Genomic DNA, 114,587 nt, shown 5'->3' with positions numbered 1-114,587 from the left:
CAATGGCGCCTTGGGTGCGGTGTGGAATGAGAATGGTCCGGGCACCAAAACCCGCGATATTGTTGCCTCTTTTGCGGCACTGCATGAGCCATCGGGCGTGTCCTTCGCTGTTGCCGGCGGCGACCGGGACACCGGTGGCGTTTATGCCTTCGCCAAGCTGGGCTACACCGCGAATTTCCTGTCCGTCGGGGCGACCTCCTTTGCCATCGATTACTATGACGGCTCGGATATGGTCACCAGCGGCGATAGTGCTGAATCCTGGGGCGTCGCGGCGGTTCAGAATTTCGACAATCTGAACCTTGAGACTTATGTCGCCTACCGCGACTACTCCTACTCAGATACCAGCGCGACCAGCTATCAGGACTCCTCGTCCATTATGGCAGGGGCCCGCTGGAAGTTCTGATCCAATCAGCCGGGGCAGGGCGGTTGTGGCGGGGCTGTCGCATCGGCCTGCCCTTAGACTGATTGCCCTCCACCGGGCTACACACACTCAAAACACGCCCCCTTTGGGCGTGTTTTTCTTTTGAAGGGCCAAAAAACGCCGCATCCGCCCCGGTCGGGGCCGCTCTTGAGGCAATCCCTCTTGCGCCGCCGCTCATGTGCAAATAGAAGGCCACAAATTGTCTGGGGGAGCGCCTGCGCGCGCGCCCCGAATCTCTATGGGGAATATGATGCAGGTCACCGAGACGCTGAACGAAGGTCTGAAACGCGGTTACGCGATCACCGTCACCGCCGCCGAGCTGGACGCTAAGGTCAATGAGAAACTGGTCGAGGCACAGCCCGAAGTCGAGATGAAAGGCTTCCGCAAGGGCAAGGTTCCCATGGCGCTGCTGAAGAAGCAGTTCGGCCAGCGTCTGATCGGCGAAGCCATGCAGGAAACCATCGACAGTGCGATGAACAAGCACTTCGAGGAAAGCGGTGACCGTCCGGCCATGCAGCCCGACGTGAAAATGACCAATGAAGACTGGAAAGAGGGCGACGACGTCAACGTCGAGATGTCCTATGAAGCACTGCCCGAGATCCCCGAAGTTGATCTCTCCGGTGTTGAGCTGGAAAAGCTGGTCGTGAAAGCAGACGACGCAGCCGTCGAAGAAGCGCTGGCCAACCTCGCAGAAACCGCGCAGGATTTCGAAGCCCGCGAAGACGGTGCCGCGGCAGAAGATGGCGATCAGGTTGTCATCGATTTCGTTGGTAAGGTTGACGGCGAAGCCTTTGATGGCGGCGCAGGCGACGACTACCCGCTGACACTTGGCTCCAACTCCTTCATCCCCGGTTTCGAAGAGCAGCTGGTCGGCACCAAAGCGGGCGAAGAAAAAGACGTCACCGTCACCTTCCCCGAAGAATACCAGGCCGAGCATCTGGCCGGCAAAGAAGCTGTGTTCTCCTGCACCGTGAAAGAGGTGAAAGCCCCCAAAGCGGCAGAGATCAATGACGAGCTGGCACAGAAATTCGGCGCCGAAGACCTCGCTGGCCTGAAAGCTCAGATCTCCGAGCGTCTGGAAGCAGAATACGCCGGCGCGGCCCGTGCCGTAATGAAGCGCGGCCTGCTGGACAAGCTGGATGATCTGGTCTCCTTCGACCTGCCGCCCTCGCTGGTCGAAGCAGAAGCCAAACAAATCGCGCACCAGCTGTGGCACGAGGAAAACCCTGAAGTTCAGGGCCACGACCACGACGAGATCGAAGCCACTGACGAGCACAACAAGCTGGCCGAACGCCGCGTGCGTCTGGGCCTCCTGCTGGCAGAACTGGGCCAGAAAGCCGAAGTCGAAGTGACCGACGCAGAAATGACCCAAGCGATCATGCAGCAGGCACGCCAGTACCCCGGTCAGGAACGTCAGTTCTTTGAGTTCATCCAGCAGAACGCTCAGATGCAGCAGCAGCTGCGCGCGCCGATCTTTGAAGACAAAGTGATCGACCACATCGCCGAACAAGCGAAAGTGGAAGAGAAAAAGGTCTCCAAAGATGATCTGCAGGCCGCCGTTGAGGCCCTGGAAGACGAGTAATCAGACCTCGGGCCTGCGCCTTCGCGCGGGCTCTTGCTTCTGACTATGGAGCAGGCCGCCCCCCGGGGGTGGCCTTTTTCTTTTCCGGATCAGAAATGGGACAACCCGGACCGCTGAGGGCGCCCCGTCACAAGCAAAAAACCGCCCCTGGGTTTATCCAGGGGCGGCGCGGAATGACGTGAGAGTGGGTTCTCCACCCGTCGTCGGAAATGAGTGTCAGAACAAAAAGTTATCGGAGTTTGACAACTCCGCCACCGAAACATTCTCCACCGTTACAACCACGTTGTCGAAGGCGATCACAACGTGATTGCCTTTCGCGGTGAAATCGACCTGATTGAGGGTCTCAGCCCCGCTGAGGATATCGATCTTGTCGGTTCCGATCTCAAAGTCTCGGATCCGCGCGCGCCCGTGATTGCTGCCAAAGGCGAATGTATCGGCGCCATTGCCGCCGATCAGCAGGTCATTGCCCTGCTGTCCGAACAGCTTGTCATTGCCGTTGCCGCCAACCAGCGTGTCATTGCCCGCACCACCACGGATCGTATCAGCCCCATGGGATCCATTCAGCTTGTCGTCACCGTTCTGGCCAATCAGCCGATCGCGTCCGCCGCCGCCGCGCAGGTCGTCATCGCCGGCACGTCCGGCAAGCCGGTCATTGCCACCTCGGCCGGAAATAAGATCATCCGCTCCCGTTCCGTCAAGCACATCGCGACTCACAGTTCCCAGCAGGGTTTCACCCACTTCAGGCTCGCCCATATCCAGCGGCGCGTTGCCGCCTGCCTTGCGATCCTGCCAGAAAGCGATCAGCGCCTCGGCGGTGGGGCTGTCATAGCCGCCGAAATCCCTAACGTATTTCAGAATCGAGGTGCCGTATTCATCCGTCGACGCGGTATCGCTCAGCAGCAGCGTCGCCACCCCGGAAGCACCGCGCAGATGTGCGGCGGCCATCAACCCGGTCAGGGACAGGGTAACCTCAACCATGGCGCCATTCACATCGCGGTAGGAGACAGTTTCACCTATGTAATCGGCGAGACTGCGCCCCTGCTGGCCGAGATAGTAGCTGAGCATCTCGAAATTATAGCCAAAGGCCTCATTGATGGCTGTGTCCTGCGCGGCGTGAGTCTTGAAATCATCCAGGCTGTTGACGCCATTCTTACCGGTCCAGGTGCCGTCCCAGCGGTTGATGCTATCACCGCCCAGGTAGTAAAAATCATCCCGGTAATAGCCGAGGTCAATCAGCAGCGCCTCGCCGAACTGATAGCCGACAAAGCCCAGCGAGTTTGTCGAGTGATAGGCCATATCGCGCCACTGGGTCGCGTTCAGCTGGCCCCAGCTGCTCAGGCCCTGATAAAAACTGCCAACCGGCGCACCAGCCCATTGTGTCAGCTGTGCATCGCTGATCTGCCCGGCATCGTAGCGGTCCCGGTCCCAGCCGGATTCAAACGCCAGAAGCGCATTGCGAAAGTCGTTGAAACTGCCGTTTGGCATCGTCACTGCTCCTCTTGCATATCAACCGTCTTGACGCGGACTGCTGGTGTTCAGCGTTGTCCGACACATGGCATGTCGGAAAACTCTGTCGCAAGAAGGGGGCAGAAATTTGGCAAACAAATGCCTAAAAAAGAGTAAGGAGAGCGTAATTTTGCTCGAAATTTGTAAAAATTAACCTTTAGGGCGCGCCGCAACAAATAGTGTGCAAGCGGGGCGTGTGCGCCTAGATCTGCCGCCCGGCGACGTGTCACCGGGCGGCATGGATCGGTATATTTCACTCAAAACGGAAACAGTTTGTTCACAGTGAAATCCTGTAGCGTGCAAAGCCATCCGGGCCTTCACCTGCAGGTTCAATCGCAATGCTCTCGACGCTGTCGACATAAGTCGCCGCCTTTGGGCCGGTGTCAAACAGCACGGAGGTCTGCCCAAGCGGGGCGAACCGCCAGTTGGCATCCGCCCGCGGGCTGATGGTGCCCTTCTCAACGATATAGCGCACGATCACATCGCGGTTGGTGTCTGGCCCCTCAAAGACAACCGTATCACCCATCGCGCCGGGGAAGGCGCCACCGCCGCCTGCGCGGTAATTGTTGGTGGCGATAATGAACTCCTGCGCGGGGTCGATCGGCGCGCCGTTGAACTCAAGATTGACGATGCGATTGGCGTCAGGGTTTTCCAACGCGCCCTTGGGGCCGAACTTCGAAGGCTGCGACAGGTCGATCTGATAGGTCACCCCGTCGATCACGTCAAAGTTGTAGCTGGGGAAGGCCGGGTTGAGCAGCACCTGATCCGCCTCGCCGGGGGTGATCTGGTTGAACATGCCGGCAGAGCGTTCCAGCCAGTCCTTGACCTGCGCGCCGGTCACCCGCACCGCACGGGCGGTATTGGGGTAGAGGTAGAGGTCGGCGACATTCTTGATCGCCACATCGCCCTTAGGCACGTCGGTGTAATACTCAGCACCCCCGCGACCGCCGGCCTTGAACGGGGCCGCTGCAGAGAGGATCGGCAGCCCTTCATGTTCGGTGCCTTTCAGCATCTGTTCAATGTACCAGGTCTGGGCAATCGACACGATCTGCACCGAGGGATCATCCGCGACCAGCGCAAAATAGCTGTGCAACGGCGCGTCGGTCTTGCCCACGGCGCGGCGCACATATTGCAGCGTCTCATCATGCTCTTTCTGTGCTGCCGCCAGCACTGCCGGTGCGCTGTCGACCAGGGCAGTGATCGAGCGGTCCTCTTCGCGCCGAGAAATGGGCCGCGCTTCTGACGCATGGCCGACGACGCGCCAGCCAGCACCATCGCGCTCCAGCATCAGATCAATCAGACCCATATGGCTGCCCCAGAACCCGCCCATGGTGGCAGGGGTGCCGTGGATGGTGCCCTTGTCGACATCGACCCCGGCAAAATCCGCATAGGTGGAGGAGGGGAAGACCAGATGCGAATGGCCGGTCATGATCGCATCAATGCCCTCAACCGCCGCCAGCGGGACCGAGGCATTCTCCATCCCATCAGCTTCCTGCGCGCTGCCAATGCCGGAATGAGAGAGCGCGATAATGATATCGGCCCCTTTTTCCTTCATCTCCGGCACATAGGCGCGGGCGGTTTCCAGAATATCGCGCGCCTGAACGTTGCCCTCCAGATGGCGGCGGTCCCAGTTCATCACCTGCGGCGGGACAAATCCAATGAGGCCGATCTTGATCGCATGTGTATTGCCTGCGCCATCGGTCAGCTCGCGCTCCATAATGACATAAGGCGGCAGCAGGGTTGTGTCGTCTCGCGGCCCGGCGCCGGTGGATTTGGCGACATTGGCACAGACCACCGGGAAATCGGCCCCGGCGAGGGATTTCATCAGGAAGTCCAGCCCGTAGTTGAATTCATGGTTGCCCAGTGTCGAGGCATCAAAGCCCACCGCATTCATCGCCTGAATGACCGGATGGGTGTCGCCCTCCTTCATGCCCCGCTCATAGGCGATATAGTCGCCCATCGGATTGCCCTGCAGGAAATCGCCATTGTCCAGAAGCAGTGAATTGGTCGCCTCAGCGCGGATATCGCCGATCAGCGAGGCGGTGCGGGCCAGACCCACCGTGTCACGCGGCTTGTCGGCGTAGTAATCATAGGGAAACACATGCACATGCAGGTCGGTGGTTTCCATCAGGCGCAAATGCACCTGGTTGGAGGCCGCCTGAACAGAAAACGGATGCAGCGCAATCAGACCAGCGCTGCCAGCCAGAAAGGACCGGCGATCAAGTTGGATAGGCATTTTTCGCTCCCACGTCTTTTTATAATAGACATCCATGCTAGCAGAAAAATGCCCGCCGTCATGTGACAGTTTTGCGCTAACAGGTTCGGCGGCAGTCAGTCGCGCAAATCCTGAGAAACTATTTTTTTCAGATGCTTAAGTGCGGATCCTCAAGGGCGCAGCCCGGTTTCACGCAACATGCCCCGGCGTTTGGCGGCGTAATAGTAGCCGCGTGAATAGTGCTTCACCGCCTGATCATAGCTGCCATCAGACAGAAGCCAGGCCCCGCGCAGATATTTGACCGCGTATTTCAGATTGGTGTCAGCATCCAGAAGATCCTTTGGTCTGCCCCGAAATCCCATGGACCGCGCGGTGGCGGGCAGGATCTGCAACAGTCCGTAATAAGGCCGGTTGATGGCCCAGGGGCGATGCGTGCTCTCGCGGATCGCTAGCCGGTGTACCAGGGGGCGCGGCACCTCGTAATGGTCGGCCCAGAAATTGATCTTACGGCGCAGCTCCGGTGTTTCATTGGGATAAAGCGGCGGCTCCGCCGCGCGTTCCGTTGCGGCGGGGGCATCTCCGCAGGCAGCAAGGGCCAGCGGGCTGAGAAGGAAGGCCAGAGCCGTTCTGCGATCAATCATGGAAACTGCCTGTTAGATCCCCGGTCTGGCCGGGTCGGCGGCAGGTTAGGCGGGGGAGGGGATTTGGGCAAACAGCAGATGTTGGCATCGGCGGATATCCCCCCAGTTATTGACAGGGGCCAGGCGGCATCGCGCCGCGAGCACTGCTGGCTAAAATTTTAGCCGCTATTCAATTGTGCCGGGCTGCCGGACGCCGCAGGATTTCGACGCGCATGAACCGGGCATCGCCCCGTCCCAACACGGCTCCCGTGCCTGCGGCCCGCTTGGGATGCACATGCAAAGGGGCCGCGAGGGGGAGCCTTCGCGGCTCCGCCAGAGCACTCAGGGCTGAATGATCCTATGTGGATTGTGCCGGGTCAGCTCTGCCGTGACCAGTTCCGGCGGCACCAGATTGCTGATGGCTTCGCCCTTGTGGCGCGGGTTCTCAAAGCTAAAGCCCCGCAGCAGCCGCAACAGCAGACGGCGGCGCAATGCGGTTTCTTCCCGGATCAGTTCCTCTTCCATGGTCACCCCCAGATGACTGCATATCGTCGAACACAGATGCGCGGGCACAAGCCCACGGCGGGGTCCAAGACTGGTCGAAACCAGCGAAGATGAGGTTACCAACGCAGCGCTTTATGCGGTGAGTTTGAGGCGATTTTGATCTGTCTGCAGATCGCAGCATCTGAATGGGCACATGAAAAAGGCCGCCCCGGATGGAGCGGCCTTTCTCAATGTCGGATAGATCCAAGGCCGATTAGGCGTTGGTCTCGTCGTCGCTTGCAGCCGGGGCTGCATCGTCGTCGTCGTCCGAAGCGGCAGAGCCGATATCGTCGAACAGCTCGGAGATTTCGAATTCAGCAGCGGCTTCTTCTTCAGCGGCCAGCTCTTGAATCGATTTGCCCGAGGCCTGCAGCTCAGCTTCTTCAGCAGAGCGTGCAACGTTCAGTTTGATCTGAACTTCGACTTCAGGGTGCAGCTTCACAGCAACGCTGTGCAGGCCCAGATCCTTGATCGGCGAAAGCAGAGCGATCTGCTTCTTGTCGACCGAGAACCCTTCTTCGGTGGCTGCGTCTGCGGCGTCACGGGGGGTGACGGAACCGTAGAGCGCGCCCGCGTCAGAAGCGGAGCGAATCACGATGAACTGCTGACCGTCCAGCTTTTCTGCCAGAGCTTCCGCTTCTTTCTTGGTTTCCAGGTTGCGCGCTTCCAGCTGCGCTTTCTGGTCCTCAAAACGAGCGATGTTGTTCTGCGACGCGGTCAGCGCCTTGCCTTGCGGCAGCAGGAAGTTGCGTGCGTAGCCGGGCTTAACGTCCACGACTTCGCCCATTTGGCCCAGTTTGGCCACACGTTCCAGAAGGATAACTTGCATGTGCTTATCTCCTTACTTCACGGCGTAGGGCAGCAGGGCGAGGAAGCGGGCGCGCTTGATAGCACGGGCCAGTTCACGCTGCTTCTTTGCCGAAACAGCGGTGATGCGCGACGGCACGATCTTACCACGTTCGGAAATATAGCGCTGCAGAAGACGGGTGTCTTTGTAGTCGATTTTCGGCGCATTGTCGCCCGAGAACGGGCATACTTTACGACGACGGAAAAACGGTTTGGCTGCCATGGTTTAGCGTCCTTTTCTCAAGCGTTGATCAGCGGCGCTCACGACGCGAGTCGCGCTCATCGCGCTTCTGCATCTGAACCGAGGGGCCGTCTTCATGTGCGTCAACCTTGATGGTCAGAACGCGCATAACGTCATCATGCAGGCGCATCAGACGCTCCATTTCCTGGATCGCCGCTGCGGATGCATCGGTCTTCAGGAAGGAGTAGTGGCCCTTACGATTTTTGTTGATCTTGTAGGCCATCGTCTTGACGCCCCAGTACTCGCTGTCGACCAGGCTACCGCCGTTGTCGGACAGAACAGCACCGAAATGTTCGATGAGGCCTTCAGCTTGCGAGTTGGACAGGTCCTGACGCGCAATCATGACATGCTCGTAGAGTGGCATGTGAACTCCAGTTTGTGTCTAGGCGCATTTCATAGACGGGGCGGTTGATCCTTCCGCTGCCCTGTCACGAGAGTCTGCGCGGATCGAAAATGTCGCGGAAGGAAGCCCCCATATACAGGTTGCCGCCAAAAGGGCAAGCGCCGTTTCCCGGCAGCCCCTGGCTGTGCGGATTTTCGGGGTCAATCACGGGGTGATGGACCGGTTCAGCGGATGTGAACCAAATTTTAGCAAAATCATGCAAGGCTGAAGATGGCCAGAAGTTTTGAATGGATCCAGAGCAGCGACCACGGTTGCCGTTTCCATGAGCCCCGCCTGAGCCAGCCCACGTGACCGGGGCAGCCAGGAAGCCAGGACAGGCAGGACAGGCAGGGCAGACAGGCCTAGAACCAACCTCCGGGGCAACGCATGGGCGCGACCCGCATTTACCGCATCTCCGCCCCATTTCAGCCTCAATGCTGGCGTCAATCTTGGTTAACAAAACGTTAACCGGCCAGCCAGACCCAGACCAAAGGCGCAGAAAGCGCCAGAGAAAAGGCAGGACAGACCGACCGCGTTAAGAGTGTGAAGGGACCAGAGATGAGCATCATCGAACCATCCGATATCGGGTTTCAGCCTGCGCATCAGGCTCGATTTGGTCACGCCATGCAGGGCGCCTCAACTCAATCCTACGTCAGGCAATCTCGCGCCGCGCGCCGATTGGCGGATCTGGCTCGCGCCACACCTTTGAACCTGCAGGTGCAGGCCAATTGGCCGGTCCGCTCCATTTTGCTGCGTATTCTTGGCGGGGGGATGGTGCTTGGTTCGACAGGTCTGTGGCTGCTGCCCGACGCCGGGATCGACCCGCAGATGTCGCTGATCCGGATCGGCATTTCCATCGCCTTCCTCTTTGTCGGACTGATCCTGCTGACCACGCATCACCCCGACAGCCAGCCGGAAGCGTGTTTTGACCCGGTCCGGCGCGAGCTGCGGATCCTGCGCGAATCCCGCAGTGGTGCCCCCCGCGTTGTCCTGCGCCGCAGCTACGCCAGCCTTGGCGGTGTGCGCCTTTCGGCCAATGCCATTTCGGTGGTCGACAGCGACGGGTCCGTGCTGATGGAGCTGCCGATTGACAGCACCGACACCCGTTTGCGGCTGCGCGATCAGCTAAATGGCGCCTTGCCCATTCTCAGCTGACGGCCGCTGCAGAACCGGCCCGACAGGCGGTGCCCCCGCCGATCTGCTCCGATCAACTCCCGGTCCAATCCCGGCCGCAATCCATCACAACTGCGCGAGAACCTGCCGCTCTGCACAGATGCAGCTTTGGTTGTTCATCTGAACACAGATAGTGTTGGGTTTTGCGGGCTTCCCTTTCGGGCGAGAAAATCCTCAACTGGGAAGCGATGTTACACGGTCCAATGGAGCCAAGATCATGAAAACCACTCTTCTCGCTGCCGCCCTGATGGGCGCTGCCGCCACCACCGCTTTTGCCGCACCCGAAGCCTATAATCTGGATGCGAGCCACAGCCAGGTGGTGTTCAGCTACAACCACCTTGGGTTCTCGACGACCTATGGTATGTTCTCCGGGTTCGAGGGTGAGATTGCCTTTGATCAGGAAAACCCCGAAGCCTCCAGCGTCTCGGTCTCGATGCCCGCACAGTCGATGCTGACCGGCTGGGAAGGACGGTTTGATCACTTCATGTCGAAGGATTTCTTTGGCGCGGACGACAAGGAGATGATCACCTTCACCTCCACCGACATCAAGGTGACCGGCGAGAATACCGCTGAAATCACCGGCGATCTGACCCTGAATGGCGTCACCAAATCCGTGGTGCTGGATGCCAAGCTGAACCAGGTTGGTGATCACCCGATGGCGGGCAAGCCCTGGGCCGGTTTTGACGCCACCACCACGCTGCTGCGCTCCGACTACGAGCTGGGCAAATTCACCCCCTTCATCAGTGATGAGGTCGATGTGAAGATCTCGGTTGAGGCGATGAAGGCCGAATAAGCCGGATGCCCGACGGCGGGACGACAAGACCCGCCGTCCAATGACTTGAAACCGCTGCCCCGACGGGGTGGCGGTTTTCTGTCGTTAGAGCATGATGGTCCGCTGTGAGCCCACAGCCGCCGTTGCTGCCTCGCTAGGATGCCGCAGGTGCAGGAGGCCGCTTGCAGCCCTAAAGCAGTCAAGTCCAGTTACTTGACGAGACAAAGAGGGCTGACAAAGAATCTCCCGAACTGAGGGGAACGCTCAACTTGGACCTTTACATTCTTACAGCCCCAGAGCGTTGAATGAAACCTTACCAGCTCTCACATAAGTTGCTAGCAAGGTGAAATGAACCAGAATCTGTATCTGCCGCGCACGCTTACAAGTGAAGAAAATACATACAGTGAAGCTGCACTAGTAACTGCCGTACGCTACGTCGTCATCTTAGCCGAACCCGGTGGTGGAAAAACTGAACTCATGGCTAGCCTGGCCCAGCAGCTAGGCACCAGTCCGATTACTGCAAGCAAATTTAGGCACTTAGGGGCGAAGGCGAAAACCGAACTACCTCTGGTCATCGATGCTTACGACGAGTTGGCGAAACTGAAGGACGCTGGGCTCCATAACCTTCTTAGACAGGCCGAAGCAGCCAACCCAACCCACTTTTTTTTGGCCAGTAGGTCCAGTGAATGGGACTATGCTGACACACGCACGTTCGAAGACTTTCTTGGCTCTCCTCCACTGATAGTAAGGTTGGTCGAATTCGACGAGGCGGAGCAGAAAGAAATTTTCGATCACCATGTACCTGGAGAGAATTTCGAAGCGTTCCGGACAGAAGTTGCACGATTTGAATTGGAAATGCTTCTCCCGAACCCAGAATTTCTAAAACTTTTCGCTGACGCCTACATAGAGAGTGACCGGCACTTTCTCGACAAACGGTCCATCTTCGCGCAAGCAATCGAGCGGTTGGCAAGAGAAGCAAATCCAGAGATAAAACCTATACGTTCAGCGCTCTCAATCAATCAAAAGGTAGATCTAGCGTCCGACGTTTTTGCCAAGTTGTTAATGTCCGGGGCAGAAGGTGTCAGCACCAGTGAAACTGCTGAGGACGCCGTGCACCCTTTGCTAGCATCAATTGTTGGCGACAAGACGTGCGTCACCGACATCCTGGCAACCCGGATGTTCAAGCCGGGGGCTAGTGAAGATCAGCATCGCCCTGTTCACAAAATCGTCGCTGAATTTTGTGCAGCGGGCTACCTTAACAAGCGGATCTTAGATCCGGTGGACTCGCTAACGCTGTCTAAGTGTTTACCGCTAATAGCGCCGAACTCCACTGTACGCGATGAACTCCGGGGAATGCTTGGCTGGATGGCGTCCCTCGGAACCAAAGAAGTTCAAGAAGCTGCTATTGAACTCGATCCCTATGCTGTACTTGCGAATGGCGATCCTTCCCAGCTTGATCCGTCCTCTAAGCGCCTGTTGCTGCTGCAGTTGAAGAATGCCGAAGCCAAGGACCCATACTTCCGACGAGGAGACTTTTGGCGTAGATACAGCGTAGCGGGATTCTTCACTCAAGAAGTGGTGGAAGAAATTAAGCCCCTCCTGGCACATAGTGCAAAGGGCCATTTGCGCAGTCTCATCTTGGAGCTATTGGCGGAATCACCTGCTGTCGAGAAGTTATTTAAAGAACTGAGCCATATCGCCCTATCTCCAAACGAATCCGAGAGCACACGTTTATTGGCGGTTAAATGTTTGCTCAGTACGGAAAAGTACGACTATCGAGCAGGTTTGGCCGTTCTCCTTTTCGAAGCCAGCCAAACCTCTCTCAATGTCGCAATTGAAATCATAAATAGGATTGGGCCGGAGACGTTTGATAGTTGTTATCTTGCAGGCTTCTTCCGGATCTGCGCCAACATCTATCCTCCCCGTGCGAAGCGCTTTGAGCGCGTATACATGAGACATGGCTTCGTCAAGCGGTTCATTGCTAGACTTGAATTAGCGAATATCGAGTATCTGTTGGACGAGCTGACTAGTGATTTGGCCTGCAAGTGCGGTCAAGAACACTACAATTGTGATTGCAGAAACGGTGTGAGCAAGATTGTCGGTTCATTGATGGACCGGTATTTCGAAACAGCTTCGCCGCCTTACGACCCGGCGCGGGTGTGGCAATGGGTTAGAAATTTGAACTTCCACCAAGTCAGGAGGGCAGAGTACAGCAAAGCGGTCCAAGTACTTCAGGAAGACGATAACTTGCGCCAAGGTATCTTCGCCCATGTGCTAGGGCCGCTCACTGACCTAGATCGAATTATCGAGGTCAAGGTCCGCACACTGTTTGGCGAGGGCGCTCATGCTGGGCTAGTTTTCAAACCGTGTGACCACAGGTTTGTAGTCGATCTTGCCTTTGAGACTGATAACTCGAACTTGTGGGTGAGTTTTCTGGCAAGGCATCAATATACTCATAAAAATACGGGACGAGGTCCAGACAGTTTGAGGAGGCACATGCGTCTCCAAGCCAAGGAGAAGCCTGCCTTAATGCGGGAGTGGGCTCAATCAAACCGAGCTATCGCGCAAATTCACCGCGAAGACACCAGCCGAAACATGAAGTTTCGCCGCAGAATGAAGCGCCACAGCAGGCAGCAAGAGTGTATTCATGTAGAGAACATAAAATTTGTTCAGAAAAACCGTGAACTTGTAGAAAGTGGGCGTCATTGGTTTTGTTTGAAGCGCTTCGCGAGACTTGTGCTCGAAAAGCCGGAAGAAATCGAAAACGAATTTGGTGATGAGAAGCTTGTCCGAACTGCCTTAAGCAACTGCCTAGATTTTATAGATGAGTTTGTTCCTGAACTTCAAAAACTCGCTGAACTGCGTTGTGCTTCAAGGGGCCTGCATTCTCTAACTATCCTCTACGCGGCGTGCTTGGAGCTCATGCGCATCAAAGGAAACCTAGAGGGCATCGAACCTCGCCTATTAAAGGCACTGCGAACAACACTAGATAGTAGCTGGCGTGCGGTATCCTGTGAAGAGCGTGACGCACTGAAAGTTGAAGTCGACCGCCTGATTTTTTCAACATCTTTGAGCGTTGAAAAATACCTCCGCGCATATGTTGAGCCTCAACTCGCGCAGTTTGGATGTCAGAGCCCTGAAGTTTGGTTGCTACGAGATGCTCAAGTTTTTCGCGAACTTAGTGCTAAGCTATCGATTGAATGGCTTAGGCGCTTCCGAGGGTTGGAACTTGATGTACTTGGCACTCTTTTTGATATTACTGCCCAGTTTGGCGCGCGCGAAAACTTGGAAGAGATCATTGTGGAACGATGCGCTGAGTTTGATTTTTTTTGGCCCGAACCGACAGGGAATGAGGTTATTGAGAGAAAGAGGTTATTTTGGCAAACTCGTGCTGTTTGTTTTCTGGACGAAACCTCAGAACATACTTGGCGTTGGTTCAAATCTGACCCAGATACCATTTTCTTGTTTTATGAGCGATATGGACAGATTAACCGCAGTCAGCACTCCTTGTGGCCGAACCTTACCTCAAAGACAACAGAGAAGATCCTTGATACCTTCATCGGTCAATGGGCTAAAGTTAATCTTCCGAGCAGCCATGGATCGATTAGTTCTAAAGAAGAGAACGCGTATCGCTTTTTAACCGAAGTGGTTTGGTCAATTGCCTCGGATGACCCCGATAACGCCATTGATGTATTGGATAGAATTCTAGAGGATCCTCGGTTTTCCGACCTGCGCGCAGATTTGAGAAATATTCATGCCAACCAGATGAGAATAAGAGCACTTCGAAATTTCGAACCGCCATCACCAAGTGAAATTGTCGACTGCTTGGATCATGACAGCGTTGTGACAGTTGAAGGCTTGCGTGCACTTATCGTCCAAGAACTAGAATTATATCAAAAAGCTGTTGATGGTAGTGAGTATAACCCAGCAGTAGTGTTCTATAACAAAACAAGAAAGAAAGATAATAAATCAGGGAAATACACGACGGTGCTCAAAAGAAAAAATGAGAATGAATGTACTGAAAGAATCGCTGAGCGTCTGAGCCTTCGTCTTCAACCACTAGGCATCTCGATAACACCAGAGCACCAACTCAAAGCCTTGAAGCGCAGTGACTTCACCGCAGCAAAGATGATTGGTGGGACGCGTCGATTGCTTGTCACGGAAGTCAAAGGACAGTGGCACGACGAGCTTTACACTGCAGCCGCTGAACAACTTCACAAACGCTATTCAATCCACCATGATGCAGAGCATCAGGGCGTTTTTCTCGTTATTTGGTTCGGGCCAGATCATAAGGTCGCAGGCCTAAAGAACATCAAGATCACAAGTGCTAAAGAACTCAAGAAAAGTATTGAGGGCAAGATGCCGGCTGAGTTAGCGGCATTTGTAGATGTGTTCGTCCTTGATGTTTCAGGAGTTTAGATAGTACGGAAAACGAACGCTTGCATTTACGGAATGAGACGCAGCACTCTAAATGCTTTCCGGATGGCAGCTTTAGGTCGTTCGTGCCACATTTTCAGATGTCGCTAATGCGCAAAGCGGACGCAACGGGTTGTCTAGGCTGCATGTGCGGCGAACGACTGCAAGGTCCGCATAGCTGACCGTGACGCTGTGTGGATCCCTCATCCATCAGCAGTGTGCCTGCTACAGCCCCCCCCTCAGGGCGCGCGGCTGGCGGTCAGGTCGACGGCAATGGTCACCGCATAGGCCAGCGAGCCTTCGTCCTGAACGCCGCGCCCGATGTTGAAATCCAGCCGGTTCACCTCGGCGCTTCCGGACATCACCGCGGTGTCACCGTTCAGATCCAGGGTGAAGGGCAGGCGCAGCGGCACCTCCTGGTCGCGGATGCGCAGGGTGCCGTCAGCGACATAGCCCTCCGCCAGCTTCTCGATCTCGGCGCGGAACTCGGCGGTGGGATAGCTGGCACTGTCGAAGTAGTCCGGACCCATCGCCTGATCGGTAACCGATCCCAGCATCAGCGAGGGGATTGCAACGGAGACGGTGACCGTGCCCGCAGGGCCGGGCGCATCTGGCTCCTCAAACGCGATGCTCGCCTGCCATTGGTCGAACTGGCCGCGCACCTCGCTGCCCATCTGCACGATAGCGATGGAGAGGGTGCCGTCCTCAACCACCCAGCCGCCAGCGGGCAGCGCCTCAGCGGCGGCGGCATCTGTGATTTGGGCATCGCCGGTATCATGGCTCTGCACCGTGGCCGTGTCTGCGGGCCCGTAGCTGTCCTGCGCATAAAGTCCGAAGGCACCGCCGCCCGCCAGCACCAGCACCCAGACCAACAGCGCCATCAAAAACGGCAGGGCACCATGGGGCGTCTCGGTCTTGACGGTGACCTTAGGCGCGCGTCCCGGCAGCATCCGGCGCAGGGTGGCGTCACGGTCGATCACCTCATGCTTCAGCGCACCGGCAACATGCAGCCCCAGCGCCACCGCAAGGGTCCAGACAAACAGCCAATGCAGCCCACCAAACACCGCAGCCACCGCCTCCGATTTCGGCACAAACGGCAGGCTCTGGCCAAAGGGCCACCAGATCGGCGCAAAACCGGTGGTCGCCGCATGGTGGATCCAGCCCGTCAGCGGCGCGGCGACCAGCGCACCGTAAAGCAGCCAATGCACCACCTCCGCCAGGACCGTCTCCGCCCGTCGTTCGGGGTGGAGTGCCACCGGCTTGGGCTGGCTCAACGCCCAGAGAATGCGCAAAAGCGCCGTCAGAAACAGCGCCAGCCCCAGTGTTTTATGCAGCGAAAACAGCAGCGCGGCGCGGGTTAGCGTGGCCTGTGATCCGTCGAAATCGGCGCTCTGGATGTGATGCGCCAGATCATTGGCGAAATATCCCAGCGGAAACACCGCCAGCATCAACAGGGCGGTCAGCCAGTGGAACCCCTTGGCAACGCTGCCATAGTGAAGGGCGGTGTTGTGGCGGGCGACGGGAGAGCTGGCAGGGGAGGACACGTCAGGGAAAACCTTCTCATCGGGAGTGACAGGGGTACCCTATCCCCTCCGCTGTCTGAGACAACACGCATCTCTGTCACCTGATGCACAGGCTTGGTGCATCCGCGCAAGGCTGTGCTTGTACGCAGCGTCACCTGCGTCTAAACCCGGTGCAACGCAGATGTGCAGAGAAGATGAGGTCTCAGATGACAATTGCATTCGTGTTTCCAGGGCAGGGCGCGCAGACCATCGGGATGGGCAAGGCGCTGGCCGAGGCCTATCCGGCAGCCAAAGCGGTCTTTGACGAGGTGGATGCCGCATTGGGAGAGGCGCTGAGCCAACTGATCTGGGAGGGGGACATCGAAACCCTGACCCTCACGCAGAACGCCCAGCCCGCGCTGATGGCCACCTCGCTTGCTGCCATGCGCGCGCTGGAGGCTGAGGGTGTCAGCATCGACAAGGCCGCCTTTGTTGCCGGTCACAGTCTTGGCGAATATTCCGCATTGGCCGCCGCTGGCGCAATATCGGTGGCCGATACGGCGCGGCTCCTGCGCACCCGTGGCCAGGCCATGCAAAGCGCGGTGCCAGTGGGTGAGGGCGCAATGGCCGCCATCCTGGGGCTGGACTTTGAGGCTGTGCGTGCCGTCGCCGAGGAGGCTGCACAGGGCGAGGTTTGCCAGGCCGCCAATGACAATGACCCGACCCAGGTGGTGGTCTCCGGCGCCAAGGCTGCCGTGGAACGCGCCGCTGAGATAGCCAAGGAAAAAGGCGCCAAACGGGCGGTGATGCTGCCGGTCTCGGCACCGTTTCATTGCGCGCTGATGCAGCCTGCCGCCGATGTGATGGCCGAGGCGCTGACGGATGTGGCCATCAAATCCCCCGCCGTGCCGCTGATCGCCAATGTGCGTGCCGATGCGGTGAGCGACCCCGATGAGATCCGCAAACTGCTGGTCGAACAGGTCACCGGGTCGGTGCGCTGGCGCGAAAGCGTGCAGACCATGGCGGCCAAAGGGGTGACCGAATTCTGGGAAATCGGCGCAGGCAAGGCGCTCTCCGGCATGATCCGCAAGATTGACCGCAGCCTGACCAGCCGCCAGGTCGGCACCGCTGAGGATGTGGCCGCCATCACTGCGGGCTGAACGCGGAATTTCATTAAAATTCCGGCTCGTTTTCTTCCAAGGAAAACGGCGGACCGCGGGCCGGGGATGCGACAAAGGAAACCATATGTTTGATCTGACTGGCAAATCTGCCCTCATCACCGGCGCGTCCGGCGGCATCGGTGGTGATATCGCCCGCGCGCTGCATGCCGCTGGCGCCACGGTTGGCCTCTCTGGCACCCGCGAAGCCCCCTTGCAGGAGCTGGCTGCCGAACTGGGGGAGCGCGCCCATGTGCTGCCCTGCAACCTCTCCGATGCGGAGGCGGTTGAGGCACTGCCGAAACAGGCCATCGCGGCGATGGGGGCGGTTGATATTCTGGTCAACAACGCCGGCATCACCCGCGACAACCTCTTCATGCGGATGAAGGATGAGGAGTGGCAGAGCGTGCTTGAGGTGAACCTCACCTCCACCATGCGCCTGTGTCGCGGCGTGCTGCGTGGCATGATGAAGGCACGCTGGGGCCGGATCATCAACATCTCCTCCATCGTAGGGGCCACCGGCAATCCAGGTCAGGGCAACTACGCTGCCGCGAAGGCCGGCATGGTTGGCATGTCGAAATCGCTGGCCTATGAGGTCGCCAACCGCGGCATCACCGTGAATGCGGTGGCTCCCGGCTTTATCGCGACCGCCATGACCGACAAGCTGAACGACGCCCAGAAAGACGCGATCCTGACCCAGATCCCCAGCGGACGCATGGGCAACCCTGAGGAAATCGCCTCAGCCGTGCTCTATCTGGCCAGCGCTGAGGCTGGCTATGTCACCGGCACCACGCTGCATGTGAACGGCGGTATGGCGATGCTCTGATCCGGGGCTGACCGCTCTCGGCTGAGGCACCAGAGGCTCGCGTTACTGGCTGGCTCACTGGCTGAGACACCGGCTCTATCGTTGGCACTATCACTGGCCCCGTCTCCGGTTCCTCCGGCGGCGGGGTTTTGCCATTTCGGATCCCCGGCACACAGAGGGTCACAGGCCGAGTGGGTGCCTAGAAGGGGAAGCGGGGCCTGGTCTACATCTCTGGGGAACCGCGGGAGATTTCCGGTCGATTTGGGACGCATGGGCCTTTGAGTGGCGCGACGCCAAAGGTGATACTCTGGTATTTATTGACGCGCAGCATGCTCAAGTGAATTGGAAAACAATAAGAAAATCATGCTGCTGGTTTGTGGGTTGTGAAAAATATCGCAGACAAGTCTTGCATGTGTCGCCACCTGTGGCCAAATGCTCACCCTGTTGCCTGAGCCTCAGGTGACAGGCTCCGGGTTGGCGGTCGCAGTGATGCTGCGAAACCGTTTGCCTCTGCGTCGGTCTGTGTTATAGGCGGCGCATATTCGCCTTCTGCGGGTCCATGCCGGACCGGCAGGGGCACGTTCCGCTATGCGGGACACGATCGCCCGCATCGGGCACAACCACGCCGCCCCGAGCGGGCAAGGGCAGAACCGGGCGAAGGCCTGAAAAGATGAGGAATTGACATGAGCGACGTCGCAGACCGCGTAAAAAAGATCGTTGTGGAACACCTGGGTGTTGAAGAAGACAAAGTGACCGAGAACGCGTCGTTCATCGATGATCTGGGCGCAGACAGCCTGGACACCGTTGAGCTGGTCATGGCCTTCGAAGAAGAGTTCGGCATCGAGATCCCCGATGACGCAGCCGAGACTATCCAGACTTTTGGCGATGCGGTGAAGTTCATCAGCGAAGCTTCCTGATCCCACCCAATCGGTGACGATCACAGACGGCGCTTTCCGGGCAGGAAGGCGCCGTTTTGCGTTTGTGGCCGTTTCCGACCCATGCGAGGTCGGGTTTTCTCCTTAGGGGTGATCAATCTCCGTGCTAGCCTTGGCGAAACTGCCGACGACAGGAGGGCAAAGCGATGATGATCTACCCCACGATGGAGCTGAAGGACGGGCGCTGCGTGACGCTGGACAAGGGGCGGCTTGATACCGCCATGATCTGGCATGTGGACCCGGTGGCCACCGCTAGCAGTTTTGCTGCAGATGGCGCTGAATGGATGCATCTGACGGATTTTGATGCCATTGAAGGCGACAACCGCAATGCCGAGCTGGTGGAGGAAATCATCCGCACAGCGGGCATTCCCGTGCAGCTGGGCGGAGGCATGCGCAGCCGCGAACATGTTGAACATTGGATCGACAAGGGTGCAGGCCGCGTTGTGGTGGGCACCCTCGCGGCGCAGGATCCCGAGATGGTGCGCATGTTGACCCGCCTCTATCCCGATCAGATCGTGCTGGCGGTGGATGTCTGGGAAGGTCAGGTGATGACCGATGGCTGGCGTCAGGCCGGGTCGTTCACGCCCGAAGCCTTTATCGAAGCCTTTGCCGATTGTCCCTTTGCGGGGATCATCATCACCGACATCGAAAGCGATATGAGCGATGTTGAGGCGCAGCTGGGGTTGATCGCCGGGCTGGCCGAGAAGGCTCGCACGCCGGTGATTGCCAGCGGCGTGGTGCGCACGGCGGATGATGTGGCGCGGTTGAAATATATCGGCTCGGTTTCCGGGGCGCTGGTCGGGCGGGCGCTGTTTCGCAAGACCCTGACCCTTGCCGAAGCACTTGAGGCCGGAACCCCTAACCGTGAACCGGTGGCAGAGTTTCGCTGATTGGCAAGCTCAGAGCCGTTGAAACAGATGGGCGCCGCGTGGGGGACCGCGCGGCGTCTTCCTTATGCCGTCGCACTCATCGTCCGGGCTTCGGACTACAGGCTGACGGGCGACAAGGGGCGCGACGGTGATCAGGTCGTCAGCCCTTACAACAGATCATAAGGATCATAAGCCGGAGACCGCGTTGGTTGGCTCCAGATCCGGCGCCGCCGCACCGCGGGTGAAACCTTGCTTTGCAGCCAGAGGTGCACGCCGAAAACCGGCGAGTTTCTTGACCACCTCGCGGGGCAGCAGTTCCTTGAACTGAATGCCAAAATAGTTTGTATTGCACCATTGAACCCTGCCGGTCAGCGAAACCTGCGGCGCGTCGTCAGGTAAGGTCAATGAAATCATGTCCCCGACAGCGCAGATGACATCAGATTTGATCTTGGCCCCTTCCTGGCTGATATCCAGAAGCGTGGCATCTGAGGCCGCGCCGCCGCACAGCAGATTGCAATCCAGATTGCAGGTGTAGCGCTTGCGTCTGCGCCGCAACACCGTCATGCGCCTCTCAAAAAGGATAAAGCATAAAGCCCCAATAGCCACCAACCCCAGCGAGCCCACAGCGGCAGTCGTGCTGGAAATGTGTCTGAACGCAGCCTGAGATCCCCGCTCCCTGTTTGTGCCGTCCTTTTTATGAGCCCTGTAACAGGGCATCCGGGCAAGATCGCGACGGAAGGCGTCCAAAGTCTCACGGGCAAACATTTTGACCGAAGTCCGCTCCGCGGTCCACCGGTCCTTAATCGCCAGAATGCGCAACAGACCCCTCTGCTGGGCGATCAGGTTGTCGGTCGCCCTGAGCAGCTCACGCAGGTTTTCACGTTGCATACCGCGGTGCAGCTTGGTCTTTGAGATATTGGCAAGAAGCCGTTCCATTTCCAGCATCGCACGCGGATTGCGGCCTGTGCGCAGATATTCCAGCACTTCCTCACTGGCGAGTGTCAGGGTCATCAACTTGTTAAACACCCTGCATTCCCGCGCTGCCAGTGGTTCGGCACCAAGGAAGGAACAGGCAACAATCACAAGCGCGCACAGGCTCACCTTCCACATGCGCGAAGGGCGGCGGTGTGCCGAACGCCGATCCCTTCGTACATCTGGATCCGACGGCGCGGGGCGTCCCAATACCATTCGTAAGTTTACCATTTACGCCTTGCCCCAGAGCCGTAGATTCAGACTTTGCGCCCTATCAGGTGGGCGCCGCATGTTGTTTCGCGGGTGCTGCCGATCCGGAATTCTCCGGGGAAACGCGCCGAGATACACTTTAGGGGTATCTATGTGAAGTTAATTGCACTCTAAGGGTGTCATTAAAATATCGTAAAACCGCCCGACTGTTCCGGCTCTTGCACCTTTGCGCCAATCCAAGCTATTTGGTGACAAATTGCCGAGGCAAAGGAGGGCAAGAAATGCGTCGAGTAGTAGTTACCGGACTGGGCCTGGTCACACCGCTGGCCAGCGGCGTCGAAGAAAGCTGGTCACGGTTGCTGGACGGGCAGTCCGGCGCGGGTCCGATCACGCATTTTGATGCGGTCGAAAGCGGTGTCGCCACCACATACGCCTGCGAAGTGCCGCGCGGCGATGGCTCCGAGGGCAGCTTCAACCCCGATGACTGGGTGGTGAAGAAAGACCAGAAGAAGATTGACGACTTCATCCTCTACGGTATTGCCGCCGCGGATATGGCCGTGCGCGATGCAGGCTGGACGCCTGAGGATGAGGCAAGCCGACTGCGCACCGGTGTGATGATCGGCTCCGGCATCGGGGGGCTCAGCTCGATCGCGGACACCGCCGTGATGATCAAGGAGAAAGGCCCCCGCCGGGTCTCGCCCTTCTTTATTCCTGGCGCGCTGATCAACCTGATTTCCGGTCAGGTCTCCATCCGCTTTGGCTTCAAGGGGCCGAACCACTCCGTTGTGACCGCCTGTTCGACGGGTGCCCATGCCATTGGCGACGCGGCCCGTCTGATCAAATCCGGCGATGCTGATGTGATGATTGCAGGCGGCGCCGAGGCGGCGATCTGTGAGATTGGCATTGCGGGTTTCAATGCCTGTAAGGCGCTGTCGACCAAACGCGCTGATGATCCCAAAGCGGCCTCGCGCCCCTATGACGCCGACCGCGATGGCTTTGTTATGGGCGAGGGTGCGGGCATCGTTGTGCTGGAAGACTACGAGCACGCCAAGGCCCGTGGTGCGAAAATCTACGCCGAGGTGCTGGGCTACGGTCTCTCCGGCGATGCCTACCACATCACCGCACCGTCTGAAGACGGCGAAGGCGGCGAACGCTCCATGCGCGCGGCGCTGGCCAATGCCGGGCTTGAGCCGAAGGACATCGACTATATCAACGCTCATGGCACCTCCACGATGGCCGACACCATCGAACTGGGCGCGGTTGAGCGGATGATGGGCGATGCTGCAGGCAAGGTCACCATGTCTTCCACCAAATCTGCCACCGGCCACCTGTTGGGCGCGGCTGGCGCGATTGAGGCGATCTTCTCCATTCTGGCGATCCGGGATCAGGTGGCGCCGCCCACCATCAACCTGGACAATCCCGCAGTGGAAACCGCCGTTGACCTGGCCCCCAATGCCAAGCGTGAGCGCGAGATCAACGTGGCGCTGTCCAATTCCTTTGGCTTTGGCGGCACCAATGCGTCGGTCCTGTTCGGAAAGCCTGAGTGATGTGGCGCAGCCTCGCCTCTAATATGCTGACGATCCTGGTGGTGATGCTGTTCCTTCTGGGCGGTGTCATCCTCTGGGGCCAGTCGCAATATACCTCGGAAGGTCCGCTGGAGAGCGCAATTTGTCTACGGGTGCCGTCTGGCTCCAACATGTCGCGGGTCAGCCGTGATCTGGAAACCCAGGGTGCCATCAATTCTGGCCCGCTGTTTCGGGTTGGGGTGCGCTACGCTGAGAAAACCGGTGAGCTGAAGGCCGGCAGCTATCTGGTGCCAGCCGGCGCCTCGATGGAGGCCATCGTGGACCAGATCACCCGTGGCGGCGCCAGCAGCTGCGGCACGGAGATCGTCTATCGCGTCGGCGTAACCCGCGTGCTGGCCGAAGTGCGCGAATTGGACCCGGCCACCAACCGCTTCGTTGAGCGCGCGGAATTTGTGCCCGGCGTCGATGAGGTGCCTGCCGTCTACGACGAGAAGAAAGCCGACGCCGACACCCGCTACCGCATTGCGCTGGCGGAAGGGGTCACCAGCTGGCAGGTGGTGGAATCGCTGAAGGCGATGGATATCCTCGAAGGTGAGCCAGGCGACCGCCCTGCGGAGGGGATGCTGGCCCCGGACAGCTATGAGGTCTCCCCCGGTGACAACCGTGCTGAGATCCTGGCCGAGATGCAGGAACGTCAGGTGTTGCGCATCAATGCCGCCTGGGAGAGCCGCTCAGACCGTGCTGCGGTCACCAGCCCGGAGGAAATGCTGATCCTCGCCTCAATCATCGAGAAGGAAACCGGCGTCGCCGAAGAACGCCGTCAGGTGGCCTCGGTCTTCACCAACCGTCTCAATCGCGGCATGCGGCTGCAGACGGACCCGACGGTGATCTATGGCGTGACCAAGGGTGAGGGCGTTCTGGGCCGTGGACTGCGCCAGAGCGAGCTGCGCCGCGCCACCCCCTGGAACACCTATGTGATCGAAGGGCTGCCGCCGACCCCCATCGCCAATCCCGGCATGGCCAGCCTTGAGGCTGCGGTAAATCCCGATGAGGGGGATTACCTGTTCTTCGTCGCAGATGGCACCGGCGGTCACGCCTTTGCCGTCACGCTGGAAGAGCACAACCGCAATGTTGCCAAATGGCGCGAGATCGAAGCCGAACGCAACAGCAACTGATCGCAACAACAGCATAAACCAAATCTGGAAAGGGACGCTTTTGGCGTCCCTTTTTTTCGTGCGCGCACCCGTTAACTCCATCGTAGGAAATTCGGGTATTTCCTTAATAAATTCGGCAGTTTGCGACCGATACTTCAGGTGGTGATTTTTTAACTTCTGCGCTGCTTTATGCCATGCTCTCAGGGTAGCTGGAAAACTGACTGATCTGCCATGCAGGGGCCTCTACTGGGCCTGCGCAGCTGGTTGGATCCGTGGTTTTGCGGATGGAGGTCCCATCACTATGAGGCCCCAACCATGAGCAGTTACACACCGGAAAATCGGCTGGCAAAAACCGCCGATCTTCTATTCTCACTCCACAGCTCCATCGAACGGCTCCGGCAGGAGGCAGAGCAGATGCTCGAACGTCTTGCCTGCGATGCAGAGGAGGGCAGCAGCACCCCGCGCATCGCCAAATTGGAAAGCCTGATCCGCGACAGCCAAAAAGTGGAGAAAACCCTTGTCGAACAAAGTGAACAGCATCAGGCCGCAGCCGGTCTCGACACCAAGGCCGCGCGCAGTGAAATCGAAAACCGGCTGGCTCGCTTGCGCGCCAGCCTCGACGCAGACGATGTTTCTGGACCGGCTCAGCGATCATGACCTCTGTGCGATGCCCTATCTGTTTGATCTCTGGGCGCTGCCACATCAGCTGCCACCGGCGGGCGACTGGCGCAGCTGGGTCATCCTTGGCGGGCGCGGCGCTGGCAAAACCCGGGCCGGTGCCGAATGGGTGCGTACGCTGGCCGAAGGGGCAACACCCCTGTCCGCTGGTCGCGCCCGCCGCATCGCGCTCCTTGGGGAGACCTATGATCAGGTGCGCGATGTCATGGTACAGGGCGACAGCGGCCTCCTTGCCTGCACGCCCCCCGATCGGCGCCCGACGTGGAAAGCCACCGAACGACGGCTGATCTGGCCCAACGGGGCTACGGCACAGGCGTTTTCTGCCCATGACCCCGAGGCGCTGCGCGGCCCGCAGTTCGATGCCGCCTGGGCGGATGAGCTGGCCAAGTGGAAACGCGGGCAGGACAGCTGGGACATGTTGCAATTTGCCTTGCGCCTTGGCACCGATCCGCGCGTCTGCGTCACCACAACGCCGCGCTATGTGGGCGTGCTGCGTGATCTCCTGGCCAGCCCGTCCACGGTGCAGACCCATGCCGCAACGGAGGCCAACCGCGCCAATCTCGCCGCCTCCTTTCTGGCAGAGGTGCGCAATCGCTACGCCGGGTCCCGCCTTGGTCGGCAGGAGCTGGATGGCATCCTGTTGCAGGATGTCGAGGGCGCGCTTTGGTCCAATGCGGGGCTGGTTGCCGCGCAGATCGCAAAGGCCCCGTCACTGGACCGGGTGGTGGTGGCGGTGGACCCGGCGGTGAGCGCGGGCAAACACTCCGACGCCTGTGGCATCATGGTGGTGGGCGCAACCCTGCAGGGCCCGCCACAGGACTGGTGCGCCTATGTGCTGGCTGATTGCACGGTGCAGGGCGTCGGCCCGCTCACTTGGGCGCAGGCTGCCATTGATGCCCGCGACCGCTACGGCGCCGACCGGGTGGTGGCGGAGGTCAATCAGGGCGGCGCGCTGGTCGAAAGCCTGCTGCGCCAGATCGACCCGCTGGTGCCCTTCACCGCGCTGCACGCCAGCCGGGGCAAGGGCGCGCGGGCGGAACCGGTCGCGGCACTTTATGAACAGGGGCGGGTGCGTCATGTGCCGGGCTTGGGCGCGCTGGAGGATCAGCTCTGCCAGATGACCCCGCGCGGCTATCTGGGGCAGGGCTCTCCCGACCGGCTGGATGCGCTTGTCTGGGCGGTGCAGGAGCTGATTCTGACCCCGGCCAACCGCCACCGAATGCCCCGCGCCCGCATGCTGTGAGCTGACCATACCTCGGCCGACACCCCCAGAAACGCCCGCAGTGATGCGGGCGTTTTTCGTTTCATTGCAAGCGTTTGATTCGGGTGTTGCGCGCCCTGCGCGCGCCTCGCTCAAATCTTATTCAATTCCAGCCGTCATAAAGGATCACAGCAAACAGGGGCCAGGATTTTCCCCGTCCCGCAAGTTCAATCAAAGGAGTGGCCCATGGTCTTTGACCTCCTGCGGCGCAAGCAACAGCCCGTCGAAACCAAGACAAGCGCCGCCGCCCGTGTGGTGGCCTGGCATGGCAGCAACAGTGGCACAGGCTGGAGCCCGCGCGACAGCAGCTCACTGACCCGCAGCGGCTTTGCCGGCAATCCCGTGGGCTACCGCGCGGTCAAGATGATCATTGAGGCCGCCGCCACGCTGCCGCTGGTGTTGCAGGATGGCACACAGCGCTACGACAGCCACCCGCTGCTGGCGCTGCTGACCCGGCCCAATGCCGCCCAGGGCCGGGCCGAGCTGCTGGAAGCGCTGTTTGGTCATCTCCTGCTCTCCGGCAACGCTTATATCGAGGCGGTCTGCGACCCGGATGCGGGCGCCGCGCTACCGGTTGAATTGCACGTGCTGCGCCCTGACCGGATGACTGTGGTGCCCGGCAGCGATGGCTGGCCTGTGGCCTATGATTACAGCGTGTCGGGGCGCAAACATCGTTTTGATGTGACCCTGGCCTGCGCGCCGATCTGCCATCTGCGCAGTTTCCATCCGCAGGATGACCACTACGGGTTGTCCCCGATGCAGGCCGCGGCCATGGCGGTGGATGTTCACACCTCCGCTTCGCGCTGGTCGAAGGCGCTCTTGGACAATGCGGCCCGCCCCTCGGGCGCGCTGGTATGGACCGGCAGCGACGGTCAGGGGCTGATGGCGGAGGATCAGTTTCGCCGCCTAAGTGACGAAATCGAAATGAATTTTCAGGGCGCACGCAACGCCGGTCGTCCGATGGTGCTGGAAGGCGGGCTGGATTGGAAACCGATGGGCTTCTCGCCGTCGGATATGGAATTTCACCAGACCAAGGACGCCGCCGCCCGCGAAATTGCGCTTGCACTTGGGGTGCCACCAATGTTGCTGGGACTGCCTGGCGATGCCACCTACGCCAATTACCAAGAGGCCAATCGCGCCTTCTATCGTCTCACCGTCCTGCCGCTTGTGACCCGCGTGACGGCAAGCCTGTCGGACTGGCTGTCGCGCTATCAAGGCACTGCGGTCACCCTGAAGCCCGACCTTGATCAGGTGTCTGCATTGGCCTCCGAACGCGAGGCGCAGTGGCGCCGTGTGGCCAGCGCCGATTTCCTGACCGTGGCAGAGAAACGCCGCCTCCTGGGCCTGCCGCCACAAGAGGAAGGGGACCGCGATGACTGAGATCCCGATCCCGCCGTTTGAATGCTCTCCGGGGCTGCGGCTCTCCGCCCATGAACGCATCGCTGAGATTCAACAAGAGGCGATGAACCGTCGGCTCGACCGGCTGGAGATGATGATGGAACGGATGGAAAAACGGCTCTGGCTCACTGTCTACGGTGTTGCTGCGGTCATTCTAGCACAGGCGTTCCAGTCCTTTTTGGTGGTTCAATAATGTATATGAATTCAATGAGATATAAGGGGAAGATGATGCGACATGATGAGCATCTGGAACATAAATTCGCGCGCTTCGGCGAGGATCTGACCATCGGGGATGAGGCCGACGACATGGTCGTGATCAGCGGCTACGCCAGCCTGTTCGGCTGCGTCGATGGCGGCGGTGATTTGGTGCAACCCGGCGCCTATCAGGCATCACTCGACCGTCTCTCCAAGACCGGGATTGCGGTGAAAATGCTCTGGCAGCACGACCCCGCGCAGCCGATCGGCGTCTGGGACGCGGTCCGCGAGGATGCCCGTGGCCTATATGTCAAAGGCCGTATCCTGACCCGCACCCAGAAGGGGGCGGAGGCGGCAGCTCTGATTGGTGCCGGCGCCCTGGATGGCCTCTCCATCGGCTATCGCACCCGCCGCGCCACCGCGCGCCAAGGCGGCGGTCGCTGCCTGGCGGAACTCGACCTCTGGGAGGTGTCGCTGGTGACCTTCCCGATGCTGCCCACCGCCCGCGTAACCGCCACCGCACAGCCCGTGACAGCCGCCAAATCGACATCGGCCGAGCCGGATCTGAGCGATCCCGGCGAGACACCGCAGATCTGGCGCGAGGTGATCGAGATGCTGCGCAGCGGCGCCAGTCTCGCGCCCCTCGGCTGAGCACAGCGCCGTTTCCCGTCTTCTCCAACCGACCCAAAGGACAGACAGATGAGCCACACCCAAACCCACAACGACCCAATGGCCCACCCCGATGCGGCCCCGCAGGAGGTCAAACAGGCCGTCGCCGACTTCGTGCATAATTTCAATGGCTTCAAAGACGACATTACCCTGAAACTGAAACAGACAGAAGAGCGTATGACCATGCTGGATCGCAAATCTCACTTTGCCAATCGCCCCCCGCTTGCCGCCGCTGATGTGGGCGCGGCCCCCCATCAAAAGGCGCTGGATGCCTATCTTCGCTCCGGCGATGACGCCGCCCTGCGCGGTCTTGATCTGGATGCCAAGGCGATGAACACCACCGTCAATGGCGATGGCGGCTACCTGGTCGACCCGCAGACCGCCGAAAGCGTGAAATCGGTGCTCTCCAGCACTGCCTCCCTCCGCGCAGTGGCGTCGGTGGTGACGGTGGAGGCCACCTCTTATGATGTGCTTATTGACCATGGCGATGTGGGACATGGGTGGGCCAATGAGACCGGCACTGTGACCGAAACATCCACCCCGGTGATCGATCGGATCACCATCCCGCTGCATGAACTCAGCGCGCTGCCCAAGGCTTCGCAGCGGCTGCTGGATGACAGTGCCTTTGACATTGAGGGCTGGCTGGCAGGGCGCATCGCGGATAAATTCTCCCGTGCAGAGGCCGCCGCCTTCATCATGGGGGACGGCAATGACAAGCCGACCGGCATCCTCTACCACCCGGTGGTGGCCAATGACAGCTGGAGCTGGGGCAACCTTGGCTATGTGACCACCGGTGTTGAGGGCGATATCGGCGATGGCGATGCGATCATCGATCTGGTCTATGCGCTTGGCGCGCAGTATCGCGCCAACGCCAGCTTCCTGATGAATTCCAAAACCGCAGGCCTGCTGCGCAAACTGAAGGACGCCGATGGCCGCTTCCTGTGGTCCGATGGTCTGGCGGCAGCGGAACCGGCGCGGCTGATGGGCTATCCCGTTGTCATCGCTGAGGATATGCCCGACGCCGATGTGAACGGCTATGCCGTGGCCTTTGGTGATTTTGTGGCCGGCTACACCATCGCCGAACGCCCGGACCTTCGGGTGCTACGCGATCCCTTCAGCGCCAAACCGCATGTGCTGTTCTATGCCACCAAACGTGTGGGCGGCGATGTCAGCGATTTTGCTGCCATCAAACTGCTGAAATTCGGTCTGAGCTGACGCTTGGACCGATGGCGGGACCGGTTCTCCGATTCCGCCTGCGGATGCGCGCCCCGGCCACTGTCGTCCAGCTGCTCCCCTTCCGTCCCACGGCAGCAGCCCGGCGCGCATCCGTACCCCGATCCGGCTCGCCAGACGCAGACCGACCCGAGCAGCCCCTGAAAGAACAGCCGTTGGAGTGAAATGATGATGTTGAGTGAAGTGACACCGGTGCCAGAGGCAGCCCTGCCGCAAGAGGCGTTCAAGGCGCATCTGCGTCTGGGCACCGGATTTGATGAAGCGGGTTTGCAAGAGGCCGTTTTGATCAGCTTCCTGCGGGCGGCCATCGCTGCGATTGAGGCGCGCACCGGTAAGGTTTTGCTGGCGCGGGATTTTCAGCTGACGTTTTCGACCTGGCGCGACCCACAGATGCAGGCCCTGCCGCTGGCACCGGTGCAGATGATTCAATCGGTCACGCTGGTGGATGGGGCGGGCAGTGAACAGCTGCTGGCGCCTGAGCGCTACCGGCTGGAACCCGACAGCCAGCAGCCTCGGCTGCGACCTGTAGGGGGAACATTGCCGGTGATTGCCAGCGGCGGCGCAGTGCGGATGGCGATCCGCGCAGGCATGGCCAACAGCTGGGCGGCGCTGCCCGGTGATCTGGCGCAGGCGGTGTTGATGCTGGCGGCGCATTACTATGAGTTTCGCGATGATACGCGGTTGCAGGGCGGTTGCATGCCTTTTGGGGTGACCAGCCTGATCGAACGCTACCGCGCGCTACGTGTGAGCCTGGGGGTGGGGGCCGCTGGGGACCGTGGCTTTGGCCGTAATCTCGGACCGGGGGCGGACGCATGAGCCGCCGCACCACCGCGCGCCGCGCATCCGCCGCCACACCACGTCTCAACCGCTGCCTGGCGCTGGAAGATCCGCGCCGCACCTCGGATGGCGCTGGAGGGTTTCTTGAGGCATGGCAATTGCTTGGCCACCATTGGTGCGAGATGCGCGCGCTCACCGGGCGCAGCACCGACCAATCCGGCACCAGCCTGTCGCTGCAACGCTATCGCATCACCTTGCGTGCCCATCCGCCCGGCAGCCCGGCACGCCCCCGACCAGATCAGCGGCTGCGCGATGGCGCCCGGATTTTCCGCATTGATGCGGTGGCCGAAGGCGATCCCGATGGCCGCTTCCTGACCTGTTTTGCGACCGAGGAGACAAGCGCATGACTTATGCTCTGGCCCTGCCGTTGCAGGAGGCGCTGTTTCAGCATCTGAGCACCGACCCCAATCTGACCTCAGCGCTGAATTGCGCGATTTATGACGCACTGCCTGCGGGCACGTTGCCGCAGACCTATGTGACCCTCGGCCCGGAGGAGGCGCGCGACCGCTCTGATCGCAGCGGTGCCGGCGCCCATCACCGGGTGGAGATCACCGTGCATACCGACACTGCCGGCTTTGCCGGGGCCAAGGCGATTGCCGCCCAGATTTGCGACAGCCTGATGGCAGTTGCGCCGGTGCTGGCCCTGTCTCGGGGGCGGCTGGTGGGGCTGTGGTTTGAGCGCGCAAATGCCAGCCGCAACACCTCCGGTGGCCGTCTGATCCGACTGCGCTTTGCCGCGCGGCTGGAGGATACCTGACCGCTCAAAACGACGACAATATAAATAAATCAGATAATTGCGCAGTACAGCTGATGTTATTTTGCGCCGTGCTGCCCGTCTTTTTTACCACAGGAGATCACCACGATGAGTGTCCAAAACGGCAAGGATCTATTGGTCAAGGTCGATATGACCGGCGACGGTCAGTTCGAAACCATCGCGGGGCTGCGCGCCACGCGTATCAGCTTCAACGCTGAAAGCGTCGATGTCACCAGTCTGGAAAGCCAGGGCGGCTGGCGCGAGCTGTTGTCCGGCGCCGGGGTGCGTTCGGCGAATATCTCCGGCTCTGGCATTTTTCGCGACGCTGGAACGGATGAGCGAGCGCGGCAGCTTTTCTTTGACGGGCTGACTCCGGCGTTTCAGGTGATTATCCCGGATTTCGGCATTGTCGAAGGCGCGTTTCAGGTGACCGCCTTGGAATATGCTGGCAGCCACAATGGCGAGGCAACGTATGAGCTGTCGCTGGCCAGCGCCGGGGCGCTGGTCTTCACGGCCATTTAAGGGAGGCGGTGCGGATGGATCCCCATGTGCAAACCGGCTCTGGTGCCAATCCCCACACAGGCGAGGTGGCGCTGGGGATCAACGGCCAGATGCTGCCGCTGAAACTGACCCTTGGCGCACTTGCCGCTTTGGAGTGTGAGTTGCGGACGGGGTCGCTGATTGACCTCGTGACCCGGTTTGAGGGCGGCGGCTTCTCCGCGGCCGATGTGCTGGCGCTGCTGGCGGCAGGGTTGCGTGGCGGCGGTCACGCCCTCAGCGCTGCCGAGCTGGCCGCTGCCGATATTGACGGCGGCCCGATGCAGGCGGCGCGGGTCGCAGCACAGCTCCTGGCGCGCAGTTTTGCGCTGCCGGGAGAGGTGGGCACACAGGTGCCCGGACAGGTGCCGGGATTGGTGACCCCATGACGCCCCAGCAGCGCGCCACAGATGGACAAGGCACCGGGCTTGATTGGCCGGCGCTGATCCGGGCGGGGCTGGTTGGGCTGCGCCTCACGCCGGATCAGTTCTGGCGCCTCACCCCGGCAGAGCTGCGGTTGATGCTGGGACAGGACACGGGCGCGGTGCCACTGGGCCGGGCAGGTCTGGATCAACTGATGCAGGCCTTTCCCGACCCCGCAGCGCCGACACCCAAAGAAACAGGAGCAGTAAGCGATGACTGACACAGGACTGAATGCGCTGGACCAGCAGAGCGAGGCGCTGAGCGACAGCCTCGGCGATGCGGCAGGTATGGCGGCCACGTTCGACGCCGAGCTGCGCCGGGTGCGCGCCGCCTTCGCCGCCACCGGCAAGGATGCTGAAACACTGGAACGGGGCATGTCCAAGGGGCTGCGCCGGGCCTTTGACGGTGTTGTCTTTGACGGCATGAAACTCTCCGATGCGCTGGATACCATGGCGCAGTCGATGATCCAGACCACCTATTCGGCGGCCATCAAACCCGTGACCAGCCATGTGGGCGGGTTGCTGTCGGAGGGGGTGGGCAAGCTGATGAGCGGCATCCTCCCTTTTGCCGATGGGGCGGCGTTTTCGCAGGGCCGGGTGATGCCCTTTGCCAAAGGCGGTGTTGTGACCGGGCCAGTGAGTTTTCCGATGCGCGGCGCAACCGGCCTGATGGGAGAAGCCGGCCCGGAGGCGATCCTGCCGCTGACACGCGGTGCTGATGGGGCGCTGGGGGTGCGCAGCCAGGGCGGCGGGGGCCCCTCGGTGGTGATGAATATCCAGACCCCCGATGTGCAGGGGTTTCAACGCAGCCAAGGCCAGATTGCGGCCCAGCTGAGCCGCGCCCTGACGCGTGGCAACCGCAACCGCTGAGCCGGAGGACAGCAGATGAATTTTCACGAGGTCAGATTTCCCGCATCGCTCAGCTTTGGCTCCATTGGCGGGCCGGAGCGGCGCACCGATGTGGTGACGCTCGCCAATGGGCATGAGGAGCGCAACACCCCCTGGGCTCATTCGCGCCGCCGCTATGACGCGGGGCTGGGTCTTCGGGGGCTGGAGGATATCGAGGCGCTGATCGCCTTTTTCGAGGCGCGGCAGGGCCAGATGTATGGCTTCCGCTGGAAGGATTGGTCCGATTTCAAATCCGCCCGTGCCACGCAGGAGGTGGCCTTTGACGATCAGGTGATTGGCATGGGCGATGGGGAACAGCGGGTGTTTCAGCTGACCAAGACCTATCGCTCCGGCAGCTATGCCTATCAGCGCCCGATTGCGAAACCGGTGGTGGGCAGCGTGCGCATCGGGATTGAGCAAGACGCCTTGCAGGAGACGGTGGATTACACGCTCAACAGCACCCTTGGCACCATCACGCTGGCACATCCACCGGAGGCCGGTCTGGCAGTAAAGGCAGGGTTTGAATTTGATGTGCCGGTGCGCTTTGACACCGACCGCATTCAGACCAGCGTGGCGTCTTTTCAGGCGGGCGACGTGCCCAATGTGCCAGTGGTGGAGGTGCGGGTCTGATGGCGGGGGTGAGCGAGGCGTTTCAAACTCATGTAGCAGGCGGTCTGACCACATTGTGTCGCTGTTGGCTGGTCACCCGCAGCGATGGCGCCCGGTTCGGCTTTACTGACCATGACCGCGATCTGCGGTTCGAGAGTGCCGCCGAGGGAGAGGCCGGTCTGCTGTTTCGCGCAGGCACTGGCCTGACCGCGCGCAGCCTGCAACAGGCCACCGGGCTGGCGGTGGACAATACCGAGGCGCTTGGCGCGCTGAGCGATGCCGCCATCCGCGAAGAAGAGATTGAGGCCGGGCGGTTTGATGGTGCTGAGGTGCGCTGCTGGCTGGTCAACTGGGCTGATGTGTCGGTCCGCTGGTTGCAGTTTCGCGGCAGTTTCGGCCAGATCCGCCGCGCTGGCGGCGCCTTTGAGGCGGAGCTGCGCGGCCTCACCGAGGCGCTCAACCAGCCGATGGGGCGGATCTATCAGAAACCTTGCACGGCGGTGCTGGGTGATCGGGCCTGTCGCTTTGACATGACCACGCCGGGTTACACGCTGGAGCTGGCCGCCGAAGAGATCCGCGAGGGGCAGTATTTCAGCTTTGCCGCGTTGCCGGGGTTTGAGCCGAACTGGTTCACGTCTGGCCGCCTCACGGTGATGAGTGGGGCCGCCAAGGGGCTGTGGGGCTGGATCAAACAGGACCGCCAGCAGACCGGGCGGCTGGGACAGGACGCAAACGCGCCGGATCCAAGTGTTGAACACCGCCAGCTGACCCTGTGGGAGCCGTTGCGCGCGACGGTTCAGCCCGGCGATCTGCTGCATCTGGCCGCGGGTTGTGACAAGCGGCTGAAGACCTGCCGGTTGAAGTTCAACAATGGCGTCAACTTTCAGGGTTTCCCTGATATTCCCGGCGAAGACTGGGTGATGAGCGTGCCGCGCCAGAGCGGCACCAACACCGGCGGCAGCCGCAGATGAGTGGCGCGAGAGGAATATCGCGCGCCAGGCTTGTTACCGCGGCGCGGGGATGGCTTGGCACGCCCTATGTGCATCAGGCAGCCACGCGCGGTGCCGGTTGTGATTGCCTTGGCCTGATCCGGGGGCTCTGGCGCGAGGTCTACGGCCAGGAGCCGGAGGCGGTGCCCGGCTACACGATGGACTGGTCCGAACCGCAGGGCGAGGAGGCGCTGTGGCAGGCCGCGCTGCGCCATCTCACGCCCAGACCCCTTACCGAGGCGCGCGCTGGCGATGTGATCCTGTTCCGGATGCGGCGCGGCGCGGTGGCCAAACACATTGCGCTGCAAACTGAAACCGGCGCCATGCCGCGATTTATCCATGCCTATAGCGGCCACGGGGTGGTTGAAAACACCCTGAGCCACCCGTGGCACCGGCGGATCGTGGCGCGGTTTTCCTTTCCTGATGTTGATGCTGATGAGGTGACGTGATGGCGACCATTCTTCTTTCTGCGGCGGGGGCGGCACTTGGCGGCTCGGTTGGGGGGGCTGTGGCGGGCCTGTCGTCAGTTGCGATTGGCCGCGCGCTTGGCGCCACGGTTGGACGCGCGATTGACAGCCGCCTGCTGGGTGCGGGCAGTGAGCCGGTGGAGACCGGCCGGGTGGAACGTTTTCGCCTGACCCATGCCAGTGACGGCCAGCCGATTGCGCAGGTTTATGGCCGGATGCGGGTGGGCGGACAGGTGATCTGGGCGTCAGAGTTCCGCGAAACCTCCAACACCAGTGGCGGCGGCGGCAAGGGCGGCGGTGCGCGCCAGCCCAAGGTGACCCGCTACAGCTATGATGTCTCGCTGGCGGTGGCGGTCTGCGCCGGGGAGGTGGCCTCCATCGGGCGGGTCTGGGCCGATGGGGAGGAGGTGGCGCCCAAGGATCTCAATATGACCTTCTATCGCGGCACCATGGACCAGCTGCCCGACCCGGTGATGGAGGCGGTGGAGGGCGCAGGCGCGGTGCCCGCCTATCGTGGCACCGCCTATGTGGTGATGGAAGGTCTCGCGCTGGAACGCTTTGGCAACCGGGTGCCGCAATTCTCGTTCGAGGTGCTGCGGGCGGAGCAACCCAGCTCAAACAGCTATGATCTGGATCTGCCGCAGCTCGTTCAGGGCGTGGCGCTGATGCCGGGAACTGGGGAGTATGCGCTGGCCACGACGCCGGTGCATTATGATCATGGGCCGGGACAGGCAAAACCGGCCAATTCGCACAGCCCCTCGGGGGAGACGGATCTGGTGACCTCGCTCACCACATTGGGAGAGGAGCTGCCCGCCTGCGGCGCGGCCTCGCTGATTGTGTCGTGGTTCGGCGATGATCTGCGCTGCGGGGACTGTACCATCAAACCGAAGGTGGAGCGTCAGCATATCGAGGGGGCGAATATGCCCTGGTCCGTCGCGGGTCTGACCCGCACGGAGGCAGAGCTGATCGCGCGGCAGGAGGACCGGCCGATCTATGGCGGCACCCCGACCGACGCCTCGGTGATTGAGGCCATTCTCGCACTGCAGGAACAGGGCAAGCGGGTGATGTTCTACCCGTTTATTCTGATGGATCAGATGGCGGGCAATGATCTGCCCGATCCCTGGAGCGGCGAAGTAGGGCAAGCGCATCTGCCGTGGCGCGGGCGGATCACCCTGTCGCGGGCACCGGGACAGCCGGGCAGCCCGGATGGGACCTCGACTGCGCGGGCTGAGGTGCAGCAGTTCTTTGGCACTGTGACGGCGGCGGATTTCACCGTGGCGGACGGTGCTGTCAGCTACAGTGGCCCGGCAGAGGACTGGGGGCTGCGGCGGTTTATCCTGCATAATGCCGCGCTTTGTGCGGCGGCGGGCGGGGTTGAGGCGTTTTGCATCAGCTCTGAGATGCGCGGGCTGACCCAGATCCGCGATGAGGCGGGCTTTCCCGCTGTGGCAGAACTGCGGGCGTTGACGCAGGAGGTGCGCCAGATCCTTGGGCCGGACACCAAGATCGGCTATGCCGCCGACTGGTCGGAATACTGGGGCTACCAGAGCCCGGAGGGGGACCGCTATTTCCACCTTGATCCGTTGTGGGCAGATGAGGAGATCGACTTCATCGGCATCGACAACTACATGCCGCTGTCCGACTGGCGCGAGGGGGAGGACCATCTGGACGCCAAGGCAGGCACGCCCAATATCTATGACCTCAGCTATCTGCGCGCCAATATCGAGGGCGGTGAGGGCTATGACTGGTATTACCACTCGCCCGAGGCGGAGGCCGCCCAGATCCGCACCCCAATCACCGATGGGGCTTATGAGGAGCCGTGGATCTGGCGCTACAAGGATCTGCGCAGCTGGTGGTCGAAGCCGCATCATGACCGGATCAACGGCGAACGGGCCGCGCTGCCCACCGCATGGGAGCCTGAGAGCAAGCCGATCTGGTTCACTGAACTGGGCTGTGCGGCCATCGACAAGGGGACCAATCAGCCCAACAAGTTTCTGGATCCCAAAAGCTCGGAATCAAAACTGCCGAAATTCTCCGACGGGCAGCGTGATGACATGATGCAGCTGGCCTATCTGCGTGCCCTTCTGGGCTATTGGGGGGAGGCGGGGAATAACCCGGTCTCAGAGGTCTATGGCGGGCCGATGCTGGATATGTCCAACGCCTATGTCTGGGCCTGGGATGCGCGCCCCTTTCCGACCTTTCCCAATGCGGTGGAGGTCTGGAGCGACGGTGAGAACTACCTGCGGGGCCATTGGCTGAACGGACGGGTGGGGCAACGCACGCTGGCCTCGGTGCTGGAGGAGATCTGTACCGCCTCTGGGGTTGCGGCGATTGATGTGAGCGACCTGCCCGCACTGGTGCGGGGCTATGCGATCAGCGACGTCGGGGAGGCCCGCGCCGCCCTGCAGCCGTTGCTGCTGCGCCACGGGGTGGATGCGATAGAACGCGACGGGGTGCTGCGCTTCCGCCTGCGCAACGGGCGGCAGGATGCCACGCTGGATCTGGCGCAACTGGTTGACGGGCAGGAGTTGGACGGGGTCATCGAACAGACCCGCGCACCAGAGGCAGAGCTGGCTGGCCGTATGCGCCTGCGCTTTGTCGAATGGGGCGGGCGCCATGATCTGCGCGGCGAGGAGGCGATCCTGCCCGATGAGGCCACCCATGCGGTCAGTGACAATGAGTTGCCGATGGCACTGACCCGCGCCGAAGGGCGTCAGGTGGTGGACCGCTGGCTGAGCGAGGCGCGCATGGCCCGCGATACCCTGCGGCTGGAACTGCCACCCTCCGCCATGGCGCTGGGCGCGGGGGATGTGATCCGCCTGCCGCTTGCGGGGGCGGTGGCCAAACCGGGTTCCGACAGCGGCGCGCAGGCGCGTTACCGTATTGACCGGGTCGAACAGGGCGCGGCGCAGCTGATCGAGGCGGTGCGGATCGAGCCGGAGAATTACCACCCCGCGCCGGTGCCGGAGGAATTGCCCGGTGTCACCGCCTTTGCAGCGCCAGTGCCGGTGCTGCCGCTGTTCATGGATCTGCCGCTGATCCGCGGCGATGAGGTGCCCCATGCGCCGCATCTGGCGGTCACGGCGGATCCCTGGCCGGGGAGTGTTGCCCTATATGGCGCACAGAGCGATGCGGATTACCTGCTGGAGGAGGTATTGGCTGCGGCCTCTACCATTGCCATCACCGATACGGCGCTGCCTGCGGGCGCGCTGGGCCGTTGGGAACGGGGAGCAGATCTGGAGGTCGATATGATCTCCGGCCAGTTCCAGAGCCGCGACCCATTGGCGGTGCTGAATGGCGCCAATCTGGTGGCGATCGGTGATGGCACCCCCGGCAATTGGGAGCTGATGCAATTTGCCAAGGCTGAGCTGATTGCGCCGGGGCGCTACCTGCTGCGTGACCGGCTGCGCGGTCAGCAGGGCAGCGATGCGCGGATGCCGGTGCAATGGCCCAAAGGGTCCTATGTGGTGGCGCTGGATGGCACACCACAGCAGATTGCGCTGGCCGCCAACCAACGGGGGTTGAACCGCCATTACCGCATTGGCACCGCCCGGCGGCCCTATGATGACCCGAGTTATCTGCATCTGGAGGCGGCTTTTGCAGGGGAAGGGCTGCGTCCCTATGCGCCGGTGCATCTGCGCCAGCAAGGCGCGCTGGGTTCTGGTGCGGTCGGGTTGAACTGGATCCGCCGCAGCCGCATCGACGGTGATCGCTGGGATCTGGCGGAGATCCCCTTGGGCGAGGATCTGGAGCGTTACCGCCTGCGGGTGATGCGCGGCAGTGAGGTGCTGCGCGAGGAGCTGCTGGACAGTCCGGCCTGGAGCTATCCGCCAGCGGCGCAGATGGCGGATGCCGTTTCACCCGGCGACCGGGTGGAGGTGGCGCAGATCTCGGCCCGGTATGGCGCCGGGGCGGTATCTGCCCTGCGGCTGGTCTGAGGAGGGACGGCAATGCGGCGGCCCATCCTGCCCGGCGACATCACCAGCACCGCCCGCGCCCTGCTGGCGGTTGCCCCGGCGCAGCGGCGCGCGCTGTGCGAGCGGATCTTTGCCGGGGCCGGGCATGCGCTGCGCCATACGCGCCGCACCCGGCGGCTCTGCCCGGATTGGGGCGATGGCTCCCTTAGCGCGGCGGCGCGGAAATTCACTCTGGCGGATGAGCCGTTTTATGACGCGGCCCCCTATCTGGCCTGCACGCGGCTGGTGCTGGCCCGGCTGGCGCGGCATCTGCGCGACCCTGCGGCGGCGGAGGATCACGGAGCTCACTCTTGAGAATGGCGGCGGATCTTTGGTCGATCCGGTGCGGCTGTCGCCGCCGTTTTGAGGCGCGCTGTGTCGTGTCTCCCTCCGGGTGATCACAGATCCGCACAGCCGCTGTGCGTGCGCTGCTGCGCGTCGTAATTCGACTCTGGGCGCAATAAAAACAAGGGGCTGGAAGGGCCTATAGATCTGGCGGAGCGGAATGATCAGCAGATCCGATGGCTCTCATCACGGATTTGCGGTTGGCCTTTCTGCGGATAAATCGCTACTCTGAGGGGCAGCACAGGAGGCAGAGCCATGCTTGAGACGCGCCACGCCGTCAGTTCCGTTGATCCGGTCTGGGATCAGATCACCACCGAGGCGCAGGACGCCGTGAGCCGCCAGCCGCTGATGGGCGGGCTGATTCACGCCTGCATCCTGCATCACACCTCGCTTGAAAAGGCGCTGTCCTATCGCATCGCGGCCAAGCTTTGCTCCAATGAGATGTCGATGGTGATCCTGCGCGAGATTGTCGACAAGGCCTATGGCGAAAACCCCGATCTGATCGCCGCTGGGCGCGCCGATCTGATGGCGGTCTATGAACGTGATCCCGCCTGCCACCGGCTGTTGCAGCCGATCCTCTACTTCAAGGGCTATCAGGCGGTGCAGTGTTACCGTGTGGCCAATTGGCTGTGGCAGCAGGGTGACTATGACCTGTCCTATTTCTTCCAGATGCGGATCTCCGAGATCTTTGGCGTCGATATTCACCCGGCGGCGCGGATTGGCCGGGGCATCATGATCGACCACGCCCATTCCATCGTCATTGGCGAAACCGCTGTGGTGGGCGACAATGTGTCGATGCTGCATTCGGTGACCCTGGGTGGCACCGGCAAGGAAGAGGAAGACCGCCATCCCAAGATTGGCAATGGCGTGCTGATTGGGGCTGGCGCCAAAGTGCTCGGCAATATCAAGGTCGGCCATTGCTCGCGCATCGCCGCAGGCTCCGTGGTGCTGCAGGAGGTGCCGCCGTGCAAGACCGTGGCAGGTGTGCCGGCCAAGATTGTCGGCGAGGCAGGCTGTGATCAGCCTTCGGTCAGCATGAATCAGGTGCTGGCGGGCGGCAAGCCGCAGTAAGGCGGCGCTGCGGGGGACCATCGCGGGTGTTGCGAGTGCCGCCACGGGTGTGCCTGTGAGTATTTTTGGAAAGATGACGATGAAGAGGGGCGGCGTTGGCTGGCCCCTTTTTTCGTGGGGTAGGGGAGCTGCGGTTTAGGCCATGAACATTATGTCGCCTCAGGGTAGTATGCAATATATACACGTCCTGAGTGTATTGATATCCATAGCGATATGTTGAACGAACCCGAATTGCCAAAGCGCCGGTACGACGGCAAGATCGCGGATCCTGAGCGGTGGTTCGCCTTCACCCCGCGTGCGGGCGATATTGTCGTGTCGACGCCGCCAAAGTCAGGCACGACCTGGACGCAGGCCATTCTGGCCTTGTTGATCTCCGGCGACCCGGAGGTGGATGCCGCGATCTCGCGCAAGGCACCGTGGATTGATGTCACCTCGCCTGAGCAGGATGGAATTATCGCTGATCTGAACGCGCAAACCGGGCGGCGGCAGGTCAAAACCCATACCCCGCTAGATGGGATCCCGTTTTGGCCGGACCTGCGCTATATTACGGTCTTCAGGCATCCTATTGATGCGCATTTTTCCTTTCGCCGCCATGTCGAGAACATGACCGAGGAGGTGCTTCAGGAGGTCTTCCCAAGCGACATTCAGGCGGGGTTTCATCTGTTTTTGGAGGGAGATCATCGCGATGGAGCCAGCCTGATATCCATTGTCGATCACTACCGCAGCGTGTTGGCATTGGGAAATCGGGACAATGTGCTCTGCCTGCACTACGCCGATATGACCCGTGATCTGACGTCAGCCGTCGCCCGGATTGCAGATCATATTGGCCTGTCTTACCCGGCTGTAGTGATGGACACACTGGTGGAAGCGGCGCGATTTTCCACTATGAAGCGCAACGCAGAGAGATTTGCCGTCTTGGCGCGGCAAGGGTTCTGGCGGAACGATGCTGATTTCTTTGATAGTGCGACATCGCGGAAATGGGTGGGTCGGCTTTCGGAGGCCGATCTTGCAGCCTATGAGGCGCGTATGGCGGAGCTGCTCAGCCCTGAAGAACGGCACTGGTTAGAATATGGCGGTGCCGGGTTGGTGAGGTCTGGTTAGGGTCAACTCTCGGTCAGAAAGAGTGGGATGCTGGCGCGGCCAGCCGCAGTAGGCGCCGCCGCACTGCGGGGCGGCCGTAGGGGCGCTGCGGGTGCCGCCAGGGTTGCGTGTGTGAGTATTTCTGGAATGGGGACACGGGAGCAGGGCGGCGTTGGCTGGCCGCTTCTGGGCTGAGGTGGGGGACCTGTACGGCCTCCCTTGCAAGGGTCACAGAGTTTCCAGAGCGAGCAGAGCGCTCTCTGGACGAAAGTCATTAATCTTTGGTCAGGCAGGCCTCCTCCGACTGGCCTGACTTTGCCCTGCGCAGCGAATGATTGCCGTTCCCACTGGATTGCTGCCCAATTGCGGACGCTCAATCCCGCCCAATCCGGTGACATTGGAGAGTTGAGAGATTTGCGCGATCATGAAACCTGCCGGGGAACGTGACACGGCAGTTGGTCATTCCGGCGACTTGATCCTTGCGGCAAGGGTGTCCCGCGTGTGTCCAGAGAGTTTGCACTGACCGGGGCGCATTCTTTTGCACTGGATCATGGTCACGACTTCCTTACCTCCTTTCGGAACGCGCCGGGACTATGGCCGGAAGTTGCTTCGAATGCGCGGCTAAAGGCACTCCGGCTGGAGAACCCAACAGTTTCAGCCACCCGTTTAATGGGCAGATTGGTGTTGCGCAGCAAATCGCCTGCTTTGCGCACCCGCAGACTGCGCAGCAGCTCCATCGGCCCTGCGCCATAGGCTACGGCAAATCGTTTGGCAAACGCTGCCCTGCTCATGCCTGCAATGTCAGCGAGTGTCTCCACAGAATACGGTTTACCAGGGTTTTCCAACATCGCGTTCAACGCTTGCCAAAGCATCGGGTCGCGCAATGCAGCCATCCAGCTCAAGGGTCCATCCTGTTCGGAAATTTTCTTGCGCATCATGACGATCAGCGCCTGCATCAACAGCACCCGGATTAGGGCGCGGCTCCCCACACTTGGCTCGCAAACCTCATACATCATCGTGTCAACCAATGTCATGAGGTCGCTGCCGGGTTCGGCGCGGGTTTTCAACGGTTCGCGGATCAGATTGACCACATCCGTGGCCCCCATCAGTCCGATGTTGACGTGCGCGCAAAGTGCGATCAGGCGGCTGGTGCTGCCCACACTTTCATCAGGGGCAGATTTGAGAACCTGAGCCAGGTTCAGCGCTGCAGGTTTGCACGACGGCCCGGGCACGATCGTTGTGCCATCATTCGACACTTCGTGGCTATTCAGCGAAGGGATCAAGACCAAACTGCCTTTGGATAATCTTATCGGCGCCTGCCCCCGCATCGTGATTTGGCCCTGACCGAAAAGAATATAATGCAGGGTTACTGCGGCATCCGGTTTGAGGGCGACGTGGCAGGTGCCATGGATCTCACAGACCGCGAATGGTTCCGTTTGGATATCGAGTTGATCGAAAATGTGGTCATAGCTCATCTCGCGAGTCTGGTCGTAATCCTCATTGGCGTCACGTAATTTCTCGTAATCGGTCTAAATCAAGACGGAAAGGCACGCCGACTGTCGCATCAAAGGCCTCTCGACACACCCAAAGAAGGAACGACCTTATGTGCAATTGCGATGATCACGATCATGGTGGCAAGAAATTGTCACGTCGCGCGGCATTGACCACCGGGCTGGCCGGGACTGCAGCGGTTGCTGCCACTGCGCTGTCCGGGACCGCTCACGCGCAAGAAACCGCCAACCCTTATGCCGAACCGGCTGAGCCTGCACTGCCGCCCTCTGATATGAAGCTCGACCTAAGCCGCGCAGCCCTCGTGGTAACCGACCCGCAGAATGATTTTCTGAGCCCCGATGGCGTAACCTGGGGCGTGATTGGTGCGTCCGTTACCGAACTCAACACAGTGGAAAACATTGAAACCCTGTTCCGCACAGCCAAAGAGCATGACATCACGACCGCCGTATCGCCGCATTATTACTTTCCAACTGACCATGGTTGGAAGTTCGAGGGTGCGCTGGAAAAGTTGATGCACAAGATCGGCATGTTTGACCGCAAAGGTCCCTTAAATGTGGAAGGGTTCGAAGGCTCTGGCGCGGACTGGCTTGAGCGGTACAAACCCTATATCAACGACGGCAAGACCATCGTGACCTCGCCCCATAAGATGTACGGCAACGACACCAACGACCTTACGTTGCAACTGCGTAAGCAGGGCGTGGATCAAGTCATCCTGGCAGGTATGTCAGCCAACCTGTGCACGGAATCACATATGCGCGAGTTGATCGAAAACGGTTTCGAAGTCGCCGTTGTCCGGGATGCCACTGCAGCTGCGCAGTTGCCAGAAGGTGATGGATACCTCGCCGCCCTTATTAATTTCCGCTACATCGCCAACGCTGTCTGGAGCACAGAAGAAGCTGTGGCGCAGATCAACGCGGCCGCGTCCTAAATCAGCTTTTCGAAGGGCGCTTGCCCTAGGACAGAATTGTGACGTGCCCGCCACCGACTACGCCTGTGGCGGGCACGATTACTGCCCTGTCCGAGCAACCAACGAGAAAACAAATATTAACGGGTGATTGCAAACCTAGGTAGGGAGGACACGTAACGGGTGCTCCTCAACAAGTCTTTCGCCTTGATGTGCAGTTCCAATGACGTCATTGGCATGTGGAAAGGCGAGGTCTCTCCAGCTTACACGCGATATTTAAGGCCCAGCATCAAATGCAAAGCGAGTTTATGGTTGCACTCGCAGAGCTGCTACGCCTGTTGGGTGTGGATCCACCGAGATCCTTGGATGAGCGACATGGTTTGTCCAATATGTCCCACCTTAAACTGCCAAACGTCAGGTGAAACGCTCGCGAACCATTGCTCCGCGATTTTTGAACTTCAGCGATGCCCTACCCAATGCAATTCAGGATCCAACCGATGTCCGGAACGGCGGTATAGTCGGGGTTTCGACCACCATTCTCGATTGGAGCGAATACGAGCGTGGATTGATGTCAACCGCTTCAAATATGATGGTAGGAGTGTATTTGAGACGCATTCCCTCTGATGGCATTAGAATGAGCACCAGATGGAGCACTACTCGAGCGGCGTGAGCGCCAACATTGGTGCAGCCGCAGCGAAAGTCCACATTGTCCGCTGAGCCGTCGCTAGATGTTGTTTGACAGCCGCCACCGCGGCGTAGGGCCGTTTGTGGCGGGCTAATCGCAGTGAGGCAGCCCGTTTTGGGCCGTCGAATGACTGAGGTTGTGACGGGCGCTCTCGTCCCGGAGCTGGCTCCGGTCAACATCCACCATCCAGCGTCACGCGCTACGTCGTCTTGCCCAAAACAGAGCCTTTGAACAAAACACTCAGTCCACTAAAAAAGGACCGGAGTGCTGCCCCGGTCCCTTCCTTTTTCTCGTCCGTTGAGGTGCGGTGGGTCAGGCCAGCATCATCATCGGGTTTTCCAGGTTGTCCTTGATCGCGTTCAAGAGTTCCGCGCCAAGGGCGCCGTCGATGACGCGGTGGTCGACGGACATGGTCACCGACATCACGGTGGCCACAGCCAACTCGCCGTCGGCACCCACAACCGGCTTTTTGACCCCGGCGCCCACGGCAAGGATGCCTGCGTGCGGTGGGTTCACGATGGCGTCGAAATTGTCGATACCGAACATGCCGAGGTTGGAGATCGCGAAGGAGCCGCCCTGATATTCATGCGGCGCGAGCTTGCGGTCGCGGGCGCGTTTGGCGAGGTCTTTCATCTCGGTCGAGAGGGTTGAGAGCGATTTGGTGTCGCTGTCCTGCAGAACCGGGGTGAACAAGCCGCCCTCGATCGCGACGGCAACGGCCACATCGGAGGATTGCATCTTCAGCACGCGGTCCCCGGCCCAGACAGCATTGGCGTCCGGCACGGCCTGAAGCGCCAGGGCGCAGGCCTTGATGATGAAATCGTTGACCGAGAGTTTGACGCCGCGGGCTTCCAGCTGCTTGTTCAGCTCACCGCGGAATTTCAGCAGCGCATCCAGCTGGATGTCGCGGCGCAGGTAGAAATGCGGCACGGTCTGCTTGGCCTCTGTGAGGCGGGCGGCGATGGTTTTGCGCATGCCGTCGAGTTTGACCTCCTCATAGGTGCGGCCTTCGTACATGCGGGCGACCTGATCGGCGGAGGGGCCTGTGGGGGCTGCGGCGGTGGCGGCCGGGGCGCTGGCGCTCTCGGCCTTGGCTTGCGGTGCTGGGGCCTCTGCAGCCTGGGGTTTGGCGTTCTCGACGTCGGCCTTCACGATGCGGCCACGGGGGCCGGAGCCTGTGAGGGCTGCGAGGTCCAGACCCTTGTCCGCCGCGATGCGGCGGGCCAGAGGTGATGCAAAGATGCGGTTGCCATCGGCGCCCTGCGGGGCTGCGGGCGCGGGTGTTGCGGCTGCGGCCTCTGCCGGGGCCGATGCGGGAGCAGCTTCCTCGGACGCGGCGGGTGTCGGCGCCTCGTCTGCTGCGGCAGCGGGGGCATCCGGTGTGGCGCCGATATCATCGGCGCTTTCGCCATCTTCCAGCAGCACGGCGATGGGGCTGTTGACCTTCACGCCCTCAGAGCCCTCGGGGATCAGGATCTTGCCAATGGTGCCTTCGTCGACGGCCTCAAACTCCATCGTCGCCTTGTCGGTTTCGATTTCCGCCAGCAGGTCGCCGGAGGCGACAGTGTCGCCTTCCTTCACGAGCCATTTGGCAAGCGTGCCTTCCTCCATGGTGGGAGAGAGGGCGGGCATCAGGATTTCGGTGGGCATCGCTGTCTCTCCTTAACGGTAGGTCACTTGTTTCACCGCTTCGATCACCTCTTCGGTGGTGACCAGCGCGTGTTTTTCGAGGTTGGCGGCATAGGGCATGGGCACGTCCTTGCCGGTGCAGGTGATGACGGGGGCATCAAGGTAGTCGAACGCCTCCTGCATCACCACGGAGGAGATGTAGGAGCCGACGGACCCCTGCGGCCAGCCTTCCTCAACAGTGACCAGACGGTTGGTCTTCATCACCGATTTGATGATGGAGCCAGTGTCCATCGGACGCAGGGTGCGCAGGTCGATGACCTCGGCGGAGATGCCATCCTCGGCCAGTTTTTCCGCTGCTTCCAGTGCATAGGTCATGCCGATGCCGAAGGAGACGATGGTGACATCCTCGCCCTTGCGCCAGATCCGGGCCTTGCCAAAGGGCACGGTGTAGTCATCCAGCTTCGGCACATCGAAGGATTTGCCGTAGAGGATCTCATTCTCGAGGAAGATCACCGGGTTGTTGTCGCGGATGGCGGTTTTCATCAGACCTTTGGCGTCGGAGGCGGAGTAGGGCATCGCCACCTTCAGGCCGGGGATCTGCATGTACCAGGCGGCGTAGTCCTGAGAGTGCTGGGCGCCAACGCGGGCGGCAGCACCATTGGGGCCACGGAACACCATGGGCGCGCCCATCTGGCCGCCGGACATATACAGCGTCTTGGCGGCGGAGTTGATGATGTGGTCAATCGCCTGCATGGCGAAGTTGAAGGTCATGAACTCAACAATGGGTCTCAACCCGCCAAAGGCCGCACCAGTGGCGATCCCGGCAAAACCATGTTCGGTGATCGGGGTGTCGATCACGCGCTTGGCGCCGAACTCATCCAAGAGGCCCTGGGAGATCTTATAGGCGCCCTGATATTCGGCGACTTCCTCGCCCATCAGGAAGACATCATCGTCGCGGCGCATCTCTTCCGCCATGGCGTCGCGCAGCGCTTCGCGCACGGTGGTCTGTACCACCTCGGTGCCCTCTGGCCAGTCGGGGGTGTCATCCACCTCCGGTGCGGCGGGGGCTGCGGCAGCAGCCGCGGTGGTTGCGGGCGCCGCAGGTGCCTCTGCCGCCGGGGCTTCGTTTGTGGACGGTTCGGATGCTGCGGGGGCGGCATCGGGGTCGTAGCTTTCGCCATCCTCCAGCAGCACCGCGATGGGGCTGTTGACCTTCACGTTCTCGGTGCCCTCGGCGATCAGGATCTTGCCGACGGTACCTTCGTCCACCGCCTCGAATTCCATCGTCGCCTTGTCGGTTTCGATTTCGGCCAGGATATCGCCGGAATTTACGGTATCGCCCTCTTTGACCAGCCATTTGGCCAGGGTGCCTTCCTCCATGGTCGGCGACAGGGCGGGCATCAGGATTTCAGTTGCCATATCGTGTTACGTCCCCTCAGGCGGTTTCTTGCGGCAGCTCGTCCGCATAAATATCGGTCCAGAGTTCTTCGAGCGCCGGTTCCGGGCTCTCCTTGGAGAAATCTGCGGATTTGTTGACGATGTCCTTGATCTCTTTGTCGATCGCCTTCAGGTCATCTTCGGTCGCGTGTTTGCCGGTGAGCAGCATATCGCGGACCTGTTCGATGGGATCACGTTCCTCGCGCATTTTCTGCACCTCTTCGCGGGTGCGGTATTTGGCGGGGTCGGACATGGAGTGACCACGGTAGCGGTAGGTCTTGACCTCAAGGATATAGGGGCCTTTGCCCGCGCGGCAGTGGGCAACGGCGCGTTCGCCGGCCTCTTTCACCGCCAGCACATCCATGCCGTCCACTTCCTCGCCCTTGATGCCGTAGGCTTCGCCGCGTTTCCACAGGGCGGGGGATTTGGTCGACCGCTGCACCGAGGTGCCCATGGCGTATTGGTTGTTCTCAATCACGAAAACCACCGGCAGATCCCAGAGCTGGGCCATGTTATAGGTCTCGTAGACCTGACCCTGGTTGGCCGCGCCATCGCCAAAATAGGCGAAGGTCACGCGGTCGTTGCCCTTGTATTTGTCGGAGAAGGCAAGGCCTGCGCCCAGCGGCACCTGCGCGCCGACGATGCCGTGGCCGCCGTAGAAATGCTTCTCCTTGGAGAACATATGCATCGAGCCGCCCTTACCTTTGGAATAGCCGCCTTCGCGACCGGTAAGTTCCGCCATCACGCCGTTGGGATCCATGCCGCAGGCCAACATATGTCCGTGGTCGCGATAGGAGGTGACGCGTTTGTCGCCGTCCTCTGCAGCGGCCTCAAGGCCGACAACAACCGCTTCCTGACCGATATAGAGGTGGCAGAAGCCGCCAATCAGACCCATGCCATAGAGCTGGCCGGCCTTTTCCTCGAATCGCCGGATCAGCAGCATCTCGCGGTAGTATTCGAGCAGCTCATCAGCAGAAACGTTTGGTTTCTTGACACTTTTTCTCGCAGCCATGGTGGCGGGCTCCCCCTTAAGGCTAGATAGTTTAATGCTAAACTAGTTCATAATGGATTTTGTCACGTCATGCGAGTGTTATTATGACGTGCCGTCACCAAGGGGTAAAGGCGATGGCGGATAGAGGTGGTGACGGTGGGTGAGATGGTGAGGGAATTGGCGGATTTATGAGGGGATTGCGCTGGGGGTGCTGTGGAGCTCGCCGGGCAGGGGCTGCGGTGCCTCATCACGGTAAAACGCCCGCAAGCGGGGGCTGCGGGCGGTGGCATATATTTGGTTGTTGTCAACTGAACGTGTGGCTTAGCGGATGACAATCTCATCGGCGCGCAGCAGGCCGAGGACCGAGCGGGCCTGCTCATCCAGAAGATCCAGATCGAGGTAGTTGTCCGACAGCCGGTGGGTGAGATTTTCCATCTGCGCGGTTTCGCGTTTCAGCTGGTCGAGATCCTGACGCAGCGCTTCGGCCTCGGCCTGGATCTCGACCCGCCTGAACAACCCGAAGTCCCCCTGCACAGCGGCAAAGGTGAAATACGCGCTGAGCGCGAATGCAATCGTGGAGAAAACGAATGCGCCCAGAGAGGGCCGGTTGCTTCGGGTCACGGTGGATAGCCTGTATGATCTGCTGCTCAAGTCTTGCGCCGGTTTTCCCAGCGTCTGCAACAATACTGCCACAGGCAACATGGTTTGTGAAAGATGAAAATTGTTAATTTTGAACATTTTCCGATGGAAAATACATCTTGCGCCAGCTGTGGACGGCAGAAGGTTAACGGATGGTTAACGTGATCGGCGGATCGGCAATATCTTAACGGTTTGGAAATATTTCTCAGGAGAGGTGCGGGGACCCGGCGTGGAACCGGGATCCCCTATATGTTGTCAGATCAGCCTTCGAGGGCAGCGACACCGGGCAGGGTCTTGCCCTCCATCCATTCCAGAAAGGCCCCGCCTGCGGTGGAGATATAGGTGAAATCAGCCGCGGCCCCGGCCTGATTGAGGGCGGCCACGGTGTCACCACCGCCTGCCACGCTGACCAGCGCGCCGGATTTGGTGAGGCTGGCGGCCTGTTGTGCAGCGGCATTGGTGGCCGCGTCAAAGGGCGCGATCTCAAAGGCGCCCATCGGGCCGTTCCAGATCAGCGTTTTGGAGGCTGAAAGCGTATCCGCGACGGCGGTGACGGTCTGCGGACCTGCATCCAGGATCATCGCATCGGCGGGGCAGGCGTCCGCAGCGACGGTTTCATTCTCGGCGCCTGCCTTGAATTCGCGTGCGACCACAACATCGACCGGCAGGAGGATCTTGCAGCCCTTGGCTTCGGCCTTGCTCAGGATCTCGCGGGCGGTGTCGGCCATCTCGTGTTCGCAGAGGGATTTGCCCACGTCGATGCCCTGTGCCGCGAGGAAGGTATTGGCCATGCCGCCGCCGATCACCAGATTGTCGACCTTGCCGACCAGATTGCCCAGAAGTTCCAGCTTGGTCGAGACCTTGGCACCGCCGACAACGGCTGTTACCGGGCGCTGGGGTTGGCCAAGCGCGGCTTCCAGCGCGGTCAATTCGGCCTGCATCAGACGGCCGGCACAGGCAGGCAGCAGACGGGCCAGCGCCTCGGTCGAGGCATGGGCGCGGTGGGCGGCGGAAAACGCATCGTTGCAGTAGATGTCGCCCAGCTTCGCCATCTCTGCCGCCAGATCGGCGTCGTTCTTTTCCTCGCCCGCGTGAAAACGGGTGTTTTCCAGCAACAAGACGCCACCAGCAGGCAGGCCCGCAACCGCGGCCTCGGCCGCTGGGCCGCGGCAATCCGCGACAAAGGTCACCGGCGCGTCAAAGGCGGCCTCAAGTGCTGGCACCAGCGGGCGCAATGACATCTCTGCGACCACCTTGCCCTTGGGGCGGCCAAAATGGGCCAGCAGAATTGGCGTGCCACCGGCGGCGAGGATATCCTTGATCGTGGGGGCGACGCGCTGAATGCGGGTGTCATCGGTGACGCGGCCATCCTCAACCGGGACGTTGATATCGACGCGCACCAGAACGCGTTTGCCTGCCAGGTCCATCGTGTCGAGTGCGGTCCAACCCATGGTCATATCCTTCTTTGGTCTTGGTTTGAGGCGTCGGCTGCGGAAACTGCGCCGCAGGCGGTGTTGGCGCGATGTTTCGGGGCTTTTTGCCGCCCAGTCAATGCTCCGTGACCAAAGCTCCCTTGGCAATTGCGGGCGTGGGCCTTAACTATCGGGCAAATGCAAAGAACAGGAGGGCCACATGGCCGAGATCAAAGACCCCGAAAACACCATCATCATGGAGCTGAAAGACGGCAAGGTGGTGATCGAGCTGCTGCCCGACGTGGCCCCTCAGCACAGCGCGCGCATGAAAGAGCTGGCCCGTAGCGGTGAGTATGACAATGTGGCGTTTCACCGGGTGATCGACGGCTTCATGGCGCAGACCGGCGACGTGCAGCACGGTGACATGGAAGATGGGTTCAACCTGCGCATGGCGGGCACCGGTGGCTCTGATCTGCCGAATGTTCCGGCGGAATTCTCCAAGCTGCCGCATGATCGTGGCACGCTGGGCGCGGCGCGGTCGGCCAACCCGGATTCGGCCAACTCGCAGTTCTTCATCAACTTCAAGGACAACCATTTCCTGAACGGTCAGTACACCGTTTATGGCCGTGTGATTGAGGGCATGGAGCATGTCGACGCGATCACCCGTGGCGAGCCGCCTGCGAACCCCGACCGCATGGTCAGCGTCAAGGTGGCGGCAGATGTATAAGCTGGCAGCCGTCTTTGCGCTGATGGCGGGTCCGGCACTGGCCAGCGGTCTGGAGATCGCGGTTGAGGGCGAGGGCGCCAATGGCACCATCCAGATCGACCTGTTTGAGGACGTGGCGCCGAAACATGTTGAGCAGATCACCGCGCTGGCGGCAGAGGGCAAATATGATGGCGTGGTGTTTCACCGCGTGATCGAAGGCTTCATGGCGCAGACCGGTGATGTGGAATTTGGCAAGCTGGGTGGCGATATGCGCCGCGCAGGCATGGGCGGTTCCGAGCGGTCGGACCTGCCGGCTGAATTCTCGGACCTGGAGTTTGATCGTGGTGTGGTCGGCATGGCCCGCTCACAGGATCCCGACAGCGCCAATTCGCAGTTCTTCATCATGTTTGCACCGGGGCATTTCCTCAATGGTCAGTACACCGTCGTGGGCAAGGTGACCGAAGGCATGGATGTGGTTGACGCGATCAAGCGCGGCAGCAGCAGTCAGAACGGCGCCGTTGTGGGCCAGCCTGATGTGATGAAAACGGTCTCTGTAACCGAGTGAGCCTTGGCTCGCGCGGGTCTCCTGATCCGCCTATGAGAGCCTGAACGGCCCGTGCCTTGACTGGTGCGGGCCGTTTGCTGTTTGCCGCCTGTCACGGGGTTGTGCGGTGCATGTGAGGCGGATTTGCGGCAGGCTGTGCCCCTGATTTGGGCCGGGGACCCCATGGGAGACCTCTTGGGGACACAGGGAGGAGGCCTGCGGTGTCACAGATGACTGCAACACATACATTCTTCTTGCAAAACAAAGCGGTGGCGGGGCTGTCGCTGCTGTTGATGCTATCCTGGTTGGCGGTGGCCCGTGCGGATCCGGCCATCTGGGCGCGGGAATGGCCGGTCACGGATTTCACGCGCAGCAGCGTGGCGGACTGGGCTGAGATCAAATCAGGTGGTCCGCCGAAAGATGGCATTCCGGCCCTCAGTGATCCCGCGTTTCACCCTGCAGCGCAGGCCAAGGGACTGAGCCGCGCTGAACCGGTGGTGGTGCTGGATCTGCCGGGGCAGGCGGCGCGCGCCTATCCGCTGCGCTATCTGATCTGGCATGAAATCGTCAATGACCGGGTGGGCGGTACCCCGGTTGCGGTGACCTATTGCCCCTTGTGCAATTCCGCCATGAGCTTTGACCGGCGGGTGGCGGGGCGCAGCCTGAGCTTTGGCGTCACCGGCAAGCTGCGGCAGTCCGATATGGTGATGTATGACCGCGAGACGGAAAGCTGGTGGCAGCAGGCCACGGGCACCGGCATTGTGGGCGAGATGAACGGGCGGGCGCTGCGGCAGCTGCCGAGTTGGCTGGACAGTTGGCAGGGGTTTCGCGCGGCCTATCCAGAGGGGCTGGTGATGGCGGAGCCGCGCCACAATCGCAGCTACGGCCGCAATCCCTATCAGGGCTATGACCGGTCAAACTGGCCGTTTCTTTATGATGGCACGCCGCCACCCCATGGCATCGCGCCGCTGGCGCGTGTGGTGCGGGTGGGGGATCGGGCCTGGCCCCTGGCGCGATTGGCCAAGGTTGGCGAGATCCGCGAGGCGGGTGTAACCCTCAGCTGGCGGTCGGGGCAGGCCTCGGCGCTGGATGCGGGGCATGTCGGCAAGGGGCGCGACGTCGGCTCGGTCCGGGTGCGGGGGCGTGACGGCGCAGATCTGCCCCATGATGTGATGTTTGCCTTTGCCTATCACGCCTTCTGGCCGAAGGGACGCTGGATGCTGGAGTGAGGCGCAGCGCGGCGCTGCGGGTGGACATAAAAAAGGGCGCACCGGCAAAGGCGCGCCCAAGGCCATATTCTGAGAGCGGTAACTGATCAGAACAGGAAATTATCGGTGTCCATCAACTGGTCGACGGTCACGTTTTCAACCACGATCGAGACATTGGCGAAGGTCACGCGCACATCCTCGCCCTGCTGTGAAAACCCCAGCTGGTCGATCCGATTGGCGCCTCGGGTGATTTCGATCACATCTTCGCCGATACGGAAATCGGTGATGGTGTCGCGGCCAGAGCCCCGGGCAAAGACAAAGCTGTCGCCGCCGCTGCCGCCGGTCAGGCGGTCGTGGCCGGACTGACCGCTCAGCCGGTCGGCGCCATCGCTGCCAAACAGAATGTCGTGGCCTCGCCCGCCAAGCAGCAGATCGTCGCCGGCATCGCCGCGCATCACGTCATGGCCTGCGCCGCCGCTCAGCCGGTCGTTGTCGGCGCCGCCGGTCAGCGTATCATTGGCGCGGCCACCAGCCAGCGTATCGCGCCCGTCATCGCCGCTGATCAAATCGCGCCCACGCCCCCCGTTGAGGCTGTCGTCGCCTGCGCCGCCGTGCAGCGTATCGGCGCCGCTGCCGGCCTTCAGCGTGTCATCGCCGGCGTTGCCGTCGAGGCTATCGTGGCCGCTGCCGCCGATCAACAGGTCATCGGCATTGTCAGCCGGGCCCACGTCATTGTCGCCGCGCAGCGTGTCATTGCCCGCGCCGCCGATCAGCGTGTCATTGCCGAGGCTGCCGCGCAGATTGTCATCACCCGCCTTGCCGGAGAGGTGATCATCACCAAGCCCGCCATCCAGGAAATCGTCGTTTTTTCCCCCGGATAGGCTGTCTTCCCCGGCGCCACCCAGCAGAAAGTCCTTGCCCGCACCGCCGGTGATCGTGTCATCGCCGCTCCGGCCATGGATCATGTCTGAAACGCTGGCGTCATCGGCATTGGTGCTGAGGAGAGCCTCATCCGCGCTGCCGCCTTCCTGAATATGCAGGGTCTGATTGGCGAGCCGCACCGTTTCCACGTCAAAGAGCATGTCACGCCCCCGGGTGGTGGTCAGCAGCGCCCCGGCGCTGTCGCCAAAGGTGAAACTGTAAGTTTGAACACCGTCGCCTAGGATCAGCTCATCCTGACCGGCGCCGCCAAAGATGGTGTCATCCCCGCTACCGGCGCGGATGGTGTCATTGCCGGTAAACCCGTTGATCCGTTCGCCGCCGCTCCAGGCCGAGGTGATGATGTCATCCCCGGAGAGCGCCACCGCCAGCAGTGCGTAGAGATCCCCATCAGCAATCATCTGCGAGGGCAGGGTGAATCCACTTACCGACATGATCAGCGACTGGTCATAAAACAGGCCGAAGCCGTTGAGCGGGCTATCGGGGCTCAGATTGCCGCTTTCATCAAAGCTGAAGCTGCCCTGAAACACCATGACAAAGGCACCATATTGCACCGCGATCTGGGTGTCCGTGGCGCTGAGAACCGCGACCTTGGTAAAATCGAAGTCACTGAAATCAAACGGCGGCGCCACATTTGACGCAGCCGTGACGAGAAGTTCTGCCATGGTCTGACCTACTGCTTGAATGCCTGACGCATCTTTTCGATGCTTTTGCGATCAGCCTAGGTGGGGGGCTTTGGTCTGGGAAGGTTGTTGTTAATGAAATGTTAACCTTTATGAATCCTGTTGCGCAAATTCTTCACTCCTCAGATCTGCGGCTTTGCTGCCGCCGGGATGAAAAAGGCGCATCCCATTTTGAGATACGCCTGTGATTTCGGATGACCAGGGGCCATCAGGTCATAAGAGGCTCAGAACAGGAAGTTGTCCGCATCCTCAATCTGCGCCAGCGTGCTGTTCTCCACCATGATGGTGACATCGGCAAACGTGATCTGAACAGTGGTGCCTTGGCTCGCGAAGCTCAGATCCTCCATCCCGTCAGCGCCGCGACCGATCTGGATCCGATCCTCGCCAACGGTGAAATCGGTGATGATGTCGGTGCCATAACCGCGATGGAAGACAAATGTGTCGGCATGGGCGCCACCCGCCAGAGTGTCGTTGCCCTCCTGACCGAAGAGACGGTCCTGACCACCATCGCCATAGATGCGGTCGTTGCCACGGCCACCCAAGAGCTGATCCCAGCCGGAGTTGCCGCGTAGAACATCGTGACCATCCTGACCGCGCAAAGTGTCGTGACCACCGCCGCCAATCAGTTTGTCACCGTGGGAGCCGCCACTGATGGCATCATTGCCGAGATCGCCGGCCAACCAGTCTCGTCCGGAACCGCCGACAAGGATATCGCGTCCGTCGCCGCCTTTTAATGTGTCGTGGCCCTCGCCGCCCATCAGGTGATCGTCGCCCTCTTCGCCCAGCAGCATATCACGCCCTGAGAGTCCGGCCAAAGTGTCGGCGCCAAGGCCACCCAGCATGATGTCGCTGGGAAGGGTGCTGTCGCGATCACCGCTCATTGAGGTGCTGTTGCTGGTGTCCACGCTCAGGGAAAAACTACGGTTGCTGAACTGCAGCTGTTCGATCGACAGCAGAGTATCTCTCCCGTCGGCTGAGTCGATCCACACACCGCCGTAGACCGAGGAGATGTCCGCCCGACCATAAGTGTCGTGAATGATCAGCCTGTCGGTGCCGTACCCCCCGTGGACGTAGTCGTCGCCGATACCTAGGCTGATGACGTCATCACCGCCATAGGCCAACCAACGATTTCCCTCAACCATATTGGAGGTGATTGTGTCGTCACCTGTGAGAATCGCCGCTTCAAGCGCGGCGCCGCTGCTGGCACTGAAGCGATAGAAGTTCATGGAAAACTCACTGATCGCATAGACCGGTGTACCACCGGAGTTCACCGCCATCGACTCAATCGTCCAAAAATAGGGGGATGCAGCTGAAAAATCCCCAGTCAGTGTGATGCTGGTGCCAGTCGGGCTGGTAAAGAACAGTTGATTGATTGACCGGCTGTTCAGGCTGGCGTCGTCAAAGCCTAGGTCGCTGAGGTTATTCAGCGACAGCGTGCCGGTCGGGTCATTCACGGTGAAAATAGCCATTGTCTAAAACCTATGCCCTGATTGTGGAGGCGGCAGGCATAATGCCTGTAAATTTAGCTACCCCCTACATTCAGCAACTTATAGGTGCAAGGCCCAGTATTTCAGGTTGCTCGTTCCCTGCACGCGACGCTGCGTTCACTTGGCCTGTGTGACTTGGTGGTGTGAATGGATCTGGATACCCATTGCAGCACACAAAAAACGCCGCAGGGTGTGACCTGCGGCGTTTGTCTATTACCGAGTGCCGAAATAGGCAGGCTTGGGATCAGCTGTCGGATTTATGTGCCGCGGTGGCTGCGGAGACGGCGGCTGAGGGGGCCGGTGCCGGGGCTGCGGCGCGGGGCGCTGCGGCTTTGCCGGGGTTCAGCGGGTCATCCTGCCGCTGAACGGAGCCTTCGAAATGGGCGCCGCTCTCAATCGCGATGGTCTTGTGGATGATGTCGCCTTCGACGCGGGCGGTGGAGGTCAGACGCACCTTGAGGCCACGCACACGGCCGACGATGCGACCGTTGATGACCACGTCATCGGCGGTCACTTCGCCTTTGATGGTGGCGCTCTCACCGATGGTCAGCAGATGGGCGCGGATGTCGCCTTCGACGGTGCCCTCGACCTGGATGTCGCCGGTGGTCTTGAGGTTGCCGGTGATGTGCAGATCCGAGCTGAGCACGGATGCCGGCGGCTTTGCCTTGGGGGCGGTTGCCTTGAAATCGCTGGCGGGCGGAACCGGAGCGGAGGACGGCGCAGGTGCCGCAGGGGTTGCTTCGGCCGCTTTCTGGCCGGGCTCGTTGATTTTGCTCTTAGAAAACATTTCTCGCAGCCTTGATATAGATCATCGGGTTTACGGGGTTGCCATTGACCCGAACCTCATAGTGGAGGTGGGTCCCGGTGGACCGTCCGGTGTTACCCATATCAGCAATGTGATCCCCGCGCGAGACCCTTTGACCGACCTTCACGCGGAGTTTCGAGTTATGGGCATATTTCGTCTCAATGCCAAAGGCATGTTGAATTGTCACAAGTTTTCCGTAGCCCGATTGCCAGCCCGCGTGGGTCACAACCCCATCAGCGGTGGCGAAGATATCGGTGCCGGTGCGACCGGCGAAATCGGAGCCTTTGTGCAGGCGGCGACCACCGGTCTTGGGGTCGCGGCGATAGCCGAAGCCGGAGCTGCGGCGCACCAAATTCATGTTTACCGGCGAGGCAAAGGGCGCTTTCTGTGCGGCCAGCCGATAGAGGTTCAGCTTGTTCATCTGGCGCAGCAGATCATTGGCGCGTAGTTCCTCGCGGGTGGGTTCCTCACCGCGCGTGGACAGGGCTAAAGGGCTAAGCGGACCGCCCTGACCGCTGTAGCCGCGCCGCACCTGTTCCAGAATACGGTCGGTGGGCATGCCTGCACTGCGGAACATCTTGTCCAGCGGCGCGACGGAGACTTCCATCGCCTCTTCCAGCTGACGGAAAATCTGGTCGTTGCGTTCATCCAGCAGGCGCAGTTCCAGTTCCAGCGCGTCGCGCTGTTCCAGCGCGGATTGGGCGTTGGCCTCAATCCGGTCGCGCTGTGCCGCGGTTTCGGCCAGCGCGTCGGCCATGAATTCCATCTGAACCGGCGCGCTGACGGCCATCATCTGGGCCGGGCTGTCAGCGGCAGTTTCCTGCTTCAGCGCCGCCAGCGCGTCGCGTGCGGTTTCGCGGTCTTTCATGGTCTGGCGCAGCGTGGTCTGAATCACCTCGATACCGGTTTCCAGCTCGCGACGGCGGGTTTCAGAGGCCAACAACTCCGATTGCATGGAGGAAATCTGCGTCAGAGCAGCGTTGAACCGTTCCTGAGCGGCCAGCGCCTCGGCGGCGCGGTCGTCGCGTTCGCTTGACAGCGCGTTGAGCCGGGCGCGGTAGGTCATCTGATCGCGTTTGGCCTGCTCGCGGAAATTGCCGGAGCCGATGCTGTCCATCAGAACGATGGCGGTGGCGACAATGGACCAGGCCACCAAGAGGGCCATGCCCGCAAAGGCGATGAGCTGGGTTTCGGAGCGGAGTCGTATAAAACGTGTGTCAGAGTCGGACTTGAGGAACACCCGCCGTTCCGGAAAACGACGTTCGAGAAATGCGTGAATTTTGATTGCCAGACGTGTCCGCACGCTTTGGTCCTTGTCCTGCCCCAGTTGTGGCGCTGCAGTCCCCGGCGCTCCTCCTGCCGGTTCCATATGGCCAGATCCGGTCCCATCGGAGCTGCCCTGTCGCAGTGCCAGGCCGCGTTCGCGCGCCATGGCGAAAGGGAATAGCCAGCCGGATCAGTTTGGGCAAGCCTGTTGACCCAGTGTTCGGCGGGTCCGCGCGGAAACGGCGCGGCAGCTGTGTGGATCGGCCGGGGAATGAGCGAAAAGCCGCCGATATCGGGTGGGTTTGGCCAGATCACGGTGGCGCAGGCGGGGTGTCGGCGGAGGTTAAACAAAACGGCCCGCCCATGATAGGCAGGCCGATTTTATCTGTGACGGGCAAAGGTTTCGCGGCATTTTCGGGGCCTAATTGCGGCCCGCCGGGTTAACGCAAGGCCGGGGGTTTGACCGGGATCTCATCCGCCAGCGGCCAGTAGAAATCCGGTGGGATGCCAGCCTCGGCGCGTTTTTCCTCGTTGAAGGGCGGTTTCAGATGGCCGTGGAAATACCGGCCCACGAGGTCATGAAACACCTCCTTCGGGTCCAGATTGTCGCGTCCACAGAGGAAATGAAACCATTTTGAGCCATAGGCCACATGGCTGACTTCCTCGGCGTAGATCACCTCCAGCGCATCAACCGCCTGGGTGAGCTTTGCCTTGCGAAAAATCTCAATCATGCCGGGGGTGACGTCCAGACCGCGCGCCTCAAGCACCATGGGTACGACAGCGAGGCGGCCCATCAGATCCTCTGCGGTGTCCTCAGCGGCGCGCCACATGCCGGCATGGGCGGGCAGTTCACCATAATGGCTGCCCAATGCCTCAAGACAGTCGCACATCAGGTTGAAATGTTTGGATTCTTCATCCGCCGCTTTGACCCAGTCATCAAAGAAACCCAGCGGCATTGGCACATGGGAGAACCGCGCGATAATATCCCAATGCAGATCAACCGCGTTCAATTCGATATGGGCGACGGCATGCAGCAGCGCCTTGCGCCCGGCTTCGGATCCCGGGCGGCGGCGGGGGACATCGCGCGGGTTCAGCAGTTCAGGTCTGTCGGGACGCGCGGGGTGCAGCGGCGGGCTGGCGGTTCCGACCTCGATCTTTGCCGCATCACCTGCGCGATAGGCAAACCAGTGCGCGGCATGGCGGCGCGACAGGGCGGTTTTCTCGCGCCCATCGGCGGTGGTCAGTACCTCCTGCGCCATTTGCGCAAGGCTGAGCGGGCTGTCAGGGCTGTCTGGGTGGGTCTGTACTGCTTTGCTCGTCATCGGTGCGGATCCGTTTTGGCGGTGGGCTGTTAAGTGGGGCAATTGCTGGCCAGTCCCTGCCACCCGGCGCGCTGCGCTGCAAGCGGATAGGCAGCCCTACGTCCGGTCTACGGGGATATGCAGGGCTGCCGGGATGGGTGATCAGAGCGCCTTGGCGGCCTCCAGTACCTCGGCGACATGGCCGTCGACCTTCACCTTGCGCCAGATCTGGGCGATCTTGCCCTCGCCGTCGATGAGAAAGGTCGAGCGTTCGATCCCCCAGTGTTTCTTGCCGTACATGTTCTTTTCTTTCCAGACGCCATAATCCTCGCAGGTGGTGCCATCGGCATCGGAGAGTAGCGGCGTGGTCAGGCTGTGTTTGGCGACAAATTTGTCGTGTTTGGCAACCGGATCCTTCGAGATCCCATAGACCACCGCCCCGGCATCGGCAAAGGCCTGCAGATGCTCGGAAAATCCGATGGATTCCTTGGTGCAGCCCGGCGTATCATCGCGGGGGTAAAAGAACAGCACGACGGCCTTGCCGCGCAGCTCCTCCAACGTCACGGTGCCACCGCCATCGCGGGGCAGGTTAAAGGAGGGCGCGGGGTCTGAGGGGGCGAGCATAATTCGAGGTCTCCAAAACGGTTTCGCAGGGTTTGCGTGCCACAGTTAGGCCATCACAGGCAAAGGGAAAGCAAGGATTAAACCAGCCTCACCCACAGCGGTGGATCCTGAACAGGAGCCATCTTCCTCTGCGCCGGTGGATGCCGCGCAGGATGCCGGTCCCAGTGGGGCAGCGGCTGAGGAGGATGTGGCTGTCGCAAAGGCGGTACCGCCGCCGGAGACTGTGGTGTTTTTCGGCCCGGATGAGGAGGCGCCGGATAAGGAAGCGCAGGTGGTGACCTCGGCGCCCGAAGGGGAAGAGGCCGAGGCGGAACGCGGAATGCGGGACGAGGCGGTGCCGGTACCGGGGCCACAGCCGTCCGATGGCATTTCCGCCGGGGACCTTGTCAAACCGGCTGAGGAGGACGCAGACCCAGTGGTGGCGGCTTCAGCGCCACAACCCGCGTCGGATGCCCGCGCCAAGCCAAAATCCCGCATCCTGCGCCGGATGCTGCGCAGCGCAACCATCACCGCGGTGGTTCTGGCACTGCTGGCGGGTGCTGTGGTGTTTTTGGGGCTGGGGACGCGGTTTGATGCGCCGGATTGGCTGCGTGACCGGGTGGAGCGGCGAATTGAGCGGCATCTGGGTGGATTGAGCATTGAATTCGGGGCCATTCATCTGGTGGTGAACCGGGGCTGGCGGCCCCGTGTCAGCCTGCGTGATGTGACCCTGCGCGACGAGACCGGCGCGCGGGTGGCGCGGCTGGCGGATGCACAGGCCTCGCTGGCGATGCGGCCGCTGCTGCGCGGTCAGATCTGGCCCAAGACGATTATGCTGAGCGGGCTTTATGGCACCCTCAGGCGGGACAACAGCGGCGGCTTGGCGCTGAGTCTGGCTGAGGGGGAGGCGCCGCTGCGGCAGGCGGCCACCCTGCCAGCGCTGATTGAGCAATGGGACAGCCAGCTGGAGCTGCCGGTGCTGTCGGCACTGATCGCAGTGGAGACCGAGGCGCTGACGCTGCGCTATGAGGATGCGCGTCTGGGGCGGGTCTGGACGCTGGATGGCGGCAGTATTCGCATGAGCCGCAGCGGTCAGGATATCGAGTTGGCAGCCGGGTTCTCATTGCTGAGCGGGCGCGATTACGTTGGCACGGTTGAGGCGAACTACAGCTCCGCGATTGGCGACAAGGCGGCGGAATTTGGCGTGCTGGTCAATTCTGTCGCCAGCAAGGATATCGCCGCACAGAGTGCTGCCCTCGGCTGGTTGGACGTGCTGGACGCGCCGATCTCAGGCTCCCTGCGCGGTGCGATTAGTAGTGTCGGAGCCTTGCTGCCGGTGTCTGCCAGCCTGCAGATTGGCGAGGGGGTGATCCAGCCCACCGCCGCCACCCGCCCGGTGCCGATCACCGGCGCGCAGAGCTATTTCACCTATTTGCCGGACCGCCAGGAGCTGCGCTTTAACGAGCTGTCGGTGAACAGTGGTTGGGGTTCCGGCACGATGGAGGGGCGGGCGCGTCTGATCGGGGTGGAAAACGGCCAGCTAACCGATCTGGTCGGGCAGCTGCGGTTTCAGGACCTGAGCCTCAACCCGGCGAAACTCTATGACACGCCGCTGGATCTGGCGGGGGTGACGGCGGATTTCAAGCTTGAGATGGCACCGTTCCGTCTGCGTCTGGGCCAGATGCTGGTGCGGGACGGTGATACGCGGATCCTGCTGGACGGGGAGATTTCTGCCGGGCAGGCGGGCTGGGACTACGCGCTGAACGGGCGCGCCAATGGCATGTCTGCGGCGCGGCTGAAGGAGGTCTGGCCTGCGGCGGCGCCACCCAAGCCGCGCGAATGGGTGCGCGAGAATCTGCTGGCGGGCTATGCCCGGGATGTGAATTTTGCCATGCGTGGCAGCGGGACAGCGAAACCCTTTGTCTATCTGGATCTGGCGTTTGAAAATGCGGCGGTGAAGTTTCAGAAATCGCTGCCGCCGCTGCGCGAGGCCGCCGGGCAGTTCAGCCTTTATGGCAACCGGTTGGTGGTTATGGCGACGAAGGGCTGGGTGACGGCGGATCAGGGCGGGCGCGTGGATGCGGCGGGCACCTCGTTCATCATTCCGGATACATCGGTGAAGGATGGCGCGCCGGGGATCGCCCGGATTGAGGCTTCGGGACCGGTGACGGCGGCACTGTCGTTGCTCAACCGTCCGCCGCTGTCGGTGATGGAGAAGGCAGGGTTGCCGGTGGATCTGGCCTCCGGTCAGGTGGCACTGAGCGGCACGCTGTCCCTGCCGCTGCGCAAGGGGGTGACACCTGACGAGATCACCTATCACTACCGCGGGCACATCCGTGGGGCCGCCAGTGATGTGTTGGTGCCGGGAGAGAGCCTCTCGGCGGAGGTGCTGGGGCTGAGCGGGGATCAGGATCATGTGCAGATCGAAGGGGACGGCGCGCTGTCGGGAGTGCCAAGCAGCCTGATCTGGCGGCAGGCCGTCGGTCCGGCGGCGGAGCGGGCAACTGCGGCAGCGGGTCAGGCACCACCTGTGCGGGTCAGCGGCACGATTGAGCTGTCGCAGGCCACGGTTGACGCCCTGCGCATTGGCCTGCCGAAGGGATCGGTTTTTGGTCGCGGTGAGGGCCGCTATGAGGTGGTGATCGACAAGGGGTCTGCGCCAAGGCTGACACTGGAGAGCGATCTGGCTGGGCTTGGCCTGCGGATCCCGGCGCTGAGCTGGCGGCTGAGCGAGGCGGGCACCGGTCGGCTGCAACTGCGCGCGCTGCTGGGAGAGCCCCCGCAGGTGGAGGCGCTGTCGCTTGAGGGGGCGGGGTTGCAGGCCTCTGGCCGTGTCACGCTGGAGCCGGGGGGTGGCCTTCGCCGGGCGCTGTTTGACCGGGTGGACTTGCGGGGCTGGTTCCGGGGGGCGGTTGAGCTGGTCGGGCGTGGCGCGCGGGCGCCAGGCATCATAATCCGCAGCGGTGTGCTCGATTTGCGCCGGATGCCGGATGGATCCGGCGGCAGTGGCAGCAGCGGTGGCTCCTCTGGTGGGACGGGGCCAATTACGCTGCAATTGGACCGAATGCAGGTCACCGACAGTATTGCGCTGACTGGTTTTCGCGGGCGGTTTTCCACCACCGGCGGGTTAAACGGTGATTTCACCGCCGCATTGAACGGACAGACCGGCGTCAGCGGTGTGGTGGTGCCAAAGGACGGCGGCTTTGCCACCCGGATCCAGTCAGAGGACGCAGGCGGGGTGTTCCGCGCGGCGGGCGTGCTGCGTCATGGCTCCGGCGGCACCTTTGATATGTCGCTGGTCCCGGCCCCCGGCGCGCCCGGTGAATATGACGGCCAGATCGAGGTGAAGAACACCCGCATCAAAGACGCGCCATCAATGGCGGCGCTGCTCAATGCGGTGAGCGTGGTCGGGCTGATCGATGCGCTGGCGGGGCAGGGCATTCTGTTCACCACGGTGGAAGCCAAGTTCCGGCTGGGCGCGACCCATCTGATTGTCCATGAGAGCAGCGCGGTGGGGCCGTCGATTGGTCTCTCCATGGATGGCAATTACGATCTGGAGCGCAGCGTGCTGAACATGCGGGGGGTGATCTCTCCGATCTATCTGCTCAATGCGGTTGGCCGGGTGTTCACCCGCAAGGGCGAGGGGCTGATTGGCTTTGCCTTCACATTGAAAGGGGCGGCGGATGATCCGCGCGTACAGGTAAACCCGCTGTCGGGACTGGCGCCGGGGATCTTCCGCGAGCTGTTCCGGGGTCCGGCGCCGCGCCTGCCGGGGGAGGAGCCGCCCAGCACCGTGGTGCCACGGGCTGAGCGGGAAAGGCCGCCCTATTCCGTCTCACCCGGAGAAGATCGCTAAGGGGGCTGCGTCTTGGTCGGGGGCTGGTTTCGGCGCGGCATTTGGCGGTTTTCTGGGCAAAACCTATTGGCCAAGTGTGGCGCAACAGCCTATATCGCAGCTTATGAAACTCAGTGATTTTGACTTCGATCTTCCCGATGACCGCATTGCCACCCGTCCGGCGGTGCCGCGCAGTTCCGCGCGGCTGCTGGTGGCGGAGGGCGACCGTATCAGCGATGCCCGCGTGGCCAATCTGGGCCAGTGGCTGCGGCCCGGCGACCGGCTGGTGCTGAATGACACCAAGGTGATCCCCGCACGGCTCAGCGGGCTGCGCCACCGCGACACCGCACAGGGGCCGATGGCCGCCAAGGTAGAGGTGACGCTGCTGGATCCGGGTGCAGATGGCAGCTGGGCGGCGCTGTTGAAGCCGCTGAAGAAGGTCAAGCTGGGCGAGGAGATCATTTTCTCCGATGCGCTGAGCGCGACATTGGAGCGGATTGAGGATGGGCAGGGGCATCTGGCGTTCAATCTGAGTGGTACCGATTTTGATGCCGCTCTGGCGGAGGCGGGTGCAATGCCGCTGCCGCCTTATATCGCGGCCAAACGGCCCGCAGATGAGCAGGATAAAACCGATTACCAGACGGTCTGGGCGCGCAACTCCGGCGCGGTTGCGGCCCCGACGGCATCCCTGCATTTTGACGACGCGCTGTTGGCGGAATTGCAGGCCAAGGGTGTCGAGATCAGCTATGTGACGCTGCATGTGGGTGCAGGGACCTTCCTGCCGGTGAAGGTGGAGGATGTGACCACCCACCGGATGCATGCCGAATGGGGCCGCGTCAGCGCCGAGGCGGCGGCGGAGATTGCCGCGACCAAGGCAGCAGGCGGGCGGGTGATCCCGGTTGGCACCACGGCGCTGCGTCTGATCGAAAGTGCGGCACAATCGGGTGCGATCCAGCCCTGGGAGGGGGATACGGATATCTTTATCTATCCCGGCTTCACCTTCCACGTGGCAGACGCGCTGATGACGAATTTCCACCTGCCGAAGTCGACGCTGCTGATGTTGGTATCGGCGCTGATGGGGCAGGACAGGATCCGGGCAATTTATGATCATGCCCTGGCAGAGGAATACCGGTTCTTTTCCTATGGCGATGCGTCGCTTTTGATCCCGCCGATGGCGGAGTTGTCGCAGACCTGAGGCGCAATTTCAGCAAGAAGTGATTTTATCCGGTCTGACCTCTGGTCGGGTCGGGAACTGTCGTCACCGGGTCTGCCATCTGCACGCCCGGTTTTTGGGGTCGCGTGGTCATCAAACTGCCATGAGGCCCGGTCCATAACGGCGCGCGGCACTCGCGACGCCGATATTCATTTAAACAAGACCCCGGCGCGGGGCCGGAGCCGGATTGGCGCGCTCCGGAACAGACAAGCGAAGTAGGAGAGACGGGCAATGTGGCAGGTGCTGTCAAGCGCATGGGCGCTGCTGTTGGGCATGGGAATGCTGATGATCGGCAACGGTCTTCAGGGCACGCTCCTGGGGGTGCGCGGCGATATTGAAGGGTTCTCCACCCTTCAGATGTCCTTTGTCATGTCGGCCTATTTTGTTGGCTTTCTGGGCGGGTCGCGGCTGGCGCCGGAGATGATCCGCCGGGTGGGTCATGTGCGGGTCTTTGCCGCGCTGGCGTCGTTTATTTCGGCGGTGATGATCCTCTATCCTGCGGTCACCAACCCGGTGGCCTGGATGCTGGGCCGGGTGGTGATCGGCTTTTGCTTCTCCGGCGTGTATGTCACGGCCGAAAGCTGGCTCAACAACGCCTCCGACAATGCAAACCGGGGCAAGGCGCTGTCGCTCTATATGATCGTGCAGATGGTGGGCATTGTCAGCGCGCAGGCGCTGATGCTGGTGGGGGATCCGTCGGGCTATGAGACCTTCGTAATTGCTTCGGTGGTGGTTTCGGTGTCCTTCGCGCCGATTCTGCTGTCGATTTCGCCGACGCCTGCCTTTGACCGGACCAAGCCGATGTCGTTGCGCCAGCTGATGGATGCTTCGCCCTTGGGCTGTGTTGGCATGTTTCTGCTGGGCGGTGTGTTCTCGGCCCAGTTCGGCATGAGCGCGGTCTATGCCGCCTCTGCGGGGCTGAGCCTGACGCAGATCTCGATCTTTGTTGCGACCTTCTACGTGGGGGCCGTGGTGATGCAATATCCGCTGGGCTGGATGTCGGACCGGATGGATCGCCGGGTGCTGATCCTGTTTGGTGCAGCGGTTGCCGGGGCTGCGGCCATCGGGGCGATGATACTTGGGACCGACTTCAATTTCCTGTTGGTCGCGGCCTTCCTGATCGGTGGCATGACCAACCCGCTCTACTCATTGCTGATCGCCCATACCAATGACTACCTCGACTATGACGACATGCCGGCGGCCTCTGGCGGGCTGGTGTTCATCAACGGGCTGGGGGCTGTGGCCGGGCCGCTGATCACTGGCTGGATGATGGGCGACAGTGTGTTCGGCGCGCCGGGGTTCTTCCTGTTCATGGCGGTGCTGCTGCTGCTGCTGGCGGTCTATGCCGGCTATCGCACGACTCAGCGTCCCGCCATACCGACCGAAGAGACCGGGATCATGTCACCGATGGCGCCAACCGGGTCGCCTGTTGTGGTTGAATTTGCCCAGGAATATGCAATTGAGACGGAAATCGAGGAGCAGGAAGCCGCCGCCGAAGCTGGGTGATTGCGCTAACTTGCGGGATTTGTGGTGAAATTTTCACGAAACTGTCGTGTATGACGCAAATCGTGACGCGCTTCCCCTTGTAAAATCTCTGCAAAAGCGTCTGAATTTCAGGACGGTATCTATGTGGAGGCAGACCTATGACAGGTCCTGAGGAGATCCTAGACTTCTGGCTCGTAAGCACGGGTGAGAAGGGCTGGTATATGCAGGATGACGCGCTGGATCAGGAGATCCGGCGCCGGTTCGAGACGACGTGGGAGGCCGCCTGCGAGGGCAAATGTGACCACTGGCGCAGCGGGCCGAAGGGGGTTCTGGCCTATATCATCCTGACCGACCAGTTCCCGCGCAATATGTTCCGGGGGGAGGCGCAGGCCTTTGCCACGGATACGTTGGCGCTGGCGGCGGCGAAATGTGCGATCAGCAAGTCCTGGGACATGAAGATCGACGAACCGCAGCGGCAGTTTTTCTACCTGCCGCTGATGCATTCGGAGAACCTGTGCGATCAGGAACGCTGTGTGCGGCTGATGCTGGAGCGGATGCCCAAGAACGGTGCCTCCAACCTGCTGCATGCGCGGGCCCACCGCGAGGTGATCCGGCAGTTTGGTCGCTTCCCTTATCGCAATGAGGCGCTGTCGCGCAGCAGCACGGCACCGGAAATGGACTACGTCATGGCTGGCGGCTATGGCAGCACCATGCGCAGTTTGCAGGCCGCAGGCTGAGGCGGTTGCCTTTCGGGCTTGCCTGCAACGCGTCCTGACCTGACACTGGTTTTGCGCCGCGCCCCAAGGATCGGGGTGCGGCGTTGCTGTTTCTTGCATGGCGGCTATGAGCCTGCACTGGATGATTGCAGTGCAGCGAGAAATAGTTTAACGGTGAACTAGTTTTTGATCCAGCTTGGCGAGGAACCACCATGGCCGCAGAAACCTATGACGTGATCGTAATCGGCGCAGGGCCGGGGGGCTATGTGGCTGCCATCCGTGCCGCTCAGCTGGGGCTGAAGACCTGCATTGTCGAGCGTGAACATATGGGCGGCATCTGCCTGAACTGGGGCTGCATCCCGACCAAGGCGCTGTTGCGGTCGTCGGAAGTGTTCCACCTGATGGAGCGGGCTAAGGATTTCGGCCTGAAGGCCGAGAACATCGGCTATGATCTGGACGCGGTGGTGAAACGCTCGCGCGGGGTGGCGAAACAGCTGTCCTCCGGCATTGGCCACCTGATGAAGAAGAACAAGATCGCCGTTGTCATGGGCGAGGCGACGCTTCCGGCCAGGGGCAAAGTATCTGTGAAGACCGACAAGGGCACACAGGAGCTGGCGGCGAAGAACATCGTGCTGGCCACCGGCGCCCGTGCGCGGGAATTGCCCGGGCTTGAGGCGGACGGCGATCTGGTCTGGACCTATAAGCACGCGCTGGATCCGGTGCGGATGCCGAAGAAGTTGCTGGTGATCGGATCGGGCGCCATCGGTATCGAATTTGCCAGTTTCTACAACACCTTGGGTGCTGATACGACTGTTGTCGAAGTCATGGACCGGGTGCTGCCGGTGGAAGATGCGGAGATTTCCGCCTTTGCCAAGAAGGCCTTTGTCAAACAGGGCATGAAGATCATGGAGAAAGCCATGGTTAAGCAGCTGGACCGCGGTAAGGGCAAAGTCACCGCCCATATCGAGGTCGGCGGCAAGGTCGAGAAACAGGAATTTGACACGGTGATTTCCGCCGTGGGCATCGTCGGCAACGTCGAGGGGCTGGGGCTGGAAGGTCTCGGCGTCAAAGTTGATCGCACCCATGTCGTCACGGATGAATTCTGCCGCACTGGCGTTGATGGGCTTTATGCGATTGGCGATATCGCCGGTGCGCCCTGGCTGGCCCACAAGGCCTCCCACGAGGGCGTCATGGTGGCGGAGCTGATCGCGGGCAAACACGCGCATGCCGTAAAGCCCGAGAGCATTGCCGGCTGCACCTATTGCCAGCCGCAGGTCGCCTCCGTCGGCTACACCGAGGCGAAGGCCAAGGAACTGGGCTATGACATCAAGGTCGGCCGCTTCCCCTTCATCGGCAACGGCAAGGCGATTGCCCTGGGTGAGGCCGAAGGCATGGTGAAGACCATCTTTGACGCCAAAACAGGTGAACTCTTGGGCGCCCATATGGTGGGGGCCGAGGTGACCGAGATGATTCAGGGCTATGTGGTCGGCCGCCAGCTGGAAACCACCGAGGAAGACCTGATGAACACCGTTTTCCCGCATCCGACGTTGAGCGAAATGATGCATGAGAGCGTGCTGGATGCCTTTGATCGAGTGATCCATATGTAAGCAGATCTTCTGATCTGTCTGATTAAGATCGTCAGGACGCCCGAGGCATCGCTTCGGGCGTTTTTACGTGCGGTTTTCAGGCTGAGGCGTTCAGCCCGTCTGGCGCTTCGCTATCAGGCGGGGTATGTCCTGCGCTTCGGCCGGTCCTGGCGGATTTCCTGCGCAATGCGCGATTGCAATGAGGGCAGCCTCCATGAACACACCCCATATCCATGAACCACAGACCCGCTGGGGTGTGGTAATGATCATTTGGGCCGCCGGTCTGGGCGCCGCGGCGCAATATGGCAAGATCGCGATTATTTTTGATCAGCTGGGCCTGCTATATCCGGGGGCCGGATCCTCGCTTAGCCTGGTGGTGACCATGGTTGGTGTGCTCGGCATTTTGCTTGGCGTGGTTGCGGGTGGGTTTGTTGCCTCCTTCGGGTATCGCCGCAGTCTTGTCTGGGCGCTGTGGATCGGGGCAGTGATGTCGGCGCTTCAGGCGCTGCATCTGCCCTATGGTCTGTTTCTGGCAACGCGGCTGATCGAAGGCCTGTCGCATCTGGGGATCGTGGTGGCCGCCCCAACGCTGATCCCGCAGATCTGTAGCCCGCGTCATCGGGGCACGGCACTGTCGATCTGGAGCACGTTCTTTGGTGTGTCCTTCGCGCTGCTGGTGTGGTTTGGCCTGCCGCTGGTCGCGGGGTTTGGCCTGTTGTCGCTGTTTGGCGCCCATGCGCTGATGATGGCAGGGCTGGCGCTGGTGCTGGGACGGGTGTTGAAGACGGTGCAGGTGCCGCCTCGTTTGCCGCTGGCCAAGCTGGCGGATCTGCCGAAACTGCATCTGGAGATCTACCGCTCCCCGGCGAAAGTGGCCCCAGCGGCGGGCTGGCTGTTCTACACCACCTGTTTTGTCGCCTTGCTGACGGTGCTGCCGCCGCACCTGGATGCGGCCACGCGCGTGTGGGTGATCAGCGCCATGCCGCTGGTCAGCATCGCCACTTCAATGACACTGGGGGTCTGGCTGTTGCGTCGGATGGCGGCGGTGCGCGTGGTGCAGGCGGGGTTCCTGCTCGCGGCCGCTGGCACAATCTGGTTGCTGCTGACGCCCGGTCTGCCGCTGGCTTGCATGGCGCTGGCGGTGGCCTTCGGACTGGTGCAGGGGGCGAGCTTTGCCTCGGTGCCGCAGCTGAACGCCGAGGCGGCGGAGCAGGCGCAGTCCAATGGCGCCATGAGCCAGGCTGGCAATCTGGGCAATGCGATCGGCACGCCGCTGATGGTGGCGGCAGTTGCCTTTGGCGGCTACCATGGGATGATGACCATGGCCCTGATGCTGTTCATCGGGGGCTTTGCCGTGCATGCGATGTTGGCCCGTCAGCGGAGGCAAACCGCAGCAATCTGAGCATGTTCGCGCTCCGTTCTCATTTTTCTATTGGAGACTCGCGATGCAGTCCCTATCTGTAGGGTCGGACACCGGCTGCAAGGGTGGCTGGCGTTGAATTTGGGGGCAGTATGGCTGAGTTGAAATCGATCGAAGTGCGCGGTGCGCGCGAGCACAATCTGAAAAACATCGACGTGGATATCCCGCGCGATCAGCTGGTGGTGATCACCGGCCTTTCCGGCTCGGGCAAGTCCAGCCTCGCATTTGACACCATCTATGCCGAAGGGCAGCGCCGTTATGTCGAGAGCTTGTCGGCCTATGCGCGCCAGTTCCTCGATATGATGGAAAAGCCGGATGTGGATCACATCAGCGGCCTGTCGCCTGCGATTTCGATTGAGCAGAAGACCACCTCGAAAAACCCGCGCTCCACCGTTGGCACGGTAACAGAGATCTATGACTATCTGCGGCTGCTGTTTGCCCGTGCTGGCACGCCCTATTCGCCTGCCACCGGGATGCCGATCGAGGCGCAGCAGGTGCAGGATATGGTCGACCGGATCATGACGCTGGAGGAGGGAACCCGTGGGTTCCTACTGGCGCCGATCGTGCGCGACCGCAAGGGCGAGTATCGCAAGGAGTTCCTGGAACTGCGCAAGCAGGGGTTCCAGCGGGTGAAGGTGGATGGCGAGTTCTACGAGCTGGACGAGCCGCCGACATTGGACAAGAAATTCCGCCATGACATCGATGTGGTCGTCGACCGTCTGGTGGTGCGTGAGGGGTTGGAGACCCGGCTGGCGGACAGTCTGCGCACCGCGCTGGATCTGGCGGATGGGATCGCCATTCTGGAAACGGCCCCCCGCGCGGCGGAGGGCGAAGAGGTGCCGGAATCCGAGCGGATCACCTTCTCAGAGAATTTTGCCTGCCCGGTCAGTGGTTTCACCATTCCTGAGATCGAACCGCGGTTGTTTTCCTTCAACGCGCCATTTGGCGCTTGCCCGGAATGTGATGGTCTGGGGGTCGAACTGTTCTTTGATGATCGGTTGGTTGTGCCAGATCAGAATCTGAAGATCTATGACGGGGCGCTGGCACCCTGGCGAAAGGGGAAATCGCCTTATTTCCTGCAAACCATCGAGGCGATTGCCAAACATTATCAGTTCGACAAGAACACCAAGTGGAAAGACCTGCCCAAGAAGGTGCAGCAGGTGTTCCTGCGTGGCTCCGGGGATGAGGAAATCAAATTCCGCTACGACGAGGGCGGCCGTGTCTATGAAGTGACCCGCGTCTTTGAAGGGGTCATTCCGAATATGGAACGGCGCTACCGCGAGACGGATTCCAGCTGGATCCGGGAAGAATTTGAACGCTATCAGAACAACCGCCCCTGTGGCAGCTGTGACGGCTACCGCCTGCGCGAAGAAGCCTTGGCGGTGAAGATCGCAGGGCTGCATGTGGGGCAGGTGGTACAGATGTCGATCCGCGAGGCGCTGGCCTGGATCGAGGATGTGCCAAACCATCTGTCGGCGCAAAAGCAGGAGATCGCCCGCGCCATTGTGAAGGAAATCCGCGAGCGCCTGGGCTTTCTCAACAATGTGGGTCTGGAATATCTGACGCTGAGCCGCAATGCCGGGACCCTGTCCGGCGGTGAGAGCCAGCGGATCCGGCTGGCGTCGCAGATCGGCTCCGGCCTGACCGGCGTTCTCTACGTGCTGGATGAGCCTTCCATTGGATTGCACCAGCGTGACAATGATCGCCTGCTGGAGACGCTGAAAAACCTGCGCGATCAGGGCAATACGGTGATTGTCGTCGAACATGACGAGGACGCGATCCGCGAGGCGGATTACGTCTTTGACATTGGGCCGGGGGCCGGGGTGCATGGCGGGCAGGTCGTCAGCCACGGAACGCCCGATGTGATTGCTGCCGATGCCGGATCGATCACCGGGCAATATCTGTCAGGCAGCCGGGAAATCGCCATCCCTGCCGTGCGGCGCAAGGGGAATGGCAAATCCGTGAAGGTGGTCAAGGCCACCGGCAACAACCTCAAGAATGTCACGGCGGAGTTCCCGCTGGGCAAGTTCCTCTGTGTGTCTGGGGTGTCGGGCGGTGGCAAATCCACGCTGACCATTGAGACTCTGTTCAAAACCGCATCCATGCGCCTTAACGGCGCGCGTCAGACCCCGGCACCTTGCGAAACGATCAAGGGGCTGGAGCATCTGGACAAGGTGATCGACATCGACCAGCGGCCCATCGGCCGGACCCCCCGATCAAACCCGGCCACCTATACCGGCGCTTTCACCCCGATCCGCGAGTGGTTTGCCGGGCTGCCGGAGGCGAAGACACGGGGCTACAAACCGGGGCGGTTCTCCTTCAACGTGAAGGGCGGGCGCTGCGAGGCCTGTCAGGGTGATGGTGTCATCAAGATCGAGATGCACTTCCTGCCCGATGTCTATGTGGAATGCGAGACCTGTAAGGGCGCGCGCTACAATCGCGAGACGCTGGAAATCCAGTTTAAGGGCAAGTCGATCGCCGATGTGCTGGATATGACAGTGGAGGATGCGCAGCAATTTTTCCAGGCGGTGCCATCAATCCGGGACAAGATGGACGCGCTGATGCGGGTGGGCCTTGGCTATATCAAGGTGGGCCAGCAGGCGACCACCTTGTCGGGCGGTGAGGCGCAGCGGGTCAAACTGTCGAAAGAGCTGGCGAAACGCTCCACCGGGCGGACGCTCTATATTCTGGATGAACCGACGACCGGTCTGCATTTCGAAGACGTGCGTAAGCTTTTGGAAGTGCTGCATGAATTGGTCGAACAGGGCAACTCTGTTGTGGTGATCGAACATAATCTGGATGTGATCAAAACCGCCGACTGGATCATTGATATTGGCCCGGAAGGCGGCGACGGCGGCGGTGAGATCGTTGCCGCAGGCACGCCAGAGGATGTGGCCGCAGCAAAGGGCAGCCACACCGGTCACTACCTCAAAGAAATCCTCGACGCCCGCAGTCTCGCGGCGGAGTGATCCGCCGCAGCGTTTGTGGTGTCCCGCGACAGGTCTGACCCCAAAAACGAAGCGCCGCCGACATTCTGTCAGCGGCGCTTTCCACAGAGCTGGATTGGGACGGCGCGACACCCGTGGAGGTGGGGAGAGCCTGCAACCGAGGATGTGCAGGCGGAAGATATCGCGACCCAAAGTCTTTAATCCAATTGGCGTGGAAGTCTTCTTTTCAGAAGTCAAACGAACCTGTGTAAATGCGACGAAATAGGTAAAACAGCTAGTGGTGTCTTATATTGAGAATTTACAGAGGTCCGCTTTTTCAATCACTTCCTTATTCCTCATTAATTCCGGTGTTAATTTCTACGCCTCAGTTCCATGCTGAAAATTCTTCAGCCGGTGACCAGACGCTGCCGGAGGGAAGGGGTGTTTGTCGCACCATAGTATGACAAACACAGATGTGTCGGTGGTCCGATGTCAGGTTTGCATATCGTTTTCCATGCGTCTAGGTGAAAGTTAACGAATTTTTGCGGTGTAAAATTGAAAATTTTAGATTTCTTAACAGCGCGCCTGGGATATTTGGGATCTGCTAACAGCAATTTTGAGATCCGTCGTTAAAGGTTTTAGAATGGTCTTTTCGGCCTAAAGATTTCTGGCGGGTTTTTAATTTGAAACGGCAATGCACCGAAAAACGCCGCAGAACCAAGGCTGCGGCGTGGGTCTTTGCTGCAAAATCGCGGGCGATCTGTGCAGGCACCGCTGGCCGGTCCCCTGCGGTGGCGGCTACGCCGCAGTCTCTCGTCTCTGCTGAGCCTTTCCGCTATTGTTGGATCAATCGTGACGGCTGCGCGCCTCGAACCGGGGCAGCATGGCGCTGAAATCTTTGCCCGCGCCACCTTCTTCCTCGACAAACATGGAGTAGAGCGCCTGCGCCAATGCTCCCATGGGGGTGTCCGCATCCGCACTATGGGCGGCCTGCTGTGCCAGACGCAGATCCTTGAGCATCAGTTCTGCGGCAAAACCAGGCTGGTAGCCATTGTCAGCCGGGGAGTGCGGCCCGACGCCGGGGGCGGGGCAATAGGCGTTCATCGACCAGCTGTAACCCGAAGAGGTGGAGACCACATCAAACATCTTCTGCCGGTCGAGGCCAAGTTTGTCCGCCAAGGCAAAGGCTTCGCAGGTGCCGATCATGGTGATGCCGAGGATCATATTGTTGCAGATTTTCGCCGCCTGACCAGCGCCTGCGTCGCCACAATGCACAGCCTTCTGACCCATGATGTCAAACAACGGTTCCGCCGCCGCAAAGGCCGCAGTCGAGCCACCGGCCATAAAGGTGAGCGTGCCACCTGAGGCGCCGCCAATACCGCCGGAGACCGGTGCGTCGACAAACATCAGGTTGGCGGCCCCTGCCTGATCAGCCACCAAGCGGGCGCTGTCGACATCCACGGTGGAACAATCCACCAGCGTGGCGCCCGCGCTCATGGCGGGGATGACGTCATCCGCAACCGCGCGCAGGATCTGTCCATTGGGCAGCATGGTGATCACCACCTCAGCGTCGCTCGCGGCCTCTGCGGCGGAGGCGGCCATGGTCACCCCCTCGATGGAGACATCCGCCATGTCAAAACCAGTGACGCGATGGCCTGCCTTGGCAAGATTGGCCGCCATCGGGCCACCCATATTGCCAAGACCGATAAATCCGATGTTCATGTGTTCTCCTCCTCAAACTGCAGCGTCTGCGTCGCCAGCGGCATCAGCATCTGGCTGACCGCCGTGGCAGGCACCGTGCCGTCGGCATATTGCCATTTGGGCTGCCGGTCCTTGTCGATGATCTGGGCGCGGATGCCTTCCAGAAAGTCGCCTTTCTCCATCGCACGATGGGTGAAGCGGTATTCCAGTTCAAGCGCCTTGCGGATGCCCATATTGCCAAGGCGCAGCCGGTGCAGCAGCTCAACCGTGGCGGCCATCGACAGCGGGGCGTTGCGGCGCAGGGTTTTCAGCGTCTCATCGGCGAAGGTGCTGTTGTCCTGATCAAGTGTGGTCAGAATATCACCCAGAGTCTCCCCGGCGAAGCTGTGGTCGATGGTGTCGCGCAGCGCCTCCAGGCGGCCGTCGGGAACGGGTTCTGCGGCGTCCGCAAGCAGATCTGCGCGGCCTGAGTGTTCCAGTTCTGCAATCAGCTCGGGCCAGCGGGTTTCGGGGATGTAGTGGTCAGCGAAGCCTGCGTAAATCGCGTCCGCCGCAGACATACGCGCCCCTGTGAGGCCAAGGTATTCCCCCAGCCGCCCTGGCGCCAGGGCCAGCATCAAGGTGCCGCCAACATCCGGGATAAGGCCGATGCCAACCTCGGGCATGGCGATCTTTGTGCTGTCGCCAACAACGCGATGGGTGCCGTGGCAGCCAAGACCAACACCGCCGCCCATGACAAACCCCTGCAGGAAGCTCACCACCGGTTTGGGGTATTCGAAGATCCGCGCATTCATCCGGTATTCATCGCGCCAGAACCGGCGACCATAGTCATAATCGCCACTGGTGCCGGTCTGGTACAGCTCGGCAATGTCACCGCCCGCACAGAAGGCTTTCTCGCCCTCGGCGTCCATCACCACCAGATCAACAGCGTCGTCCTTGGCCCAGGCCTTTAGCGCGGCGTCGACGGCCAGGCACATGTCATAGCTCAGCGCGTTAAGGGCCTTGCTGCGGGTGAGGGTGATCCGCCCGGCGCGGCCGGTGACGCGGATATCAATATCGCTCATGGCTGCCTCAGTGGTTTTCGGCCAGAAGATGGCGCGCGGTGATCACACGCATGATCTCATTGGTGCCCTCAAGGATCTGATGGACGCGCAGATCACGCACCAGTTTTTCGATCCCGTAGTCCGCAAGATAGCCGTAACCACCATGCAGTTGCAGGCATTGATCAACGACCTTGGATCCGGCTTCAGTGACAAATTTCTTCGCCATGGCGCAGTGTTTGGACGCATCCGGCGCGCCCTGATCCAGTTTCCACGCCGCCTGACGCAGGAACACGCGGGCTGCCTGAAGTTCGATCTCCATATCCGCAAGGCGGAATTGCAGTCCCTGAAACTGATCAATGGATTTACCAAACGCCTTGCGCTCGGACATATATTGCAGCGTCATCGTCAACGCCTGCTGGGCCGCGCCAAGGGAGCAGGAGGCGATGTTCAGACGTCCGCCATCGAGACCTTTCATCGCGTAGGTGAAGCCTTTGCCCTCTTCTCCGACCAGATTGTCTGCGGGAATTTTGCAATCGTCGAATTGAACCTGGGCTGTGGGCTGGCTCTTCCAGCCCATTTTATCCTCGAGCCCGCCAAAACTGAGACCTTCGGTGCCATCCTCGACGTAGACTGTGGAGACACCTTTGGGGCCGTCCTCGCCGCTGCGGACCATGCAGACATAGGCGTCGGAATAGCCGCCGCCGGAAATGAACGCCTTGGTCCCGTTAAGGGTGTAGCCCTCGTTGGTTTTGGCGGCGCGGGTTTTCAGCGCTGCAGCATCAGAGCCGGAACCGGGTTCCGTGAGACAGTAGCTGAGCACGGTCTTCATCGACAGGATGTCCGGCATGATCCGCGCTTTCATCTCGTCACTGGCAAAACTGTCGAGCATCTTGGCGCACATATTGTGGATCGACAGGAAAGCGGCTACCGACGGGCAGGCCATCGACAGCGCTTCAAACACCAAGGTGGCATCCAGCCGCGACAGGCCCGCGCCGCCGGTCTCCTCAGAGACATAAAGCGCGCCAAAGCCCAGCTCACCGATCTGCGGCCAGAGTGATTTCGGGATGGTGCCCTCAGCCTCCCACTGGCGGGCGAAGGGGGCGATATGCTCCTGTCCAAAGGCGAAAGCCATATCAAAAATGGCGGTCTGTTCCTCGGTCAATGCGAAATCCACAGTGTGTCCTCCCTCGTGTGAACGCAGCCCGGCCCGAATATGACCCGCCGGGGTCGTCATGAATTGAACGGTTGTTTATTTTTTAGCGACCCAAGGGCGGCAGGGCAAGCCGCAGCGGTGCAAAGCTGCTGTGCAGAAATGTCGGTTTATCCACAGTTCCGGCGGAAAAGTAAGGGCATTGCTGCAAGGAGTGCGGGTGACTGGGCAATGAACCGTTTCTTAGGCATTTTCTTTCAAACTGGCCGAAATTTGTCAAAAACCGTGGCGCATAGCAGTCACGGCGGATCAGCTGAGGGCAGACTCTCGATGAACAAGCCATTGCGCACCAAACATCTTTCAAAATCGGCGCGTCGCAAATTGGAGGCCGAGGCCGTATCTCCTGTGGTGCGGCTCAAGGCAGAGGCGGGCCAAGCCTTTGTCGAGGCGGATTATAAACGAGCGCGCGACTTGGCCTCGCAGGCGCTGATGTTTGAGCCGGACAATGCCACGCTGCATGCGGAGATTGCGTCAAGTTTCATGCAGGAAAAGAAATATGAACTCGCCCTGAAGCATTTGATGGGTGCGCTCAAGCTGGAACCCTTAAACCCAAAGTGGTTGAGCGCGATCGGAACCATCCTGTTTTTGATGGACAGGTTGGGCGATGCGGTGGGCTTCTTTGAGACGGTGTACCAACTGAACCCCGAAAATGCGATGAATGTTTCTCGGTTGGTACAGTCACAAATGAATCTGTGCGACTGGTCGGTCTATGACGATCAGAAAAACAAGCTGAGGATCCTAGACAATGATCCGGCCAATGGAGACCCATTCACTACACTGCTCTACGTTGACGACGGTGGCTTTCAGAAGAAACGAGTTGTTTCAAAGACAAAGAAGAAAGCAACGATCTCGGAGCGGAAGGTGACCCGCAAATTCGACCGCACGCCTGTGGCCGGTCGCAAAATCCGGGTGGGGTATTTCTCCTGTGACTTTTTCAATCACGCGACAATGTTTCTGATGGCGCGTCACTTTGAGCTGCACGACCGTGATAAATTCGAAATTTTTATCTACGACTACAGCGAAGAACCGGACAATGTGATGCGTCAGCGTGTGCTGCGCTCCGCTGACTGCTACCGGCAGATCCAAGGTCGGAAAGATGAGGACGTCGCTGTGTTGGCGCGTGAGGATGGTCTCGATATCGCCATTGATCTGAAAGGTTATACAAAAGACGCCCGCCCTGCGATCTTCGGGTTTCGCGTGGCACCGGTGCAGATTTCCTACCTGGGGTACCCGAGCACCACAGGCATGCCGACGATGGATTACTTTCTTGCTGACGCAATCACTGTCCCGAAAGAGGGGCGCCGTCATTTCTCCGAGAAGATACTCTATATGCCGAATTGTTATCAGGTGAATGACAACAGTCGGCAGTATCCCGAGACTCGGCCGACCCGGGCCGATATGGGGTTGCCGGAGGATGCGGTGGTGTTTTGCTCCTTTAACAATCACAACAAAGTTTCGCCGGTAGAATTTGATATTTGGATGGACCTGCTAAAGCAGGTGGACAACAGTGTACTGTGGTTCTTGGCTGCTTCCGATATCGTGCGCGCGAATATTCTCAAGGAAGCAGAGGCGCGGGGCGTCTTCGCGGATCGGATCGTTTTTGCCGGGCGCTGCAGCACCCCAGATCACGTAGCGCGACTGTCCTTGGCGGATATCTTCCTTGATACCTTTGCCTGTAATGCCCACACCACGGCGAGTGAGATGCTGTGGTCGGGTGTGCCTGTGGTCACGAAACCGGGGGAGCAATTCGCCGCACGTGTTGCAGCCAGCATTGTGTCGGCGGTTGGTTGCCCCGAGCTGATCGCCGAAACGGATGAGGAGTATCACGCATTGGCGTTGCGTCTGGCCACCCAGCCGGAAGAGCTTCAGGCGCTGCGTGAGAAGCTGAAGGCCAATATCGCGACGACACCGCTCTATAATACTGAACAATACGTTCGGGATTTCGAGGCGCTAATAGAAAAGGCGATCCTGCGGTATGACAACGGTTTGAAACCGGATCACCTGAGTCTCGCCGAGGGGAAGGTCTAGGCTCGGCAGAAACGCTGGCGCATTGTAACGAGACATCGGCTGTCTGGTGCTGGTCCGCGTGAGATCGAATGAGCTGGCTGACTGCAAGAAAAACGCGCCCCGGGGTGCCGGTGCGCGTTTGGTAGATTTGCAGCCGATTGGTTCCGGTTGCTCGAGGCTAGACCTAAGCCGTGACCTTGGCAGGAAATGGACTCATTACTGGCGCCACTCACACTACATTGGTGCAAGGGCTGCGGGTCTAGCTGCTGGGTTTCGTCAGCGCCTAGAGCAGGCGGACCTGGGTGCCGACCTCAACCATTTCATAGAGCGCTTCGACGTGCTGATTATAGAGGCCGATACAGCCGGAGCTGCTTTGGCGACCGATCTTGCGGGTGTCATGGGTACCGTGCACCAGATAAGCGGGCCAGCTGAGGTACATGGCGCGGGTGCCTAACGGGTTGCCGGGACCGCCATCCATCCGCAAAGGCAGCGAGGGGTCGCGTTCGCGCATTGAGGCTGTCGGGGTCCAGCTTGGGTTCTTGGCCTTGCGCACGACCTTGGTGTAACCGCGTTTGGTCAATTCCTCGGTCATTGGAACGGAGGAGGGGAACAAACGGTAAGTGACCCCATCGCCACCCCAGTAGTGCAGTGCGCGCGAGGTGATATCGGCCAGCATACAACCCACACCCAGCTCGTCAAAATGATCCTGCCAGGCCTGCTGCTGGAATGAAGAAATGTTGCGTTTGACGGGAATTTCTGTCTCGATCTTTGGCTCTTCCACCGGGAAGGCGTCGCTGGATTGCGCGCGCAGCAGGGTCGGGGTTGCCAATGTGGCGCCAAGCCCGGACAGGGCGGCACGGCGGGTCATGTGAAGTTTGCTCATGGTATCCTTCGGCGGTCTGCTCGGACGTTTGCCCCCAAATTAGGCATGGCGCGGCAATTTCCTAGGGGGCGGGCTACATTTTTTTTGTCGGCCTCACAGGGTTGTGTAGAGCGAGGAGGCCTAAGCCAGCAAAATCCTGCCGCAGCTGGACCGGCGCAGAGGCATGGCGGTGCCGGGATGGCCGTGCCGGGCCTGGCCTGTGCCACTGGTGGTGATCAGCCGTAGAGCTGACGTGCTTGGGCGAAGGACAACAGGCGTTTGCTGTTTTCATCCCACAGATGCAGCCGGGCATTTGCGAGGCTTTCACGGATGGTCATCCGGTTGCCCTCGGCCAGTTCGGCATGGTCGCGCAGCACCTGGGGCAGGCGGTAAAACGGGATGCGGCTGTAGAGGTGATGCACATGGTGGATGCCAATATTGGCGCTGATCCATTGCAGCACCGGTGGCAGCACGTAATGTGAGCTGCCGTGCAGGGCCGCGTCATGCAGCTGCCAGTCGTCTTCCTGTTCCCACTGGGTGGTCTCGAACTGGTGCTGAACATAGAACAGCCATAGCCCGGCGGTGGCCGCAAGCAGGGTCGCCGGGACGAAGATCAGCAAAAGCGGCATCAGCCCGCCGAAATACCAGATTGCGGCCAGCGCAATCACGATGGTGAGATTGGTACCCATCGCGCTGATCCAGTAGCGGGCCTGTCCCATCAGACCATAGGGAATACGGTTCTGCAGGAAAAACAGATAACCAGGCCCGATTGCAAACAGGGTGACCGGATGGCGGTAGAGGCGATACATCAGACGACCCCAACGGCTTTCGGCACGGTATTCTGCAACGGTCATGGTGTGAATATCGCCCATGCCACGTTTGCCGAGGTTGCCATGGGTGCTGTGATGGATCGAATGGGTGCGGCGCCAGACGTCATAAGGCGTGAGGGTCAGAACACCGATGATGCGTCCAACCCAGTCGCTGAGCCGCCGATTGCTGAAGAACGAGCCATGGCCGCAATCATGCTGAATGGTAAAGAGCCGCAGAAGGAAGGCCGCGATCAAAACCGACAGGCCCAGCGTCAGCCAGTAGCTGACCGAGAGCGACCACCAGGCCAGCGCCCAGAGCAGGACAAAAGGCACAACGGTGACAGTCAATTCAAACAGGCTGCGCAGCATATTGGGCTCGCGGTATTGCGCGAGGATCTTGACCCAATCACGCGCCGTCTTCTCAGCCGCCTGCGGCCCGTTTTGCTTTTGGGACATACTTATCTGCCTGTCGTTTCACTGCCTCTGGCAGACCGGATAGACTACCGGTGGTATTGAGCAAGTAAAATCCGGGTCAATTGGGACGAAATAACGCGCAAGTGCGCAGAAATATGGGGAGTGCGGCGTGGCAACATCAATTGCGGGCACATACCATAAGAAAAGGCCCCGGCAGCACCGGAGCCTTGAGTTGCAAGCGGATTGATCTGAAAATCAGTCCATCGCCTTGAAGTTGAACTCGCCACCTTCTTTGATGCCCGAGGGCCAGCGGGAGGTCACGGTCTTGGTGCGGGTGTAGAACTTGAAGCTGTCCGGGCCGTGCTGGTTCAGGTCGCCAAACATGGATTTCTTCCAGCCGCCAAAGGTGTGATAGGCCAGCGGCACCGGGATTGGCACGTTGATGCCGACCATGCCGATGTTGACGCGGGACGCGAAGTCACGTGCGGTGTCGCCATCACGGGTAAAGATCGCGGTGCCGTTGCCGTATTCGTGGTCCATCGCCAGCTTCAGCGCGTCCTCATAGCTGTCTGCACGCACGGTGGACAGGACCGGGCCAAAGATCTCCTGCTTGTAGATGTCCATGTCCGGGGTGACATGGTCAAACAAATGTGCACCGACAAAGAAGCCGTCCTCATAGCCCTGCAGTTTGAAGTCGCGGTTATCAACCACCAGCGTCGCACCCTGATCCACGCCGGACTGGATCAGGCCCAGGATCCGCTCTTTGGATGCAGCGGTCACAACCGGGCCGAGGTCGACGTCGTCGCCTGCGGTGTAGGGGCCGACTTTCAGCTTTTCGATGCGCGGGATCAACTTCTCGATCAGCTTGTCGGCAGTTTCTTCACCGACGGGAACGGCCACGGAGATTGCCATGCAGCGTTCGCCAGCCGCGCCGAAACCAGCGCCAACCAAGGCGTCTGCGGCTTGGTCCAGATCGGCGTCAGGCATCACGATCATGTGGTTTTTGGCACCGCCAAAACACTGCGCGCGCTTGCCGTTGGCGGTGGCGCGGGAGTAGATGTACTGCGCAATCGGGGTGGAGCCGACGAAGGACACGCCCTGAATGATCTCGCTGTCCAGAATGGTGTCAACGGCTTCCTTGTCGCCGTTCACGACCTGGAACACACCTTCGGGCAGACCGGCTTCGACAAACAGCTCCGCCAGCATCAGCGGCACGGAAGGATCACGCTCAGACGGTTTCAGCACCACTGCGTTGCCGCAGGCCAGGGCCGGCCCGACATGCCACAGCGGCATCATGGCGGGGAAGTTGAAGGGCATGATGGAGCCAACAACACCCAGGGGCTGGCGCATGGAATACATGTCAATGCCGGGGCCTGCGCTGTCGGTGAACTCGCCCTTCAGCATCTGCGGTGCGCCGATGCAATATTCGACCACTTCCAGACCGCGCTGCAAATCGCCCTTGGCATCCGGAATGGTCTTGCCGTGCTCGCGGGAGAGCGCCTCGGCCAGCTTGTCCATGTCGCGGTTCATCAGCGCGACCATTTTCATCATCACGCGGGCGCGTTTCTGCGGGTTGGTGGCGCCCCACGCGGGCTGCGCTGCGGCGGCCTTTTCGATCGCGTCGGTGGTTTCCGCAGCGCTGGCCATCGGGCACTGATACTGCACCTCGCCGGTTGCGGGGTTGAAAACATCGTCAAACCGGCCCGAAGTGCCGGAGACCAGTTTGCCGTTGATAAAGTGGCCGAGCTCTTTCATCGGATCCTCCTCTGTTCATCTTGGCGATATCCTAGGCTTGCAATAAACACTGGAAAAGAGGAAAGATCTCAAAGAGGCTTTGCAGGAACGCAAAGGTTAACAGAATGTTGACGGGAGGAGGAGGAAAGCTCATGGATCCACAATGGGATGACATGCGGGTTTTCCTGGCAGTGGCGCGGGAGAGCAGCCTGTCAGGGGCGGGGCGGATCCTGAAAATGGACCCGGCCACAGTGGGTCGGCGGATCTCGCGCTTTGAAGAGGCGCTGGATACGCCACTGTTTGTGAAATCACCGCAGGGCTATGCGCTGAGCGCCGCCGGGGACCGTCTGTTGGGTCATGCAGAGGCGGCAGAACAGGCGATGCGCGCGGGGCAGGAGGCCTTGGTCGGCCCCAGCGATACGTTGTCTGGGCAGATCCGTATCGGGGCACCGGATGGCAGTGCCAATTATCTGCTACCGCAGGTCTGCGCCAGGATCGGTGCTGAGAACCCGGATCTGGATATACAGATCGTCGCCCTGCCGCGGGTCATCAACCTCAGCCGTCGCGAGGCCGATATGGCGGTCACGGTCAGCGCGCCCACCGCTGGCCAGCTGTTGGTGCAGAAGATCACCGACTACAAGCTGCACCTGGTGGGATCGCGTCACTATCTGCGCGAGCATCCGCCGATCAAGACGCTGGAGGATCTGAAGCACCATAAGATGATCGGCTATATCCCTGACATGATCTTTGATCGCGAACTGGATTACCTCAACAACCTTGGGGTCGAGCGGGTGGCGCTGGCCTCCAATTCGGTGTCAGTGCAGATCAAACTGGCGGCGGAGGGCACCGCGCTCTGCGTCGCACATGATTTTACGCTGCCGTCGCATCGGTCCCTGCGCAAAGTGCTGACTGACAAAATCAGCCTCAGCCGCAGTTTCTATCTGGTGCGTCATCAGGGCGATCAGCGCAGCGACCGGCTCAATCGCTTTGCGCAGGCGTTGTCAAAAGGCATACGCGACGAAGTGGTCCGGCTGGAAGGCTTGACTTGATGCCGCGATAGGGCAACCCTTGGTGGTACGCAAGAAAATTACAAAAAGGAGCGCCTATGCTGGTTCAATTGATTCTGAAGTCCAAGGCAAGCTCTGGGGTGGTTACCATTGCTCCTGAGGCAACGATATCCGAGGCAGCCAAACTGTTGGGCGAACATAAAATCGGGACCGTGCTGGTCTCCAGCGATGGCGAGACCGCCGAAGGGATCCTGTCTGAGCGCGATATCGTGCGGGAATTGGCCCGCAGTGGCTCCGGCTGTCTGAGCAAACCCACCAGTGAATATATGACCCGCAAGCTGGTCACCTGCACCAGCCAGTCCAATGTCGAGGATGTGTTGAAACAGATGACAGAGGGACGGTTCCGCCACATGCCAGTGGTGGAAGATGGCAAGCTGATCGGTCTGGTGTCGCTGGGCGATGTTGTGAAGGCACAGCTGGCTGAGGTTGCGATGGAGAAAGATGCCCTTGAGGGCATGATCATGGGGCACTGACCCCACGCTTCGACGGCGGCCAAAGCCTGTGTCGAAGCCCTGACGTCACGGCGCAGGAGCGGCTCGGTATTTCCACGCTCTTGCGCCCCGATGACAAAAATGTTTGCTTGCGCGCATCCAACCAGCAGGCAGGAGAGGCCCCATGCGTATTGGCTTGTATCCCGGCACATTCGATCCCATCACATTGGGGCATATAGATATTATCCGCCGGGCCAGCGCGCTGGTGGACAAGCTGGTGATCGGCGTTGCGATCAACCGCGACAAGGGGCCATTGTTTTCGCTGGAAGAGCGTGTCGCCATGATTGAGGCGGAATGTGCCAAGCTGAGCGAGCAGACCGGCACCGAGATTGTCGCCCATCCGTTTGAGAACCTGCTGATTGACTGTGCCCGCGACGTCGGCGCGCAGATCATCGTGCGGGGGCTGCGGGCGGTGGCTGATTTCGAATATGAATTCCAGATGGTCGGCATGAACCGGGCACTCGACAGTTCGGTCGAGACGGTGTTTCTGATGGCCGAAGCGCGGCATCAGGCGATTGCGTCAAAACTGGTGAAGGAAATCGCGCGGCTGGGGGGGGATGTCTCGAAATTCGTGACGCCTCTGGTCGAAAGCGAGCTGCGCCGTCAATTGGCCAAGTAACGCGCGCCACATTGTTCGGATGCTAGGGCGGTCCCGTTTGGGGCCGTTTTTTGTTGTCTGTCCGAAAAATCAGCGCCAGAAGGCGATCCAGTCGATCAGCTCAAACAGGCGTTTGCCCAGAAACACCATATGCTCGCTGCCATAAAGCGAGAGATCCACGGCAAGAGCGATCAGGATCAGCAGCGCAAGAAAGAGGGCAACTTTGTTGGTCATGATCCTGGCTCAAAATAAGATACGCCCGGCCAGATATGCCTGACCGGGCGGTGTCTTACAAGTCGCAGCGCCTCCGGAGAACACGCTGTGCCGGCGCAGGGATTAACCCAGACGCCCCATCGCGACAGCCACATCCGCCATCCGGACGGAGAAGGCCCATTCATTGTCGTACCAGGCCAGAACGCGGACCAGGCTGTTTTCCACCACGCGGGTCTGATCCGGGGCAAAGATCGAGCTGTGTTCTGTGTGATTGAAGTCAATCGACACCAGCGGCGCAGGCTCATAGCCGATCACGCGGGACATATGGCCCTTGGCGGCTTCGCTCATGATGGCGTTGATCTCGGTCACGCTGGTCTCTTTGCTGGCGCGGAAGGTCAGATCCACGGCGGAGACATTCGGCGTCGGCACGCGGATCGCGGATCCGTCCAGACGGCCCTTGAGGTTTGGCAGCACCTCACCCAGCGCCTTGGCCGCACCAGTGGTGGTGGGGATCATCGCCATTGCCGCGGCACGGGCACGGTAGAGATCGTCGTGACGGCGGTCCAGGGTTGGCTGATCCCCGGTGTAGGCGTGGATCGTGGTCATGATCCCGCTTTCAATGCCGACAGTTTCATCCAGCACCTTGGCGAGCGGGGCCAGACAGTTGGTGGTGCAGGAGCCGTTGGAAATCATCCGGTCGCCAGCGCGCAGCTTGTCGTCATTGACGCCGAAAACGATGGTCTTATCGACATTTGTGCCGGGGGCAGACAGCAGTACCTTCTTGGCACCGCGCGCCAGATGCGCCTTGGCTTTCTCGCCGTCGTTGAATTTGCCGGTACATTCCAGCACGACGTCACAGCCAGACCAGTCCAGCTCGTCCATATTGTAGGTGGAGAACATCTGCATATCGCCACGACCGAGGTTCATGGTGTTTTCACCCAAGGTCACCTCACCGGGGAAACGGCCATGCACGGAGTCGTATTTCAACAGATGTGCTGCGGTCTCCAGCGGGCCGGTGGCATTCACCTTGACCACTTCGATATCGTCCCGGCCAGAAGCTGCGATATGCGCCAGGGTGCAGCGGCCGATGCGGCCAAACCCGTTGATCCCGACTTTGATGGTCATATGCGTATCTCCAAGCGAGCAAGAATTGTCCTCGCTATAGCGACCATTCCCTCGGGTCAAAAGCTTAAAAATGGCATTATTCCAGACTGTTAGCGCAAAACTTGACTGGTTGCGGTAACGGAAATGACTGATTGCGATAACGGTTTTACCCGTCGGTGCGGGTGGCAGATGAAGACAGCATCAAAGGTCCGGCGGAAACAAACGGGCGGCTCAACGGCTTGTACCTGATAGGCGATAGGATAGGGTGGGCCAAAATGCGCGCGACTAGAAAAAGGATCCCGGTATGAGCGGTTTGTTGGCTTTGCTCGATGATGTGGCAGGCATTGCAAAGGTGGCTGCAGCGTCAGTGGATGACGTGGCAGCAGCGGCGGGGAAGGCCGGGGCCAAAACGGCAGGCGTGATCATCGACGATGCGGCGGTGACACCGAAGTATCTGCAAGGCTTTGCCCCGGCGCGCGAATTGCCGATCATCTGGCGCATCACCCGCGGCTCGCTGTTCAACAAACTGATCCTGCTGATGCCGGTCGCCATGTTGCTGGCCAATTTCGCGCCCTGGCTGATCACGCCGCTGCTGATGCTAGGCGGATCCTATTTGTGTTTTGAGGGCGCCGAGAAGATTTTTCACGTGCTGTTCCCGCACGCAAGCCATGCGGTCCACGAAGATATGAGCGTCAAGGACCCCGGCCATCTGGAAGAGCAGAAGATCAAGGGCGCCATTAAGACCGATTTTATCCTGTCCGCTGAGATCATGACCATCGCGCTGGCCGCCATTGAGGCGCCGAATGTCTGGATGCAGGCGGCAACACTGGCCGTGGTCGCCATCGGGGTGACGCTGGCGGTCTACGGCTCAGTTGCGGTGATCGTGAAGATGGACGACGTGGGCCTGTATCTGGCGGGCAACGCACCAACGCCCATCGGGCGTGGGCTGGGCCGTGGGCTGGTGAAATTCATGCCGGTGCTGATGTGGATCCTGTCGGTGGTCGGCACCGCCGCGATGCTCTGGGTTGGCGGCTCCATCATCATTCACGGGCTGGAGGTGCTGGGCTTTGGCTGGCTGGGCCATCACATCCACGACTGGGCCTACGCCGTCGGCCACGCGGTGCCTGCCGCCTGGGCGGGCTTTGCCGAGTGGAGCGCCAAGGCCACAATGGACGGCGTGTTCGGACTGGCCTGGGGGCTGGCTCTGATCCCACTGGCGACGAAGGTTGTGGGGCCGGTGATTGCGGCGATTTCGGGGAAGAAAGCTGCGCACTGAAAGAAATTGATTACTCAGTAGAAAATTTGGAGACGCGCAGTTGAAGAAGCCAATCATCAAGGTTCTTTCCGGTCCAACCCCAAACCAAGTCGCAGCAGCTGAAGTCACGACAGGCGGAGCGGCGTCTCTATTCTCAGCAATGAGCAAGGCTGCGGATCTCGCGCCTATGGATGTGAAACAATTGTACGGTTTTCTTCACTTTCGCTTGCATTCTGCCAAGCAGGCACAAGAACGCAGCGGCTGGTTCGGAGGCCGGTTGTTCAACAAGTTCAGCGGCGAGTCTTCAGACTACATTCCGCTTTCCGGCACTCAAATCAGGCAAGCTTTTCTTGCTGCGGGGATAGAACCTCCAGAATTCATCGTCGCCAGCGGTAACTACGAGCTGCGTTTGGACTATGCACAGAAAGCCTATGATACGTTGAAGGAAATGGCCGAAACTGACAACGCGCAATAGGTGGTTCAAACCAAAAAAAAAGGGCTCCGACAGGAGCCCTTTTTTGTTTCTAGTATTTTACGGGCCTCAGCCCAGCAGTTCTTTCACCTTCGCAACGGTGTTCTCTGCAGTGATGCCGAACTTTTCGAACAGCTCGCCTGCGGGGGCGGAGGCGCCGAAGCTGTCCATGCCCACGAATGCGGCTTTCTTTTCCTGGCCGCGTTCACCCATCAGCAGACGATCCCAGCCGCCGGCGCGCATGGCGGCTTCAATACCGACGCGAACGGGGCCTGCGGGCAGAACCTTGCGGCGGTAGGCTTCGTCCTGCTCTGCGAACAGTTCCATGCAGGGCATGGAGACCACGCGGGTGCCGATGCCGTCGGCTTCCAGCTTGGCCTTGGCGTCCATCGCGACAGAGACCTCAGAACCGGTGGCGATCAGAATGACCTGACGCTTGCCCTCAGCTTCGGCGAGAACATAGCCGCCCTTGGCAGTGAGATTGCTGAGTTTGTGCTCGGTCCGCACAGTGGGCAGGTTCTGACGGGTCAGGGTCATCACCGAGGGGGTGTCCTTGGAGGTGAGAGCGATTTCCCAGGCCTCTGCGGTTTCCACGGTGTCGGCGGGACGGAACACATAGGTGTTCGGGGTCGCGCGACAGATCGCCAGATGCTCCACCGGCTGGTGGGTCGGGCCATCTTCGCCAACGCCGATGGAATCATGGGTCATGACAAAGACGGTCGGGATCTTCATCAGGGCCGCCAGACGCATCGCGGGGCGGGCATAGTCGGTGAAGCAGAAGAAGGTGCCGCCATAGGGGCGCATGCCACCGTGCAGCGCCATGCCGTTCATTGCGGAGGCCATGCCGTGCTCACGGATGCCCCAGTAGACGTAACGGCCCTTGCGATTATCGGTGTCAAAGATGCCGAGATCACCGGTCTTGGTGTTGTTGGACCCGGTGAGATCCGCAGAGCCGCCCACGGTTTCCGGCATGATCGGGTTGATCACTTCCAGCGCCATCTCGGAGGATTTCCGGGTGGCCACCTTGGGCTGGGTTTCGGAGACCTGCTTTTTCAGCGCCTTGACGGTGGCGGAGAGTTTCTTGGGCGCGTCCAGCGCATAAGCACGGTTGAAGCGGTCCTGCTTCTGCTGGGAGGCTTCGGCAAAGCGGGCTTCCCAGGCTTCGCGTTCGGATGCGCCGCGCTGGCCGATGGCTTCCCACTGGGATTTTACGTCTGCGGGCACATCAAACGGGCCGGTGGTCCAGCCATAGGCCGCCTTGGCGTCCCGCATCTGGTCGGCGTCGGTCAGCGCGCCGTGACCCTTGGAGGTGTCCTGTGCGGCGTGACCCAGCGCGATATGCGTCTTGCAGGCGATCATCGACGGTTTCTTCGACTTCTTCGCCGCAGTGAGCGCCTCGTCGATGGCCTTGGGGTCGTGGCCGTCGATTTCGATGACCTGCCAGCCCGATGCCTTGAAGCGCTGCACCTGATTGGTGCGGTCGCTGAGTTCAACGGTGCCGTCGATGGTGATGTTGTTGTTGTCCCAAAGCACGATCAGCTTGCCTAGGGAATGACGACCGGCGAGGCCAATGGCCTCCTGGCTGATGCCTTCCATCAGGCAGCCGTCGCCCGCGATCACATAGGTGTGGTGATCGACCAGCTTGCGGCCATACTGCGCGCGCTGCATTTCTTCTGCCATGGCAAAGCCGACGGCATTGGCGATGCCCTGACCCAGCGGGCCCGTGGTGGTTTCCACCGCATCAATCAGGAAATTCTCGGGGTGGCCGGCGGTCAGCGCGCCCATCTGGCGGAAGTTCTTCACCTGATCCAGCGTCACCTGCGCGTCCCCCATGAGATAGAGCAGCGAATAGATCAGCATGGAGCCGTGACCGGCGGACAGGATAAACCGGTCGCGGTCGGGCCACTGGGGATTGGCCACATCAAACTTCATGTGTTTTTCAAACAGGACGGTGGCGACATCGGCCATGCCAATCGGCATGCCGGAATGGCCCGAATTTGCCGCAGCAACGGCATCAAGGGTCAGGGCACGGATGGCCGCGGCCTTGGTCCAATGTTCGGGGTTTGCGTTGCGCAGGGCTGTCAGATCCACTGGATTTTTCCTCTGGGTTTTCGGCAGACTGAGCGCTCAATAGCAGTGATATGGCAAAGATCAAGCGTTTGCGCGGCTTCCTGCGCGAAGTTGACGCTGCAAGTGGTTGAAAGCAAACAGGGGGTAATTTATCCCTGCATGAACTAAGCTGGATGTGCAGCGTCAGATCCGCCTTGATTCGCGCCCTGGATGCAAAACAGGCCGCCGAACGGGGGTGAGAGCGCTGCATATGGGACCGGCGGACAAGACCGGCAGACACTCACGGGGTCGTAAAGGGGCAGGCATGGAGCAGATCGAAGAATTGCAGGGTCGGATCCTGGCGGCAATGGACCGGATTGGCAGCGGTGCTGCGGCGTTGCAGGCCAATGCGCGCGCCTCGGCGGAGGCCCATGTTCAGGCCCAGGCAGAGGCCCAGTCCAAGACGGATGCAGCGCAGAATGACCTCAGCCGCGCGCTGGAAGAGGAAAAACTCGCCAATGCCCAGCTGGAAGAGCGGCTGAAAGTGCTGCGGGCCAAGCTGGAAGAGGCCGAGGCCAACGCCGCCCCGGCGCCCGGCGCCGATATCGGTGAGCTGGCCGCGCTGCAATCCGAGGTGGAGTTGCTGCGCAATGAGCTGAGCAACACCAGCGAGAAAGACGCGCTGAAGGCAGAAGTGGCGCGGCTGAAACAGGAAATGGAAGTGCAGGGCAATGAGGCGGCCACCGCCCGCGAAACCCTTCAGGATGAGCTGGACGAGGCGCAGGCCTCGCTGGCGCGACTGCAGGAAGAGCTGGCCGAACAACCGGACGATCTGGGGGCGGCAGTCGACACCGCCGCGCTGGAGGCTGAGGCGGAGGCATTGCGGCGCCAACTGGAGGCCGCACAATCCGACGCCGCGCGCGCGACAGCCGCGCTTGCGGAACGCCCCGCAGGCCCGAGTGCTGAGGACATCGCCCAGCAGAATGAAACGCTGCTGCGTCTGGATGCGACATTGCAAGAGCTGCGGCAGAGCAATGATCAGCTGCGCGCCTCCAACGCGGCCCTGCGGGAGGCGAATGCAGCGGGCGTTGGCGACGCTGCGCTGATCAACGCGGCGCTGCAGGCCGATATCGATGCGCTGACGGCGGCGCGGGCCAGCGATCAGGCTGAGGTCAATGCGGTGCTGGCCAAGCTGGAACCGCTGTTGGGAGCGGAGCAGACCGTCGCTGCGGCGGTTGAGACGCCGGTTGCGGATACCGCAGTCATGTCCGCTGCGCCGCCGCCAGCTGCGCCGCCACCGCTCACCGCCCAGCCTATGCCCGAAGGAGAGGAAATCTGATGCCCGAAGTCACTATTCATATCGGGGGTCGCGGTTTTGAGGTCTCCTGCCAGGAGGGCGAAGAGAGCTATCTGCATTCCGCCGCCAAAATGCTGGATGATGAGGCGCAGGTGCTGTCCGACCAGATCGGGCGGATGCCTGAGGCACGGATGCTGTTGATGGCGGGGCTGATGCTGGCGGATAAAACCGCCGCGGTTGAGGACCGCATCAAGGAGGTCGAGGCTGAGCTGGCGGAGCGCAATGCCGAATTGGCGGAGCTGCGCGCAGCACCGGCACCGGAGCCGGAACGGATTGAGGTGCCTGTTGTGCCGCCACTGGTGACCGAGACATTGGCGGAGCTGGCCGCGCGGACCGAAGCGCTGGCGCAGGAGCTGGAAGAGCAAACCGCAGCAAGCTAACTGGTCCGGCTAGAGAATTGTTACATGAAATAGTCACCGCAAGCCTCTGGGTTTGCGGTGATTTTTACATGGACGGCTTTATCGTCCAGACATGAATTCGAGCAGCAGCGTGCCGAGCAGCTGGGCAAGGGCGGTCTCTGCCGCGTCCTTTCCGACAATGTCCGCAACAGCCCGGCGATATGTCGACAATGCAAGCTGCATCGCCTCATCTGCGGCGATCTCCTCGGCGGATTTACCGCGCAAATAGTCGAAAATCAGCGCCATCTCCCGGGCAAAACCCGGCCGCAGCAGATCCGTCAGCTGTGCCAGTTTCTGCGCCTCAGTTGTATCCGGTGCGAGGGCCAGGGAGGTAAACGTGCCCATCACCTGATGCGTGCAGGCCAGAAACAGCGCCTCCTTGGTCGGGAAATAGTGATAGAGCGCGCTTTTCGACAGCCCCAGATGCGCGGCAATTTTGCGCATACTGCTACCGGCATAGCCATGGTGTGAAAAATACTCTGCCGCGCGGCGGGCAAGATCCTGGCTGTGGGCGTCGTGGTCAACAATCTTCGGCATTATTTCGTCCATATGGTCGAAATAGAATTGACAGAGCCCAGACGAACTGTCCAATAGTTTTTGCAGACCAGTTGGACGAAATAACCCGCCAGATCCGGAGTGCGGTCGCGGCGGAAATCACGAAGGGACATTCGAATGAGCAGCAACTATGGCGGTGTTGACCGCTCCCATGGGCGGTCGTTGCGCAGCAAACTGTGTTTTGCAGCCCTGCATGCGGGATCGGTGTCGGTCTGCCTCTGGCTGGCCTTTGGCGGGCTGGACTGGCCGGATCCTATGCGTGCGAAACTGCTGGCGGGAGCAGCTGCGCTGTATTTCCTGCGCCATCTGGTGACGCTGTTTGTCCTGCTCCAGCGGAAGGTCGATCTGTCTGAGGGGCTGGGGCTGGCGGCGTTTATGGCCGCTTTCGAAATTGGCTTTCTGCTGTTGGGCGCTGGGATGATCTCCGGCGCGGCGGCGCCGTTTGGTCCATGGGATATTCTGGGAGGTGTGCTATTGCTGATCGGATCTGCGGTGAACACCGGATCGGAGCTGCAGCGGCGGCAGTGGAAAAAGCAGCCAGAGAGCAAGGGGCATTGTTACACCGGTGGGCTGTTTGCCTATGCGATGCATGTGAACTACCTCGGCGACAGCATTCTGTTCACCGGATGGGCCATCCTGACAGCGTCGCTTTGGGCGGGAGTTGTGCCAATACTGATGACGGGCATGTTCATTTTCTACCATATTCCGGCGCTGGACCGGTATCTGGCGGATCGCTACGGGGCGGAGTTTCGCGCCTATGCTGCGCGGACAGCGAAATTCCTGCCTTTCGTGTATTGAGTTGGCGCAGTCGCAAAGCGCTTTCATGACGAAAAAAGCCTGCCACGCAGACCGTGGCAGGCTTTTTCATTGTGTTTCTGAGCCGAATGCGTCGGATCGGATGCTGCAGGATCAGCCGTTGGCTTCGCGGATCTTGTCAGCGGCGTCCTTGTCGAAGGTGACGCCGTTTTGTTCAAACATTCCGTCCAGCTCACCCGACAGGGTCATCTCGGTGATGATGTCGCAACCGCCCACAAACTCACCTTTGACATAAAGCTGCGGGATGGTCGGCCAGTCGGAATAATCCTTGATGCCGGCGCGCAGTTCCTCATCAGCCAGCACATTCACATCGGTGTAGTCGACGCCGATGTAATTCAGGACGCCGGCCACGCGTGAGGAGAAGCCGCACTGCGGCATATCCTTGGTGCCCTTCATGAAGAGCACGACATCGCTGGCTTTGACGGTTTCGTCGATGCGGGTTTTTACGTCGGTCATATTGCGTTTCCTTTTGGCGGATGGGCCGATGGTCCGTTGGCCGTCATATAGGCACAAAGCGGGGGATTGCCAATCGGCGCCGGGAATTTCGGGTGGCGCTGTTACTTTTTGCCCTTGGGCACAAAGAAGCGGGCATAGGCGTCCGGATCCTTGGGCACCTTCCAGGTCCGCATTGAACCGCCCCCCATGCCCGACTGATAGTCAGAGCGTAAGGTGTGGTAATCCGGATCTGTTTCATCCTCTTCAATCGGCGCGCGGCGCTGGCCAATCAGCGCGACAAGCGCGGTCATGACAACAATGCCGAGGATCAGAAGGGACATGAACAGCGACATGGCGGGTTACTCAGGTGCCTTTGTGGTCAGGGCGAGAGCGTGCAGCTCCCCATTGGCGCCATCCATCTTGCCCTTCAGCGCGGCATAGACCGCGCGCTGCTGCTGGACACGGTTCTTGCCGCGAAAGCTCTCGTCGATGACCATCGCGGACATATGCACACCATCATGGCCGCCAACCTGAATTTCCGCATCTGGAAAACTCTCGCGCAGCAGGTCTTCGATTTCTTGGGCTTGCATCGGCATTGGGGGGATGTCCTTATTTCTAGCTTATGGAAAATGTAGGGTGCTGCAGGCACCTCTGCAAGGCGGATTAGCTGCGGGGCACCACATAGGGGGCAAGGCGCGGCACGAACTCAGGAACCTGCGCCAAGGCGTCCTGCACCTCCGGTTCCTCGAAGTCCCAGATCGAGGTGCCATCGCGCACGGCAAGGGTCTCGCTCAGGCGGGTCAGCTCCGCCTGCAGCGCGTCGGGGAGTGTCAGGGCTGCGGCCTCCTGCAGGATCAGCAGCGCCTCATGGATGGGACGCAGGACACGCAAAGCATGGGTCATATGCGGCAGGAGATCAGGATCGTCGCGCCATGTCTCGCCCTGAAACAGCACTTCGGTCACCCGCTGCCCGGCGCCAGCGCAGGAATAGGCGATACAGCCGCCAAATCCACGGGTGTCCAGATCGGCATGGATGGTGCAGTTGAAACAGGAGGGCGAGAGGTTGGGGCAGGGGTGGTCCGTCTCCTTCAGGATCGCAAAATCCTCGTCTTCCTCAAACGGGTAGGCCACACAACAAAGCGCAGCGCAGCGGCTGCAATCGGCTGTCAGCGCGGGGAAGTCGATCTGTGCTGACTGGTCGGGCAGGGGCATTGGGTCACCTGAGAGAGGTCAAAAAAAGGGGTGGGATGACGCCGCCATCCCACCCGGTATTCGAGTACTGAGGACTATGCCCCAACGCTGGCTGCCCTTAGGCCACAGCAGCGGCAAAACTCGAGCGGAAGACGTCGGCCAGTTCGGCCAGAGGCGCCTCTGAGCCGCCGATCTTCACCATGTCGCCGCCGAATTTGCCGACGCTGGTAACCGTGACACCGGCCTGACCTGCGGCCATCATCAGTGCCTCGGCCTGATCGAAGTTGCAGGCCACCAGATAGCGCGCCTGATCCTCACCAAACACGGTCGGGGTGTCGCCCGCGTCGATCTGCACGCCGACACCGGCGCCTTCGGCCAGTTCAAAGGCTGCCATGGCCAGACCGCCGTCACCAAGGTCGGTACAGGCTTTGATCAGCTCGCGGTTGGCGCGGATGAATTCGCCGTTGCGCTTCTCCGCCGCCAGATCCACCGCCGGTGCATCGCCGTCCTCGCGGTTGAACACCTCGGCCAGCAGTGCCGACTGGCCAAGATGGCCAATGGTGTCACCGATCAGGAGGGCGATGTGACCGTCGCGGACTTCGCCGGTGATGGCTTCCTCGCCCGCAGCGATCAGGCCAACCGCGCCGATGGTGGGCGTGGGCAGGATGCCCTGACCGTCGGTTTCATTGTAGAGCGATACATTGCCGGACACGATCGGCATATCGAGGGCTGCAACCGCTTCGCCGATGCCTTTGATGGCGCCAACAAACTGACCCATGATTTCGGGCTTCTCAGGGTTGCCGAAGTTCAGGTTGTCGGTTGTTGCCAAGGGCGTGGCGCCGACAGCTGTCAGGTTGCGATAAGCCTCGGCCACCGCCTGTTTGCCGCCCTCGAACGGGTTTGCCATGACGTAGCGCGGGGTTACGTCGGAGGTGAAGGCCAGCTGTTTGTCGGTGCCATGCACCCGCACGATACCGGAGCCTGCGCCGGGGCGGCGGGCGGTGTCGCCCATAACCGTGGTGTCATATTGCTCATAGACCCACTGTTTGCCGGCATAGTTCGGGCTGGAGATCAGCGCCTTCAGGCCGTCAATCGGGTCAATGGTGGGCACATCCGCGTCGGTGAGCGGCTCAGGCGCGGGCGTCTCCACCCAGGGGCGGTCGTATTCCGGCGCGGTGGAGGCCAGTTTCGACAGAACCAGATCGGCCTTTACCTCACCATTGTGAAGGATCAGGAAGCGATCCTCGGCGATGGTCTCGCCGACGATGGCGAAATCGAGGTCCCATTTCTCAAACACGGCGCGGGCTTCGGCTTCCAGTTCGGGCTTCAGCACCATCAGCATGCGTTCCTGAGATTCCGACAGCATCATTTCATAGGCCGTCATGTTCTCTTCGCGCTGCGGCACGTCTTCAAGGTTCAGCTTGACGCCCAGCTTGCCCTTGTCGCCCATTTCCACGGCAGAACAGGTGAGGCCCGCGGCGCCCATGTCCTGAATTGAGATCACCGCCCCGGTCTGCATCAGCTCCAGTGTGGCTTCCATCAGGCGTTTTTCGGTGAAGGGGTCGCCAACCTGAACGGTGGGGCGCTTTTCCTCAATGGTGTCGTCGAATTCGGCGGAGGCCATGGTGGCGCCGCCAACGCCGTCACGACCAGTTTTGGCGCCAAGGTACACAACCGGCATACCGACACCGGAGGCGGCGGAGTAGAAAATGCTGTCAGTTTTGGCGAGGCCGGCCGCAAAGGCGTTCACGAGGCAGTTGCCATTGTAAGCGGGGTGGAAGCGCACTTCGCCGCCAACACAAGGTACGCCAAAGCAGTTGCCATAACCGCCGATGCCCTCAACCACACCGTTGACCAGCTGGCGGGTTTTGTGATGGGACGGCTCGCCGAAGGACAGCGCATTCATCGAGGCGATGGGCCGCGCGCCCATGGTGAAGACGTCGCGCAGAATGCCACCAACCCCGGTCGCCGCACCCTGGTAGGGCTCGATGTAGGAGGGATGGTTGTGGCTTTCCATTTTGAAGACAACGGCATCGCCGTCGCCGATATCCACAATCCCTGCGTTTTCACCGGGGCCGCAGATCACCTGCGGGCCGTCGGTCGGCAGGGTGCGGAGCCATTTTTTGGAGGATTTGTAAGAACAGTGCTCATTCCACATGGCCGAGAAAATGCCCAGCTCCGTGAATGTTGGCTCCCGCCCGATGATTTCGAGGATCAGATCGTATTCCTCGGGCTTCAACCCGTGGTTGGCAATCAGTTCAGGCGTGATGGCGGGTTCTTGCATCCGTGTAACGTCCCCAATGGCTGCGATTGCGCGCCTTTTAGGGCAAGGAGGGCCAAGGGGGAAGGAAAAAGCGCAAGGCGGCTGCTGGCGCTTTGGTGCGCTGCGTTGCTGGAGGTGGTCAGATATGGAAAAGGGCCAGAGCCGCTGTGGCTCTGACCCAAATCTGATCCCCGGCCCCGCGCGATGCGGGGGCGATCACTGTCTGACTGTGCCGCTTAGTTCAAGACGGAGCCATCAGTGAGCTTGTCGGGGTTTTCGCTGGCGTAGGTTTCCAGCATGGTCCGCAACTCACCAGTGGTCTGCCCCATGCGCAGCACGCCGTCGGTTTCCCACATGCCATCAAGGTTGAAGCGCAGGCCGCTCAGCTTGTCGGAGAAACTGTCGCGGAACTCGACCAGGATTTTGCGATCCGGACCCGGCTCGGTGCCGACCTCGACAACCTTGCCCAGGAACACGCCGTTTACGTCAACCACGGGCGCGCCCATGAATTCGATGTTTTCCTCAAGGAATGTCTCGCCCGCATCATTCGGGGTGGCGTTTTCGGTCAGCACTTCAGCGCTGGCAGCACCGGTCATGGCGATCAGGGCGGCGATAGAGGTCATGCGAAGCATTGTTGCTCTCCTTCAAGTCAGATGCGTTGGTGTCTTGTGTTCTGGCTACCCAACGGGATGTCCCTGTCAAAGGTTCCTGAATTTTTCGATATTGGGCGGATTTCTATGGGGGGATTAACCAAATTCTCATTGTTCAACCTCCTGATAGGGCTGAACAAACCTTGGTCACCATGAGGCGAGAATGGGCCTGTTGTGTGGGCAGGCCTGCAGCGGCTTTCCTGCCGATCTGGACGATATTTATACGGAGAGGGGCGATAAATCCGGCACTGGCGCTGAAATTTGCAGCAGTTCGTTGAATATCGCACTTAAGGGCCGACCAAGACGGCATGTGCCTGTTGACGGGAGTAAGGCTGGCTGTGACGTTGCCGATGTCGCCAAGGCTGCCTGGGGCATAGAGCGAGTATGGGCCAAAAAAAAGGCCGAGCACTAAGCTCGGCCGAAGTCCAACAGGGAGGTATGAAGGGCGACAGTGTCGCTTCCTTCGAGAGTTGATTTAGGGGTGCAATGCGCCCCGATCAAGGGCAATCAGACTTGGAAAATGGCAAGGCCGCCATGCATTTTTTGCATGGCTCGCCAGAAGTTATATTTTGCCCAGTTCTTTCATATGCTTGCGATGTGCAATAATCTCATTCTGGACGAAATCCCGGAATGCGGAAATCCGCCGGGAATGGCGCAATTCTTCCGGGTAGGCGAGGTAGACCGGCACGTCGCTGGTGTCCTCATCCTGCAGGACCGGCACCAGATCGGGAAAGTCCTCAGTCACGTAATCGGGCAGCACCCCGATGCCCAGATCATGAATGACGCCCTGCAACACACCAAAGTAATTGTTCACGGTCAGCAGCGATGACGGGTTATGGGTCATGAGTTTCTGTACCAGTACCGCGGCTGAGCCAACCTGAGCGGAACGGGGGTTCTGGCAGATCAGCCGGTGATCGACGATATCTTCGGCCTGGTCCGGCGCGCCGTTGCGTTCGACATAGCCGCGCGAGGCATAGAGTTTCATCTGCACGGTCATCAGCCGCTTGCGGATCAGATCGGCCTGGCTGGGTTCCTTCATGCGGATGGCCACATCAGCCTCGCGCATGGGCAGGTCCAGCACGCGCTCCTCCAGCATCAAATCAATCTTCAGATCCGGGTATTGCTCATAAAGCTTGGTCAGGCGCGGCGCCAGCCACAGGGTGCCAAAGCCGAAGGTAGTGGTGACGCGCAGCTCGCCAAAAACCTCTTCCTCGCTGTCGCGAATGCGGGCCGAGGCGGCCTCAAGCCGTTTTGACATCGACTTGGTGGCGTCAAACAGCAGCTCTCCCTGTTCGGTGAGAATCAACCCCCGCGCGTGGCGGTGAAACAGGGTTGAGCTGAGGCTCTCTTCCAATGCGCGAATCTGCCGACTGACCGCCGACTGCGACAAGTTCAGCTTGTCGCCCGCATGGGTCAGACTGCCTGCGTCCGCCACCGCGTGAAATATTCTAAGCTTATCCCAATCCATACCCGTCACTTTCGATGCCTCTGTCGTAGCCTATATGAAATGTATCGAAACTTTCAATTTGATAGGGCGGTCAGAAACATATTCCGGCAAAAAACAGTATACAGGTCAGCAATTGTGACCTAATATGACGCCAAGAAGTGCAAGCTAATCGAGGTTGGGGAGGCCCAGGATGAGCACGCAGAAAATTTCTCTGAACGACAAATTTGACCTGACAAAATCGCAGGTGATGCTGAACGGCACACAGGCGCTGGTGCGTCTTATGCTGATGCAGAAATACCGGGATAAGGCCGCGGGGCTGAATACGGCCGGTCTGGTCACTGGCTATCGCGGATCGCCCCTAGGCGCGGTTGATATTCAGATGAAGCGGGCGGAAAAGCATCTGACCGCCAGCGATGTCACCTTCCAGTATGGTTTGAACGAGGATCTGGCCGTGACCGCCCTGTGGGGTGCGCAGCAGGCTGAGGTTCGCGGCGAGGGCAAATACGACGGTGTGTTTGGCCTCTGGTACGGCAAGGGGCCGGGTGTTGATCGCTCTGGCGATGCGATCCGGCACGCCAATATGGCGGGCTCGTCCAAATATGGCGGTGTCCTGGTTGCCATGGGCGATGACCACACCGGCGAAAGCTCCACCGTGTTGCACCAGTCGGAATGGTCGCTGATGGATTGCTACCTGCCCATCGTCAGCCCCGCTGGCGTGCAGGAAATCCTGGACTACGGTGCCTATGGTCTGGCGCTCAGCCGGTTTTCCGGTTTGTGGGTCGGCCTGAAGACGATGAAAGACACGATTGAGGTCACCTCGGTCGTTGATGGCGATCCGGATCGGATGAAGCTGGTCACGCCAGAGTTTGACATGCCGGCAGATGGGCTGAACATCCGTCTGGATGATGACCGGTTCCGGCAGGAAAACCGGATCATCGACTACAAGCGATTTGCGGCGGAGGCCTTCAGCCACGCCAACAAGATGGACAAGCGCATGTGGGGCAAACCCGGTGCCAAGATCGGTTTTGTCGCGGCGGGCAAGAACTGGCTGGATCTGGTCCATGCCATGTCGCTGCTGAACATCGATGAAACCATGGCCGAACGGCTGGGCATCACCACCTATAAGGTCGGCCAGACCTGGCCGCTGGACATGAAGGGCTTCAACGACTGGGCCGAAGGGCTGGACCTGATCGTGGTGGTCGAAGAAAAGCGCAAGCTGATCGAGATCCAGATCAAGGAAGCCATTTTTGACGACCGTCAGGGCCGCCGTGTCTATGGCTGGTACAAAGGCGGCGCCGGGGCCATGCACCGCGAAGAGCTGTTCCCGACCAAATACGCGCTCGACCCGATCATGATCGCGGAGAAATTGGGTCAGATCCTGATCGAGGAGGGGCGCGAAACGGAGGCGATCCGCGCCGGGCTGACCGCGCTGGATGATGCCAAACGCGCCGACAACGCCGAAGAGATCGCCGCCCGTCTGCCCTATTTCTGCTCAGGTTGTCCGCATAACTCGTCAACCAAACTGCCAGATGGCAGCCGCGCCTATGCCGGGATCGGCTGTCACTTCATGGTGCAGTGGATGGATCGCGAGACCACCGGCTTTACCCATATGGGCGGCGAGGGTGTGAACTGGGTCGGCGAGGCGCCATTCTCCACCCGCAAGCACGTATTCCAGAACCTTGGCGATGGTACCTACAACCACTCCGGTGTGCAGGCGATCCGGGCGGCGCTGGCCGAGGGGACGAATATCACCTTCAAGATCCTCTACAATGACGCCGTTGCCATGACTGGCGGACAGGAGGCCGAGGGCGGGCTGACCGCACATCAGATCGCGCATGAGCTGACAGCGATGGGCGTGAAGACCATCGCCGTGGTCTATGACGAGAAAGAAGACGTCGACACCAAGCTGTTCCCGGCGGGCATGCGGATGCACGAGCGGGCTGAGCTGATGGTGGTGCAGAAGGAAATGGAGACAGTCGAAGGCGTTTCCGCCATCATCTATATCCAGACCTGTGCCGCTGAGAAACGTCGCCGCCGCAAGAAGGGCCAGTTCCCCGATCCCGATCAGCGCGTGTTCATCAACCCGGACGTCTGCGAGGGCTGCGGGGATTGTGGGGTGCAGTCGAACTGTGTCTCCATCGTGCCGAAGGAAACCGAGCTGGGCCGCAAGCGGGCGATTGACCAGTCCTCCTGCAACAAGGATTTCAGCTGCGTCAAAGGCTTCTGCCCGTCCTTCCTGACCATTGAAGGGGCCAAGATCCGCAAGGAACCAACCGCCGCATTGGATCTGCCGGACCTGCCCAAACCGGAACTGCCCGCGATTGACGGCACTCATAATGTGGTGATCACCGGGGTTGGTGGCACTGGCGTTGTCACCATCGGTGCGGTGCTGGCACAGGCGGCGCAGATTGATGGCAAGGGTGCTGGCATGATGGAAATGGCCGGCCTCGCCCAGAAGGGCGGCGCGGTGCATATCCACTGCCGCATTGCCAACAAGCCCGAAGACATCAGCGCCATCCGTGTGGCCACCGGCGAATGTGACGCGCTGATCGGGGGTGATCTGGTGGTGTCGGCTGGCGCAAAGACCATCGGTCTGATGAAAACCGGCAAGACCGGCGCGGTGGTGAACAGCCATGAGATCATCACCGGTGATTTCACCCGCGACACCGATTTCCAGCTGCCCACCGACCGGTTGCAGGTGGCACTTGAAGCGCGGTTGCGGGATCGGCTGGACCTGTTTGATGCCTCCGATCTGGCACGCGCCAGCATGGGAGATTCAATTTTCTCCAACATGATGATCTTTGGCGCAGCCTGGCAGCGCGGTCTGCTGCCAATCACGCTTGAGGCCATTCAGGAGGCGATCACCCTCAACGGGGCCGCGGTAGAGCGCAATTTGCGCGCCTTTGATATCGGTCGCTGGGCGGTGCTTTATCCGCAGGATGCCGCGCGCCTTGCGGAACCCAATGTTGTCGACCTGCCCAAGTCGCTGGAGGAGAAGATCGCCTTCCGCAAGGGGCATCTGACCGACTATCAGAGCCCCCGTCTGGCCAAACGCTATGGCAAGATGCTGGACGGCATTTCCGACAAGGCGCTGAAGGAAGCGGTGGCCCAGGGCTATCACAAGCTGCTGGCGTATAAGGACGAATACGAGGTTGCGCGCCTGTTGCTGTCCAGCCGGGAGAAGGCCGAGGCGGAGTTTGAGGGCGATCTGAAGATTTCCTACAACCTCGCGCCGCCGATGCTGACCGGCAAGGATCCTGACGGCCGCCCCAAGAAGCGTAAATTCGGCCCCGGTCTGGAACGTGGGCTGCGTCTGCTGGCGAAGTTCAAAGGCCTGCGCGGCACGCCGCTGGATGTGTTTGGCTACACCGCTGAACGCAAGATGGAGCGGGCGTTGATTGCGCAGTATGAGGCCGACATGAAGGAATGGCTGCCCAAGGCCAGCCCCGAAATCATGGCGCCGCTGATTGCGCTGGCGGAATTGCCGCTGGAGATCCGGGGCTTTGGTCCGGTGAAACAGGCCAACGAAGCCAAGGCGGCAAAACGCCGCGAGGAGCTGCTGGCCGCATTGCGTCATGGCGGCACCGAGTTGAAGACCGCCGCAGAGTAATCGACTGCAGCCGCCTCGGGCGCAGCCTCTAAAACACCAAAGAACGCTCCGGCTTGCCGGGGCGTTTTCTTTTTTGTCCATCGCGTAGGACCAGAAAGACACAGGATGGCGGGCGGGCTGTCGTGTGGCTGTTACCTCGGTTGTGCAAACCGGGATGCCGGCTCTATAGCCGAACGCGGCAGCAGGCTGCCCCTACGTAAGACCGCGACTGAGATCACGAGGCCCATCCCATGTTTCCCACCCGCAGCACGCATGGCAACATGAAAACCCAGCCATCCGGGACTGTCTCCCGGCGCGATGCGATGCGCAGCGCGCGCGATCTCTCCTATGCGCATTCCGCCCAGACCCGGCCCGGGCAGGCGATGATCCGGATGATGGAGAACGCCACTGGGCGTTTGCAACTGATTAGGCGCGCGGAGGGGTATGAGGCCGATGTCGCTGCCGGGCAAAGTTTCTGGAGCGTGATGCGCGCGCGTTACGGATTGCAATTGGAGGTGGTGCGCGGCACGCTCTCTCATATCCCGCAGGATCAGCCGGTGGTGGTGATTGCCAATCATCCTTATGGCATTCTCGACGGGCTGATGCTGGGGCATATCCTGTCCGAGGCGCGCGGTGACTTCCGTATTCTGGCTCATCAGGTGTTTCGCAAGGCTGATGATCTGTCCCGCGTCATCCTGCCGATTGATTTTGCCGAAACCAAAGCGGCGCTGAAAACCAATCTTGAGACGCGTAAGGCGGCTTTGGAGTATCTCGGACAAGGGGGCGCCATCGGGATTTTCCCCGGTGGCACCGTCTCCACCGCCGTGCGTCCTTTTCTGCGGCCAAAGGTGCCGCCGATGGACCCGATGTGGCGCGGCTTTACCGCGCGGATGATTGCCAAATCCCGCGCGGTTGTAGTGCCTATCTACTTTGACGGGCATACCTCCCGGCTGTTCCAGATGGCCAGCCATTTGCATCCCACATTGCGTATGGGGCTGTTAATCAAGGAGTTTCGCAAACGCGTCGATACGCCGGTGCGCGTGTCTATTGGGACTCCGATCGGACGCGATGTGCTGGACCCGCTGGCAAGTGACGCAAAAGCAATGATGGATTTCCTGCGCAAAGCCACGTATGAGCTGTCACCAACGCCACTCAAATCCTATGACTACGGGTATGAGTTTGAGGAGAAACATCGCGCCTGAGCGCACAGCGAGAGAGACAGATGGCTGTAGGTATCTTTGATTCCGGCCTTGGCGGGCTGACCGTGCTGAATGCCGTGCAGGAGCGGCTCCCGGATGTGGACTTCCTCTACTATGCGGATAGCGCGCATGCGCCTTATGGTGTGCGCGATGCCGAAGATATTTATCAGCTGACCAAAGCGGCGGTTGAGGACATGTGGTCCAAGGGCTGCAATCTTGTGGTCCTGGCCTGCAACACCGCGTCGGCGGCAGCGCTGCGGCGGATGCAGGAAGCCGGTGTCCCCGAAGGCAAGCGGGTGCTGGGCGTCTTTGTGCCGCTCATTGAGGCGCTGACAGAACGGCAATGGGGCGACAATTCCCCACCGCGCGAGGTGGAAACCAAACATGTCGCGCTTTTTGCGACCCCGGCGACCGTTGCCAGCCGGGCGTTCCAGCGTGAACTGGCATTCCGCGCCATTGGCGTCGATGTGGAGGCGCAGGCCTGTGGCGGTGTTGTGGATGCTATCGAAGATGGTGACATGATCCTCGCCGAAGCCTTGGTGCGCAGCCATGTGGATGCGCTGAAACGCAAGATGCCAGAGCCGCAGGCTGCGATCCTTGGCTGCACCCATTACCCGCTGATGGAAGAGATCTTTCAGGCCGCACTGGGCAGGGATGTGCAGGTGTTCAGTCAGGGCAGATTGGTCGCCGACAGTCTGGCGGATTACCTTGAGCGTCACCCGCAGATGATGGGGCAGGGGCAAGGGGGGTATTACACCACCGGTATGCCCGCCCGCGTCAGTGACCGCGCGACGCAGTTCTTGCGACGAGAGATGATCTTTCAGGCCGCTTAAGCGCAAACGCCCCGGAACACTGCTAAATGCTTGTTCCAGGTCAAAGTGCTCACGGCTCTGTCCCTTTATTTCTCTCCGCAGACGGCTGCGGAACCGACATATCACATCGAAAGACGAGGTCTGACATGACCCATAAAGTAGCTATTCTTGGCGCCTCCGGTTACACCGGCGCTGAACTGGTGCGGCTGATTGCCCAACACCCTACGATTGAGATCGCGGCTCTCTCCGCTGAGCGTAAGGCCGGAATGACCATGGCCGAGGTGTTCCCGCACCTGCGCCATCTGGAGCTGCCCCGGCTCTGCAAAATTGGCGAGATTGATTTCTCCGGTATCGACCTGTGTTTCTGTGCCCTGCCGCATAAGACCAGCCAGGAGGTGATCGCCGCCCTGCCGCAGGATCTGAAGATCGTCGATCTGTCTGCGGACTTCCGGCTGCGGGACCCGGCGGAATACGAGAAATGGTACGGCAACCCCCACGCGGCCCTCGCCCAACAGAAAGAGGCGGTTTATGGCCTCAGCGAGTTTTACCGCGAGGAAATCAAATCCGCGCGTCTGGTGGCAGGCACCGGTTGTAATGCCGCCACGGGCCAGTTTGCCCTGCGGCCGCTGATCGCGGCCGGGGTGATTGACCTGGATGACATCATTCTGGATTTGAAATGCGCGGTCTCTGGCGCGGGTCGGTCGCTCAAGGAGAACCTGCTGCATGCGGAGCTGAGCGAAGGCTACCATGGTTATGCCGTCGGCGGCACGCATCGGCACTTGGGTGAGTTTGATCAGGAGTTCAGCAAGATCGCAGGCCGCCCGGTCAAGGTGCAGTTTACCCCGCATCTGGTGCCCGCCAATCGCGGCATTCTGGCGACTGTCTATGTCAAAGGGGACGCGCAGGCGATCCATGACACCTTTGCCAAGGCTTATGCGGATGAGCCGTTTATTGAGCTGCTGCCCATCGGAGAAGCGCCCTCAACCCGGCATATCCGTGGCTCCAACTTCTGCCACATCGGGGTAGCGGCGGACCGGATTGAAGGCCGCACGATTGTCATCGCGGCGCTGGATAACCTGACAAAAGGTAGCAGCGGTCAGGCCTTGCAGAATGCCAACCTGATGTTAGGTGAGGAGGAGACAACCGGGCTGATGATGGCGCCGCTGTTCCCCTAACGACCCAAAGGTCTGGCGCAACATGCGCCGGACCCCCACCCAAAGAGGCCGCGATGAAGTCACTGAAAAAACAGCGCCGCATCCAGATCATCGCACTGACCACCGTGGCACTTGTGGTCGCCACGGCGCTGATTGGCTATGCCATGCGTGACGGGATCAACTTCTTCCGCTCCCCCAGCCAGGTGATCGCTGAGCCGCCAGAAGGCAGCGAGGTGTTTCGCATCGGTGGTCTGGTGGAAGAAGGCAGCATCATACGCGGTCAGGGTGAGACGCTGCGCTTTGTGGTGACAGACGGCGGCGCCTCTGTGCCGGTGACCTATACGGGCGTTCTGCCCGATCTCTTCTCCGAAAACCAAGGTATGGTCGGCACCGGTCGCTACATCAACGGCACCTTTGAAGCGTCTGAAATTCTTGCCAAACATGATGAAACCTACATGCCGAAAGAAGTGATGGACGCGCTGAAAGAGCAGGGCGTCTATCAGGAGCCGGAAACCTAAATTCCCTCTGCCCGAGGGCGCATCTCAAGGGTGTTGCGCCCTCAGCGCGCGCTCAGGTCCGGGTGCGCTCATTTTTGACTGTCATGCTGGTGTCCCACTCCAATTGAAGGGACTGACCCATGCAAGACATCAAAGCCATCGCTCAGGAAATCGTTGCCCGCGAAGGCGGCTATGTTGACGACTCGGATGATCCGGGTGGGGCTACCAAACATGGCGTGACATTGGGTACGCTACAGCGTCTTGGCATGGATTTGACGCGCGATGGCCGTATCGACAAGGCTGATGTGGCCGCCGTCAGCCAGGTGCAGGCGGTGGACCTTTATATCCGGCACTATTTCAACAAACCGCGCATCGCAGCCCTGCCGGAGATGCTGCATCCTTCGGTCTTTGACATGTATGTCAACGCCGGGGCCAATGCGGTGCGGATCCTGCAACGACTGCTGGTGCAGATGGGATATGAGCTGGCAGTGGATGGGCGGATTGGTCCCAAAACCGCCGGGGCCGCCCGCGCCGCGGCCAAGATTGGCCGGGTGGCGCTGCGTGATGCCTATGGCGTGGCCCGTCGCAACTATTACTTCCGCATCGCCGATCGCCGCCCTGCCAGCCGCAAATACGCCCGCACTCGCAAGGGTGGCAAAGGGGGCTGGATCCTGCGGGCCGAAAGCTTCATCTCGCCGCAATACCACTTGAGTGAGGCCGAATTTCAGGCGCGGGTGGCGGCATGGGGCTGATTGCGGATGTGTTGCGGGGCCTGTTCGGGCGGGAGCGCAATGTGGTTGCCGAAACGCTGGAGGTGTTTCGCGAAAACGCGGAAGCCGGCGCGGTAAGGGATCACACCGGCCGGGCCGATGCGCTGGCGCAATTCGCAGCGGAATTCGCCCGCAGTCAGGCCGGGCACGGCCCCGTTAGTCGGTTTGATCGCTGGATGGATGGCGTGAACCGCCTGCCACGGCCCTTGCTGGCGCTGTCGACGCTGGCGCTGCTTGGCTCAGCCATGGTGGACCCGTTGTGGTTCGCCGCCCGCATGCAGGGGCTGGCACTGGTGCCGGAACCGCTCTGGTGGCTACTTGGGGTGATTGTCTCGTTTTATTTCGGCGCGCGTCAGCAGTTGAAAAGCCAAGGCTTCCAGCGTGAGATTGCCGCCAGCCTGGCACAGGCCCCCGCGGTGGCGGCAAATGTGTCCCGGATCAATGAATTGCGGGCGTCCGAGCCTGCGGCCCCCGCGATGTCTGATCCTTCCGAAAGGGACGATCACCACGGTGTAAATGAAAGTAAAGAAACGGAAAATCCAGCGTTGTCTGAATGGATAGAACTATCCAAGGCAGCCAAATGAAGGATGGGCGCGGGTTGCCTTCAGGCGCATGCGGGCAGGGGCACGGGCGGGAACACTGCGGCGTGAGGACGCGCCGATTGCGATTGGCGGCCTTGCCGGATCGCCCTATAGATAGGCTATGATTACAGAACTCGGTCACTTCGCCCTTATCCTCGCTTTTGTGATTGCCATCGTACAGATGGTGGTGCCGCTGGTTGGCGCCCATTTCCGATGGCCCGGCTGGATGTCGGTTGCGGAACCTGCGGCACAGGCGCAGTTCTTCTTCACAGGCTTTGCCTTTTTGGCGCTGATGTGGGCGTTCATCACCTCCGACTTCTCGCTGCGGCTGGTTGCGCTCAACAGTCATTCCGCCAAGCCGATGCTGTATAAAATCTCTGGCACCTGGGGCAACCATGAAGGCTCAATGTTGCTGTGGGTGCTGATTGTCAGCCTGTTCGGGGCGGTGGCCTCGGTATATGGAAACGGCCTGCCGCCAACGCTAAAGGCGCGGGTGCTGGCGGTTCAGGCAGCGATTGGTGTCGCGTTCTTTGCTTTCATTCTGTTTACCTCCAACCCGTTTCTGCGCCTTGCAGTGCCGCCGTTTGACGGGCAGGGGCTGAACCCGTTGTTGCAGGATCCGGGCCTCGCCTTTCATCCGCCGTTCCTCTACCTCGGCTATGTCGGGTTGAGCATGGCGTTTTCCTTTGCGGTGGCGGCCCTAATTGAAGGCCGTGTCGATGCGGCCTGGGGGCGCTGGGTGCGGCCCTGGACGCTGGCGGCCTGGATCTTCCTCACCATCGGCATCGCGCTGGGGTCCTGGTGGGCCTACTACGAGTTGGGCTGGGGCGGATTCTGGTTCTGGGATCCGGTTGAGAACGCGTCCTTCATGCCCTGGTTGCTGGCGGCGGCGCTGCTGCATTCCGCCATTGTGGTTGAGAAACGCGAGGCGTTGAAAAGCTGGACCATCCTGCTGGCGATCCTGGCCTTTGGCTTCTCCCTGATCGGTACCTTTATCGTGCGTTCGGGGCTGCTGACCTCGGTCCATGCCTTTGCCAGCGACCCGGAACGGGGCGTGTTTATCCTGTATATTCTGGCGTTTTTCACCGGTGGTGCGCTGCTGCTGTTTGCGCTGCGCGCACAGGCGATGCAGGCCAAAGGCGTCTTTGGTCTGGTGAGCCGCGAAACCGCGCTGGTGGCCAATAATATCCTTCTGGCGGTGAGCTGTTTTGTGGTCTTCTTCGGCACGCTCTGGCCGGTGGTGGCGGAGATGGCCTTTGACCGCAAGCTGAGCGTCGGTCCGCCGTTCTTCAATGCGGCCTTCACCCCCTTCATGGTGGTGCTGGGTGCGATCCTGCCGGTGGGCGCGATGCTGCCGTGGAAACGCGGTCTTTTGGGGCGCACGGCCTGGCGCCTGCGCTTTGTTTTTGCGCTGGCTGTTGCACTTGGCGTGCTGGCCTGGGCGATGCAGACCGGTCGCTCCGGGCTGGGGCCGATTGGGCTGTTTATCGGTGTCTGGGTGGTTGTTGGCGCTTTTGCGGATCTTTGGCTGCGGGGCAGTGCGACCGGGCGTTGGCAGCGTCTGTTGCGCCTGCCGCGTGCCGACTGGGGCAAGGCGCTGGCCCATGCGGGTCTGGGCGTCACGATCTTTGCCATCGCCGGGCTGACCGCCTGGCAGGATGAGGATATTCGGATTGCCGAGGTGAACCGGCCCTTCAACGTCGGGGCCTATACGCTGGAATTGCAGAATGTGCGCCGTGTTCAAGGGCCCAACTACCTCAGCACGATGGCAGATATCGAAGTGACCCGTGCTGGTCGGTTTGTGGCGCTGCTGAACCCGGAAAAGCGGGACTACCCGGTCTCGCGCATGCCCACCACCGAAGCCGCAATCGACTACCGGTTCCTGCGCGATCTTTATGTGGTGATCGGCGACCAGCAGGCCAATGGCGGCTGGACGGTGCGGACCTATATCAAACCATTGGCCAACTGGATCTGGGGCGGCTGCCTTCTCATGTCGCTTGGTGGCCTGCTGAGCCTGACAGATCGGCGGTTCCGCGTTGCGGCCGGCGCGCGCCGTCGCCCGCGTGAAGGAGTGCCAGCGGAATGAGACATGCGTTTCTTGCCCGGCTGTTGCTGTCGTTGACGCTGCTGGCCCCGATGGTGGTGACCAGCACCCCGGCGCTGGCGGTTGAACCCGACGAAATTCTGGAAGATCCGGTGCTGGAAGGCCGCGCGCGTGAGCTGTCCAAGGACCTGCGCTGTCTGGTGTGTCGCAACGAGAATATCGACGAAAGCAACGCCGATCTGGCCCGTGATCTGCGCCTTCTGGTGCGCGAACGCCTGGTTGCAGGCGACAGCAATGATGAGGCGATGGATTTCATCGTGGAGCGTTACGGCGAATATGTTCTGCTCAGCCCCCGGGCAAGTGGCGCAAACTGGCTGCTCTATGCGGCTGGTCCCCTGATGCTGGTGCTGGCGCTGATACTGGCCGGGGGTTATATCCGCACCCGCAGCCGCACCCCAAGCGCGGAGGATCCCGGCGCAGAGGGGCTCAGCGCGCAGGAGCGGGCACAACTGGATCGTATTCTGAAAGACTGACCGTTCGATATCGGTGGTTTTCGATGCCACGTACCGCGGATCGCTTGGGCCACAACCCTTCCGGCACCTGGCGACAGGGGCGCACCGTTTGGGTGGTTTTGCCGCGCGAGGTTACGCGGCGTTTGCCTTTTCCTGCGGGCTTGCATAGGCAAGTCTGCGAAAAACCTTTAACCACGAGGCCCTTTGATGGATTACCAGGAAATTCTGTTCTCGCTGGAAGACGGCTTGGCCGTTGTGACGCTGAACCGCCCCGCCAAGATGAACGCCTTGACCGGTCTGACGCGGGCGGAAATCACCCATGCGATGCAGCGTGCCGGAAAAGAGGCCCGTGCCGTGGTGCTGACCGGCTCCGGCGTGTCGTTCTGTTCGGGTCAGGATCTGTCCGATGCGGCAAGCCAGGGCAAGCTGGATCTGGAGCGCACCCTGCGCGATGAATACACCCCGATGCTGGAGGCGATCTACAACTGCCCGGTGCCGACCATCGCTGCGGTCAATGGCCCAGCGGCGGGCGCGGGCGCCAATCTGGCGCTGGCCGCAGATGTGGTGATCGCAACAGAAAGCGCCTATTTCATGCAGGCCTTTGCCCGCATTGGCCTGATGCCCGATGCCGGTGGCACCTGGTTCATGCCGCGCCAGATGGGCATGGCAAAGGCGATGGGGGCTGCGCTGTTTGCCGATAAGATCACTGCCAAACAGGCGAGCGACTGGGGCATGATCTGGGAGGCCATTCCGGATGCCGAATTCGACGCCCATTGGCGCGCCCGTGCGGCCTATCTGGCCTCTGGTCCGACCCGTGCCTTTGGCGCGATCAAGACGGCAATCCGCGATGGCTATGGCAACAGCCTGCCGGAGCAACTGTCCGAAGAGGCGCATCTGCAAGGTCAATGTGGCAAGACCCGCGATTTCATGGAAGGGGTTACCGCCTTCATGGAAAAACGTCCGGCGAAATTCGAAGGTCGCTGAGGCGCTACGATCCGCGTCTGACTCTCGAACAGTACAAATGAAAAAACCCGCCCTTCCGCAATGCGGTAGGGCGGGTTTTTTGCTGCGTTCGTGCGGGCTCTGCCGGGGCGGGCCAGATCAATTGACCCACCGCAGCGGAGCTATTTATCAACCACTGCGGGCGACCAGCGCAACATGCTCGGCCAGGTTGAAGGTGGTACCGGCATTGATCAGACGCACCACTTCTTCGCCATTGGCCACCAGGAAGGCATCGGTGCCGCCATCGTCATTGGCGCGGGTGACCACGTCCAGCTCCGGCTCTTCCTCGTCTTCATCGTAGTAGTAAATCACGCGGTCATCATCGGCGGTGAAATCGGTGATGGTGGCCTGCTCATCCTCGCTCAGCCAGGCGCCGGTCTCAAAGCTGTCGCTGCCATTGCCACCGGTCACCGTGTCGTTGAGACCAAAGAGCACCGAGTCATCGCCTGCTCCTGCATTGATGGTGTCGCCTTCGCCATCCTGATCCGCGGTGTAGTCGACGTTCAGCAGCGCATTAACCTCTGCTTCGGAGGTGGGTGTCGCACGGCCTTGAACGATGTCCTCATACGCGCCCTCATCCAGGATTCCGGCGGCGATAATAATGTCATCGCCCTGGCCCCCGACGAGGTGATCCGCACCGCGGGTATCGATCAGGGTGTCGTCCCCTGCGTTGCCGCGCATGAAGTCATCGCCGTTACCGCCTACCAGAGTGTCTTCGCCGTCGCCACCGAAGATATTGTCGGCCGCTGATCCACCATCCAGCGTATCATCGCCGGCGCCACCTTCGATGGTGTCAGGACCACCACGGGCGTCGATATTGTCGTCCCCAGCGCCGCCAAGCAGGTTTTCGCTGCCGGTTGTGCCAAACAGCAGATCCGCGCCGTCAGTGCCTTCGACAACGGTTTCATTGTTGTCTTCGTTACCGCTTTCGTTGGCGCCAGACTCGGCGCTATCGGAATCATCGGAGTCATTGATGATCACGCCGGCCAGCAGGCCAACCCCAAGCAATGTCATGAGCATAACCACGGTGCGTCTCCCGTTAAGGTTTAATTAGCAATTAGCGACATGCCTATTCAGGAGGTAGAATTCCGTCAATCGAAACCCGCCGTAATTGAGTAAAATGCGATCAAACAGGTTAACCAGGTTTCCGAATTGGAAACATCGACTGCCTATCCTTTTGATTGTCGCACTCACCGAAAGACGTAGTCCTGCAATCAAAAGATGTATCGCTGATAGGGGCGCGCAGATCTGTCGCGCCCTCATCGTATCGGCTGAGGTCACGAAAAAACCCTGCCTCCGAAAAGGCAGGGTTTGCAGTTTTCTATCGCCGATGATGCGATGACGCAGCCTGCGTTTAGCGGCTTTCGATATCGATGTAGTCGCGGGCGGTTTCGCCGAGATAGAGCTGACGCGGGCGACCGATTTTGTTCTGTGGATCCGCGATCATTTCCTTCCACTGCGAAATCCAGCCGACGGTGCGCGACAGCGCGAAGATCGGTGTGAACATCGAGGTCGGGAAGCCCATCGCCTCAAGGATGATGCCGGAGTAGAAATCCACGTTCGGGAACAGTTTCTTCTCGATGAAGTATTCATCGTTGAGCGCGGTCCGCTCCAGTTCCTTAGCGACCTGCAGGAGCGGGTTGTTTTCAACACCCAAAAGCTCCAGCACCTCGTCGGCGGATTGCTTCAGCACCTTGGCGCGCGGATCGGTGTTCTTGTAGACCCGGTGGCCAAAGCCCATCAGACGGAACGGATCGTTCTTGTCCTTGGCGCGTTCGATGAACTCAGGGATGCGGTCGACGGAACCGATTTCCTTGAGCATCTCCAGACAAGCCTGGTTGGCACCACCATGGGCCGGCCCCCAGAGACAAGCGATGCCCGCCGCAATACAGGCGAACGGGTTGGCACCGGATGAGGACGCCAGACGCACGGTGGAGGTTGAGGCGTTCTGTTCGTGATCGGCATGCAGGATGAAGATCCGGTCCATCGCACGGGCAAGGATCGGGTCGACATGGTATTCTTCTGCCGGAACGGAGAAACACATGTGCAGGAAGTTCGCCGCGTAATCCAGATCGTTGCGCGGATACACAAAAGGCTGGCCGATCGAATACTTATAGGCCATCGCAGCGATGGTGGGCAGTTTTGCGATCAAACGGATCGCGGCCACTTCCCGCTGCCAGGGATCATTGATGTCGGTGGAATCGTGGTAGAAGGCCGACATGGCGCCGACCACACCCACAAGGGTCGCCATCGGGTGCGCATCCCGGCGGAAGCCGCGGAAGAAGTTGTGCATCTGCTCGTGCACCATGGTGTGACGGGTCACGCGGGTCTCGAAATCTTCCAGCTGAGCCGCGGTCGGCAGTTCACCATAAAGCAGCAGATAGCAGACTTCTAGGTGGTGCGATTTGGATGCCAGCTGGTCAATCGGGTAGCCGCGGTGCAGCAGTTCGCCCTTGCCACCGTCGATATAGGTGATGGTGCTGTCGCAGCTCGCAGTGGAGGTAAAGCCGGGATCATAGGTAAACACACCGGCCTGGCCATAGAGCTTGCGGATATCCAGAACATCGGGCCCGGTCGTCGGCGAGAAAATGGGAAGCTCGTAAGTTTCGCCATTCAGGCTGAGCTGGGCGGTTTTTTTTGTATCGGTCATAGATGTCCCTTCCTGATACAGGCACGAAAGCGGGGGAGGCCCCCGCCTTGTGCAGGCAGCACCTGCACGGCAATCGCGCAGGTGAGGTCATAGCGGTACCGACTTACCCAGCGGTTAACGACAGGGTCAGCCAGCAACGTCGGAGAGTCGGGCCAGTGTTTCGTCCCGGCCCAGAATCAGCATCATGTCGAAAACTGAAGGGGTTACCGCACGACCAGCCAGCGCCGCCCGCAAGGGACCCGCCAGTTTGCCGAACTTGGTATCCTGTGCTTCTGCAAATGCGTTCAGAAGCGCCTCCAGATCGTCTCGGGACCAGCTAGCATTTTGCAGCTGCGGCGTCAATTCACCCAGTATACCGTCGGATACAGATACAAGGGCCTTAGCGGCCTTCTGATCGGGTTCAATCGGCCGCGAGGTCAGAATAAAATGAGCTTTTTCAAGCAGCTCTGGGAATGTCTTGGCGCGGT

The 114,587-nt window shown here is 60.6% G+C and carries 104 protein-coding genes (2 of these 104 only partly in view); 63 read left to right on the top strand and 41 right to left on the bottom strand.

Going from position 1 to position 114,587, the window contains the following annotated elements; genetic code table 11:
• Together OO25_RS04705 and tig are read left to right on the top strand one after the other, a co-directional pair.
• Positions 1–403: the end of a porin gene (locus OO25_RS04705; RefSeq protein ID WP_040178674.1), read on the top strand. Its footprint begins 728 nt before the window's first position; only the last 403 of its 1,131 coding nucleotides appear in the window; its start codon lies off the left edge, out of view; its stop codon occupies positions 401–403.
• Between the two features lie 268 nt (positions 404–671).
• The gene (gene tig, locus OO25_RS04700) at positions 672–2,003 is read left to right on the top strand and encodes a trigger factor (protein ID WP_040178750.1); all 1,332 of its coding nucleotides are present in this window, start codon (positions 672–674) and stop codon (positions 2,001–2,003) included.
• Positions 2,004–2,219: 216 nt separating this feature from the next.
• On the opposite strand, the gene OO25_RS04695 is transcribed toward tig, so the two are convergent.
• The 7 genes from OO25_RS04695 to rpsF all read right to left on the bottom strand — a co-directional run bounded on the left by OO25_RS04695 (position 2,220) and on the right by rpsF (position 8,338).
• Positions 2,220–3,488 (bottom strand): calcium-binding protein, encoded by a 1,269-nt coding sequence (locus tag OO25_RS04695; protein ID WP_040178673.1) that lies wholly within the window; start codon positions 3,486–3,488, stop codon positions 2,220–2,222.
• A 298-nt stretch (positions 3,489–3,786) separates the two neighbouring features.
• Positions 3,787–5,745: a bifunctional 2',3'-cyclic-nucleotide 2'-phosphodiesterase/3'-nucleotidase gene (locus OO25_RS04690; protein ID WP_040178749.1), complete on the bottom strand. Its 1,959-nt coding sequence runs from the start codon at positions 5,743–5,745 to the stop codon at positions 3,787–3,789.
• Positions 5,746–5,894: 149 nt separating this feature from the next.
• A complete protein-coding gene (locus tag OO25_RS04685; protein ID WP_040178672.1) occupies positions 5,895–6,365 on the bottom strand; it encodes a transglycosylase SLT domain-containing protein in 471 nt (156 codons plus the stop codon).
• 321 nt (positions 6,366–6,686) lie between these two features.
• Positions 6,687–6,869, bottom strand: coding sequence for a hypothetical protein (locus OO25_RS04680; RefSeq protein WP_040178671.1), 183 nt, complete (start codon positions 6,867–6,869; stop codon positions 6,687–6,689).
• A 232-nt stretch (positions 6,870–7,101) separates the two neighbouring features.
• On the bottom strand, positions 7,102–7,716 hold the full coding sequence (gene rplI, locus OO25_RS04675; protein ID WP_040169455.1) for a 50S ribosomal protein L9: 615 nt from the start codon (positions 7,714–7,716) through the stop codon (positions 7,102–7,104).
• 12 nt (positions 7,717–7,728) lie between these two features.
• Entirely contained in the window at positions 7,729–7,956 is a 228-nt protein-coding gene (gene rpsR, locus OO25_RS04670) for a 30S ribosomal protein S18 (RefSeq protein WP_005982441.1), read from the bottom strand.
• A gap of 28 nt (positions 7,957–7,984) precedes the next feature.
• On the bottom strand, positions 7,985–8,338 hold the full coding sequence (gene rpsF, locus OO25_RS04665) for a 30S ribosomal protein S6 (protein ID WP_014874885.1): 354 nt from the start codon (positions 8,336–8,338) through the stop codon (positions 7,985–7,987).
• 576 nt (positions 8,339–8,914) lie between these two features.
• On the opposite strand from rpsF, the gene OO25_RS04660 reads away from it, so the two are divergent.
• The 3 genes from OO25_RS04660 (at position 8,915) to OO25_RS22925 (ending at position 14,720) form a co-directional block, all read left to right on the top strand.
• Entirely contained in the window at positions 8,915–9,511 is a 597-nt protein-coding gene (locus OO25_RS04660) for a hypothetical protein (protein WP_040178670.1), read from the top strand.
• Between the two features lie 235 nt (positions 9,512–9,746).
• On the top strand, positions 9,747–10,322 hold the full coding sequence (locus OO25_RS04655) for a YceI family protein (RefSeq protein WP_040169449.1): 576 nt from the start codon (positions 9,747–9,749) through the stop codon (positions 10,320–10,322).
• Between the two features lie 327 nt (positions 10,323–10,649).
• Positions 10,650–14,720: a hypothetical protein gene (locus OO25_RS22925; protein ID WP_040178669.1), complete on the top strand. Its 4,071-nt coding sequence runs from the start codon at positions 10,650–10,652 to the stop codon at positions 14,718–14,720.
• 236 nt (positions 14,721–14,956) lie between these two features.
• On the opposite strand, the gene OO25_RS04645 is transcribed toward OO25_RS22925, so the two are convergent.
• Positions 14,957–16,261, bottom strand: coding sequence for a cytochrome b/b6 domain-containing protein (locus OO25_RS04645; protein WP_040178668.1), 1,305 nt, complete (start codon positions 16,259–16,261; stop codon positions 14,957–14,959).
• Between the two features lie 185 nt (positions 16,262–16,446).
• Here OO25_RS04645 and fabD point away from each other — a divergent pair, with 185 nt between their 5' ends.
• The 4 genes from fabD (at position 16,447) to OO25_RS04625 (ending at position 20,006) form a co-directional block, all read left to right on the top strand.
• Positions 16,447–17,379: an ACP S-malonyltransferase gene (fabD, locus tag OO25_RS04640; protein ID WP_040178667.1), complete on the top strand. Its 933-nt coding sequence runs from the start codon at positions 16,447–16,449 to the stop codon at positions 17,377–17,379.
• An 85-nt stretch (positions 17,380–17,464) separates the two neighbouring features.
• Positions 17,465–18,202, top strand: coding sequence for a 3-oxoacyl-ACP reductase FabG (gene fabG, locus OO25_RS04635; RefSeq protein WP_040178666.1), 738 nt, complete (start codon positions 17,465–17,467; stop codon positions 18,200–18,202).
• 662 nt (positions 18,203–18,864) lie between these two features.
• Positions 18,865–19,098 (top strand): acyl carrier protein, encoded by a 234-nt coding sequence (locus OO25_RS04630; RefSeq protein ID WP_005982462.1) that lies wholly within the window; start codon positions 18,865–18,867, stop codon positions 19,096–19,098.
• Between the two features lie 164 nt (positions 19,099–19,262).
• Entirely contained in the window at positions 19,263–20,006 is a 744-nt protein-coding gene (locus tag OO25_RS04625) for a HisA/HisF-related TIM barrel protein (RefSeq protein WP_040169423.1), read from the top strand.
• Positions 20,007–20,171: 165 nt separating this feature from the next.
• Here the strand turns inward: OO25_RS04625 and OO25_RS04620 are convergent, their stop codons facing one another.
• Positions 20,172–20,930 (bottom strand): PilZ domain-containing protein, encoded by a 759-nt coding sequence (locus OO25_RS04620; protein WP_242406978.1) that lies wholly within the window; start codon positions 20,928–20,930, stop codon positions 20,172–20,174.
• A 518-nt stretch (positions 20,931–21,448) separates the two neighbouring features.
• Between OO25_RS04620 and fabF the strand changes: the two genes are divergently transcribed.
• The 22 genes from fabF (at position 21,449) to OO25_RS04510 (ending at position 41,257) form a co-directional block, all read left to right on the top strand.
• Positions 21,449–22,714 (top strand): beta-ketoacyl-ACP synthase II, encoded by a 1,266-nt coding sequence (gene fabF / locus OO25_RS04615; RefSeq protein ID WP_040178664.1) that lies wholly within the window; start codon positions 21,449–21,451, stop codon positions 22,712–22,714.
• A complete protein-coding gene (gene mltG, locus OO25_RS04610) occupies positions 22,714–23,868 on the top strand; it encodes an endolytic transglycosylase MltG (protein WP_040169419.1) in 1,155 nt (384 codons plus the stop codon). The genes fabF and mltG overlap by 1 nt, the downstream gene beginning before the upstream one ends.
• Positions 23,869–24,162: 294 nt before the next feature.
• Positions 24,163–24,504: a recombinase gene (locus OO25_RS04605; RefSeq protein ID WP_040169417.1), complete on the top strand. Its 342-nt coding sequence runs from the start codon at positions 24,163–24,165 to the stop codon at positions 24,502–24,504.
• The gene (locus OO25_RS04600; protein WP_040178663.1) at positions 24,476–25,768 is read left to right on the top strand and encodes a DNA-packaging protein; all 1,293 of its coding nucleotides are present in this window, start codon (positions 24,476–24,478) and stop codon (positions 25,766–25,768) included. Before OO25_RS04605 ends, OO25_RS04600 begins: the two co-directional genes overlap by 29 nt.
• A gap of 204 nt (positions 25,769–25,972) precedes the next feature.
• Positions 25,973–27,166, top strand: a complete 1,194-nt coding sequence (locus OO25_RS04595; RefSeq protein ID WP_040178662.1) for a phage portal protein — start codon at positions 25,973–25,975, stop codon at positions 27,164–27,166.
• Positions 27,159–27,377, top strand: coding sequence for a hypothetical protein (locus tag OO25_RS04590; protein WP_040169410.1), 219 nt, complete (start codon positions 27,159–27,161; stop codon positions 27,375–27,377). Before OO25_RS04595 ends, OO25_RS04590 begins: the two co-directional genes overlap by 8 nt.
• Positions 27,378–27,412: 35 nt before the next feature.
• The gene (locus OO25_RS04585) at positions 27,413–28,030 is read left to right on the top strand and encodes an HK97 family phage prohead protease (RefSeq protein ID WP_040178748.1); all 618 of its coding nucleotides are present in this window, start codon (positions 27,413–27,415) and stop codon (positions 28,028–28,030) included.
• Positions 28,031–28,078: 48 nt separating this feature from the next.
• On the top strand, positions 28,079–29,263 hold the full coding sequence (locus OO25_RS04580; RefSeq protein WP_040178661.1) for a phage major capsid protein: 1,185 nt from the start codon (positions 28,079–28,081) through the stop codon (positions 29,261–29,263).
• A 186-nt stretch (positions 29,264–29,449) separates the two neighbouring features.
• Positions 29,450–30,097: a hypothetical protein gene (locus OO25_RS04575; RefSeq protein WP_175304795.1), complete on the top strand. Its 648-nt coding sequence runs from the start codon at positions 29,450–29,452 to the stop codon at positions 30,095–30,097.
• Positions 30,094–30,465 (top strand): head-tail adaptor protein, encoded by a 372-nt coding sequence (locus OO25_RS04570; RefSeq protein WP_040169406.1) that lies wholly within the window; start codon positions 30,094–30,096, stop codon positions 30,463–30,465. Before OO25_RS04575 ends, OO25_RS04570 begins: the two co-directional genes overlap by 4 nt.
• Positions 30,462–30,875 (top strand): DUF3168 domain-containing protein, encoded by a 414-nt coding sequence (locus OO25_RS04565; RefSeq protein WP_040178660.1) that lies wholly within the window; start codon positions 30,462–30,464, stop codon positions 30,873–30,875. The genes OO25_RS04570 and OO25_RS04565 overlap by 4 nt, the downstream gene beginning before the upstream one ends.
• Before the next feature lie 105 nt (positions 30,876–30,980).
• Entirely contained in the window at positions 30,981–31,394 is a 414-nt protein-coding gene (locus OO25_RS04560; RefSeq protein WP_014874865.1) for a phage major tail protein, TP901-1 family, read from the top strand.
• A gap of 14 nt (positions 31,395–31,408) precedes the next feature.
• Positions 31,409–31,798 (top strand): GTA-gp10 family protein, encoded by a 390-nt coding sequence (locus OO25_RS04555; protein WP_040169397.1) that lies wholly within the window; start codon positions 31,409–31,411, stop codon positions 31,796–31,798.
• On the top strand, positions 31,795–32,052 hold the full coding sequence (locus OO25_RS04550) for a rcc01693 family protein (RefSeq protein WP_040169395.1): 258 nt from the start codon (positions 31,795–31,797) through the stop codon (positions 32,050–32,052). The genes OO25_RS04555 and OO25_RS04550 overlap by 4 nt, the downstream gene beginning before the upstream one ends.
• Positions 32,045–32,701 carry a phage tail tape measure protein gene (locus OO25_RS04545; protein ID WP_040169393.1) on the top strand — a complete coding sequence of 219 codons (657 nt, stop codon included), beginning with the start codon at positions 32,045–32,047 and terminating at the stop codon, positions 32,699–32,701. The genes OO25_RS04550 and OO25_RS04545 overlap by 8 nt, the downstream gene beginning before the upstream one ends.
• 15 nt (positions 32,702–32,716) lie before the next feature.
• Positions 32,717–33,349, top strand: a complete 633-nt coding sequence (locus tag OO25_RS04540; RefSeq protein WP_040169392.1) for a DUF2460 domain-containing protein — start codon at positions 32,717–32,719, stop codon at positions 33,347–33,349.
• On the top strand, positions 33,349–34,299 hold the full coding sequence (locus tag OO25_RS04535) for a DUF2163 domain-containing protein (protein ID WP_040178659.1): 951 nt from the start codon (positions 33,349–33,351) through the stop codon (positions 34,297–34,299). The genes OO25_RS04540 and OO25_RS04535 overlap by 1 nt, the downstream gene beginning before the upstream one ends.
• Positions 34,296–34,766, top strand: a complete 471-nt coding sequence (locus OO25_RS04530; protein ID WP_040178658.1) for an NlpC/P60 family protein — start codon at positions 34,296–34,298, stop codon at positions 34,764–34,766. Before OO25_RS04535 ends, OO25_RS04530 begins: the two co-directional genes overlap by 4 nt.
• Positions 34,766–38,722 carry a glycoside hydrolase/phage tail family protein gene (locus OO25_RS04525; protein ID WP_040178657.1) on the top strand — a complete coding sequence of 1,319 codons (3,957 nt, stop codon included), beginning with the start codon at positions 34,766–34,768 and terminating at the stop codon, positions 38,720–38,722. Before OO25_RS04530 ends, OO25_RS04525 begins: the two co-directional genes overlap by 1 nt.
• A 12-nt stretch (positions 38,723–38,734) precedes the next feature.
• Entirely contained in the window at positions 38,735–39,055 is a 321-nt protein-coding gene (locus OO25_RS04520) for a hypothetical protein (RefSeq protein WP_040178656.1), read from the top strand.
• 285 nt (positions 39,056–39,340) lie between these two features.
• Positions 39,341–40,156 carry a serine O-acetyltransferase gene (gene cysE / locus OO25_RS04515; protein ID WP_040169387.1) on the top strand — a complete coding sequence of 272 codons (816 nt, stop codon included), beginning with the start codon at positions 39,341–39,343 and terminating at the stop codon, positions 40,154–40,156.
• A gap of 213 nt (positions 40,157–40,369) precedes the next feature.
• On the top strand, positions 40,370–41,257 hold the full coding sequence (locus OO25_RS04510) for a sulfotransferase domain-containing protein (RefSeq protein ID WP_040178655.1): 888 nt from the start codon (positions 40,370–40,372) through the stop codon (positions 41,255–41,257).
• Between the two features lie 533 nt (positions 41,258–41,790).
• On the opposite strand, the gene OO25_RS04505 is transcribed toward OO25_RS04510, so the two are convergent.
• A complete protein-coding gene (locus OO25_RS04505) occupies positions 41,791–42,648 on the bottom strand; it encodes an AraC family transcriptional regulator (protein WP_242406984.1) in 858 nt (285 codons plus the stop codon).
• On the opposite strand from OO25_RS04505, the gene OO25_RS23190 reads away from it, so the two are divergent.
• The 3 genes from OO25_RS23190 to OO25_RS23420 all read left to right on the top strand — a co-directional run bounded on the left by OO25_RS23190 (position 42,595) and on the right by OO25_RS23420 (position 44,074).
• Positions 42,595–42,750 (top strand): hypothetical protein, encoded by a 156-nt coding sequence (locus OO25_RS23190; RefSeq protein WP_242406985.1) that lies wholly within the window; start codon positions 42,595–42,597, stop codon positions 42,748–42,750. The genes OO25_RS04505 and OO25_RS23190 overlap by 54 nt on opposite strands.
• Positions 42,751–42,896: 146 nt before the next feature.
• Complete coding sequence (locus tag OO25_RS04500; protein ID WP_242406977.1) at positions 42,897–43,676, top strand: cysteine hydrolase; 780 nt, start codon at positions 42,897–42,899, stop codon at positions 43,674–43,676.
• Positions 43,677–43,891: 215 nt separating this feature from the next.
• Complete coding sequence (locus tag OO25_RS23420; protein WP_139044752.1) at positions 43,892–44,074, top strand: hypothetical protein; 183 nt, start codon at positions 43,892–43,894, stop codon at positions 44,072–44,074.
• Positions 44,075–44,649: 575 nt separating this feature from the next.
• Here OO25_RS23420 and OO25_RS04495 read toward each other — a convergent pair.
• The 5 genes from OO25_RS04495 to pgk form a co-directional block, all read right to left on the bottom strand.
• Positions 44,650–45,987, bottom strand: coding sequence for a pyruvate dehydrogenase complex dihydrolipoamide acetyltransferase (locus OO25_RS04495; protein WP_040178652.1), 1,338 nt, complete (start codon positions 45,985–45,987; stop codon positions 44,650–44,652).
• Between the two features lie 12 nt (positions 45,988–45,999).
• Positions 46,000–47,385 (bottom strand): pyruvate dehydrogenase complex E1 component subunit beta, encoded by a 1,386-nt coding sequence (locus OO25_RS04490; protein WP_040169375.1) that lies wholly within the window; start codon positions 47,383–47,385, stop codon positions 46,000–46,002.
• Positions 47,386–47,401: 16 nt separating this feature from the next.
• Positions 47,402–48,415, bottom strand: coding sequence for a pyruvate dehydrogenase (acetyl-transferring) E1 component subunit alpha (pdhA, locus tag OO25_RS04485; RefSeq protein ID WP_040178651.1), 1,014 nt, complete (start codon positions 48,413–48,415; stop codon positions 47,402–47,404).
• A 300-nt stretch (positions 48,416–48,715) separates the two neighbouring features.
• The gene (locus OO25_RS04480; RefSeq protein WP_040169626.1) at positions 48,716–49,015 is read right to left on the bottom strand and encodes a septum formation initiator family protein; all 300 of its coding nucleotides are present in this window, start codon (positions 49,013–49,015) and stop codon (positions 48,716–48,718) included.
• 278 nt (positions 49,016–49,293) lie between these two features.
• Positions 49,294–50,484, bottom strand: a complete 1,191-nt coding sequence (gene pgk / locus OO25_RS04475) for a phosphoglycerate kinase (protein WP_040178746.1) — start codon at positions 50,482–50,484, stop codon at positions 49,294–49,296.
• A 181-nt stretch (positions 50,485–50,665) separates the two neighbouring features.
• On the opposite strand from pgk, the gene OO25_RS04470 reads away from it, so the two are divergent.
• The 3 genes from OO25_RS04470 (at position 50,666) to OO25_RS04460 (ending at position 52,924) form a co-directional block, all read left to right on the top strand.
• Complete coding sequence (locus tag OO25_RS04470; RefSeq protein WP_040169371.1) at positions 50,666–51,172, top strand: peptidylprolyl isomerase; 507 nt, start codon at positions 50,666–50,668, stop codon at positions 51,170–51,172.
• Positions 51,165–51,716, top strand: a complete 552-nt coding sequence (locus OO25_RS04465) for a peptidylprolyl isomerase (protein ID WP_040178650.1) — start codon at positions 51,165–51,167, stop codon at positions 51,714–51,716. Before OO25_RS04470 ends, OO25_RS04465 begins: the two co-directional genes overlap by 8 nt.
• Before the next feature lie 209 nt (positions 51,717–51,925).
• Positions 51,926–52,924 carry a DUF3179 domain-containing protein gene (locus OO25_RS04460; RefSeq protein WP_040178649.1) on the top strand — a complete coding sequence of 333 codons (999 nt, stop codon included), beginning with the start codon at positions 51,926–51,928 and terminating at the stop codon, positions 52,922–52,924.
• 86 nt (positions 52,925–53,010) lie between these two features.
• Here the strand turns inward: OO25_RS04460 and OO25_RS23390 are convergent, their stop codons facing one another.
• The 6 genes from OO25_RS23390 to OO25_RS04430 form a co-directional block, all read right to left on the bottom strand.
• Positions 53,011–54,507: a calcium-binding protein gene (locus OO25_RS23390; RefSeq protein ID WP_040178648.1), complete on the bottom strand. Its 1,497-nt coding sequence runs from the start codon at positions 54,505–54,507 to the stop codon at positions 53,011–53,013.
• A gap of 242 nt (positions 54,508–54,749) precedes the next feature.
• Positions 54,750–55,994, bottom strand: coding sequence for a calcium-binding protein (locus OO25_RS04450; protein WP_040178647.1), 1,245 nt, complete (start codon positions 55,992–55,994; stop codon positions 54,750–54,752).
• Positions 55,995–56,256: 262 nt separating this feature from the next.
• The gene (locus OO25_RS04445; protein ID WP_040169361.1) at positions 56,257–56,799 is read right to left on the bottom strand and encodes a polymer-forming cytoskeletal protein; all 543 of its coding nucleotides are present in this window, start codon (positions 56,797–56,799) and stop codon (positions 56,257–56,259) included.
• Positions 56,789–58,120 (bottom strand): M23 family metallopeptidase, encoded by a 1,332-nt coding sequence (locus tag OO25_RS04440; RefSeq protein WP_040178745.1) that lies wholly within the window; start codon positions 58,118–58,120, stop codon positions 56,789–56,791. The genes OO25_RS04445 and OO25_RS04440 overlap by 11 nt, the downstream gene beginning before the upstream one ends.
• 403 nt (positions 58,121–58,523) lie before the next feature.
• Entirely contained in the window at positions 58,524–59,405 is an 882-nt protein-coding gene (locus tag OO25_RS04435; RefSeq protein WP_040178646.1) for a ferritin-like domain-containing protein, read from the bottom strand.
• Positions 59,406–59,546: 141 nt separating this feature from the next.
• The gene (locus OO25_RS04430; RefSeq protein ID WP_040169357.1) at positions 59,547–60,008 is read right to left on the bottom strand and encodes a peroxiredoxin; all 462 of its coding nucleotides are present in this window, start codon (positions 60,006–60,008) and stop codon (positions 59,547–59,549) included.
• Positions 60,009–60,108: 100 nt separating this feature from the next.
• On the opposite strand from OO25_RS04430, the gene OO25_RS04425 reads away from it, so the two are divergent.
• The 7 genes from OO25_RS04425 to uvrA all read left to right on the top strand — a co-directional run bounded on the left by OO25_RS04425 (position 60,109) and on the right by uvrA (position 73,211).
• Positions 60,109–63,843: a DUF3971 domain-containing protein gene (locus OO25_RS04425; protein WP_040178645.1), complete on the top strand. Its 3,735-nt coding sequence runs from the start codon at positions 60,109–60,111 to the stop codon at positions 63,841–63,843.
• 103 nt (positions 63,844–63,946) lie between these two features.
• Complete coding sequence (gene queA, locus OO25_RS04420) at positions 63,947–65,017, top strand: tRNA preQ1(34) S-adenosylmethionine ribosyltransferase-isomerase QueA (RefSeq protein WP_040169353.1); 1,071 nt, start codon at positions 63,947–63,949, stop codon at positions 65,015–65,017.
• Between the two features lie 249 nt (positions 65,018–65,266).
• Positions 65,267–66,541 carry an MFS transporter gene (locus OO25_RS04415; protein WP_040169351.1) on the top strand — a complete coding sequence of 425 codons (1,275 nt, stop codon included), beginning with the start codon at positions 65,267–65,269 and terminating at the stop codon, positions 66,539–66,541.
• A gap of 137 nt (positions 66,542–66,678) precedes the next feature.
• Complete coding sequence (locus OO25_RS04410; RefSeq protein ID WP_014874837.1) at positions 66,679–67,257, top strand: DUF924 family protein; 579 nt, start codon at positions 66,679–66,681, stop codon at positions 67,255–67,257.
• A gap of 191 nt (positions 67,258–67,448) precedes the next feature.
• Positions 67,449–68,843, top strand: a complete 1,395-nt coding sequence (gene lpdA, locus OO25_RS04405) for a dihydrolipoyl dehydrogenase (RefSeq protein WP_040178644.1) — start codon at positions 67,449–67,451, stop codon at positions 68,841–68,843.
• A gap of 193 nt (positions 68,844–69,036) precedes the next feature.
• A complete protein-coding gene (locus tag OO25_RS04400) occupies positions 69,037–70,224 on the top strand; it encodes an MFS transporter (RefSeq protein WP_040178643.1) in 1,188 nt (395 codons plus the stop codon).
• Between the two features lie 110 nt (positions 70,225–70,334).
• A complete protein-coding gene (gene uvrA / locus OO25_RS04395) occupies positions 70,335–73,211 on the top strand; it encodes an excinuclease ABC subunit UvrA (RefSeq protein WP_040178642.1) in 2,877 nt (958 codons plus the stop codon).
• 804 nt (positions 73,212–74,015) lie between these two features.
• Here uvrA and mmsB read toward each other — a convergent pair.
• Genes mmsB through OO25_RS04380 form a run of 3 tightly spaced genes read right to left on the bottom strand, consistent with a single transcriptional unit; the run spans position 74,016 to position 77,087 of the window.
• A complete protein-coding gene (gene mmsB, locus OO25_RS04390; protein WP_040178641.1) occupies positions 74,016–74,891 on the bottom strand; it encodes a 3-hydroxyisobutyrate dehydrogenase in 876 nt (291 codons plus the stop codon).
• Positions 74,888–75,934, bottom strand: a complete 1,047-nt coding sequence (locus OO25_RS04385; protein WP_040178640.1) for an enoyl-CoA hydratase/isomerase family protein — start codon at positions 75,932–75,934, stop codon at positions 74,888–74,890. Before OO25_RS04385 ends, mmsB begins: the two co-directional genes overlap by 4 nt.
• A gap of 7 nt (positions 75,935–75,941) precedes the next feature.
• Complete coding sequence (locus tag OO25_RS04380) at positions 75,942–77,087, bottom strand: acyl-CoA dehydrogenase family protein (protein WP_040169341.1); 1,146 nt, start codon at positions 77,085–77,087, stop codon at positions 75,942–75,944.
• 39 nt (positions 77,088–77,126) lie between these two features.
• Between OO25_RS04380 and OO25_RS04375 the strand changes: the two genes are divergently transcribed.
• Positions 77,127–79,151: a UDP-N-acetylglucosamine-peptide N-acetylglucosaminyltransferase gene (locus OO25_RS04375; RefSeq protein WP_242406976.1), complete on the top strand. Its 2,025-nt coding sequence runs from the start codon at positions 77,127–77,129 to the stop codon at positions 79,149–79,151.
• 262 nt (positions 79,152–79,413) lie between these two features.
• On the opposite strand, the gene OO25_RS04370 is transcribed toward OO25_RS04375, so the two are convergent.
• The 3 genes from OO25_RS04370 to OO25_RS04360 form a co-directional block, all read right to left on the bottom strand.
• Positions 79,414–80,013, bottom strand: a complete 600-nt coding sequence (locus OO25_RS04370; RefSeq protein WP_040169337.1) for a L,D-transpeptidase — start codon at positions 80,011–80,013, stop codon at positions 79,414–79,416.
• A 215-nt stretch (positions 80,014–80,228) separates the two neighbouring features.
• Positions 80,229–81,257, bottom strand: a complete 1,029-nt coding sequence (locus OO25_RS04365; RefSeq protein ID WP_040169335.1) for a fatty acid desaturase — start codon at positions 81,255–81,257, stop codon at positions 80,229–80,231.
• A gap of 213 nt (positions 81,258–81,470) precedes the next feature.
• Positions 81,471–82,970, bottom strand: coding sequence for a CoA-acylating methylmalonate-semialdehyde dehydrogenase (locus OO25_RS04360; protein ID WP_040169333.1), 1,500 nt, complete (start codon positions 82,968–82,970; stop codon positions 81,471–81,473).
• Positions 82,971–83,101: 131 nt separating this feature from the next.
• Here OO25_RS04360 and OO25_RS04355 point away from each other — a divergent pair, with 131 nt between their 5' ends.
• The 3 genes from OO25_RS04355 (at position 83,102) to coaD (ending at position 85,126) form a co-directional block, all read left to right on the top strand.
• A complete protein-coding gene (locus tag OO25_RS04355; RefSeq protein ID WP_040178639.1) occupies positions 83,102–83,998 on the top strand; it encodes a LysR family transcriptional regulator in 897 nt (298 codons plus the stop codon).
• Between the two features lie 56 nt (positions 83,999–84,054).
• The gene (locus tag OO25_RS04350; RefSeq protein ID WP_040169329.1) at positions 84,055–84,489 is read left to right on the top strand and encodes a CBS domain-containing protein; all 435 of its coding nucleotides are present in this window, start codon (positions 84,055–84,057) and stop codon (positions 84,487–84,489) included.
• A gap of 142 nt (positions 84,490–84,631) precedes the next feature.
• Positions 84,632–85,126, top strand: a complete 495-nt coding sequence (coaD, locus tag OO25_RS04345) for a pantetheine-phosphate adenylyltransferase (RefSeq protein WP_014874824.1) — start codon at positions 84,632–84,634, stop codon at positions 85,124–85,126.
• Positions 85,127–85,195: 69 nt separating this feature from the next.
• Here coaD and OO25_RS22920 read toward each other — a convergent pair whose 3' ends face one another.
• Together OO25_RS22920 and gap are read right to left on the bottom strand one after the other, a co-directional pair.
• On the bottom strand, positions 85,196–85,339 hold the full coding sequence (locus tag OO25_RS22920) for a hypothetical protein (protein WP_040169328.1): 144 nt from the start codon (positions 85,337–85,339) through the stop codon (positions 85,196–85,198).
• Between the two features lie 102 nt (positions 85,340–85,441).
• Entirely contained in the window at positions 85,442–86,443 is a 1,002-nt protein-coding gene (gene gap / locus OO25_RS04335; RefSeq protein ID WP_040169326.1) for a type I glyceraldehyde-3-phosphate dehydrogenase, read from the bottom strand.
• Positions 86,444–86,726: 283 nt separating this feature from the next.
• On the opposite strand from gap, the gene OO25_RS04330 reads away from it, so the two are divergent.
• Complete coding sequence (locus OO25_RS04330; RefSeq protein WP_040178638.1) at positions 86,727–87,698, top strand: DUF808 domain-containing protein; 972 nt, start codon at positions 86,727–86,729, stop codon at positions 87,696–87,698.
• A gap of 40 nt (positions 87,699–87,738) precedes the next feature.
• Entirely contained in the window at positions 87,739–88,152 is a 414-nt protein-coding gene (locus tag OO25_RS04325) for a hypothetical protein (protein WP_139044751.1), read from the top strand.
• A gap of 66 nt (positions 88,153–88,218) precedes the next feature.
• On the opposite strand, the gene tkt is transcribed toward OO25_RS04325, so the two are convergent.
• On the bottom strand, positions 88,219–90,240 hold the full coding sequence (gene tkt, locus OO25_RS04320; RefSeq protein ID WP_040169322.1) for a transketolase: 2,022 nt from the start codon (positions 90,238–90,240) through the stop codon (positions 88,219–88,221).
• A gap of 283 nt (positions 90,241–90,523) precedes the next feature.
• On the opposite strand from tkt, the gene OO25_RS04315 reads away from it, so the two are divergent.
• The gene (locus tag OO25_RS04315) at positions 90,524–91,537 is read left to right on the top strand and encodes a hypothetical protein (protein WP_040178636.1); all 1,014 of its coding nucleotides are present in this window, start codon (positions 90,524–90,526) and stop codon (positions 91,535–91,537) included.
• Complete coding sequence (locus tag OO25_RS04310; RefSeq protein ID WP_024097064.1) at positions 91,537–91,935, top strand: cell division protein ZapA; 399 nt, start codon at positions 91,537–91,539, stop codon at positions 91,933–91,935. The genes OO25_RS04315 and OO25_RS04310 overlap by 1 nt, the downstream gene beginning before the upstream one ends.
• Positions 91,936–92,013: 78 nt before the next feature.
• On the opposite strand, the gene OO25_RS04305 is transcribed toward OO25_RS04310, so the two are convergent.
• Positions 92,014–92,490, bottom strand: a complete 477-nt coding sequence (locus tag OO25_RS04305) for a TetR/AcrR family transcriptional regulator (protein WP_040178635.1) — start codon at positions 92,488–92,490, stop codon at positions 92,014–92,016.
• Between the two features lie 135 nt (positions 92,491–92,625).
• Here OO25_RS04305 and OO25_RS04300 point away from each other — a divergent pair, with 135 nt between their 5' ends.
• A complete protein-coding gene (locus OO25_RS04300; RefSeq protein WP_040178634.1) occupies positions 92,626–93,306 on the top strand; it encodes a DUF1295 domain-containing protein in 681 nt (226 codons plus the stop codon).
• A gap of 111 nt (positions 93,307–93,417) precedes the next feature.
• On the opposite strand, the gene grxD is transcribed toward OO25_RS04300, so the two are convergent.
• From grxD to OO25_RS04260, 7 genes are all read right to left on the bottom strand, one after another.
• The gene (grxD, locus tag OO25_RS04295) at positions 93,418–93,780 is read right to left on the bottom strand and encodes a Grx4 family monothiol glutaredoxin (protein WP_040178633.1); all 363 of its coding nucleotides are present in this window, start codon (positions 93,778–93,780) and stop codon (positions 93,418–93,420) included.
• 101 nt (positions 93,781–93,881) lie between these two features.
• Positions 93,882–94,100: a hypothetical protein gene (locus OO25_RS04290; protein WP_241770490.1), complete on the bottom strand. Its 219-nt coding sequence runs from the start codon at positions 94,098–94,100 to the stop codon at positions 93,882–93,884.
• Between the two features lie 18 nt (positions 94,101–94,118).
• Complete coding sequence (locus OO25_RS04285) at positions 94,119–94,355, bottom strand: BolA/IbaG family iron-sulfur metabolism protein (RefSeq protein ID WP_014874813.1); 237 nt, start codon at positions 94,353–94,355, stop codon at positions 94,119–94,121.
• A 67-nt stretch (positions 94,356–94,422) separates the two neighbouring features.
• Positions 94,423–94,971: a hypothetical protein gene (locus tag OO25_RS04280; protein WP_040169314.1), complete on the bottom strand. Its 549-nt coding sequence runs from the start codon at positions 94,969–94,971 to the stop codon at positions 94,423–94,425.
• Between the two features lie 97 nt (positions 94,972–95,068).
• Positions 95,069–97,234, bottom strand: coding sequence for a phosphoribosylformylglycinamidine synthase subunit PurL (gene purL / locus OO25_RS04275; RefSeq protein ID WP_040178632.1), 2,166 nt, complete (start codon positions 97,232–97,234; stop codon positions 95,069–95,071).
• Positions 97,235–97,449: 215 nt separating this feature from the next.
• Positions 97,450–97,845, bottom strand: coding sequence for a hypothetical protein (locus OO25_RS04270; RefSeq protein WP_027247228.1), 396 nt, complete (start codon positions 97,843–97,845; stop codon positions 97,450–97,452).
• Between the two features lie 580 nt (positions 97,846–98,425).
• On the bottom strand, positions 98,426–99,331 hold the full coding sequence (locus tag OO25_RS04260; protein ID WP_040178630.1) for a LysR family transcriptional regulator: 906 nt from the start codon (positions 99,329–99,331) through the stop codon (positions 98,426–98,428).
• A gap of 169 nt (positions 99,332–99,500) precedes the next feature.
• Between OO25_RS04260 and OO25_RS04255 the strand changes: the two genes are divergently transcribed.
• The 10 genes from OO25_RS04255 to OO25_RS04210 all read left to right on the top strand — a co-directional run bounded on the left by OO25_RS04255 (position 99,501) and on the right by OO25_RS04210 (position 111,452).
• Complete coding sequence (locus OO25_RS04255) at positions 99,501–102,920, top strand: indolepyruvate ferredoxin oxidoreductase family protein (protein ID WP_040178629.1); 3,420 nt, start codon at positions 99,501–99,503, stop codon at positions 102,918–102,920.
• 260 nt (positions 102,921–103,180) lie between these two features.
• Positions 103,181–104,101 (top strand): lysophospholipid acyltransferase family protein, encoded by a 921-nt coding sequence (locus OO25_RS04250; protein ID WP_052465592.1) that lies wholly within the window; start codon positions 103,181–103,183, stop codon positions 104,099–104,101.
• A 20-nt stretch (positions 104,102–104,121) separates the two neighbouring features.
• Positions 104,122–104,931, top strand: a complete 810-nt coding sequence (locus tag OO25_RS04245) for a glutamate racemase (RefSeq protein ID WP_040178628.1) — start codon at positions 104,122–104,124, stop codon at positions 104,929–104,931.
• Positions 104,932–105,056: 125 nt separating this feature from the next.
• Entirely contained in the window at positions 105,057–106,085 is a 1,029-nt protein-coding gene (gene argC / locus OO25_RS04240; protein WP_040178627.1) for an N-acetyl-gamma-glutamyl-phosphate reductase, read from the top strand.
• 53 nt (positions 106,086–106,138) lie between these two features.
• A complete protein-coding gene (ccmE, locus tag OO25_RS04235; protein WP_040178626.1) occupies positions 106,139–106,582 on the top strand; it encodes a cytochrome c maturation protein CcmE in 444 nt (147 codons plus the stop codon).
• 119 nt (positions 106,583–106,701) lie between these two features.
• On the top strand, positions 106,702–107,313 hold the full coding sequence (locus OO25_RS04230; RefSeq protein WP_040178625.1) for a holin-associated N-acetylmuramidase: 612 nt from the start codon (positions 106,702–106,704) through the stop codon (positions 107,311–107,313).
• The gene (locus tag OO25_RS04225; protein ID WP_040178624.1) at positions 107,304–107,915 is read left to right on the top strand and encodes a holin family protein; all 612 of its coding nucleotides are present in this window, start codon (positions 107,304–107,306) and stop codon (positions 107,913–107,915) included. The genes OO25_RS04230 and OO25_RS04225 overlap by 10 nt, the downstream gene beginning before the upstream one ends.
• A 118-nt stretch (positions 107,916–108,033) precedes the next feature.
• Positions 108,034–109,998 (top strand): heme lyase CcmF/NrfE family subunit, encoded by a 1,965-nt coding sequence (locus OO25_RS04220; RefSeq protein ID WP_040178623.1) that lies wholly within the window; start codon positions 108,034–108,036, stop codon positions 109,996–109,998.
• On the top strand, positions 109,995–110,489 hold the full coding sequence (locus OO25_RS04215; protein WP_040169292.1) for a cytochrome c-type biogenesis protein: 495 nt from the start codon (positions 109,995–109,997) through the stop codon (positions 110,487–110,489). Before OO25_RS04220 ends, OO25_RS04215 begins: the two co-directional genes overlap by 4 nt.
• A 186-nt stretch (positions 110,490–110,675) precedes the next feature.
• Positions 110,676–111,452, top strand: a complete 777-nt coding sequence (locus OO25_RS04210; RefSeq protein ID WP_040169291.1) for an enoyl-CoA hydratase-related protein — start codon at positions 110,676–110,678, stop codon at positions 111,450–111,452.
• 147 nt (positions 111,453–111,599) lie between these two features.
• On the opposite strand, the gene OO25_RS04205 is transcribed toward OO25_RS04210, so the two are convergent.
• The 3 genes from OO25_RS04205 to gltX all read right to left on the bottom strand — a co-directional run.
• Positions 111,600–112,490, bottom strand: coding sequence for a calcium-binding protein (locus OO25_RS04205; protein WP_242406982.1), 891 nt, complete (start codon positions 112,488–112,490; stop codon positions 111,600–111,602).
• 334 nt (positions 112,491–112,824) lie between these two features.
• A complete protein-coding gene (gene gltA / locus OO25_RS04200) occupies positions 112,825–114,120 on the bottom strand; it encodes a citrate synthase (RefSeq protein WP_014874797.1) in 1,296 nt (431 codons plus the stop codon).
• Between the two features lie 126 nt (positions 114,121–114,246).
• Positions 114,247–114,587: the 3' end of a glutamate--tRNA ligase gene (gene gltX / locus OO25_RS04195; protein ID WP_040178621.1), read on the bottom strand. Its footprint extends 1,060 nt past the window's final position; only the last 341 of its 1,401 coding nucleotides appear in the window; its start codon lies beyond the right edge, outside the window — the gene reads right to left on this strand; it ends in the stop codon at positions 114,247–114,249.

It is taken from the genome of Phaeobacter sp. S60, from assembly GCF_000826845.1.
Classification (GTDB): Bacteria; Pseudomonadota; Alphaproteobacteria; order Rhodobacterales; family Rhodobacteraceae; genus Phaeobacter; species Phaeobacter piscinae.
Note: the sequence above shows the minus strand (reverse complement) of the source record. Positions and strands in the feature narration are given on the sequence as shown.

What these genes read in the sequence shown, in the direction of transcription:
- OO25_RS23390 (WP_040178648.1), bottom strand. Translation starts at nt 54,507, where the DNA reads ATGGCAGAACTTCTCGTCACGGCTGCGTCAAATGTGGCGCCGCCGTTT.
- OO25_RS22925 (WP_040178669.1), top strand. Translation starts at nt 10,650, where the DNA reads ATGAACCAGAATCTGTATCTGCCGCGCACGCTTACAAGTGAAGAAAAT.
- tig (WP_040178750.1), top strand. Translation starts at nt 672, where the DNA reads ATGCAGGTCACCGAGACGCTGAACGAAGGTCTGAAACGCGGTTACGCG.
- OO25_RS04415 (WP_040169351.1), top strand. Translation starts at nt 65,267, where the DNA reads ATGTGGCAGGTGCTGTCAAGCGCATGGGCGCTGCTGTTGGGCATGGGA.
- OO25_RS04695 (WP_040178673.1), bottom strand. Translation starts at nt 3,488, where the DNA reads ATGCCAAACGGCAGTTTCAACGACTTTCGCAATGCGCTTCTGGCGTTT.
- OO25_RS04595 (WP_040178662.1), top strand. Translation starts at nt 25,973, where the DNA reads ATGGTCTTTGACCTCCTGCGGCGCAAGCAACAGCCCGTCGAAACCAAG.
- OO25_RS04585 (WP_040178748.1), top strand. Translation starts at nt 27,413, where the DNA reads ATGCGACATGATGAGCATCTGGAACATAAATTCGCGCGCTTCGGCGAG.
- OO25_RS04280 (WP_040169314.1), bottom strand. Translation starts at nt 94,971, where the DNA reads ATGCCCCTGCCCGACCAGTCAGCACAGATCGACTTCCCCGCGCTGACA.
- coaD (WP_014874824.1), top strand. Translation starts at nt 84,632, where the DNA reads ATGCGTATTGGCTTGTATCCCGGCACATTCGATCCCATCACATTGGGG.
- OO25_RS04620 (WP_242406978.1), bottom strand. Translation starts at nt 20,930, where the DNA reads ATGCTGGAAATGGAACGGCTTCTTGCCAATATCTCAAAGACCAAGCTG.
- uvrA (WP_040178642.1), top strand. Translation starts at nt 70,335, where the DNA reads ATGGCTGAGTTGAAATCGATCGAAGTGCGCGGTGCGCGCGAGCACAAT.
- mmsB (WP_040178641.1), bottom strand. Translation starts at nt 74,891, where the DNA reads ATGAACATCGGATTTATCGGTCTTGGCAATATGGGTGGCCCGATGGCG.
- OO25_RS04630 (WP_005982462.1), top strand. Translation starts at nt 18,865, where the DNA reads ATGAGCGACGTCGCAGACCGCGTAAAAAAGATCGTTGTGGAACACCTG.
- rplI (WP_040169455.1), bottom strand. Translation starts at nt 7,716, where the DNA reads ATGCAAGTTATCCTTCTGGAACGTGTGGCCAAACTGGGCCAAATGGGC.
- OO25_RS04685 (WP_040178672.1), bottom strand. Translation starts at nt 6,365, where the DNA reads ATGATTGATCGCAGAACGGCTCTGGCCTTCCTTCTCAGCCCGCTGGCC.
- OO25_RS04660 (WP_040178670.1), top strand. Translation starts at nt 8,915, where the DNA reads ATGAGCATCATCGAACCATCCGATATCGGGTTTCAGCCTGCGCATCAG.
- OO25_RS04525 (WP_040178657.1), top strand. Translation starts at nt 34,766, where the DNA reads ATGGCGACCATTCTTCTTTCTGCGGCGGGGGCGGCACTTGGCGGCTCG.
- OO25_RS23190 (WP_242406985.1), top strand. Translation starts at nt 42,595, where the DNA reads ATGCAGGGTTACTGCGGCATCCGGTTTGAGGGCGACGTGGCAGGTGCC.
- gltA (WP_014874797.1), bottom strand. Translation starts at nt 114,120, where the DNA reads ATGACCGATACAAAAAAAACCGCCCAGCTCAGCCTGAATGGCGAAACT.
- OO25_RS04355 (WP_040178639.1), top strand. Translation starts at nt 83,102, where the DNA reads ATGGATCCACAATGGGATGACATGCGGGTTTTCCTGGCAGTGGCGCGG.
- OO25_RS04300 (WP_040178634.1), top strand. Translation starts at nt 92,626, where the DNA reads ATGAGCAGCAACTATGGCGGTGTTGACCGCTCCCATGGGCGGTCGTTG.
- OO25_RS04215 (WP_040169292.1), top strand. Translation starts at nt 109,995, where the DNA reads ATGAGACATGCGTTTCTTGCCCGGCTGTTGCTGTCGTTGACGCTGCTG.
- OO25_RS04540 (WP_040169392.1), top strand. Translation starts at nt 32,717, where the DNA reads ATGAATTTTCACGAGGTCAGATTTCCCGCATCGCTCAGCTTTGGCTCC.
- OO25_RS04680 (WP_040178671.1), bottom strand. Translation starts at nt 6,869, where the DNA reads ATGGAAGAGGAACTGATCCGGGAAGAAACCGCATTGCGCCGCCGTCTG.
- OO25_RS04690 (WP_040178749.1), bottom strand. Translation starts at nt 5,745, where the DNA reads ATGCCTATCCAACTTGATCGCCGGTCCTTTCTGGCTGGCAGCGCTGGT.
- OO25_RS04550 (WP_040169395.1), top strand. Translation starts at nt 31,795, where the DNA reads ATGACGCCCCAGCAGCGCGCCACAGATGGACAAGGCACCGGGCTTGAT.
- fabD (WP_040178667.1), top strand. Translation starts at nt 16,447, where the DNA reads ATGACAATTGCATTCGTGTTTCCAGGGCAGGGCGCGCAGACCATCGGG.
- ccmE (WP_040178626.1), top strand. Translation starts at nt 106,139, where the DNA reads ATGAAGTCACTGAAAAAACAGCGCCGCATCCAGATCATCGCACTGACC.
- cysE (WP_040169387.1), top strand. Translation starts at nt 39,341, where the DNA reads ATGCTTGAGACGCGCCACGCCGTCAGTTCCGTTGATCCGGTCTGGGAT.
- OO25_RS04310 (WP_024097064.1), top strand. Translation starts at nt 91,537, where the DNA reads ATGCCCGAAGTCACTATTCATATCGGGGGTCGCGGTTTTGAGGTCTCC.
- OO25_RS04365 (WP_040169335.1), bottom strand. Translation starts at nt 81,257, where the DNA reads ATGTCCCAAAAGCAAAACGGGCCGCAGGCGGCTGAGAAGACGGCGCGT.
- OO25_RS04305 (WP_040178635.1), bottom strand. Translation starts at nt 92,490, where the DNA reads ATGCCGAAGATTGTTGACCACGACGCCCACAGCCAGGATCTTGCCCGC.
- purL (WP_040178632.1), bottom strand. Translation starts at nt 97,234, where the DNA reads ATGCAAGAACCCGCCATCACGCCTGAACTGATTGCCAACCACGGGTTG.
- OO25_RS04350 (WP_040169329.1), top strand. Translation starts at nt 84,055, where the DNA reads ATGCTGGTTCAATTGATTCTGAAGTCCAAGGCAAGCTCTGGGGTGGTT.
- OO25_RS04495 (WP_040178652.1), bottom strand. Translation starts at nt 45,987, where the DNA reads ATGCCCACCGAAATCCTGATGCCCGCCCTCTCTCCCACCATGGAGGAA.
- OO25_RS04575 (WP_175304795.1), top strand. Translation starts at nt 29,450, where the DNA reads ATGATGTTGAGTGAAGTGACACCGGTGCCAGAGGCAGCCCTGCCGCAA.
- OO25_RS04225 (WP_040178624.1), top strand. Translation starts at nt 107,304, where the DNA reads ATGGGGCTGATTGCGGATGTGTTGCGGGGCCTGTTCGGGCGGGAGCGC.
- OO25_RS04570 (WP_040169406.1), top strand. Translation starts at nt 30,094, where the DNA reads ATGAGCCGCCGCACCACCGCGCGCCGCGCATCCGCCGCCACACCACGT.
- mltG (WP_040169419.1), top strand. Translation starts at nt 22,714, where the DNA reads ATGTGGCGCAGCCTCGCCTCTAATATGCTGACGATCCTGGTGGTGATG.
- pgk (WP_040178746.1), bottom strand. Translation starts at nt 50,484, where the DNA reads ATGGGTTGGACCGCACTCGACACGATGGACCTGGCAGGCAAACGCGTT.
- OO25_RS04210 (WP_040169291.1), top strand. Translation starts at nt 110,676, where the DNA reads ATGGATTACCAGGAAATTCTGTTCTCGCTGGAAGACGGCTTGGCCGTT.
- OO25_RS04330 (WP_040178638.1), top strand. Translation starts at nt 86,727, where the DNA reads ATGAGCGGTTTGTTGGCTTTGCTCGATGATGTGGCAGGCATTGCAAAG.
- OO25_RS04565 (WP_040178660.1), top strand. Translation starts at nt 30,462, where the DNA reads ATGACTTATGCTCTGGCCCTGCCGTTGCAGGAGGCGCTGTTTCAGCAT.
- OO25_RS04255 (WP_040178629.1), top strand. Translation starts at nt 99,501, where the DNA reads ATGAGCACGCAGAAAATTTCTCTGAACGACAAATTTGACCTGACAAAA.
- OO25_RS04590 (WP_040169410.1), top strand. Translation starts at nt 27,159, where the DNA reads ATGACTGAGATCCCGATCCCGCCGTTTGAATGCTCTCCGGGGCTGCGG.
- rpsF (WP_014874885.1), bottom strand. Translation starts at nt 8,338, where the DNA reads ATGCCACTCTACGAGCATGTCATGATTGCGCGTCAGGACCTGTCCAAC.
- OO25_RS04655 (WP_040169449.1), top strand. Translation starts at nt 9,747, where the DNA reads ATGAAAACCACTCTTCTCGCTGCCGCCCTGATGGGCGCTGCCGCCACC.
- OO25_RS04445 (WP_040169361.1), bottom strand. Translation starts at nt 56,799, where the DNA reads ATGTTTTCTAAGAGCAAAATCAACGAGCCCGGCCAGAAAGCGGCCGAA.
- OO25_RS04545 (WP_040169393.1), top strand. Translation starts at nt 32,045, where the DNA reads ATGACTGACACAGGACTGAATGCGCTGGACCAGCAGAGCGAGGCGCTG.
- OO25_RS04530 (WP_040178658.1), top strand. Translation starts at nt 34,296, where the DNA reads ATGAGTGGCGCGAGAGGAATATCGCGCGCCAGGCTTGTTACCGCGGCG.
- OO25_RS04285 (WP_014874813.1), bottom strand. Translation starts at nt 94,355, where the DNA reads ATGCCGATGCAAGCCCAAGAAATCGAAGACCTGCTGCGCGAGAGTTTT.
- OO25_RS04510 (WP_040178655.1), top strand. Translation starts at nt 40,370, where the DNA reads ATGTTGAACGAACCCGAATTGCCAAAGCGCCGGTACGACGGCAAGATC.
- rpsR (WP_005982441.1), bottom strand. Translation starts at nt 7,956, where the DNA reads ATGGCAGCCAAACCGTTTTTCCGTCGTCGTAAAGTATGCCCGTTCTCG.
- OO25_RS22920 (WP_040169328.1), bottom strand. Translation starts at nt 85,339, where the DNA reads ATGACCAACAAAGTTGCCCTCTTTCTTGCGCTGCTGATCCTGATCGCT.
- OO25_RS04250 (WP_052465592.1), top strand. Translation starts at nt 103,181, where the DNA reads ATGAAAACCCAGCCATCCGGGACTGTCTCCCGGCGCGATGCGATGCGC.
- OO25_RS04625 (WP_040169423.1), top strand. Translation starts at nt 19,263, where the DNA reads ATGATGATCTACCCCACGATGGAGCTGAAGGACGGGCGCTGCGTGACG.
- OO25_RS04560 (WP_014874865.1), top strand. Translation starts at nt 30,981, where the DNA reads ATGAGTGTCCAAAACGGCAAGGATCTATTGGTCAAGGTCGATATGACC.
- OO25_RS04385 (WP_040178640.1), bottom strand. Translation starts at nt 75,934, where the DNA reads ATGAGCGATATTGATATCCGCGTCACCGGCCGCGCCGGGCGGATCACC.
- OO25_RS04220 (WP_040178623.1), top strand. Translation starts at nt 108,034, where the DNA reads ATGATTACAGAACTCGGTCACTTCGCCCTTATCCTCGCTTTTGTGATT.
- OO25_RS04375 (WP_242406976.1), top strand. Translation starts at nt 77,127, where the DNA reads ATGACCCGCCGGGGTCGTCATGAATTGAACGGTTGTTTATTTTTTAGC.
- gap (WP_040169326.1), bottom strand. Translation starts at nt 86,443, where the DNA reads ATGACCATCAAAGTCGGGATCAACGGGTTTGGCCGCATCGGCCGCTGC.
- OO25_RS04470 (WP_040169371.1), top strand. Translation starts at nt 50,666, where the DNA reads ATGGCCGAGATCAAAGACCCCGAAAACACCATCATCATGGAGCTGAAA.
- fabG (WP_040178666.1), top strand. Translation starts at nt 17,465, where the DNA reads ATGTTTGATCTGACTGGCAAATCTGCCCTCATCACCGGCGCGTCCGGC.
- OO25_RS04270 (WP_027247228.1), bottom strand. Translation starts at nt 97,845, where the DNA reads ATGCTTCGCATGACCTCTATCGCCGCCCTGATCGCCATGACCGGTGCT.
- OO25_RS04600 (WP_040178663.1), top strand. Translation starts at nt 24,476, where the DNA reads ATGTTTCTGGACCGGCTCAGCGATCATGACCTCTGTGCGATGCCCTAT.
- OO25_RS04490 (WP_040169375.1), bottom strand. Translation starts at nt 47,385, where the DNA reads ATGGCAACTGAAATCCTGATGCCCGCCCTGTCGCCGACCATGGAGGAA.
- OO25_RS04400 (WP_040178643.1), top strand. Translation starts at nt 69,037, where the DNA reads ATGAACACACCCCATATCCATGAACCACAGACCCGCTGGGGTGTGGTA.
- argC (WP_040178627.1), top strand. Translation starts at nt 105,057, where the DNA reads ATGACCCATAAAGTAGCTATTCTTGGCGCCTCCGGTTACACCGGCGCT.
- OO25_RS04260 (WP_040178630.1), bottom strand. Translation starts at nt 99,331, where the DNA reads ATGGATTGGGATAAGCTTAGAATATTTCACGCGGTGGCGGACGCAGGC.
- OO25_RS04520 (WP_040178656.1), top strand. Translation starts at nt 38,735, where the DNA reads ATGCGGCGGCCCATCCTGCCCGGCGACATCACCAGCACCGCCCGCGCC.
- OO25_RS04205 (WP_242406982.1), bottom strand. Translation starts at nt 112,490, where the DNA reads ATGCTCATGACATTGCTTGGGGTTGGCCTGCTGGCCGGCGTGATCATC.
- lpdA (WP_040178644.1), top strand. Translation starts at nt 67,449, where the DNA reads ATGGCCGCAGAAACCTATGACGTGATCGTAATCGGCGCAGGGCCGGGG.
- OO25_RS04360 (WP_040169333.1), bottom strand. Translation starts at nt 82,970, where the DNA reads ATGAAAGAGCTCGGCCACTTTATCAACGGCAAACTGGTCTCCGGCACT.
- OO25_RS04535 (WP_040178659.1), top strand. Translation starts at nt 33,349, where the DNA reads ATGGCGGGGGTGAGCGAGGCGTTTCAAACTCATGTAGCAGGCGGTCTG.
- OO25_RS04290 (WP_241770490.1), bottom strand. Translation starts at nt 94,100, where the DNA reads ATGTCCCTTCTGATCCTCGGCATTGTTGTCATGACCGCGCTTGTCGCG.
- OO25_RS04555 (WP_040169397.1), top strand. Translation starts at nt 31,409, where the DNA reads ATGGATCCCCATGTGCAAACCGGCTCTGGTGCCAATCCCCACACAGGC.
- queA (WP_040169353.1), top strand. Translation starts at nt 63,947, where the DNA reads ATGAAACTCAGTGATTTTGACTTCGATCTTCCCGATGACCGCATTGCC.
- OO25_RS04580 (WP_040178661.1), top strand. Translation starts at nt 28,079, where the DNA reads ATGAGCCACACCCAAACCCACAACGACCCAATGGCCCACCCCGATGCG.
- grxD (WP_040178633.1), bottom strand. Translation starts at nt 93,780, where the DNA reads ATGACCGACGTAAAAACCCGCATCGACGAAACCGTCAAAGCCAGCGAT.
- pdhA (WP_040178651.1), bottom strand. Translation starts at nt 48,415, where the DNA reads ATGGCTGCGAGAAAAAGTGTCAAGAAACCAAACGTTTCTGCTGATGAG.
- OO25_RS04460 (WP_040178649.1), top strand. Translation starts at nt 51,926, where the DNA reads ATGACTGCAACACATACATTCTTCTTGCAAAACAAAGCGGTGGCGGGG.
- OO25_RS04605 (WP_040169417.1), top strand. Translation starts at nt 24,163, where the DNA reads ATGAGCAGTTACACACCGGAAAATCGGCTGGCAAAAACCGCCGATCTT.
- fabF (WP_040178664.1), top strand. Translation starts at nt 21,449, where the DNA reads ATGCGTCGAGTAGTAGTTACCGGACTGGGCCTGGTCACACCGCTGGCC.
- OO25_RS04435 (WP_040178646.1), bottom strand. Translation starts at nt 59,405, where the DNA reads ATGACGAGCAAAGCAGTACAGACCCACCCAGACAGCCCTGACAGCCCG.
- OO25_RS04465 (WP_040178650.1), top strand. Translation starts at nt 51,165, where the DNA reads ATGTATAAGCTGGCAGCCGTCTTTGCGCTGATGGCGGGTCCGGCACTG.
- OO25_RS04370 (WP_040169337.1), bottom strand. Translation starts at nt 80,013, where the DNA reads ATGAGCAAACTTCACATGACCCGCCGTGCCGCCCTGTCCGGGCTTGGC.
- OO25_RS04450 (WP_040178647.1), bottom strand. Translation starts at nt 55,994, where the DNA reads ATGGCTATTTTCACCGTGAATGACCCGACCGGCACGCTGTCGCTGAAT.
- OO25_RS04410 (WP_014874837.1), top strand. Translation starts at nt 66,679, where the DNA reads ATGACAGGTCCTGAGGAGATCCTAGACTTCTGGCTCGTAAGCACGGGT.
- OO25_RS04230 (WP_040178625.1), top strand. Translation starts at nt 106,702, where the DNA reads ATGCAAGACATCAAAGCCATCGCTCAGGAAATCGTTGCCCGCGAAGGC.
- OO25_RS04430 (WP_040169357.1), bottom strand. Translation starts at nt 60,008, where the DNA reads ATGCTCGCCCCCTCAGACCCCGCGCCCTCCTTTAACCTGCCCCGCGAT.
- OO25_RS04245 (WP_040178628.1), top strand. Translation starts at nt 104,122, where the DNA reads ATGGCTGTAGGTATCTTTGATTCCGGCCTTGGCGGGCTGACCGTGCTG.
- OO25_RS04315 (WP_040178636.1), top strand. Translation starts at nt 90,524, where the DNA reads ATGGAGCAGATCGAAGAATTGCAGGGTCGGATCCTGGCGGCAATGGAC.